This is a genomic window from Burkholderia sp. BCC1972, assembly GCF_905339605.1.
In the GTDB taxonomy this organism is placed as follows: Bacteria; Pseudomonadota; Gammaproteobacteria; order Burkholderiales; family Burkholderiaceae; genus Burkholderia.
In genome coordinates, this window is record NZ_CAJPGH010000026.1 from 1 (window position 1) to 111,869 (window position 111,869).

At 64.8% G+C, this 111,869-nt stretch carries 114 protein-coding genes, 2 tRNA genes and 1 pseudogene (1 of these 117 running past the window's edge); 79 read left to right on the forward strand and 38 right to left on the reverse strand.

Translation table 11 applies throughout. The features are described from left to right. The first annotated feature begins 201 nt into the window (after positions 1-201). On the forward strand, positions 202-984 hold the full coding sequence (locus tag U5798_RS28875) for an SDR family oxidoreductase (protein ID WP_124454775.1): 783 nt from the start codon (positions 202-204) through the stop codon (positions 982-984). Positions 985-1,016: 32 nt separating this feature from the next. Then, entirely contained in the window at positions 1,017-1,457 is a 441-nt protein-coding gene (locus U5798_RS28880) for an acyl-CoA thioesterase (RefSeq protein ID WP_124454777.1), read from the forward strand. A 123-nt stretch (positions 1,458-1,580) separates the two neighbouring features. Here the strand turns inward: U5798_RS28880 and U5798_RS28885 are convergent, their stop codons facing one another. Beyond that, positions 1,581-2,126, reverse strand: coding sequence for a LuxR C-terminal-related transcriptional regulator (locus U5798_RS28885; protein ID WP_322083942.1), 546 nt, complete (start codon positions 2,124-2,126; stop codon positions 1,581-1,583). A 223-nt stretch (positions 2,127-2,349) separates the two neighbouring features. On the opposite strand from U5798_RS28885, the gene U5798_RS28890 reads away from it, so the two are divergent. Then, positions 2,350-3,054: a CoA transferase subunit A gene (locus tag U5798_RS28890; RefSeq protein ID WP_124454781.1), complete on the forward strand. Its 705-nt coding sequence runs from the start codon at positions 2,350-2,352 to the stop codon at positions 3,052-3,054. Between the two features lies 1 nt (position 3,055). Continuing rightward, the gene (locus U5798_RS28895; RefSeq protein WP_006476194.1) at positions 3,056-3,697 is read left to right on the forward strand and encodes a CoA transferase subunit B; all 642 of its coding nucleotides are present in this window, start codon (positions 3,056-3,058) and stop codon (positions 3,695-3,697) included. An 86-nt stretch (positions 3,698-3,783) separates the two neighbouring features. Here U5798_RS28895 and U5798_RS28900 read toward each other — a convergent pair whose 3' ends face one another. Beyond that, positions 3,784-4,716: a LysR family transcriptional regulator gene (locus U5798_RS28900; RefSeq protein ID WP_322083943.1), complete on the reverse strand. Its 933-nt coding sequence runs from the start codon at positions 4,714-4,716 to the stop codon at positions 3,784-3,786. Between the two features lie 92 nt (positions 4,717-4,808). Between U5798_RS28900 and U5798_RS28905 the strand changes: the two genes are divergently transcribed. Further along, a complete protein-coding gene (locus tag U5798_RS28905; RefSeq protein WP_124454783.1) occupies positions 4,809-5,693 on the forward strand; it encodes an EamA family transporter in 885 nt (294 codons plus the stop codon). 71 nt (positions 5,694-5,764) lie between these two features. Here the strand turns inward: U5798_RS28905 and U5798_RS28910 are convergent, their stop codons facing one another. From U5798_RS28910 to U5798_RS28920, 3 genes are read right to left on the reverse strand one after another with little or no spacing between them, the layout of a single operon-like run. Further along, the gene (locus tag U5798_RS28910) at positions 5,765-6,478 is read right to left on the reverse strand and encodes an SDR family oxidoreductase (protein WP_322083944.1); all 714 of its coding nucleotides are present in this window, start codon (positions 6,476-6,478) and stop codon (positions 5,765-5,767) included. Positions 6,479-6,515: 37 nt separating this feature from the next. Then, positions 6,516-7,526 (reverse strand): polysaccharide deacetylase family protein, encoded by a 1,011-nt coding sequence (locus U5798_RS28915; protein WP_322083945.1) that lies wholly within the window; start codon positions 7,524-7,526, stop codon positions 6,516-6,518. An 11-nt stretch (positions 7,527-7,537) separates the two neighbouring features. Continuing rightward, entirely contained in the window at positions 7,538-8,095 is a 558-nt protein-coding gene (locus tag U5798_RS28920; RefSeq protein ID WP_124454789.1) for an ester cyclase, read from the reverse strand. Between the two features lie 138 nt (positions 8,096-8,233). On the opposite strand from U5798_RS28920, the gene U5798_RS28925 reads away from it, so the two are divergent. From U5798_RS28925 to U5798_RS28985, 13 genes are all read left to right on the forward strand, one after another. Next, complete coding sequence (locus tag U5798_RS28925) at positions 8,234-9,139, forward strand: LysR family transcriptional regulator (RefSeq protein WP_124455034.1); 906 nt, start codon at positions 8,234-8,236, stop codon at positions 9,137-9,139. 125 nt (positions 9,140-9,264) lie between these two features. After that, positions 9,265-10,161: an alpha/beta hydrolase gene (locus U5798_RS28930; protein ID WP_322083946.1), complete on the forward strand. Its 897-nt coding sequence runs from the start codon at positions 9,265-9,267 to the stop codon at positions 10,159-10,161. Positions 10,162-10,240: 79 nt separating this feature from the next. Next, positions 10,241-10,594 (forward strand): RidA family protein, encoded by a 354-nt coding sequence (locus U5798_RS28935; RefSeq protein WP_124454793.1) that lies wholly within the window; start codon positions 10,241-10,243, stop codon positions 10,592-10,594. Between the two features lie 39 nt (positions 10,595-10,633). Next, complete coding sequence (locus U5798_RS28940) at positions 10,634-12,868, forward strand: bifunctional (p)ppGpp synthetase/guanosine-3',5'-bis(diphosphate) 3'-pyrophosphohydrolase (RefSeq protein WP_322083947.1); 2,235 nt, start codon at positions 10,634-10,636, stop codon at positions 12,866-12,868. An 87-nt stretch (positions 12,869-12,955) separates the two neighbouring features. Beyond that, positions 12,956-13,032, forward strand: a tRNA-Val gene (locus U5798_RS28945). 273 nt (positions 13,033-13,305) lie between these two features. Next, positions 13,306-15,213, forward strand: coding sequence for a threonine--tRNA ligase (gene thrS / locus U5798_RS28950; protein WP_124454797.1), 1,908 nt, complete (start codon positions 13,306-13,308; stop codon positions 15,211-15,213). Positions 15,214-15,262: 49 nt separating this feature from the next. Further along, positions 15,263-15,787, forward strand: a complete 525-nt coding sequence (gene infC, locus U5798_RS28955; protein ID WP_071734130.1) for a translation initiation factor IF-3 — start codon at positions 15,263-15,265, stop codon at positions 15,785-15,787. Between the two features lie 190 nt (positions 15,788-15,977). Continuing rightward, positions 15,978-16,175: a 50S ribosomal protein L35 gene (rpmI, locus tag U5798_RS28960; protein ID WP_004191477.1), complete on the forward strand. Its 198-nt coding sequence runs from the start codon at positions 15,978-15,980 to the stop codon at positions 16,173-16,175. 30 nt (positions 16,176-16,205) lie between these two features. Continuing rightward, positions 16,206-16,565, forward strand: coding sequence for a 50S ribosomal protein L20 (gene rplT, locus U5798_RS28965; RefSeq protein ID WP_004192938.1), 360 nt, complete (start codon positions 16,206-16,208; stop codon positions 16,563-16,565). Between the two features lie 149 nt (positions 16,566-16,714). Continuing rightward, positions 16,715-17,728 (forward strand): phenylalanine--tRNA ligase subunit alpha, encoded by a 1,014-nt coding sequence (gene pheS, locus U5798_RS28970; RefSeq protein ID WP_059234715.1) that lies wholly within the window; start codon positions 16,715-16,717, stop codon positions 17,726-17,728. A 96-nt stretch (positions 17,729-17,824) separates the two neighbouring features. After that, positions 17,825-20,254: a phenylalanine--tRNA ligase subunit beta gene (pheT, locus tag U5798_RS28975; protein WP_322083948.1), complete on the forward strand. Its 2,430-nt coding sequence runs from the start codon at positions 17,825-17,827 to the stop codon at positions 20,252-20,254. A 72-nt stretch (positions 20,255-20,326) separates the two neighbouring features. Beyond that, positions 20,327-20,713 (forward strand): integration host factor subunit alpha, encoded by a 387-nt coding sequence (locus tag U5798_RS28980; protein WP_124454800.1) that lies wholly within the window; start codon positions 20,327-20,329, stop codon positions 20,711-20,713. Positions 20,714-20,774: 61 nt separating this feature from the next. Beyond that, positions 20,775-21,188: a MerR family transcriptional regulator gene (locus tag U5798_RS28985; protein ID WP_124454802.1), complete on the forward strand. Its 414-nt coding sequence runs from the start codon at positions 20,775-20,777 to the stop codon at positions 21,186-21,188. Positions 21,189-21,271: 83 nt separating this feature from the next. Here U5798_RS28985 and U5798_RS28990 read toward each other — a convergent pair whose 3' ends face one another. Both U5798_RS28990 and U5798_RS28995 read right to left on the reverse strand, forming a co-directional pair. Then, complete coding sequence (locus U5798_RS28990) at positions 21,272-23,482, reverse strand: hypothetical protein (protein WP_322083949.1); 2,211 nt, start codon at positions 23,480-23,482, stop codon at positions 21,272-21,274. 293 nt (positions 23,483-23,775) lie between these two features. Beyond that, entirely contained in the window at positions 23,776-24,654 is an 879-nt protein-coding gene (locus U5798_RS28995) for a tyrosine-protein phosphatase (protein WP_322083950.1), read from the reverse strand. 328 nt (positions 24,655-24,982) lie between these two features. Between U5798_RS28995 and U5798_RS29000 the strand changes: the two genes are divergently transcribed. After that, positions 24,983-25,696, forward strand: a complete 714-nt coding sequence (locus U5798_RS29000) for a class I SAM-dependent methyltransferase (RefSeq protein WP_322083951.1) — start codon at positions 24,983-24,985, stop codon at positions 25,694-25,696. Positions 25,697-25,855: 159 nt separating this feature from the next. After that, positions 25,856-25,932, forward strand: a tRNA-Pro gene (locus U5798_RS29005). 87 nt (positions 25,933-26,019) lie between these two features. Here U5798_RS29005 and U5798_RS29010 read toward each other — a convergent pair. From U5798_RS29010 to U5798_RS29040, 7 genes are all read right to left on the reverse strand, one after another. Next, complete coding sequence (locus U5798_RS29010) at positions 26,020-27,021, reverse strand: tyrosine-type recombinase/integrase (protein ID WP_322083952.1); 1,002 nt, start codon at positions 27,019-27,021, stop codon at positions 26,020-26,022. 131 nt (positions 27,022-27,152) lie between these two features. After that, complete coding sequence (locus U5798_RS29015) at positions 27,153-27,395, reverse strand: DUF4224 domain-containing protein (protein WP_322083953.1); 243 nt, start codon at positions 27,393-27,395, stop codon at positions 27,153-27,155. Further along, positions 27,392-27,973, reverse strand: coding sequence for a hypothetical protein (locus U5798_RS29020; RefSeq protein WP_322083954.1), 582 nt, complete (start codon positions 27,971-27,973; stop codon positions 27,392-27,394). The genes U5798_RS29015 and U5798_RS29020 overlap by 4 nt, the downstream gene beginning before the upstream one ends. Beyond that, positions 27,970-28,167, reverse strand: coding sequence for a hypothetical protein (locus U5798_RS29025; protein WP_322083955.1), 198 nt, complete (start codon positions 28,165-28,167; stop codon positions 27,970-27,972). The genes U5798_RS29020 and U5798_RS29025 overlap by 4 nt, the downstream gene beginning before the upstream one ends. Next, positions 28,164-29,192: a phage Gp37/Gp68 family protein gene (locus U5798_RS29030; RefSeq protein ID WP_322083956.1), complete on the reverse strand. Its 1,029-nt coding sequence runs from the start codon at positions 29,190-29,192 to the stop codon at positions 28,164-28,166. Before U5798_RS29030 ends, U5798_RS29025 begins: the two co-directional genes overlap by 4 nt. Next, positions 29,189-29,425 carry a hypothetical protein gene (locus U5798_RS29035; protein WP_322083957.1) on the reverse strand — a complete coding sequence of 79 codons (237 nt, stop codon included), beginning with the start codon at positions 29,423-29,425 and terminating at the stop codon, positions 29,189-29,191. The genes U5798_RS29030 and U5798_RS29035 overlap by 4 nt, the downstream gene beginning before the upstream one ends. Continuing rightward, positions 29,422-29,982: a hypothetical protein gene (locus U5798_RS29040; RefSeq protein WP_322083958.1), complete on the reverse strand. Its 561-nt coding sequence runs from the start codon at positions 29,980-29,982 to the stop codon at positions 29,422-29,424. The genes U5798_RS29035 and U5798_RS29040 overlap by 4 nt, the downstream gene beginning before the upstream one ends. A gap of 95 nt (positions 29,983-30,077) precedes the next feature. Between U5798_RS29040 and U5798_RS29045 the strand changes: the two genes are divergently transcribed. Next, on the forward strand, positions 30,078-30,296 hold the full coding sequence (locus tag U5798_RS29045) for a hypothetical protein (RefSeq protein WP_322083959.1): 219 nt from the start codon (positions 30,078-30,080) through the stop codon (positions 30,294-30,296). Between the two features lie 12 nt (positions 30,297-30,308). On the opposite strand, the gene U5798_RS29050 is transcribed toward U5798_RS29045, so the two are convergent. The 4 genes from U5798_RS29050 to U5798_RS29065 are packed head-to-tail and all read right to left on the reverse strand — an operon-like array spanning position 30,309 to position 32,317. Continuing rightward, entirely contained in the window at positions 30,309-30,740 is a 432-nt protein-coding gene (locus U5798_RS29050) for a hypothetical protein (RefSeq protein ID WP_322083960.1), read from the reverse strand. Continuing rightward, on the reverse strand, positions 30,737-30,922 hold the full coding sequence (locus U5798_RS29055) for a hypothetical protein (RefSeq protein ID WP_322083961.1): 186 nt from the start codon (positions 30,920-30,922) through the stop codon (positions 30,737-30,739). The genes U5798_RS29050 and U5798_RS29055 overlap by 4 nt, the downstream gene beginning before the upstream one ends. 8 nt (positions 30,923-30,930) lie before the next feature. After that, on the reverse strand, positions 30,931-31,941 hold the full coding sequence (locus U5798_RS29060) for a DUF551 domain-containing protein (protein WP_322083962.1): 1,011 nt from the start codon (positions 31,939-31,941) through the stop codon (positions 30,931-30,933). After that, on the reverse strand, positions 31,934-32,317 hold the full coding sequence (locus U5798_RS29065; protein ID WP_322083963.1) for a hypothetical protein: 384 nt from the start codon (positions 32,315-32,317) through the stop codon (positions 31,934-31,936). The genes U5798_RS29060 and U5798_RS29065 overlap by 8 nt, the downstream gene beginning before the upstream one ends. On the opposite strand from U5798_RS29065, the gene U5798_RS29070 reads away from it, so the two are divergent. From U5798_RS29070 to U5798_RS29110, 9 genes are all read left to right on the forward strand, one after another. Further along, positions 32,316-32,906 carry an LIC_12616 family protein gene (locus U5798_RS29070; protein ID WP_322083964.1) on the forward strand — a complete coding sequence of 197 codons (591 nt, stop codon included), beginning with the start codon at positions 32,316-32,318 and terminating at the stop codon, positions 32,904-32,906. The two genes, U5798_RS29065 and U5798_RS29070, sit on opposite strands and share 2 nt — an antisense overlap. A gap of 9 nt (positions 32,907-32,915) precedes the next feature. Then, complete coding sequence (locus tag U5798_RS29075; protein ID WP_322083965.1) at positions 32,916-34,727, forward strand: DUF3383 family protein; 1,812 nt, start codon at positions 32,916-32,918, stop codon at positions 34,725-34,727. A gap of 15 nt (positions 34,728-34,742) precedes the next feature. After that, a complete protein-coding gene (locus tag U5798_RS29080; protein WP_212136994.1) occupies positions 34,743-35,183 on the forward strand; it encodes a phage protein in 441 nt (146 codons plus the stop codon). Positions 35,184-35,185: 2 nt separating this feature from the next. After that, the gene (locus U5798_RS29085; RefSeq protein WP_212136996.1) at positions 35,186-35,638 is read left to right on the forward strand and encodes a phage tail assembly chaperone; all 453 of its coding nucleotides are present in this window, start codon (positions 35,186-35,188) and stop codon (positions 35,636-35,638) included. After that, positions 35,635-35,820: a DUF6889 family protein gene (locus tag U5798_RS29090; protein ID WP_322083966.1), complete on the forward strand. Its 186-nt coding sequence runs from the start codon at positions 35,635-35,637 to the stop codon at positions 35,818-35,820. The genes U5798_RS29085 and U5798_RS29090 overlap by 4 nt, the downstream gene beginning before the upstream one ends. Next, entirely contained in the window at positions 35,813-37,627 is a 1,815-nt protein-coding gene (locus tag U5798_RS29095; RefSeq protein WP_322083967.1) for a glycoside hydrolase family 73 protein, read from the forward strand. Before U5798_RS29090 ends, U5798_RS29095 begins: the two co-directional genes overlap by 8 nt. Continuing rightward, positions 37,624-38,217, forward strand: a complete 594-nt coding sequence (locus U5798_RS29100) for a phage baseplate protein (protein WP_322083968.1) — start codon at positions 37,624-37,626, stop codon at positions 38,215-38,217. The genes U5798_RS29095 and U5798_RS29100 overlap by 4 nt, the downstream gene beginning before the upstream one ends. A 491-nt stretch (positions 38,218-38,708) precedes the next feature. Next, entirely contained in the window at positions 38,709-39,023 is a 315-nt protein-coding gene (locus U5798_RS29105; protein ID WP_194131367.1) for a phage baseplate plug family protein, read from the forward strand. Beyond that, on the forward strand, positions 39,023-39,988 hold the full coding sequence (locus U5798_RS29110; protein WP_322083969.1) for a phage protein: 966 nt from the start codon (positions 39,023-39,025) through the stop codon (positions 39,986-39,988). Before U5798_RS29105 ends, U5798_RS29110 begins: the two co-directional genes overlap by 1 nt. Here U5798_RS29110 and U5798_RS29115 read toward each other — a convergent pair. After that, a complete protein-coding gene (locus tag U5798_RS29115; RefSeq protein WP_322083970.1) occupies positions 39,985-40,398 on the reverse strand; it encodes a hypothetical protein in 414 nt (137 codons plus the stop codon). The genes U5798_RS29110 and U5798_RS29115 overlap by 4 nt on opposite strands. A gap of 11 nt (positions 40,399-40,409) precedes the next feature. Between U5798_RS29115 and U5798_RS29120 the strand changes: the two genes are divergently transcribed. The 14 genes from U5798_RS29120 to U5798_RS29185 all read left to right on the forward strand — a co-directional run bounded on the left by U5798_RS29120 (position 40,410) and on the right by U5798_RS29185 (position 50,578). Further along, entirely contained in the window at positions 40,410-41,150 is a 741-nt protein-coding gene (locus U5798_RS29120) for a Gp138 family membrane-puncturing spike protein (protein ID WP_322083971.1), read from the forward strand. 139 nt (positions 41,151-41,289) lie between these two features. Next, positions 41,290-41,802, forward strand: a complete 513-nt coding sequence (locus U5798_RS29125) for a Rha family transcriptional regulator (RefSeq protein ID WP_322083972.1) — start codon at positions 41,290-41,292, stop codon at positions 41,800-41,802. 38 nt (positions 41,803-41,840) lie between these two features. Continuing rightward, positions 41,841-42,191: a hypothetical protein gene (locus tag U5798_RS29130; protein ID WP_322084011.1), complete on the forward strand. Its 351-nt coding sequence runs from the start codon at positions 41,841-41,843 to the stop codon at positions 42,189-42,191. After that, complete coding sequence (locus U5798_RS29135) at positions 42,188-43,375, forward strand: baseplate J/gp47 family protein (protein WP_322083973.1); 1,188 nt, start codon at positions 42,188-42,190, stop codon at positions 43,373-43,375. The genes U5798_RS29130 and U5798_RS29135 overlap by 4 nt, the downstream gene beginning before the upstream one ends. A 4-nt stretch (positions 43,376-43,379) precedes the next feature. Further along, on the forward strand, positions 43,380-44,096 hold the full coding sequence (locus U5798_RS29140) for a DUF2612 domain-containing protein (protein ID WP_322068008.1): 717 nt from the start codon (positions 43,380-43,382) through the stop codon (positions 44,094-44,096). A gap of 33 nt (positions 44,097-44,129) precedes the next feature. Beyond that, positions 44,130-45,434: a hypothetical protein gene (locus tag U5798_RS29145; RefSeq protein WP_322083974.1), complete on the forward strand. Its 1,305-nt coding sequence runs from the start codon at positions 44,130-44,132 to the stop codon at positions 45,432-45,434. Between the two features lie 14 nt (positions 45,435-45,448). Further along, entirely contained in the window at positions 45,449-45,985 is a 537-nt protein-coding gene (locus U5798_RS29150) for a DUF4376 domain-containing protein (RefSeq protein WP_322083975.1), read from the forward strand. 7 nt (positions 45,986-45,992) lie between these two features. Next, the gene (locus U5798_RS29155) at positions 45,993-47,528 is read left to right on the forward strand and encodes a hypothetical protein (protein WP_322083976.1); all 1,536 of its coding nucleotides are present in this window, start codon (positions 45,993-45,995) and stop codon (positions 47,526-47,528) included. A gap of 62 nt (positions 47,529-47,590) precedes the next feature. Continuing rightward, complete coding sequence (locus U5798_RS29160; protein WP_322083977.1) at positions 47,591-47,977, forward strand: hypothetical protein; 387 nt, start codon at positions 47,591-47,593, stop codon at positions 47,975-47,977. Positions 47,978-47,979: 2 nt separating this feature from the next. Continuing rightward, positions 47,980-48,546 carry a lysozyme gene (locus U5798_RS29165; RefSeq protein WP_322084012.1) on the forward strand — a complete coding sequence of 189 codons (567 nt, stop codon included), beginning with the start codon at positions 47,980-47,982 and terminating at the stop codon, positions 48,544-48,546. 77 nt (positions 48,547-48,623) lie between these two features. Next, entirely contained in the window at positions 48,624-49,256 is a 633-nt protein-coding gene (locus tag U5798_RS29170) for a hypothetical protein (protein ID WP_322083978.1), read from the forward strand. 3 nt (positions 49,257-49,259) lie between these two features. Next, positions 49,260-49,454 carry a hypothetical protein gene (locus U5798_RS29175; protein WP_122945271.1) on the forward strand — a complete coding sequence of 65 codons (195 nt, stop codon included), beginning with the start codon at positions 49,260-49,262 and terminating at the stop codon, positions 49,452-49,454. Positions 49,455-49,496: 42 nt separating this feature from the next. Then, the gene (locus U5798_RS29180; RefSeq protein WP_322083979.1) at positions 49,497-49,961 is read left to right on the forward strand and encodes a hypothetical protein; all 465 of its coding nucleotides are present in this window, start codon (positions 49,497-49,499) and stop codon (positions 49,959-49,961) included. Next, positions 49,958-50,578, forward strand: coding sequence for an alpha/beta fold hydrolase (locus U5798_RS29185; protein ID WP_322083980.1), 621 nt, complete (start codon positions 49,958-49,960; stop codon positions 50,576-50,578). Before U5798_RS29180 ends, U5798_RS29185 begins: the two co-directional genes overlap by 4 nt. On the opposite strand, the gene U5798_RS29190 is transcribed toward U5798_RS29185, so the two are convergent. Then, complete coding sequence (locus tag U5798_RS29190) at positions 50,534-50,860, reverse strand: hypothetical protein (protein WP_322083981.1); 327 nt, start codon at positions 50,858-50,860, stop codon at positions 50,534-50,536. The genes U5798_RS29185 and U5798_RS29190 overlap by 45 nt on opposite strands. Before the next feature lie 307 nt (positions 50,861-51,167). Between U5798_RS29190 and bamC the strand changes: the two genes are divergently transcribed. Then, complete coding sequence (gene bamC / locus U5798_RS29195; protein WP_124454809.1) at positions 51,168-52,376, forward strand: outer membrane protein assembly factor BamC; 1,209 nt, start codon at positions 51,168-51,170, stop codon at positions 52,374-52,376. A gap of 537 nt (positions 52,377-52,913) precedes the next feature. Then, complete coding sequence (locus tag U5798_RS29200) at positions 52,914-53,204, forward strand: putative quinol monooxygenase (protein WP_124454811.1); 291 nt, start codon at positions 52,914-52,916, stop codon at positions 53,202-53,204. Between the two features lie 41 nt (positions 53,205-53,245). Here U5798_RS29200 and U5798_RS29205 read toward each other — a convergent pair whose 3' ends face one another. The 3 genes from U5798_RS29205 to U5798_RS29215 all read right to left on the reverse strand — a co-directional run bounded on the left by U5798_RS29205 (position 53,246) and on the right by U5798_RS29215 (position 54,856). Further along, complete coding sequence (locus tag U5798_RS29205; RefSeq protein ID WP_011884572.1) at positions 53,246-53,503, reverse strand: hypothetical protein; 258 nt, start codon at positions 53,501-53,503, stop codon at positions 53,246-53,248. Positions 53,504-53,639: 136 nt separating this feature from the next. Continuing rightward, complete coding sequence (locus U5798_RS29210; protein WP_124454813.1) at positions 53,640-53,918, reverse strand: hypothetical protein; 279 nt, start codon at positions 53,916-53,918, stop codon at positions 53,640-53,642. Positions 53,919-54,139: 221 nt separating this feature from the next. Next, positions 54,140-54,856: a YdcF family protein gene (locus tag U5798_RS29215; protein WP_124455036.1), complete on the reverse strand. Its 717-nt coding sequence runs from the start codon at positions 54,854-54,856 to the stop codon at positions 54,140-54,142. Between the two features lie 157 nt (positions 54,857-55,013). Here U5798_RS29215 and U5798_RS29220 point away from each other — a divergent pair, with 157 nt between their 5' ends. Continuing rightward, complete coding sequence (locus U5798_RS29220; protein ID WP_006495354.1) at positions 55,014-55,331, forward strand: hypothetical protein; 318 nt, start codon at positions 55,014-55,016, stop codon at positions 55,329-55,331. 195 nt (positions 55,332-55,526) lie between these two features. Here the strand turns inward: U5798_RS29220 and U5798_RS29225 are convergent, their stop codons facing one another. Further along, positions 55,527-55,778 carry a hypothetical protein gene (locus tag U5798_RS29225; protein WP_124454815.1) on the reverse strand — a complete coding sequence of 84 codons (252 nt, stop codon included), beginning with the start codon at positions 55,776-55,778 and terminating at the stop codon, positions 55,527-55,529. Between the two features lie 202 nt (positions 55,779-55,980). Then, positions 55,981-56,376 (reverse strand): annotated as a pseudogene (locus tag U5798_RS29230) (transposase); the annotation flags it as partial. Between the two features lie 431 nt (positions 56,377-56,807). Between U5798_RS29230 and U5798_RS29235 the strand changes: the two are divergent. From U5798_RS29235 to truB, 9 genes are all read left to right on the forward strand, one after another. Then, positions 56,808-57,710, forward strand: coding sequence for a LysR family transcriptional regulator (locus tag U5798_RS29235; protein WP_124454817.1), 903 nt, complete (start codon positions 56,808-56,810; stop codon positions 57,708-57,710). A gap of 75 nt (positions 57,711-57,785) precedes the next feature. Beyond that, a complete protein-coding gene (locus U5798_RS29240; RefSeq protein ID WP_322083982.1) occupies positions 57,786-58,988 on the forward strand; it encodes a pyridoxal phosphate-dependent aminotransferase in 1,203 nt (400 codons plus the stop codon). A gap of 272 nt (positions 58,989-59,260) precedes the next feature. After that, a complete protein-coding gene (gene scpB, locus U5798_RS29245; protein WP_322083983.1) occupies positions 59,261-60,286 on the forward strand; it encodes an SMC-Scp complex subunit ScpB in 1,026 nt (341 codons plus the stop codon). 60 nt (positions 60,287-60,346) lie between these two features. After that, a complete protein-coding gene (gene rluB, locus U5798_RS29250) occupies positions 60,347-62,089 on the forward strand; it encodes a 23S rRNA pseudouridine(2605) synthase RluB (protein ID WP_322083984.1) in 1,743 nt (580 codons plus the stop codon). Positions 62,090-62,549: 460 nt separating this feature from the next. Beyond that, a complete protein-coding gene (gene rimP, locus U5798_RS29255) occupies positions 62,550-63,008 on the forward strand; it encodes a ribosome maturation factor RimP (RefSeq protein WP_011351796.1) in 459 nt (152 codons plus the stop codon). Then, a complete protein-coding gene (gene nusA, locus U5798_RS29260) occupies positions 63,008-64,483 on the forward strand; it encodes a transcription termination factor NusA (RefSeq protein ID WP_048020756.1) in 1,476 nt (491 codons plus the stop codon). Before rimP ends, nusA begins: the two co-directional genes overlap by 1 nt. 91 nt (positions 64,484-64,574) lie before the next feature. Further along, a complete protein-coding gene (infB, locus tag U5798_RS29265) occupies positions 64,575-67,493 on the forward strand; it encodes a translation initiation factor IF-2 (RefSeq protein ID WP_124454825.1) in 2,919 nt (972 codons plus the stop codon). 114 nt (positions 67,494-67,607) lie between these two features. After that, positions 67,608-68,006 carry a 30S ribosome-binding factor RbfA gene (rbfA, locus tag U5798_RS29270; protein WP_034190142.1) on the forward strand — a complete coding sequence of 133 codons (399 nt, stop codon included), beginning with the start codon at positions 67,608-67,610 and terminating at the stop codon, positions 68,004-68,006. A 13-nt stretch (positions 68,007-68,019) separates the two neighbouring features. Then, complete coding sequence (truB, locus tag U5798_RS29275; RefSeq protein ID WP_322083985.1) at positions 68,020-68,952, forward strand: tRNA pseudouridine(55) synthase TruB; 933 nt, start codon at positions 68,020-68,022, stop codon at positions 68,950-68,952. 96 nt (positions 68,953-69,048) lie between these two features. Here truB and U5798_RS29280 read toward each other — a convergent pair whose 3' ends face one another. The 4 genes from U5798_RS29280 to U5798_RS29295 form a co-directional block, all read right to left on the reverse strand. Further along, entirely contained in the window at positions 69,049-70,608 is a 1,560-nt protein-coding gene (locus U5798_RS29280) for a DHA2 family efflux MFS transporter permease subunit (RefSeq protein WP_322083986.1), read from the reverse strand. Positions 70,609-70,636: 28 nt separating this feature from the next. Further along, positions 70,637-71,851, reverse strand: coding sequence for an efflux RND transporter periplasmic adaptor subunit (locus U5798_RS29285; protein WP_124454831.1), 1,215 nt, complete (start codon positions 71,849-71,851; stop codon positions 70,637-70,639). Between the two features lie 52 nt (positions 71,852-71,903). Continuing rightward, positions 71,904-73,400 carry an efflux transporter outer membrane subunit gene (locus tag U5798_RS29290; protein WP_124454833.1) on the reverse strand — a complete coding sequence of 499 codons (1,497 nt, stop codon included), beginning with the start codon at positions 73,398-73,400 and terminating at the stop codon, positions 71,904-71,906. 87 nt (positions 73,401-73,487) lie between these two features. Beyond that, the gene (locus U5798_RS29295) at positions 73,488-73,979 is read right to left on the reverse strand and encodes a MarR family winged helix-turn-helix transcriptional regulator (protein WP_124454835.1); all 492 of its coding nucleotides are present in this window, start codon (positions 73,977-73,979) and stop codon (positions 73,488-73,490) included. A gap of 328 nt (positions 73,980-74,307) precedes the next feature. Between U5798_RS29295 and typA the strand changes: the two genes are divergently transcribed. The 6 genes from typA to U5798_RS29325 all read left to right on the forward strand — a co-directional run bounded on the left by typA (position 74,308) and on the right by U5798_RS29325 (position 83,993). Beyond that, a complete protein-coding gene (typA, locus tag U5798_RS29300) occupies positions 74,308-76,134 on the forward strand; it encodes a translational GTPase TypA (protein ID WP_124454837.1) in 1,827 nt (608 codons plus the stop codon). Positions 76,135-76,452: 318 nt separating this feature from the next. Next, on the forward strand, positions 76,453-79,317 hold the full coding sequence (locus U5798_RS29305; protein ID WP_124454839.1) for a 2-oxoglutarate dehydrogenase E1 component: 2,865 nt from the start codon (positions 76,453-76,455) through the stop codon (positions 79,315-79,317). 135 nt (positions 79,318-79,452) lie between these two features. Further along, positions 79,453-80,730: a 2-oxoglutarate dehydrogenase complex dihydrolipoyllysine-residue succinyltransferase gene (gene odhB, locus U5798_RS29310; RefSeq protein ID WP_124454841.1), complete on the forward strand. Its 1,278-nt coding sequence runs from the start codon at positions 79,453-79,455 to the stop codon at positions 80,728-80,730. A gap of 81 nt (positions 80,731-80,811) precedes the next feature. Then, positions 80,812-82,242, forward strand: a complete 1,431-nt coding sequence (gene lpdA, locus U5798_RS29315; RefSeq protein WP_322083987.1) for a dihydrolipoyl dehydrogenase — start codon at positions 80,812-80,814, stop codon at positions 82,240-82,242. A 98-nt stretch (positions 82,243-82,340) separates the two neighbouring features. After that, the gene (gene zapE / locus U5798_RS29320) at positions 82,341-83,438 is read left to right on the forward strand and encodes a cell division protein ZapE (RefSeq protein WP_322083988.1); all 1,098 of its coding nucleotides are present in this window, start codon (positions 82,341-82,343) and stop codon (positions 83,436-83,438) included. Between the two features lie 144 nt (positions 83,439-83,582). Continuing rightward, complete coding sequence (locus U5798_RS29325; RefSeq protein ID WP_322083989.1) at positions 83,583-83,993, forward strand: transposase; 411 nt, start codon at positions 83,583-83,585, stop codon at positions 83,991-83,993. A 102-nt stretch (positions 83,994-84,095) separates the two neighbouring features. Here the strand turns inward: U5798_RS29325 and U5798_RS29330 are convergent, their stop codons facing one another. The 4 genes from U5798_RS29330 to U5798_RS29345 all read right to left on the reverse strand — a co-directional run bounded on the left by U5798_RS29330 (position 84,096) and on the right by U5798_RS29345 (position 89,707). Then, complete coding sequence (locus U5798_RS29330; protein ID WP_124454850.1) at positions 84,096-84,557, reverse strand: DUF2147 domain-containing protein; 462 nt, start codon at positions 84,555-84,557, stop codon at positions 84,096-84,098. A 166-nt stretch (positions 84,558-84,723) separates the two neighbouring features. Then, positions 84,724-86,409: a ShlB/FhaC/HecB family hemolysin secretion/activation protein gene (locus tag U5798_RS29335; RefSeq protein ID WP_124454851.1), complete on the reverse strand. Its 1,686-nt coding sequence runs from the start codon at positions 86,407-86,409 to the stop codon at positions 84,724-84,726. A 144-nt stretch (positions 86,410-86,553) separates the two neighbouring features. Then, complete coding sequence (locus tag U5798_RS29340; RefSeq protein WP_322083990.1) at positions 86,554-87,975, reverse strand: collagen-like triple helix repeat-containing protein; 1,422 nt, start codon at positions 87,973-87,975, stop codon at positions 86,554-86,556. 40 nt (positions 87,976-88,015) lie between these two features. Then, a complete protein-coding gene (locus U5798_RS29345) occupies positions 88,016-89,707 on the reverse strand; it encodes a collagen-like triple helix repeat-containing protein (RefSeq protein ID WP_322083991.1) in 1,692 nt (563 codons plus the stop codon). A gap of 678 nt (positions 89,708-90,385) precedes the next feature. Here U5798_RS29345 and U5798_RS29350 point away from each other — a divergent pair. From U5798_RS29350 to U5798_RS29415, 14 genes are all read left to right on the forward strand, one after another. Continuing rightward, the gene (locus U5798_RS29350) at positions 90,386-90,592 is read left to right on the forward strand and encodes a Flp family type IVb pilin (protein ID WP_322083992.1); all 207 of its coding nucleotides are present in this window, start codon (positions 90,386-90,388) and stop codon (positions 90,590-90,592) included. 118 nt (positions 90,593-90,710) lie between these two features. After that, positions 90,711-91,211, forward strand: coding sequence for a prepilin peptidase (locus U5798_RS29355; RefSeq protein WP_322083993.1), 501 nt, complete (start codon positions 90,711-90,713; stop codon positions 91,209-91,211). After that, positions 91,208-91,654: a TadE family protein gene (locus tag U5798_RS29360; RefSeq protein WP_322084013.1), complete on the forward strand. Its 447-nt coding sequence runs from the start codon at positions 91,208-91,210 to the stop codon at positions 91,652-91,654. The genes U5798_RS29355 and U5798_RS29360 overlap by 4 nt, the downstream gene beginning before the upstream one ends. Before the next feature lie 93 nt (positions 91,655-91,747). After that, positions 91,748-92,677, forward strand: coding sequence for a Flp pilus assembly protein CpaB (cpaB, locus tag U5798_RS29365; protein WP_322083994.1), 930 nt, complete (start codon positions 91,748-91,750; stop codon positions 92,675-92,677). A gap of 66 nt (positions 92,678-92,743) precedes the next feature. After that, positions 92,744-94,075, forward strand: a complete 1,332-nt coding sequence (locus U5798_RS29370) for a type II and III secretion system protein family protein (protein WP_322083995.1) — start codon at positions 92,744-92,746, stop codon at positions 94,073-94,075. 60 nt (positions 94,076-94,135) lie between these two features. Continuing rightward, complete coding sequence (locus U5798_RS29375) at positions 94,136-95,410, forward strand: fimbrial protein (protein ID WP_322083996.1); 1,275 nt, start codon at positions 94,136-94,138, stop codon at positions 95,408-95,410. A 3-nt stretch (positions 95,411-95,413) separates the two neighbouring features. Further along, positions 95,414-96,781: a CpaF family protein gene (locus U5798_RS29380; RefSeq protein ID WP_322083997.1), complete on the forward strand. Its 1,368-nt coding sequence runs from the start codon at positions 95,414-95,416 to the stop codon at positions 96,779-96,781. Further along, positions 96,774-97,772 carry a type II secretion system F family protein gene (locus U5798_RS29385; RefSeq protein ID WP_322083998.1) on the forward strand — a complete coding sequence of 333 codons (999 nt, stop codon included), beginning with the start codon at positions 96,774-96,776 and terminating at the stop codon, positions 97,770-97,772. The genes U5798_RS29380 and U5798_RS29385 overlap by 8 nt, the downstream gene beginning before the upstream one ends. 4 nt (positions 97,773-97,776) lie before the next feature. After that, positions 97,777-98,769, forward strand: coding sequence for a type II secretion system F family protein (locus U5798_RS29390; protein WP_322083999.1), 993 nt, complete (start codon positions 97,777-97,779; stop codon positions 98,767-98,769). A gap of 18 nt (positions 98,770-98,787) precedes the next feature. Continuing rightward, the gene (locus U5798_RS29395) at positions 98,788-99,630 is read left to right on the forward strand and encodes a pilus assembly protein (protein ID WP_322084014.1); all 843 of its coding nucleotides are present in this window, start codon (positions 98,788-98,790) and stop codon (positions 99,628-99,630) included. A 20-nt stretch (positions 99,631-99,650) separates the two neighbouring features. Then, on the forward strand, positions 99,651-99,980 hold the full coding sequence (locus U5798_RS29400; RefSeq protein WP_322084000.1) for a DUF3613 domain-containing protein: 330 nt from the start codon (positions 99,651-99,653) through the stop codon (positions 99,978-99,980). Positions 99,981-99,991: 11 nt separating this feature from the next. Next, entirely contained in the window at positions 99,992-102,013 is a 2,022-nt protein-coding gene (locus U5798_RS29405; RefSeq protein ID WP_322084001.1) for a pilus assembly protein TadG-related protein, read from the forward strand. 108 nt (positions 102,014-102,121) lie between these two features. Then, the gene (locus U5798_RS29410; RefSeq protein ID WP_322084002.1) at positions 102,122-103,513 is read left to right on the forward strand and encodes a sigma-54 dependent transcriptional regulator; all 1,392 of its coding nucleotides are present in this window, start codon (positions 102,122-102,124) and stop codon (positions 103,511-103,513) included. 54 nt (positions 103,514-103,567) lie between these two features. After that, positions 103,568-104,275 (forward strand): DUF2968 domain-containing protein, encoded by a 708-nt coding sequence (locus U5798_RS29415; protein ID WP_124454875.1) that lies wholly within the window; start codon positions 103,568-103,570, stop codon positions 104,273-104,275. Positions 104,276-104,352: 77 nt separating this feature from the next. Here U5798_RS29415 and hfq read toward each other — a convergent pair whose 3' ends face one another. After that, positions 104,353-104,907 (reverse strand): RNA chaperone Hfq, encoded by a 555-nt coding sequence (gene hfq, locus U5798_RS29420; RefSeq protein WP_124455042.1) that lies wholly within the window; start codon positions 104,905-104,907, stop codon positions 104,353-104,355. Between the two features lie 286 nt (positions 104,908-105,193). Here hfq and U5798_RS29425 point away from each other — a divergent pair, with 286 nt between their 5' ends. Next, complete coding sequence (locus tag U5798_RS29425; protein WP_415859518.1) at positions 105,194-105,484, forward strand: PXPV repeat protein; 291 nt, start codon at positions 105,194-105,196, stop codon at positions 105,482-105,484. Between the two features lie 27 nt (positions 105,485-105,511). Here the strand turns inward: U5798_RS29425 and U5798_RS29430 are convergent, their stop codons facing one another. The 4 genes from U5798_RS29430 to U5798_RS29445 all read right to left on the reverse strand — a co-directional run bounded on the left by U5798_RS29430 (position 105,512) and on the right by U5798_RS29445 (position 110,632). Further along, the gene (locus U5798_RS29430) at positions 105,512-106,429 is read right to left on the reverse strand and encodes a DUF1571 domain-containing protein (protein WP_322084003.1); all 918 of its coding nucleotides are present in this window, start codon (positions 106,427-106,429) and stop codon (positions 105,512-105,514) included. Positions 106,430-106,458: 29 nt separating this feature from the next. Further along, a complete protein-coding gene (locus U5798_RS29435; protein ID WP_322084004.1) occupies positions 106,459-108,213 on the reverse strand; it encodes an AMP-binding protein in 1,755 nt (584 codons plus the stop codon). A 161-nt stretch (positions 108,214-108,374) separates the two neighbouring features. Continuing rightward, the gene (locus U5798_RS29440) at positions 108,375-109,196 is read right to left on the reverse strand and encodes a TetR/AcrR family transcriptional regulator (RefSeq protein ID WP_322084005.1); all 822 of its coding nucleotides are present in this window, start codon (positions 109,194-109,196) and stop codon (positions 108,375-108,377) included. A 215-nt stretch (positions 109,197-109,411) separates the two neighbouring features. Continuing rightward, complete coding sequence (locus U5798_RS29445) at positions 109,412-110,632, reverse strand: MFS transporter (RefSeq protein ID WP_124454884.1); 1,221 nt, start codon at positions 110,630-110,632, stop codon at positions 109,412-109,414. A 281-nt stretch (positions 110,633-110,913) separates the two neighbouring features. Between U5798_RS29445 and U5798_RS29450 the strand changes: the two genes are divergently transcribed. After that, the gene (locus tag U5798_RS29450) at positions 110,914-111,456 is read left to right on the forward strand and encodes a GNAT family N-acetyltransferase (RefSeq protein ID WP_322084006.1); all 543 of its coding nucleotides are present in this window, start codon (positions 110,914-110,916) and stop codon (positions 111,454-111,456) included. Positions 111,457-111,586: 130 nt separating this feature from the next. Next, positions 111,587-111,869, forward strand: the 5' end (the start) of a protein-coding gene (locus U5798_RS29455; protein ID WP_322084007.1) for a ParB-like protein. The gene runs 344 nt beyond the window's last position; only the first 283 of its 627 coding nucleotides appear in the window; the start codon lies at positions 111,587-111,589; its stop codon lies beyond the right edge, outside the window.

Below are 111,869 nucleotides of genomic sequence, written 5' to 3' on the forward strand. Positions count from 1 at the left end.
TCGATGAGGCTTGCGGGGGTCATTGGCGTTCCTCTAACCGTTAGAATGCTTTTATTCGGGAGCGTATTGTCTGCGAAACGAAACGCTTGCCGCAACAACATGCGGCTAGATTAGCACGATCGTTCTATTTTTGTGCTAGGGTAATGTCGCCCGGGCTGTGCCGCCCGGGCTGGCGAAACGACATCGAAAGGGGATGTGCAAATGGGTCGGTCGATCAATCTGGAAGGCAAGGTTGCGCTGGTCACGGGCGCGTCGAGCGGCCTCGGGCAGCGCTTTGCGCAGGTGCTGTCGCAGGCTGGCGCGAAGGTCGTGCTCGCGAGCCGCCGCGTCGAGCGCCTGAAGGAACTGCGCGCGGAGATCGAGGCGGCCGGCGGCGCCGCGCACGTCGTGTCGCTCGACGTCACCGACGTCCAGAGCATCAAGGCGGCGGTCGCGCATGCCGAGACGGAAGCCGGCACGATCGACATCCTCGTGAACAATTCGGGCGTCTCGACGATGCAGAAGCTCGTCGACGTCACGCCGGCCGATTTCGAGTTCGTGTTCGACACCAACACGCGCGGCGCATTTTTCGTCGCGCAGGAAGTGGCGAAGCGGATGATCATGCGCGCGAACGGCAGCGGCAACGGCAAGCCGCCGTGCCGGATCATCAACATCGCGTCGGTGGCAGGGCTGCGGGTGTTCCCGCAGATCGGGCTGTACGCGATGAGCAAGGCCGCGGTCGTGCAGATGACGCGCGCGATGGCGCTCGAGTGGGGGCGCCACGGGATCAACGTCAATGCGATCTGTCCGGGCTATATCGATACCGAAATCAATCATTACCTGTGGGAAACCGAGCAGGGCCAGAAGCTGCAGTCGATGCTGCCGCGCAAGCGCGTCGGCAAGCCGCAGGATCTCGACGGGCTGTTGTTGCTGCTCGCGGCCGACGAGTCGCAGTTCATCAACGGCTCGATTATCTCTGCCGACGACGGCTTCGGCCTCGCCTGAGCGGATGACATTCAGCAACAAAGAAGACTGCAATGAGCGCAACAAGCGATTACTCCCCTGTATTTGAGATGTCGATGCCGATCCGCTGGGGCGACATGGACGCGTTCGGCCATGTGAACAACACGGTCTATTTCCGCTACATGGAGCAGGCGCGGATCTCGTGGTTCGAGGAGCTCGGCATTGCCGGCGGCAACGGCGAAGGGCAGGGGCCCGTCATCGTCACGGCGTCGATGGAATTTCTCAAGCAGCTGCACTATCCGGGCGACGTGATCGCGAAGATGTCGGCCGCGAAGCCTGGCCGGAGCAGCTTCGACACCGGCTTCGAGCTCACGCGCGCGGATGATCCGCAGCACGTCTATGCGCGCGGCAAGGCGCGCTGCGTGTGGGTCGACTACGCGCTCGGCAAGTCGGTGGAACTGCCGCAACTGCTGCGCGACACGATCGAGCGCGCACTCGCGACCAAAATCGACTGAGCGCCGGGTCGGCGAGACCGGCGCCGGCGCCGGTGAGCCGCCATGCCTGTCTTACCCGGAGTCATCCGATTCGGCCGCCCAGCGCGGCCGATCTTCATTCGGACGCCGCCACGCGGCGGGCTTTCACTGCCCGAGCAGACGCTGCAGCAGTTCGGGCGTGTTGTTCGTGCCGTATTTGCGCATCAGCCGTGCGCGGTAGATGTCGACCGTGCGCGAACTGATCTCGAGCACGCGCCCGATCTGCTTGCTGGTCTTGCCGGTGGCGAGCTGCGCGGCGATCTCGCGCTCGCGCGGGGTCAGCTCGACGGCGACGCGGCGCGTCGCGCTCAGGTCCTCGAAGGTCCACACGCCAGCCGCGAGCGGCGCGGTGCGGTCGAGCGCGCGGCCCGTCACGTGGCACCAGAACAGCTCGCTGTCCGCGCGCTTCATGATCCTGTCATCCGAGTAGATGCCGTTCGCGGCCATCACGCGCGCGATGCGCTCGCCGATGCGCTGGAATTCGTCCGTCGACGGGTAGAGCACCTCGTACGACTTTCCGATCAGGTCGGCCCGCGCGCAGCGGAAGATCGACGCGAGCGCGTCGTTGCAATCCTCGATCACGCGGTCGCGCGACAGCACGAGGCCGAGCGGCGCGAGGTGGAAGGCAGTCTGGTAATCGAGAGCGGGCATGGCGCAGGCAAGCGGAGGCAAACGCTTATGTATTTTTGCGTATTGTGCCGCATCCGTGCCGCATCGTACCCTTTCAGGCATCTCGCGGTGGTTTGCCGCGACATAAAAACAGCGTGCTTCGACGCAGGCATTGCCGCGCATGCATAGAATGATGCGGCGGGCTTGCGGTCCAACTGGGCGCGTGAACCGGTTTTGCTGGTTTCCATAGAGGAAGGGACAACTGATGAACAAAGTCTATCCAAGCGCGGCTGCCGCGCTGGAAGGGATCGTCCGCGACGGACAGACCTTCGCGGTGGGCGGCTTCGGCCTGTGCGGGATTCCGGAGGCACTGATCGCGGCGTTGCGCGACTCGGCCGTCAAGGGCATCACCTGCATCAGCAACAACGCGGGCGTCGACGGTTTCGGCCTCGGCCTGCTGCTGGAAACGCGCCAGATCAGGAAGATGATCTCGTCGTACGTCGGCGAGAACAAGGAGTTCGAGCGCCAGTACCTGGCCGGCGAACTCGAGCTCGAATTCACGCCGCAAGGCACGCTCGCCGAGAAGCTGCGCGCGGGCGGCGCCGGCATCCCCGCCTTCTTCACGAATACCGGCTACGGCACCGTGATCGCGGAAGGCAAGGAAACGCGCCAGTTCGGCGACCGTCACTACGTGCTCGAGCCGTCGCTGACGGCCGACGTCGCGCTCGTGAAGGCGTGGAAGGCCGACAAGTCCGGCAACCTGATCTACCGCCGCACGGCGCGCAACTTCAACCCGATGTGCGCGATGGCCGGCAAGATCACCGTGGTGGAAGTCGAGGAGATCGTCGAGAACGGCACGCTCGATCCGGACCAGGTCCACACGCCGGGGATTTTCGTGCAGCGCATCGTGCTGAACGCGACGCCTGAAAAACGCATCGAACAACGCGTCGTACGCGCGAAAGGAGACTGACATGGCCTGGAATCGTGACCAGATGGCCGCGCGCGCGGCGAAGGAACTGCAGGACGGCTTCTACGTGAACCTCGGCATCGGCTTGCCGACGCTCGTGGCCAACCACGTGCCGGAAGGCGTCGAGGTGTGGCTGCAGTCGGAAAACGGCCTGCTCGGCATCGGCCCGTCGCCGACCGAGGACGAAGTCGACGCCGATCTCATCAATGCCGGCAAGCAGACCGTCACGACGCTGCCGGGCTCGTCGATCTTCTCGTCGGCCGATTCGTTCGCGATGATTCGCGGCGGCCACATCAACCTCGCGATCCTCGGCGCGATGCAGGTCAGCAAGCAGGGCGACCTCGCGAACTGGATGATCCCCGGCAAGATGATCAAGGGGATGGGCGGCGCGATGGACCTCGTCGCGGGCGTAGGGCGTGTCGTCGTGCTGATGGAGCATGTCGCGAAGGGCGACCAGCACAAGATCCTCGAAGAATGCAACCTGCCGCTGACGGGTGTCGGCGTGGTCGACCTGATCATCACCGATCTCGGCGTGATCGAAGTGACGCCGGCCGGCCTGAAGGTCCTCGAACTCGCCGACGGCGTGAGCGCCGACGAGATCCAGGCGAAGACGGGCGCGCCGCTCGACGTGAGCGCGGTAGCCTGAGTCGTCGTTCGTCCCGATACGCCCCGCATGCCGGAAGGTATGCGGGGCGTTTGCATGGGCGGCCGGCGCGACAGGCCGCGCCGGCGTCAGACGGCGGCCCGCAACGATTCGCCGGCGCGCCCGGTTGCGGATGGGGGCTCGCCGGGCGAACCCAACTGCAGCGCATGAAACAGGAAGCGCTGTAGCGTCGCGGCCGCCGACGTGCGATCGCCGGTATCCGCGTGGCTGAACAGCCCGAAATCGGCGGCGGGCGGGGCCGGCAGTCCGGCTGCCTGTGGATCGAGCGCGCGCATCGTGTCGCGACGCACGTTCCAGTCCAGCAGCACCGAGATGCCGAGGCCGGCCTCGACCGCCGACTGGATCGCGGACAGGCTCGTGCTGGTGCAGATGACGCGCCACGCGCGGCCGGCCTCGCGCAACGTCGCGAACAGCCTGTCCTGCCACGGGCACGCACCGCCGAATGCGACGATGGGCACCGCTTCGTCCGTCGGAAGCCGGGGCGCGGTGTGCGCGGCGGCCCAGCGCAGCGGATGCCGCCACGTCGTGAGCGGCTCGGCGCGGATCAGTGCGGGATCGCCGATCACGAAATCGAGCGCATTGGCCGCGAGTCGCTGCGACAGCACCGGGCTCGTATCGACGACGATCTCGAGCGCGACGTTCGGAAACGACGCTGCGAACTGCCGCAGCGCGTGCGGCAGATGCCCGACGGCGATGTCCTCGAGAATGCCGAGCCGGACGGTGCCGGAAATGTCGCCCGCGGTGAGCGCGGCGCGGGCGGCGAGCCCGATGCCGAGGAGCTCGTGCGCATACGGCAGCAGCACGCTGCCCGCCGCCGTCGGCGTCACGCCGCGCGGCGAGCGTTCGAGCAGGCGCTGGCCGACTTCTTCCTCGAGCCGGCGCAGCGCCATGCTGACGGCGGCCTGCGTGCGATGCAGCACCATTGCCGCCGCGCTGACGCTGCCGGTTTCGATCACGGTGACGAACGTGCGCAGCAGCGTGCTGTCGAGATCGCGGATCATCAATTTTCCTGATGCAGACATAAGAATTATCAGCTTATATCAGGCGCGCGGCCGCGGTTAGCATCGGCGTGTCACTGATCTGGAGCGGTCGAATGAGCGAGGAATCGAGTACGGTACGGCCGGGTGGTGTCGCGCGCACGGCTGCCCCATTCGCGAACGCGGTCGCGCCGCTGCTGGCGGTCGCGTCGATGTGCAGCGTGCAGCTCGGCGCGGCGCTGTCGAGGCCGGCGACGATCGAGTACGGCACCGTAAGCACAACCTGGTTGCGGCTCTGTTTCGCTGCGCTCGCGCTCGCGGTTGTCGTGCGGCCGCCGCTTCGCACTTATTCGCGGCAACGCTGGATTGCGGCCGTCGCGCTCGGCAGTGCGATGGCCGTGATGACGCTGTGCTTCTTCGAAGCCGTGCGCCGCGTGCCGCTCGGGCTCGCGGTGGCGATCAACTTTCTCGGGCCGCTGGCGGTCGCCGCCGTCGGCGTGCGCAGGCCGGCGATGCTCGTATGGCCCGTGCTGGCACTGGCGGGCGTGCTGTTGCTGGCGCGGCAGGACGGCATGTGGGTGACGGCGCCCGCCGCGCTGGTCTTTCCGGTCGGTTCGGCGCTCGGCTGGGCCGCCTATATCCTGTTGATGAAGCGCGTCGGTACGTTGTTCGACGGATTGCAGGGGCTCGCCACGTCGCTGATCGTGGCCGCGCTCGTCACGACGCCGTTCGGGCTTGCGCAAAGCGGCGGCCATCTGCCGGCCGGGCAACTGGTCGATGCCGCATATCTGGCGGTGCTGGTCCCGCTGTTTCCCTACGTGCTCGAGCTGATCGCCCTGCGGCGGATGAGCGCGTCGGCGTTCGGCATCCTGATGAGCGCCGAGCCCGCGATCGCTGCCGTGATCGGTTTCGTCGTGCTGGCGCAGCCGATGAGTGCGCTGCAGATCGCCGGCACGCTGTGCGTGGTCGGCGCGAGCATCGGTGCGGTCGTGCAGAAGTAGTCGCGTCGTCGCGAACGCACGGCCATGACGAGCCGGTGCGTGCGCGGGGTGTTTTTTCGCGAGTGCATGCGTCACGCGATCGCGCCGCCGCCGTCGATCAGTACCGTCGAACCGGTCGCATAAGGCGTTGCCGCCAGATACAGGATCGCATTCGCGACATCCTCCGGCTGGCCGACCCTGCGTGCCGGAAGCCGCTGTGCGGCGCCTGCATACATCGCGTCGCGTGCGTCGGGTGCGAGCTTCTCCCACAGCGGCGTTGCGATCAGGCCGGGCGATACGGTATTCACGCGAACCGGCGCCAGCTCGAGTGCCAGGCCGCGGGCGAGGGCTTCGAGCGCCGCATTGATCGCCCCCTGTAGGACCGACGACGCGCTCGGCCGCACACTCAGGTAGCCGGATACGAACGTCAGCGAACCGCCGGGCGCGATATCGATCGCGCGGGCGATGCGGTATGCGCCCCAGAACTTGCTGTCCATCGCCGCCTGCGCATCGGCAAGCGGCAGTGCACGGACCGGGCCCGTGGCCGTCTTCGCGGCCGAGATCACGACGTGGTCGAACTCGCCGGCACGCGCGCAGAAGGCGTCGACGTCCGTCGTATTCGTGATGTCGAGCGTTTCGCGCCGCACGTGCGCGGCTGGCATGGCGTCGACGTCGGGCCTGCCCGGGTGGCGCGAGGCGATCGTCACTAGCGCGCCGCGTCGCGCGAATGCTGCCGCCGTGGCGGCGCCGATGCCGGAGCTGCCTCCGACGACGAGGACTTTCTTTCCGTGAAGCAGATCATTCATGAGTGTCTTTCCTGGGTGAGTGTTGATGGGAATCCCGTCAGATCGTTTCGGTTTCGCGCAGCGTCGACGGGCTGTGCAGGGCGAAGCGCGCAATGTCGTCCTTGCGCATGAAGGCGACGCCCGGGTGTGATCGCGCGTAGTGCAGGAACGCGTCCCACGCGCGGACCATCTGCGGCGTGCCGCTGATCCGGTCATGCGCACTGATCGACATCAGTCTGCGCCGCTGCCCGGCTTCCGCGTACAACTGGTCGAAATCGAGCTTGATCTGCTCGAGGAACATCGTCGGCGAATAGTTGCGACCTTCGATCAGCAGGATGTCGTTGTTGCGCAGCGTGTACGGAACCACCGCGAAATCGCGACCGCCGACGGTCTCGATGAACGGTTCGTCCCGACTGACGTCGTCGATGTGATAGGTGTAGCCGAGTTCCTGCAGCAGCGGCAACGTATGCGGTCCGCGCCGCAGCCAGTTGCAGTTGTAGCCGGTTGGGCGCTGGCCGGTCACCGATTCGACCATGTCGCGTGCTTCGGTCAGGAAGCGACGCTCTTCGTCGCGGCTCATCGCGAATTGTGCGCGCCACGTCGGGCCGTGTGCGGCAGCTTCGTGGCCGCGCGACACGATTTCACGTGCCAGTTCGGGGTGCCGGCGCGCGGCTTCCCCGATCATGTGCGACGTGACTTTCACGCCGTGTCGGTCCCACAGGTCGAGCAGGCGCGGAATGCCTTCCCGGTAGCCATACGCGAACCAGGTGGCCGACGCGAGATCGACCGGCACCGACGGCGGGAACGCGACGGCCGGGAACGGGCTGTCCGCGCCCGTGGGCGGCTGTCCGCCCGCTTCGAACTGCATCGAGATCGAGATCGCGAGGCGTGTGTCGTCCGGCCAGAACGGCGCGGCCCCCGGTGCGGTGGGCGCCGGCGTCGGCGCGGCGGTTGCGGGCAGGGAGGCGCCGGCCGCCAGCGCGATGCCGGTCGCCAGTCCGGCACCGGCCTGGACCAGGAACGTGCGGCGCGGCAGGGGCGTCGGGCGTTCGTCGTTTCCGTGGGGCATCGTTCCCTCCGTCAGCCGACGAGTCCAAGCTGACGCAGCAACGTCAGGTTGTCCTCGATGTGCCAGTTTTCCGCGATCCGGCCGTGGTCGATCCGGTAGATATCGGTCGCGATGAAGTCGATCGCCTGTCCATGCCCGGCCGTTCCGTTGAAGGTGCCGGTGAAATGTCCGCGAAAATGCAGGTGCACGACGACACGGTCGCCCGCGACGATCATCTGTTCGATGTCGCAGCGCAGATCCGGGATCGCGCCGCGCATCGTGCCGGACGCCGCGAGCGGCCCCGGCAGCCCTTGTTCGCGGCCGGGTGGCAGCGTTCGGTCGGTGAAGTCGGCGGCGAGTGCCGTGCGGGCGAGGGCGGGATCGCCGGTATTCCAGAAGGTGCCGTAGCGGCGCGCGGCCAGAATTTGCGCACGGGCCTGCGCGGCCGGCAAGCCTGCCGCGACGGTCAGGTTGTGCGGCGCGACGAGATCGGCAGCACGCGACGCGGCTGGCCAGAGCGCAACGGCGCAAGCGGCCGCCGCCAATGCGTGTGCGATTGGGCCGGTGGCCGAACGAAAGCGGATCGACATGGTTTCGGAGGTCCTGTGAGGGGCGTCGGGCGACGACGCGGAACAGGTATGGTAGGTTTCCGTTCTGCATGCAAATACGGGCGAATGGCGAATGGATTCTTCGAAAAAAGGAAAGATTCGGATGAGATGGTGGCCAGGATGCTGATCGACGATTTCCCGGCGCTCGATACCTTCGCGAGGATCGTGGCGGCCGGCAGTCTGTCGGCGGCGGCGCGCGAACTCGACCTGTCGTTGTCAGTCGTCAGCAAGCGGCTCGCGCACTTGGAGTCGCGGCTCGGCGTCCGCCTGCTGCACCGGACGACACGACAGCAAACGCTGACCGATGACGGCGCGCAGTTTCACGCGCAGGTGCTGCGCATCCTGGAGGAGGTTGACCGCGCCGAAACGCTGATGCGCGATCGTCGCGGCACGGTCAGCGGTGTACTGCGCGTGACGGCGCCCGGCGAGCTCGGCCGCTTGCGGATCGCGCCGCTCGTGGCGGCATTTCAGCAGCGACATCCGCAATTGACCGTGCAACTGGTGCTGACCGATACCGTCGTCGATCTGCTCGCAGCCGACATCGACGTCGCCGTGCGGATCGGCAATCTTGCCGATTCGACGATGATCGCGCGCGAGCTGGCGCCGAATCATCGCGTGCTGTGTGCGTCGCCGGGCTATCTGGCGGCGCACGGGCTGCCGGTCCATCCGGCCGAACTCCGTGCGCATCGATGCATCGTGATGGGCGACCAGCCGCGTGCCGAATGGCGGTTCGATGGCGCTCAAGGCGGCGTGGCGGTCGAGGTGACGGCCGCGCTGCTGACGAACGACGGCGGCGCGGCGCGCACGCTGGCGCTCGAGGGCGCGGGCATTGCGTTGAAGTCGATCTGGGATGTCGACGCCGATCTCGATGCCGGTCGGCTCGTGCGCGTGCTGCCGGCGTTCGCGGCGTCCGCGGCACCGCTGCATGCCGTCTATCCCGGCGGCCGTCACGTGCCGTTGCGCGTGCGGACATTCGTCGATTTCCTGCGCGAGCAATTGCGGGGCGCCTGGCGCCGCAACGATTGAATCCGCCTCGGGAGATGGGCCGGCCGCGTGGCGGCTCGTCGTTGCGAAGCGGTTTACAATCGTTTGCATCGGGCGTCGCAAGCGTTGCCCCGCGCGTCGCCCCCGTTCTCCACAGGATGCCAACGATGCCAACGACCCCAGCGAATCCTCCGGTTCCCCGCCAGCGGCGCGTGCAGTGTGCGAGCGCGGCCGGCCTTCACCATGTCGCCTATACCGAGTGGGGCGATCCCGCCAACCCGCGCGTGCTCGTCTGCGTGCACGGCCTGACCCGCTCGGGGCGCGATTTCGACCGGCTGGCCGCCGCGCTGTCCGATACGTATCGCGTCGTGTGCCCCGACATCGTCGGGCGCGGCCGGTCGGATCGGCTGGCCGACCCGCGGCTCTATGCGATTCCGCAGTACGTGGCCGACATGGTGACGCTGATTGCGCGGCTCGACGTCGAATCGGTCGACTGGTTCGGCACGTCGATGGGCGGCCTGATCGGCATGGCGCTCGCGGGGCTGCCCGGTTCGCCGCTGCGCCGGATGATCGTCAACGACGTCGGTCCGCGCATCGAGCCCGATTCGCTCACGCGCATCGGCGAATACCTCGGCGTGCAGCCGCGCTTCGATACCGAGCAGGAGGCCATCGACTATCTGACGTCGCTGTCGCTGCCGTTCGGCGCGCTGACTGCCGACGAATGGCGCGAGATCAACGGGCCGTTGCTGCGCGAGCTGCCCGAGGGCGGCTGGACGATGCGCTACGATCCGCGCATCGCCGAGCCGTTCAAGGCGACGACGCCCGAACTGGCCGCGCTCGGCGAAGCCGCGCTGTGGCATGCGATCGAGACGACGGATGCGTCGCTGCTCGTCGTGCGCGGCGAGACGTCCGACCTGCTGTCGCGCGAGACGGTGGCCGACATGGTGCGTCGCGGCCGGCATGTGACGCACGCCGAGATTCCGGGTGCGGGCCACGCGCCGGCGTTCATCAGCGCCGACCAGATTGCGCTTGCACGACGGTTTTTCGTCGAAGGCGACGCATAAACGCGTCATAATATGCGGTTCGGCGGCACGCGGGCCGGGCCGCCGAACGATTCCTTACCCATCACGAGCGGAACATTCCATGGCAGTCATTCGTCACCACGTCGGGGCCCGTCTCTCCGAAACCGCGATCCACAACGGTACCGTGTATCTGGCCGGCCAGATCGCCGAAGACACCACGCAGGACATCAGGGGCCAGACGCGCGAAGTGCTCGGCCACATCGACCGCCTGCTCGCCGAAGCGAACAGCGACAAGGCCCATCTGCTGTCGGTGCAGATCTACATCTCGGATCTGGCGAACTTCGACGGCATGAATGCCGAATGGGACGCATGGGTCGCGCACGGCAACACGCCGCCGCGCGCCACCGTCGAGGCGAAGCTCGCGGATCCCGCGCTGCTCGTCGAGATCGTGGTCGTCGCCGCGCAGCGGAGCTGAGCGTTATCCGACGATGACCGCATTCCGCCAGGCCGTGCAATGACCGAGTCCGTTTCCGCTTCCCCCGTCGCGGCACCGTCGTTCGACGACGTACTGGCGTTCGTGCGCGAACGGGCCGGCGACGCACGCCTGTCGTCGGGCGAGTTGCTCGCCGATCACTCGGCCGGCACGGCGGCGATCATGCGCACGCTGAACGTCGACCCGTCCGCGATGCAGGCCGCGGCGCTGTTCGTGCTGACGCCGCACCTGAGCGACCCCGAGCGCGAGCTCACCGAGCGTTTCGGCGAAGAGGTGGCGCGGCTCGTGTCCGACGTGCGCAAGCTGTTGCGGCTAGGCACCGTCAGCCTGCGCGCCGCGCAGAACGCCAGGCCCGACACGGGGCGCGACGCGGCGGAAGAGCGGCGCACGCAGATCGAAGCGCTGCGCAAGATGCTGCTCGCGTTCGCGCAGGACATCCGCGTCGTGCTGATCCGGCTCGCATCGCGGTTACAGTCGCTGCGCTATTACGCGGCCGCGAAGATCGAGCCGCCGCCCGACGTCGCGCGCGAGACGCTCGAGATCTATGCGCCGCTCGCGAACCGTCTCGGTATCTGGCAACTGAAGTGGGAGCTCGAGGATCTCGCGTTCCGCTTCGAGGATCCCGTCACCTACAAGCGGATCGCGAAGCTGCTCGACGAGAAGCGCATCGAGCGCGAGGCGTACGTCACGCAGGCGATCGAGCGGCTGCAGCACGAGCTCGCGGAAGCGAGCATCCAGGCCGACGTGAGCGGCCGGCCGAAACATATCTACAGCATCTGGCGCAAGATGCGCGGCAAGGAGCTCGATTTCTCCGAGCTGTACGACGTGCGCGCGTTTCGCGTGATCGTGCCGGACATCAAGGATTGCTACGCGGTGCTCGGCATCGTGCATCACCTGTGGCAGCCGGTGCCGAAGGAATTCGACGACTACATCTCGCGGCCGAAGCCGAACGGCTACAAGTCGCTGCATACGGTCGTGATCGGCGACGACGGCCGCGCGTTCGAGGTGCAGATCCGCACGCAGGAGATGCACCGCTTCGCCGAGTACGGCGTGGCCGCGCACTGGCGCTACAAGGAGGCCGGTGCGCGCGGCTATGGCGGCCAGTTCTCGGCGAGCGACAAGTACGACGAGAAGATCGCGTGGCTGCGCCAGTTGCTGGCGTGGAAGGACGACGTCGAGGACGGCACCGAGGTGTCGGGCGACCAGGCGTGGGCGCAATTGCGCGAGACGTCGCTCGACGACGACCATATCTACGTGCTGACGCCGCAGGCGCGCGTGATCGCGTTGCCGCAGGGCGCGACGCCGGTGGATTTCGCGTATCACCTGCACAGCGAGCTCGGCCATCGCTGCCGCGGCGCGCGCGTCGACGGCGTGATGGTCCCGCTGAACACGTCGCTCGCGAACGGCCAGACGGTCGAGATCGTCGCGGTGAAGGAGGGCGGGCCGTCGCGCGACTGGCTGAACCTGCAGCTCGGCTACCTGAAGAGCCCGCGCGCGCGGCAGAAGGTGCGTGCCTGGTTCAACTCGATCGAGCAGGAAGAAAACATCGCGCATGGCCGGGCGCTCGTCGAGAAGACGCTGCAGCGCGAAGGCAAGACGTCGGTCAGCCTGGACAACCTCGCCGCGAAGCTCGGCTTCAAGTCGCCCGAGGAGCTGTTCTCGGTCGTCGGCAAGGAAGAGTTCAGCCTGCGCAATGTCGAGCACGCGCTGTCCGATGCGCCGCCGCCGGAGCCGGCGCCCGAGGCGCCCGCCGATTTCGAAAAGCGCGGCAGCGGCGCGAGCGTCGCGCACGGCGCGTCGACCGGCGTGCTGGTGGTGGGCGTCGATGCGCTGCTGACCCAGCTGGCGCGGTGCTGCCGTCCGGCGCCGCCCGATCCGATCAGCGGGTTCGTCACGCGCGGCAAGGGCATGTCGATCCACCGCACCGATTGCCCGACGTTCCGCCGGATGGTCGAGCGCGCACCGGAGCGCGTGCTGCAGACGACCTGGTCGGCCGACGTGCTGGGCGGGCGCGGCGCGTCCGTCTATCCGGTCGACCTGATGATCGAGGCGAGCGACCGGCAAGGGTTGCTGCGCGACATCTCCGAAGTGTTCGCCCGCGAGAAGATTAACGTGGTGGGCGTGAAGACGCAGAGTCGCCGCAATGCGGCGTTCATGCAGTTCACGGTCGAGGTATCGAACTCGGCGCAGGTGCAGCGCGCGTGCACGCTGCTCGGCGAGGTGCAGGGCGTCGTGCGGGCAGGGCGGAAGACGTGATGTGGGGTTGGAACACCGTTATTTTGCTGCGACCGCATAAAAACACTTGCCAAGCCCGTAACGGCTCCATATAATCTTAGCTTCTCTAGGCTCGTAGCTCAGCTGGTTAGAGCACCACCTTGACATGGTGGGGGTCGTTGGTTCGAGTCCAATCGAGCCTACCAACGAATTGAGAATGCCCGGTCTCCGGGTGTTCGATGCAGTAAAGAACTCAACGCGAACAAGGCGAATACGGTTATGACACCGCGAACGTTGACCGAAACTACTTCGGAGCGACGCTAGTCGAGGAACGTTTTCGCCCTTTCAGTTTGAGTGAAGTATCGAATGCGGCCCCTCGAAAGCGGGGCCGCATTTTTTTTGTCGCGAAATTTCTGCGCGTGATTTTTTGATCGCGCGTACCTGGTCTGCCGCCCACTGTCGGCATCACGGAGAATGCTATGGTTTCGATACGCTTGCCTGACGGCTCAGTTCGACAATACGAGCATCCGGTGACAGTTGCCGAGGTTGCAGCCTCGATCGGTCCCGGCCTTGCGAAGGCTGCGCTTGGTGGCAAGCTCGATGGCGAGCTCGTTGACACGTCCACGGTGATCGACCGCGACGCGTCGCTCGCGATCATCACGGACAAGGATGCCGACGGTCTCGACATCATCCGTCACTCGACCGCGCACTTGCTCGCGTATGCGGTGAAGGATCTGTACCCGGACGCGCAGGTGACGATCGGCCCGGTGATCGACAACGGCTTCTATTACGACTTCTCGTACAACCGTCCATTTACGCCGGAAGATCTGGAAAAGATCGAAAAGCGCATGCAGGAGCTCGCGAAGAAGGACGAGCCCGTGACGCGTCGCGTCGTGTCGCGCGACGAGGCGGCCGGTTACTTCCGCAGCATCGGTGAGAAGTACAAGGCCGAGATCATCGAATCGATTCCGCAAAGCGACGAAATCAAGCTGTACTCGCACGGCGGCTTCACCGATCTGTGTCGCGGCCCGCACGTGCCGTCCACCGGCAAGATGAAGGTCTTCAAGCTGATGAAGGTCGCGGGCGCGTACTGGCGCGGCGATTCGAAGAACGAGCAGCTGCAGCGCATCTACGGTACGGCCTGGACGAAGAAGGAAGACCAGGATCAATACCTGCACATGCTCGAGGAAGCGGAAAAGCGCGACCACCGCAAGCTGGGCAAGCAGCTCGACCTGTTCCACATGCAGGAAGAGTCGCCGGGCATGGTGTTCTGGCATCCGAAGGGCTGGGCGCTGTGGCAGCAGGTCGAGCAGTACATGCGCCGCCGCGTGAACGACGCCGGCTACCTCGAGATCAAGACGCCGATGATCATGGACCGCTCGCTGTGGGAGGCGTCGGGCCACTGGCAGAACTACCGCGAGAACATGTTCACGACGGAGTCGGAGAAGCGCGACTACGCGATCAAGCCGATGAACTGCCCGGGCCACGTCCAGGTGTTCAAGCACGGCCTGCGTTCGTACCGCGACCTGCCGCTGCGTTACGCGGAATTCGGTTCGTGCCACCGCAACGAGGCGTCGGGCGCGCTGCACGGCCTGATGCGCGTGCGCGGCTTCGTGCAGGACGATGCGCACATCTTCTGTACGGAAGACCAGTTCATCTCGGAATCGATCGCGTTCAACACGCTGGCCATGAGCGTGTACAAGGATTTCGGTTTCGATCACATCGACATCAAGCTGTCGTTGCGCCCCGAGCAGCGCGCGGGCACGGACGAGACGTGGGATCGCGCCGAGCAGGGCCTGCGCGACGCGCTGACGGCCTGCGGCCTCACGTGGGAAGAGCTGCCGGGCGAGGGCGCGTTCTACGGCCCGAAGATCGAGTACCACATCAAGGATGCGCTCGGCCGCTCGTGGCAGTGCGGCACGCTGCAGCTCGACATGGTGCTGCCGGAGCGCCTCGGCGCCGAGTACGTGGCGGAAGACAACAGCCGCCGCCGGCCGGTGATGCTGCACCGCGCAATCGTCGGTTCGATGGAGCGATTCCTCGGCATTTTGATCGAGCACCATGCCGGTGCAATGCCCGTCTGGCTCGCGCCGTTCCAGGCAATTGTGCTGAATATCGCCGAAAGTCAGGCCGAATATGCGCACTCTCTGGCCCAAACGTTGCAAAAACAAGGGGTTAGAGTGGCGGCCGATTTGCGCAACGAGAAGATTAGCTATAAAATACGCGAGCACACGCTGGAAAAGGTGCCTTATCTCCTCGTCGTGGGCGATAAGGAGCGTGATGCGCAAACGGTAGCCGTGCGTGCCCGTGGCGGCGTCGACCTTGGCGTAATGCCGGTCGAAGCCTTCGTTGAGCGTCTGCAGGAAGACCTGCGCTCGTTCAAGTAACCGCCCTGGCAGCGCGGCTCGTTTTTTTAATTTTTAGAGGAAACGTAACATCGCTACTGATAAGTCGTCGCACCGCATCAACGGTGAAATCACTGCGCCGGAAGTGCGTCTGGTCGGGATCGAGAACGAACCGCTCGGTATCGTAAAACTCGCTGATGCTTTCCGTAAATCGGAAGAACTGGATGTTGACCTGGTGGAAATCGCGCCGCAAGCGGTTCCCCCGGTTTGCCGTCTGATGGATTACGGCAAGTTCAAGTACCAGGAATCGAAGAAGCAGCACGAAGCGAAGCTGAAGCAGAAGGTCATCCAGGTCAAGGAAGTCAAGTTCCGCCCGGGTACCGATGACGGTGACTACAACGTCAAGCTCCGCAATCTCGTGCGCTTCCTCGAAGAAGGCGACAAGACGAAGATCACGTTGCGTTTCCGCGGCCGTGAAATGGCTCACCAGGAAATCGGTATGCGGATGCTCGAGCGTCTGCGCACGGATCTCGAGGAAGTCGGCCAGGTCGAGCAGATGCCGAAGATGGAAGGGCGCCAGATGATCATGGTGCTCTCGCCGAAGAAAAAGAAGTAACGGGCCCGCGCGCTTCGCGTGCTGGTTCGACAGTGGTTCGGCGCGTTGCCCGGTCAGGGCGGCGTGCCAACGATGACGGCGGCTGCGCAAGCGGGTCGCCGTACACAAGTGGACTGGGTTTCGAAGGGCGGGTCAAGGGCGCAAGCCAACCGCACACCCATCGCCATCTAATAAACTGGAGTTGTTCGTCATGCCTAAGATGAAGACCAAGAAGAGCGCTGCAAAGCGCTTCGTGGTGCGTCCGGGCGGTACCGTCAAGCGCGGTCAAGCCTTCAAGCGTCACATCCTGACCAAGAAAACCACGAAGAACAAGCGTCACCTGCGCGGCGCAACGGCAGTTCATGATTCCGATCTGAACTCCGTCCGCGCGATGCTGCCGTTCGCGTAACCCCTCAACTGATACTCTAAGGAGAGAAACATGCCTCGAGTCAAACGTGGGGTAACCGCACGGGCCCGCCACAAGAAGATCATCAACCTGGCCAAGGGTTATCGCGGCCGCCGCAATAACGTCTACCGCATCGCCAAGCAGGCGGTGATGCGCGCTGGTCAGTACGCGTACCGCGACCGCCGCAACAAGAAGCGTGTGTTCCGCGCACTGTGGATCACGCGTATCAACGCGGCAGTTCGCCAGCACGACATGACCTACAGCGTGTTCATCAACGGCCTGAAGAAGGCGTCGATCGAACTCGACCGCAAGGTCCTGGCCGACATGGCGGTGTTCGACAAGGCTGCTTTTGCTGCGATCGTCAAGCAGGTGAAAGCCGCCGTTGCAGCCTAATTGCAAAATTAGCACTGCGTGGTTAGTTGCAGCGATGTTCCGGTAGTCTCGGCCGCTGCAGCGAAAACGGGGCTCTTCCGAGCCCCTTTTTTGTTTGGCCGGGCGATTTTGCTCGCCGAAAACGAATGACGTTGGAAATGATGGGATCTATGGATCTGGACCAGATTGTCGCCGACGCGCAGCAGTCCTTCGAACAGGCTGCCGACATCACCACGCTCGAAAACGAGAAAGCACGGTTTCTCGGCAAGTCGGGTGCGCTGACCGAGTTGCTGAAGGGCCTCGGCAAGCTCGATCCCGAAACACGCAAGACCGAAGGCGCACGCATCAACGTCGTGAAGCAGCAGGTTGAAGCCGCGCTGACCGCCCGTCGCCAGGCACTGGCCGACGCGCTGCTGAATCAGCGCCTCACTGCCGAAGCGATCGACGTCACGTTGCCGGGCCGCGGCGCCGGTGCAGGCAGCCTGCACCCCGTGATGCGCACGTGGGAGCGGGTCGAACAGATTTTCGGCTCGATCGGTTTCGATGTGGCCGACGGCCCCGAAATCGAGACCGACTGGTACAACTTCACGTCGCTGAACAGCCCGGAGAACCATCCGGCGCGTTCGATGCAGGACACCTTCTACGTCGAAGGCAAGGATGCCGACGGTCGCCAGCTGCTGCTGCGCACGCACACGAGCCCGATGCAGGTGCGTTATGCGCGCATGAACCGTCCGCCGATCAAGGTGATCGCGCCGGGCCGCACGTATCGCGTCGACAGCGATGCGACCCACTCGCCGATGTTCAATCAGGTCGAGGGGCTGTGGATCGACGAAAACATCAGCTTCGCCGACCTCAAGGGCGTCTATACCGACTTCCTGAAAAAATTCTTCGAGCGCGACGACATCCTCGTGCGCTTCCGTCCGTCGTATTTCCCGTTCACGGAACCGTCGGCCGAGATCGACATGATGTTCGAGCAAGGCAAGAACGCCGGCAAGTGGCTCGAGATTTCCGGTTCGGGGCAGGTGCATCCGACCGTGATTCGCAACATGGGCCTCGATCCCGAGCGCTACATCGGCTTCGCGTTCGGCAGCGGCCTCGAGCGCCTGACGATGTTGCGCTACGGCGTCCAGGATCTCCGGCTGTTCTTCGAGAACGACCTGCGTTTCCTGCGCCAGTTCGCATAACGCCGCTCGCCGCGCCGACCTGTGCCCGCGCACGCCCCGACGGACGTTTCCGAGGGGCCCGGGCGTCGATCTAACCTGTTTCGAACGTAGACATCCATGCAATTCCCTGAATCCTGGTTGAGAACCTTTGTCGACCCGCAGCTGACGACCGACGAGCTGTCGCACGCGCTGACGATGGCGGGGCTCGAAGTCGAATCGCTGAGCAAGGCTGCGCCGCCGACGTCGAAGATCGTCGTCGGCCGCGTGCTCGAAGTCGTCAAGCATCCGGATGCGGACAAGCTCAATGTCTGCCAGGTCGACGCCGGCACCGGCGCGACGCTGAACATCGTCTGCGGCGCGCCGAACGTCGCGCCCGGCATCAAGGTGCCGGTTGCATTGGTCGGCGCGGAACTGCCGCCGGCGGAAGAGGGCGGCAAGCCGTTCGCGATCAAGCTGTCGAAGCTGCGCGGCGTGGAAAGCCAGGGGATGCTGTGCTCGGCACGCGAACTGAAGCTGTCCGAGGACCACAGCGGCCTGCTGATCCTGCCGGAAGACACGCCGGTCGGTCAGGACATCCGCGAGACGCTCAATCTCGACGACACGATCTTCGAAATCAAGCTGACGCCGAACAAGGCCGACTGCCTGTCCGTGTTCGGCATCGCGCGCGAGACGTCCGCGATCACCGGCGCGCCGCTGACGCCGGTCGACATCCGCCCGGTGCGCGTCGAGCTCGACGAAACGCTGCCGGTGCGCATCGCCGCGCCCGATCTGTGCGGCCGCTTCTCGGGTCGCGTGATCCGCGGCGTGAACGCACACGCGAAGACGCCGCAGTGGATGGTCGAGCGCCTCGAGCGGTCGGGCCAGCGCAGCGTGTCCGCGCTCGTCGACATCTCGAACTACGTGATGTTCGAACTCGGCCGCCCGTCGCACGTGTTCGATCTCGAAAAGATCCACGGCGGCATCGAGGTGCGCTGGGGCAAGCGCGGCGAATCGCTGAAGCTGCTCAACGGCAACACCGTCGAACTCGACGAAACGGTCGGCGTGATTGCGGACGACCGTCAGGTCGAGAGCCTGGCCGGCATCATGGGCGGCGACAGCACGGCCGTCACGCTCGACACGACCAACATCTATCTCGAAGCCGCGTTCTGGTGGCCGGACAGCATCCGTGGCCGTGCGCGCAAGTACAACTTCTCGACCGACGCGGCCCATCGCTTCGAGCGCGGCGTCGATTACGCGACGACCGTCGAGCACGTCGAGCGTATCACGCAGCTGATTCTCGAGATCTGCGGCGGCAAGGCCGGCCCGGTCGACGACCAGTCGGTGAACCTGCCGCAGCGCGCGCCGGTGAAGATGCGCGTGTCGCGCGCGAACCGCATCATCGGCGTGAAGATCAGCGCCGACGAGATCGCCAGCATCTTCACGCGCCTCGGCCTGTCGTTCGAGCGTGAAGACGACGCGTTCCTCGTCACGCCGCCGTCGCATCGCTTCGACATCGAGATCGAGGAAGACCTGATCGAGGAAGTGGCGCGCATCTACGGTTTCGAAAAGATTCCGGCGCGTCCGCCGGTTGCGACGAGCGAAATGCGCGCGACCAACGAGACGCGGCGCTCGATCCACGACATCCGTCACGCGCTCGCCGCGCGTGACTACGCGGAAACCGTCAACTTCAGCTTCGTCGATGCGGAGTGGGAGCACGATTTCGCGGGCAACGACAACCCGATCCGGTTGCTGAACCCGATCGCGAGCCAGCTTTCGGTGATGCGCACGACGCTGTTCGGCAGCCTGATCGCCGTGCTGCGCCACAACCTGAACCGCCGGGCCGATCGCGTGCGCGTGTTCGAATCGGGCCGCGTGTTCCTCGCCGATGCGTCGGTGAAGGCCGGCGAGCTGGCGGTCGAAGGTCATGCGCAGCCGAAGCGGGTCGGTGCGCTGGCATACGGTCCGGCAGTCGACGAGCAGTGGGGCGTCGCTACCCGCGCGGTCGATTTCTTCGACGTGAAGGGCGATCTCGAGGCGCTGCTGGCGCCGGCGGCCGCACGCTTCGTGAAGGCAGAGCATCCGGCCCTCCATCCGGGCCGCAGCGCACGCATCGAGGTCGATGGCCGCGCGGTCGGCTGGATCGGCGAGCTGCACCCGCGCCTGATGCAGAAGTACGAGCTGCCGCACGCGCCGGTGATGTTCGAGATCGATGCGGACGCGCTGATTGCACGGGCGCTGCCGGCACCGACCGACGTGTCGAAATTCCCGCCGGTCCGTCGCGATATCGCCGTGGTCGTCGATCAGGCAGTCGAGGTTCAGGCACTTTTCGACGAAATGAAGAAGGCGCTTGCAGAAGAGGCCTGCCGATTCGTTCAGAAGGTTGTACTCTTCGACGAATTTCGTGCAAAATCAAATACTTCCGGTGGTCTTGCCGCGCACGAGAAGAGCCTTGCGTTCCGTGTGACGCTGCAGGACGCGGCTGGCACGCTACAGGACGAGGTCGTCGATCAGGCGATCCAGACGCTGGTCGAGCGGATGGCTCGTGCCGGTGCGCGCCTGCGCGGCTAAGGAGAAGGCCCGCCCGTTCGCGGGCGGCTTTTTCCCATCGTAAGTTTTGATTTAACGCGCTGTATGGCAGATATGAACGACATGACCTCGAGTGAATTCGAAGCCCTCCTGACGGCGCAACGCAGCGCCATGAACCGCGACGCTTCGGCGGCGGCGTCCCCCGAGACGCCCACGCTGACGAAGGCGGAGCTGGCGGAGTTGCTGTTCGACAGCGTCGGGCTGAACAAGCGTGAAGCGAAGGACATGGTCGAGGCGTTTTTCGAGGTGATCCGCGACGCGCTCGAAAACGGCGAGAGCGTCAAGCTGTCGGGATTCGGCAATTTCCAGTTGCGCGACAAGCCGCAGCGTCCGGGCCGCAATCCGAAGACGGGCGAGGCGATTCCGATCGCGGCGCGCCGGGTGGTAACCTTCCACGCGAGCCAGAAGCTGAAGGCGCTGGTCGAAAACGGCACCGAGTAAGCGCCGCACGCAGCAGTCTCCGCGCGGCCGCCGCGCACCCTTTACCGACGGTTAACCGACGATGACCACTACGGTTGAGAAAGTCGTCTTGCCTCCGATTCCCGCGAAGCGCTACTTCACGATCGGTGAAGTCAGCGAACTGTGCGGGGTCAAGCCGCATGTGCTGCGTTATTGGGAACAGGAATTCACTCAGCTGCGTCCGGTGAAGCGGCGCGGCAATCGTCGCTATTACCAGCATCACGAAGTGCTGCTGATCCGGCGGATTCGCGAGTTGCTCTACGAGCAGGGATTCACGATCAACGGTGCGCGAAACCGGCTCGATTCGCCGGGTAGCGAGCGGGCCGCGGCGGAGCCGGTCGAACCCGAGCTGCAGGCCGCCGATGCGCGCGTACCGGGCAAGCCCGGCACCACCGTCGACGTCGTCGCGCTGCGACAGGCTCTGCTCGACGTGATCGACGGACTGAAGCACGACTAAGCGCCCAGCGCGAACGAGATCAAAGGAAAAGCCCGGTTGGCGACACGCCACCGGGCTTTTTTCACGGGCGCCGCACATGCGCATCAGCGCGACGCGAGCGGATTCTTCCGGCCCATGTCGACGACCAGCGTGCCGTCCGGCAACATCCGCACCGAACCCTGCGCGACCTGGCTGCGGTAGCCGTACAGGTCGAAGCGCATCGGGCCGGCCTCGGCCGAATTGCGGATCAGTGCGCGCACGTTCAGTTCGAGCACGTTGAACATCTTCATGTCGCCGCCTTCCATCCACATGTAGCTCGGTGCGTCGATCTGCGGCCGCTTCGGTGCGGGCGCGCCGGCGGCGCGCCGGAACGTGAGGCGCAACCCGTCGCGCTCGACCGTGGCCTGCCCGAGCTTGCCGTTCAGTATCGGCGGCGGGAACACGGTGTACTGGTCGAGCACGAGCGTGTCGCCGCGCAGTTCCGCGCCGCGCCGCTGCAGCGGCGTCAGCGACGCGAGCTCGATGCCGAGCGAGCGCAGGAGCTTCGCCTGCGGAATGCCGAGCACCGACACCTGCGCAGGCTTGAACGCGAGGTGCCGGTCGTCGAGCACCGTCAGCGAGCCCTTCATGTCGGTCGGCAGCCAGACGCCCGGCACGTGATTCCAGAGCTTGATGCCGCCCTGGACGCGCAGGTCCTGGCCGTCCGCGCTCAGTTGCAGGTCGTTCAGCGATCGCGGCGAGTAGTCGAGCAGGTAGCTGTTGAACAGCGCCGACATCGCCTTCCACGACTCGACGACCGTGCCGCCGAGAATGCGGATGTCGTACTGGTTCGGATCGTCGAGATCGACGGGTTCGCCGGGCCGCTTCGACACGAGTTCGACGTCGAGATCCTCGACATGGAAGCCGATGTCGCCGGACAGGTTGAAGTCGACGTTACGCAGATGGATCGTCGGATTGCGGTTCGACACGTGCCGTTCATTGAACGTCGTGGTCGACGTGCGCCGCATCGCGACCTTCTGCATGCCGGGATGCACCGCGTCTGCCGCGAGCGCATAGGCTTCCCAGTGCTGGCGCACGTCGCGCAGCGCAGTCTGCTGCGCGGCGAGGAAGCTGTCGTTCAGGCGCGCGGTCGCGTTGCCGAGCAGTGCGCCGCTGGCGGGGCCCGTGTACGAAGGCATCCGGATCGCCATCGCACCGCTTTCGTCGAAATTGAAGTAGCCGGCCGACACCTGGTCGCGATAGTGATACAGGTCGAACACGAACGTCTGGTCGCGCTTCGTCGGATCGACCGGACCGATCAGGATGTCCGCGTTCATCGGCATCGAGCGCATGAACTTCACGTCGCCGCCGCGGATGTACATCGCCTGCTGCGGCGCGTTCGCGGGCATCGCGAAGCCGGCATGCGTGCCGTCGTCGAGCTTCAGGTCGAGGCCGGCCGGCGTCACGCGCAGTGCGGTGATCGTGAGTTTCAGGCGCGGCGGCGGCATCAGCTTGTCGACCGCCATCACGAGATCGTCGCCGGCGAGCTGCGCGATCGGGGTCTGCACCTTCAGCAGGTCGGCCATCTTCACGTTGGCCGCGCGCATCACCGGCTGTGCGTTGATGCCCGACACGCGCACGCCGGTCGGGTGGAATACGAGCTGGCTGCCGTCGCGGATCGCGAGCGTGCCGGTCAGCGAGAACGGCACCCAGCCGTCGCGCTGCATCTCGCCTTGCAGATGGATCACGCCGTCGCCGGCCGAGACGGCCAGCTTGCGCAGCGGTGCGTTGCGATAACCGAAGATATAGGTGTTGAAGAGGGCGGTCAGCTTCGCGTTGTCGAGCGTGACCGTGCCTTCGTGGACGTCGATCTGGAAGCTCGTCGGATCGTCGAACACGATCGGCGCGCCGGCCTGCGTCGGCACGAGCGTGGCCGACAGCTGATGGATGAAGAAACCGAGGTTGTTGACGATGCGGAAATCGACATCGCGCAGGAACGTCATCGCGCCGTTCTGGCCCGAGTCGCGCAGCGTGAACGGGCGTGGCTGCGTGAGGCTGAGCGACGCGACCGACGGCACGGTGCGCGCGACCTGCTGCTCGCGCGCGAGGCGTTCGGCCTTGGTGCGTTCGATCTTCGTCGATGCGACCGGCGTATTGCCGTCGCGCTGCGCGGCCGATTCCGCACAGCCGGCGCAGAGCAGCGCGAGCGCAAGCGCGCCGCAGCCGAACACGCGGGACGCGGTGTGCGACATCGGGGCGGCCGCGCGTCGCCGGCCGGACATCCAGTTGAAAATTGCCAAAGGCGAGCGATGGCCGCGCCGGACCGCATTCCGCATCGTCTGTCTCCATGTCTTGTCGTGATCGACGGCGGCGCGCGCCACTGCACGGCGCGAACGTCGATGCCGTGCAGTGTGTCATAGCGCGCTAGAGCGGCGTTACCAAACAACGGGCGCCCGGGGCCGCGGCGCCGACGGGCTGCGGGACAATGGATTCGCGGTGATCGGGCGATTGGATCAAACGGTCGTTTGGTTTTTGCCTCGTGTCGGCCGGCGCCTTTTGCGGGGCCGGGCAAATCCGTCGCGAGCCTTGGCCGGCGCGGGTTTGCCCGGATGGGCGAGGCGGCGGCCGGTCAGACCAGCAGGCGCTGCCGGATCGCGTTCTGCGTGGCCGGGTCGAGTTGCAGGCCGTTCTCGATATACGACGTCATCGACCCGTACGACGCCGTGACCTGATCGAATGCCGCCTGCAGATAGTCGGCGTGCGCGCCTTGCAGCGCGGTCATCATGTCCGCGGCATTCTGGCCGCCGGCTTTTTGGGCCTGGGCGATGGAGGCGGCGATTTCTGCCGCGCTGTAGACATTGGTCAGCAGGTAGTCGTCGACGATCGTGTGCTGCGGGACGCCGATGATCGTGTGCAGGATGGCGGTTGCCCAGCCGGTGCGATCCTTGCCGGCCGTACAGTGGAACACCCGGTTTTCATCCGTGCCGGCGAAACCGGTGAACAGCGCGTGATAGCTCGCACGTGCGGTGTCCGACGTCACGAACGCGCGGTACATGCTCAGCATGAAAGCGGTCGCTGTCGCGCCGCTGGTCGGCAATGGGTCGATGCTGGCGGCGCCGAGCACGTTGAGGTTTTGCCAGGTGGCGCCGGCGAGCATCACATCCGGTTGCGTCTTGATTTCGGCGGGCGTGCGCAGGTCGTAGATCTGCTTGATGCCGAGCGTGCCGACGGTCGCGACGTCGGCGCTGGACAGCGCGAGCGCCGACGACCGATAGATCACGCCTTTCTTCATCTTCGCGCCGCCGGTCGTGACATAGCCGGTGCCGTCCGGGCCGGCCGTGTCGCGAAAGTTCGCTGCGGAGGCCAGCCGCGGCGTCGTGACCGGCGCGACCGAGATCGAGTCGCCGCCGCATGCCGACAGCAGCGACGCGCTCCCCAGCGCGACGCCTATGGTGCCGGCGCTGAGCCGGAGAAATTGTCGACGGGAGATTTCGTTGTTCTGATGCATTCAATGCCCTTTGTCGAAGACGGTTACAAGACGTCGCGACCGCCGCGTGACCGAAGCCGCCTCCTGTCTCGCGCAACGCGGCAAAGCCGGGCGGGCCGGATCGATCGGCGTGCAGTCGGACGGTTCGCCGGGCGTGTCGATCTCGCGCCGGCTAACCGCACGGTAGCGATTTACGGTGAATCGGCCATCGTCCTTTTCGATTAGGGGCGTATGTGGGGAGGGCGGCGCGGGCCGTGCATCAACGGATACGATCGGTGTTGACGGCGAGGTAAGATCGGTGTCAGTGGCTGGTTCGATCACAACACGGTAGCCATCACGGGGAAGCGCCATGGATCTCAAGGAAGTCGACGTACTGGGTGCGGCGGTAGGCGATCACTGGTACTACGCGTCGAAGGCGAGCGCGATCCGGCGGTTCCTGGGCGGGGCGGGCGCGAACCGGATCCTCGACGTCGGGGCGGGCTCCGGCTTTTTCTCGAAGCACTTGCTGGAGCGCACGCAGGCATCGGAAGCATGGTGTGTCGATACGAGCTACGCCGGCGACACCGACGAGGAGACGGCCGGCAAGCCCATCCACTTTCGACGATCCGTCGAACGGTTCGATGCCGATCTCGTGTTGCTGATGGACGTGCTCGAGCATGTCGACGACGACGTCGGGCTGCTGACGCAGTACGTGAAGGGCGCGCCTTCGGGCAGCCGGTTCCTGATCACGGTGCCCGCATTCCAGTTCCTCTGGAGCGGCCATGACGATTTTCTCGAGCACAAGCGTCGCTATACGCTCGGCAGTCTCGAGGATGTGGTGCGTCGCGCGGGGCTCGATGTCGAGCACGGCGCCTATTACTTCGGTCTCACGTTTCCGCTGGCGGCCGCGTTGCGGCTCGGCGAGCGGGCGCGTCGGCAGCCGCGCGAGCCGGCATCGCAACTGCGCCGTCACCATCCGCTCGTCAACGGCCTGCTCAAGACGATCTGTCGCATCGAGTTGCCGATGTTCCGCTTCAATCGCGTCGCAGGATTGACGGTCATCTGTGTCGCGCGCAAGCGGTGAATGCGATGTAACGATCAGGCGGTTGGCGCGCAGGGCGTACCGCCATGCGCACTCGCACATGCATCGGTGCGGCCACGCCAAAAAATTTCACAAGAACATCCACAAAATGCATGCGACCCGTTCTAAATCGGGAAACTGTCTGTTATAATTTTTTTCTTTCGGGGCGTAGCGCAGCCTGGTAGCGTACCTGCATGGGGTGCAGGTGGTCGGAGGTTCAAATCCTCTCGCCCCGACCAAATTAAGCCCGCGTAATCAATAGGTTACGCGGGCTTTCTCTTTTCTACCTCGGCGTGTCGGAGAGCGCATTTGGAAGACTTCCAATATCAGGCGGCCGGCAGCGCTAGCCTGACCGTCGAAACCGGCACGTCGCGCGACTTCAGATAGATCTCGGTCGTGGCCCGATCAGCGTGCGCGCCGGCGATCTGCAACGCCTCGATGTCGTAGCCGGCGCGCTTCGCGTCGGTCATTGCCTTGGCCCGAATATCCTTGATCGTGTAGGGCATCTTCGCAAGGCCGGCCCGGCGCTTCGCATCGCGCCAGGCGTCCCGGCAGGCTGCGTCGGTCTTCGGCTCGCCGTTCTCGTCGCGCACCACATACCGTTGGCCAAACGTCGGCGCGAGCGCCTTCGCACGCATGAGCACGGCCTGAATCTCGGGCGTGATCGGCCAGTCGACCGTTTCTCCGCTGCTGTCCTCGGTCTTCGACGGCACAAAATGGATGACGCCCGCTTTCTCGTCCACCCAGCTGCAGCCGAACGGGTCGGCCTGATCTTGTTTCCAGAGCAGTTCGCGGATCTCGGTCGAGCGCTGGATCGTCAGGTAGCAGAGGTCGACGAACACCTGCATCATCGGGCCAGTTGGCACCTTCGCCGTGATCGTGCGCTTCACGCCTTTGATCTGCTTCTCGTAGGTGTAAACCCCTAACGCCTCGCGTATCGCCATGAAGTGATCGCTTGGGATCAGCACGGTGCGCTTCTTCGGCTTCTTCACCTCGATCTCCCGGCATGGGTTCGACGTGGCGTACCGTTTCACTGTCGCCCAGGCGAAAAACTTGGACAGCCACGCATGCATCGCCTGAAACGTCGGCAGCTTGTCGCCCCAGTTGTCGTGCAGGAAGTCGTAGATCGCGCCGGCGTCGACCTGCTGGATATCGAAGCGACCGAATGCGGTTTTGACTTCCTTACCGCGCCGGCGCCATTCAACGCGGAACGACTCGGCATACTTCGATTCGTGCGTGTCCATATAGATGTCGACCAGGCGCGGCATGTTGCCGGCGTTGGGATCGATTTCGATCTTGCGCTTCTCTTCGGCGAGACGCTCGAGCATCTGTGTCTCGCCATCTTCAACGCGACAGAGCTTGATCCACTGTTCGTCGGTAGGGCGTACCCACCAGAACGTGCCGGACCGGACGTACACCCGGCGCGGCCACGGCACATCCTTCTTTCTACGCCTTGCGTTCAAGCTGCCCTCCGAAGCGGAACGAGCTGCGGGCGCTCGCCACCGCCTGACGCAGGCAATCCGATTCCGGCGCGCTTGGCCTGCAGCCCTTCAAAGGCCGACCACGTGATGATGATCCGGCCGTCGGCGCTCTGCACGGGAGTCAACCCAAAGTGCAGCTTAAACCAGGAAACTTGTGAGCTGTGACGCTTCTTCCCCGTCACGTCGATCAGGTCCTGTTCGCTCATCAGTCGAATGTTCATAATTCGATCCTTCCAAATTCGACGACCCATACCCATAGGTTCGAGTCCCAACCATGCCCGCGCGCGGCATTGAGGCTGTCCCAGAGATTGCGGAAACCATCGCGCGGCGTGCCGACGACGAACTCCATACCGGGCGGGAAAATTCCCTCGGCCAGCGCATCGGCATCGTTGATCGCCTGTAGGCGCTCGATGCGCACGCCGGTTACCTCCAGAGTGATGCGAGACGCCCAGCGAGGCATGAACATGGACGGTCGATATTTGCCGACGCATTCAGCGGCCGGCGCGCGGCCATCAGCCTCGTACCAGACTCGGTGCGGTTGCAGGTCGCGCGGCGGCATGTCATCGCATCGACCATCGTCGCCGGTCGTTCGCCATGCTTCTCGCACCCAGAGATGATCTCCTGCATATCCGTACGGACTGAACCCGTTGGAAGGCAACGCGACGTAGGCAGGTGTGAAGCTCGCTGAATTGAGCCAGTCGAGCGCTTGGCCGCGCACGACGCGTCGCGTCTGTCGCTTGTAGTATCCGATGACGGCTCGGACCATCGGAGCGCTGAATGGAATCTGACGTTCAATCATAGGTCGAGCTCCTTCGTCTCGGCGAACGTTGTAGTCGCGAGGCGCACCATTGCCCCGATGTTGGACGACAACTTCCATGACGGATATGTGGTCGCGAGCTGCTCCTGCAGCTTCTTCCACTCGCCGAGCGTCATCGTCATGGTGAGCGTCATCGGGATGTCGTCGGGGCGCACAATCTTGAATTCTGATTTCATCGTGCCTCCGGGAATGCGTCGTGCGTGCGGCCGTCGAGGTGACGGCCGGCGGTCTTCTTGCCGATGCGGTAAAGGGTCGGCTCGTCGTCATAGGTCAGGCCGTCATGCGCGCCGGGCGTAAGCGTGCTGAACGACCATTCGCCCCCGAACCAATCAGCGACGCGCTCGGTACGCGTCGGCGGGCCACCACAGTTTTCGCCCGGCGCCCATTCCCCCCATTGCTTGAACAGGAACGGGACACCGGCAGCCGCGCACTGGTCACGCAGATCGCGCGCCCATTCAGGGTGCATAGGCCGCGCGCCAGGGCCGCTTTCGCCTCCGACGATCACCCAGTTGACTGCGTTCTCTGGCGATATATGGCCGCCACATTTGTGCGCGCGGAAGCCGCGCAGCACGTCGTCGCAGTAGGACCAATCGGTATTGGGTGAAGACCGCATGACGCGCGTCAGATCCACCGGCCCGAGAAGCGGCTCCATGGATAGAAAGCGCACGCGCGCCGGCACCGCGAGCAGCTTCGGTATGTCACGGTCGGCTTCCTCCTGGTTGACGATCGTCGCGCCGAGCCAGATGTTGTCGTGCAATCGCGGTTTCTCGATGCGATCGAGATCGAATTGGTATTGAGCGGCTTCTCCGACCATCGACATGACGTTTCCGATCCGCTTCGTCAGCAGGAGCCAGTCAAGGTTCGGCGTGCGCTCAATCAGCGTGAACAGGTCCGCGCGCCACGCCGGATCGACAGCGTTGTCGAACACGTCCGCGAGCGACGCGCAGAACACGCGCTGGCGCCGGCCGTGCGCGGCGAAGAACTCGGCGTGCGCGGCTTGCCATGCGAGCGGCTTGAGCCAGTTCGCCGGCGACGTGCGGCGGCGCGGCGCACCGGGCCCCCAGTTCACGGCGGCGCCGCCGCCGAATCGCGCGTTACGCGTCTCGGCGTAGCAGTGATCGCAGCCCGGGCCGACCTTCTGGCAGCCTTCCCACGGGTTGAAGGTGTGGTCGCACCACTCGATTTTGCTGTTCTCGCTCATAGGTCGATGTCCACGTATTTAGTGACGAAGCGCGCGTCCTCGCTGTAGTGGCGGCGATAGACGATGCGGATGCCGCCGCCAAGGTCGAGCGGCCGCCCGCGTCCGTTGTCGTCGTTCAACTCGGCCTGGTGATCGCTGCAGACCGAGCGCAGCGTGACGGCGAGCTCGACAGGATCGTCGAGCAGCCGCTGCAGAAAGTCGTGGTTGATCTCGATGATGGTTCGCGTGCTCATGCGGCAAGCTCCTCATCGTCCACGTCCATGGATTGCTGGACGATCCGGCCGCGCTCGCCGACAGGGATCATCACGAGTCCAGCCGCGGTGAGGAACGGATTGCGCTTCATGGCGCTGCGTGCCGCGCGAGCCGCGACAGTTTTGATAGCGGCCGGACAGGGCACGTCGGGCGCGTTGCCGACAGCCCAAACAGCGCGCCACTGCGCTCGACCGACTGGCGGAATCCAGTCGACGATATGCACTTCGGTGCGGTGAATTGTCAGCAGCTCACTGATGCGCTGCTGCGACACGCCGCAGCGCTTCACCAGCTCGCGAACCGATAGCTGCTCACGCTCGAGAATGGCGCGCATTCTGTCCCACGCCGGCGTCGCGCGCGACTTGTAGTCGCGCTTCGCGCGCTTGACTTTGAGCACCCGGGCGGCGAAGGTCTGGACTGACTTACGCGAATGACGGGGAAACGCTGCGTACAGAGCCTTGGACGGGATGGGGGACGGATACAGGCGTTCGAGCAGGCGCGCCTCGCCAGTCGTCCACAGGTTGGGTGTCGACGTCGACATGCTTCGATTTCTCCGGATTTTTTAGATGGTCGAGCCGCGACGGTCGATCGCTCGCGCGGACTCAAGTTTGAGACGTGGCTGCCGATAACGCGGGGATGAAAACGACGATCACCAAGGCGGAAGCCCACGCAGTACTTGAAGCAGCCACCACACTCGTTGAGGCCATTGCAGCGGCCAACGGGGTTGCGGTGGACACCCCGGAGGGGCAAGTGATTTACGACAAGGTGGTTTTCGGTGCGCTCAGCCAGTGCATGCCGAATGCCACGATCGAGCAGCTATTCGAGCTACTTGAAAAACCTGACGTCGGCCATTGACATGGTCGTTGTCTAGCTCTTCGGTCCGACTGACTGGTCGACATTACGCCCGGGCAGGCCGAGCGCTTTCCAATGCGTGTAGGGCGGTTGCTCGCGCGGCAGCCGGCTGCCGGCCAGCGCGACGGAATGCGCCCATTCGTAGTGATCGTTCCACTTCACCCAACCGCCTTCCTCGATGTAGTCGAAGTCGTATCGCTCGGGGTTCTTCTCGTCTTCGCTGTCGAGCCAAAACACGACGACGAGAACATTGTCCGGCGCGCTGGAGATCGGTTGCCACTGGTCGGTGCCTGGAGCGATCAGGCGAGCGGCTTGGACGTCGCGCTCCAATTTCTGCACCTCCTCATACAATCGATCCGCGAGAGGATCGTGCCATCCGCTCATGGCCTGCAACCTTTTCATGTGTGCACGAAGCTCTTCGGGGGTTTGGTCGCGGACGTAGGTCATGATGCCTCTCCTGCCACGATGCATGCAGTGCAAACGCCTCGCCATTCGCCGGTCGCGTCGTGCACGTCGCCCGTGCCGTCGCAGTACTCGCAGCGCGTCGTCAGCTCGGGATACAGCTTCTCGCGCAGGTGATCAGGCAGGTCGGCCGCGCGGATCGCGAACACTTCGACGTCGGTCAGCATGCGGCGCCTCATGCGCGGGCAGCGAAGTGATTGACGAGCGCGGTTGCTGCTTCGAGCGCTTCGACGGGGAGGGTGATCCCGTGCGCGTCACAGGCGGTGACAATGTCGGCATCCGTTACCTCGGCGCGCGGCTCCGGCTGCCCGTTCCACGTGTCGGCTTTCCCGCGCGTTTCGATCGCTGCGACGCCGTTTGTCGGTACGTCGGCCGGGCGCCAGATCGTCCCGCACGTGTGGCAGAGGTGGGATCGATGCGGAGGGTTGTCCCACGCATCGAATTCCACTGCACCGTGTTCGTGTTCGACGGCCGGCTCTGCATGGTCGATGTGCTGCACACCGCACTTCGGGCAGAACAGCTGCATGTCGAGCGGCTTCGACTGGCCCGGATGGGTGGCGGCAACACAAGCGCGTGCAAAATCGTAAATGCTCGTCGCATAGATGCCGCCGGCAGCGTTCCGATGACCGTCGTTTGCGATCATGTCGATCTGCTCGTCCGTCAGCCCCTCCCGAGCGTCTGCCGCCGCGGGGGCGCGACAAGTGACAACTCCGGGGCTCGGCGGCACCAGCATCCAGTGGGTGGGTGTCCACGAGCCACCGAAAACACACCATTGGCCTCGGTCGTTGAGCGCTCCGACCTTGATTCGCCAGTCGCCAGGGCCGAAGAACTCGATGGCAACGAGAACGTCGCGTCCCAATGGCGGCAATCGATCAGAGACCCGCACCCATCCGTCCGCCGCCGTCTCGCCGGCATAGGTGGCACCGGCTTCTAGCAAATACTGCGCGCGATCGATGTTGCGCTCGCACTGGCCGCACGCACTCCAGTGATCAGGTTTCTCCGGAGTTTGCTTCGCGACGTCGTTGACGAACAAGGCCAGCTCGGCAACGGATGCTGTGAGGACGTCGCGAACTGCCGCAACGAAGCTCGATTCTGCTTTGACGTTGTGCCCCGGCTTGAAATGCTTGTAGCCGATTTCGAGAATTTGCTCGTCCGTCAGTGTGACGACGCGGATTGTGTCAGACATGGTCACTCCCTTCGGTTGCGAGACGGGCGCGTGCCTGGTCATACTCTGGCGCACCCGGTCCGTAGCCCTTGATCTTTTGCACACTCCAGCAGCTGATATCCGCATGCTGGTCCACCCATCGCCTGATCGAATCGATAAGCGGCTGTTTCCGCACGCTGTCGAATGGGCCGACCGTATCGGCGACATCACCGACCTGTTCATAGGCTTGTTCTTCGATTCGCTCGATCACCTCGTCGGCGATCCCGTCACAATCTATCGAGACCGGTTCGTTCTCGCCGACGTAGACGACGCGGTCGGCATCACTCTCGCGCAGAGCGTCCGCGATCGCATCGACTGCGCGACGTGCGACCTGAAACCGCTCTCCGGATGAACCCATGAACGACAGCTCGACCGGCGGATACCTGGCGCCAGCCGTCGATATGCCGCCGGACGAGGACGACGCCTTAGACGACCTGGTGCACGACCTGATCGCGGGTGTCACGGCGCTCCCTCCTGACCTCGTGCGGCCGCGCTGGCAGCCGGTCGTCGCGAAGCAGCCCGAGCCAGGCATCAACTGGTGCGCGTTCGGGATCCAGACCCAGACGCCGGACGCGAGCCCCGCGATTGTGCACAACGGCGCGAACGAGGGCAGCGACACCTACATCCGCCACCAGGATCTTGAAGTGCTCTGCACATTCTACGGGCCGGCGGCCAAGGGCTACGCGCAGCGCCTCGCCGACGGCCTGGCGCTCCCGCAGAACCGCGAGCAGCTCCAGCTGCTCGACATGGCGTTCGTGAACGTTTCCGAGATTCGCGCGGCGCCGGACCTGGTCAATCAGCAATGGGTGCGGCGGTACGACATGACCGTGAAGCTGCGCCGTAAGGTCACGCGCACGTACGCGGTCCTGAACCTGAAGTCCGTGCAGGCGTCGACGACGACAGACGCGTCGCCGCCGGTCACATCCACCATAAACGTCAACTTGTAGGGGATCAGCATGTCCAACGGACTGCCGGTATCGCGGCGCATCAACGTGACGCTCAGCCTCGCGGCGCTCGCGGCGCAGGGCGCGAACCTGAACACCGCGCTCATTCTGGGCGCATCAACGGTGATCGACACGAACGAGCGGATGCGCCCGTATGCTGGGATCACCGACGTGGCGGCAGACTACGGCACCGCGGCGCCGGAGTACTCCGCTGCCGCGCTGTACTTCGGCCAGACGCCGAAGCCGCAGAGTGTATGCATCGGCCGCTGGGCGAAGACGGCGACGTCGGGCTTGCTGCGCGGCGGCGTGCTCTCGGCGGCGCAGCAGGCGCTCGCGCAATGGCAGGCAATCACGAACGGCGCGTTCAACATCACGATCGACGGCACCGCGCGCAACGTGTCCGCGCTGAACTTCTCGGCCGCGTCGAACCTGAACGGCGTGGCATCGATCGTGCAGGCGGCGCTCGCGTCGTATGCGACGGTCGTGTGGACCGGTAGCCAGTTCCAGGTGACGAGCAAGTCGAGCGGGATCGGCGCGGTCGCGAGCGGCACGATCACGCTGACCGCGAACCCGGCCGCGAATGATACGGTCACCATCAACGGCACCGCCGTGACTTTCGTCGCGGCCGCGCCGACCGGTAGCCAGGTGCTGATCGGCGCCAGCGCGGCGGCCACGGCGGCCAACCTGCAGGCGTTCCTCGCCGCTTCGACGGACGCCAACCTGTCGCAATGCAGCTACGCGACGACCGGTGCCATCACGACCGTCACCGCGATCGCAGTGGGCAATGCTGGCAACGCGATCACGCTCGCGAAATCGAGCGCCGCGATCACGCTGTCTGGCGCCACGCTCGCCGGCGGCGTCGCGGCGTCGACGGTCAGCTATGCGACCGCGCCCGGCGCCGGCACCGACGTTTCCGCGATGCTCGGCCTGACGAGCGCACTCGCGTCGGCACCGGTGAACGGGATATCGGCCGAGCAGCCGACGGCCGCGGTCGCGATCTTCCTCGACCGCTTCGCGAACCAGTTCCTCGGTCTCGAAATTGCTGACGCGGCGGTGACCGACGATCAGCATGTCGCGGTTGCGGCGATGATCGAGGCCGATCAGGCGCATATCTACGGGATCACGACCCAGAACCCGCAGGCGCTGGACTCGACCGTGACCACCGATCTCGCGAGCCGCCTGAAGGCGCTCAACTACCAGTACTCGGTGATCCAGTACTCGAGCGCGAGCCCGTACGCGATCAGCTCATTCCTCGGCCGCCTGCTGACCGTCGATTTCAACGGCAACAGCACGACGATCACGATGGACTACAAGCAGGAGCCGGGCATCGTCGCCGAGGCGCTGTCGACGTCGCAGGCCAACGCGCTGCAGGCGAAGAACTGCAACGTGTTCGCCGCATACCAGAACAACACCGCGATCGTGCAGTACGGCGTCACGCCGAGCGGCATCTTCGTCGACTCGATCTACAACGCGATCTGGTTCAAGAACGCGGTCCAGACGGCGGTCTACAACCTGCAATACCAGAGCCCGACGAAGATCCCGCAAACGGACGCGGGCAACGCGCTGATCGCCGGCGCGATTTCCTCGGTGTGCGATCAGGCTGTGACGAACGGTTACCTCGCGCCCGGCGTGTGGAACTCGGCCGGCTTCGGCGCAATCGTGCAGGGGCAGACGCTGTCGAAGGGCTACTACGTCTATGCACCGCCGATCTCGTCGCAATCGCAGGCGGACCGCGAGGCGCGCAAGTCCGTTTCGTTCCAGGTCGCGGCGAAAGAGGCGGGAGCGATCGGCGACGTCGACATCGCACTCACCGTCAACCGGTAAAAGGGGAATACGAACATGGCGACTTACAGCTTTCAGGACGTCACGGCGACGATCGTCGGGCCGACGGGATCATTCTCTCTCGGGTATGGCGAAGCGACCGCCGAGGAGGGCATCACGATCGCTCGCGCTGGCGACAAGAACACCATGACGATCGGCTCGGACGGCGAGGGCATGCATAGCTTGCACGCCGACAAGTCCGGGCAGGTCACGCTGCGCTATCTGAAGACGGCGCCGATCAACGCGAAGCTGATGGCGATGTACGACGCGCAGTCGCTGTCGAGCGCGCTCTGGGGCAAGAACCTGATCGAGGTCGGGCAGTCGGCCGCAGGAGATCTCCACACTGCGCGTAGCTGCGCATTCAAGAAGGTGCCGGACATCAAGTACGCGAAGGACGGTGACATCCTTGAATGGGTCTTCGACTCTATCAAGATCGACGGCATCCTTGGGACGTATTGAATATGGCAACTGAAAAGGAAGTTGGCGGTCAGCGGTACCAGCTCGGCAAGATGAGCGCCATGCAGCAGTTCCATGTGAGCCGCCGCATCGCAACCGTGTTGCCTCCGCTGATCCGGTCGTACCTTGACATGCAGTCGTCCGACGTGCCGCTCACGAAGAACCTGAAACTGCTCGCGTCGTCGATCGAGCCGGTGATGGATGCGCTGTCGCGGATGAAAGACGACGACGCGGAATACGTCGTCGGCGCGTGCATGCGCGTCGTCGAGCGACATCACGGCGCTGTCTGGGCCCGCGTCTGGTCGCCGACGCAAGACGTCTGCATGTTCGACGACATCGACATGGGCACGATGCTGACGCTCACCGGCTACGTGATCATGGAGAACCTCGGGCCTTTTATTCAAGGGCTGCTTACCGGTCTGGCGAGCAGCCCGAGCGAGGCGACACCAGCTGGGTGAAGACGCTGCCCGGCGGCGAGGACTGGCTGCTCGCGCCCGTGCATGCACAGATGTGCCGGTTCGAGTCGCTGAAGGACGGAACTCTCGACCTGGCTGACGTCGCGCTGATGAACGATTACCTCTCCGTCCGGGCGGATAACGAGGCGGCCGCGCGCCGCAGACAGGAACAGAAGCATGGCTGAATCGTCCGTCATTCGCGAGTTTCTGGTCGGACTGGGCTTCAAGATCGACGTCGATCAGGAGAAGAAATTCCGGGACGGCGTCGAGGGGGCGACGAAGAAGACCGAGGAACTCGACAAGGCGCAGGTCAAGGCCGGCAAGTCGGCCGTCACGATGGCGGCCGCTTTCGTTGGTGCGACGGCCTTCGTGGCGGCGCGCACGGTCGATTTCGCCCAGAAGCTGGAGAACCTGCACTTCGCAGCCCGCCGGACAAATTCCGCAGCGAGCAGCCTGAAGGCGGTCGCCAACGCTGCGCAGGACGTTGGCGTGTCCGCCGACCAGGCGCAGAGCAGCATCGAGAATGTCGCGCGATTCATGCGCAACAATCCGTCCGGCGAGAGCTACATCGGCTCGCTTGGCGTGCAGACACGCGACGCGAATGGGCAACTGCGCGACACCGTCGACATCGTCAACGACATCGGCAAGGCGATGGCGAAGAAGCCGGCGTGGTTAGGTGCCCAGTACGCGCAGCAGCTCGGCATCGACGAGAACTACATGCTGGGTATGCGTGATGGGGTGTACCAACAGTCGTATGACCGGGCGAAGGGCGACTACGTAAAAAGCGGCGTCGATACGGCGAACAATGGCGGCCACAGCCTGATGAGCGCGCTGCGCCACATGCAGAGCGGCTTGGAAGGGACGTTCGGTACAGTCGGCACCTTCGGTATCGAGACTGGCGCCGCGCTCGGCGGTGGCCTGCTCACGTACATGGGCGCGCAAAAGGCCGTGCAAGCGGCAGTCGGCAGAGCGCTTGGCGTGGGTGTCGAGAAGGCCGCGACGACGGCAGCGGCTGCCGCTGCTGAGACAGCTGCAACGGCGGCCGCAGGGGCCGGGGCGACGGGCGCGGGTGCTGCTGCCGCAGGCGCCGCTGCCGCGGGGCGCGCTGGTTTGCTTTCCCGCTTGTTGCCGTGGGGTGGTCGCCTCCTCGGACGGGCCGGTGCACTCGGATTGCTGTTCCACAGCGAGGGCCTGAACCAGGGCGAGGACGAAGAGCTGAAGCGGCGGCAGGCGCTCGGGCCGACGATTGATGCGCCGACGCCAGACGCAAAGCCAGCAGCCGCAGCAGCTCCGTCGGCCGCGCCAGCATCCCCTGCGCCGGCGCAACGTGCATCACCACCGGTAGCCGCCGGGCAGCCGGCCGCTGCGAGTGCACCGCCGAACAACGTCGCGCAGCGTATTGCCGATGCGATCGCCGCATCGAAGGAGTCGGAGGCTCGATCGGGCATTCCTGCGCTCGTCACGTTCGCGCAATGGGTGCAGGAAAGTGGCTGGGGCAAAAAGATGTCGGGGAAGAACAACCCCTTCGGCATCAAGGCACGAAAGGGTGAGGCCGGCACCGATGTTGTCACCCACGAGGTGATCAACGGGAAGCGCGTTCGGATGGTCCAACGCTTCGCAGACTACGACTCGATGGCCGACGCGTTCACCGCGCATGCAAACTTGCTCGCGAAGGGAAAGCCATATTCGAAGGCGCGCACGCATCTCGATGATCCGTTCGCTTTCGCCGACGCGCTGACCGGTGTGTATGCGACCGATCCGAAGTACGGAAGCAAGCTGAAGAAGATCATGGGTGACATGCTGCAGGGTTCGCAGTGGACGCCGCTTTCGCCCGGCGATCGCGATCGCCAGACGCACATCGAGGTAAAGCAGGATGTAAGGATCGAGGTGCGCGGAACTGCCGACCCTGATGCGACGGCCCGGTCAGTCGCGCGCGAGCAGCAGAACGTGGCGAACGAGACGATCCGATATGCGGGAGGGCTGGGAGGATGACGAGCATCTCTGACGTCCTCGATGTCACGCTGGTCGGCAGCAAGAAGATCGGCAGCATCACGATCTCGGCCATCGTCGAGGAGGTGTACAGCGACAACCTCATGATCACCGAGCAGCCGGTCGAGGACGGCGCCCCGATCAACGACCATGCGTACATGCGGCCGCGTGAGCTCATCATCAAATGCGGCTGGAGCAACGCCGACTACTCGGCGCTGCTCGGCGCGGCGGTCGTCTCGTTCGATCCGACGGGCGCGAACACGATGGCGACCGGCACGTACGTCGACGCGATCTACAGCCAGCTGTTGAAGCTGCAGGCGAGCCGCGAACGGTTTGACGTCGTCACGACGCGCCGGAAGTACTCGAACATGCTGATTCAGGGGCTGTCGACCGTCACCGATCGGAAGTCGAGTGCTGCGCTGATGGTCACGGCGACGCTGAAGCAGGTGACCATCGTGAGAACACAGGCGACGAAGCTGCCGCCGCGCGACAACCAGGTGAATCCCGCGGCCACGGCCGAGACACAGAACACGGGTGCAAAGTCAGCGGTGCCGGCGACGCCCGCGCCGGGCGGCTCGGTGTCTCCGTCATAATTTGGGTGATATTCTTCCCGCCATTGACATTTTGGCGGGTAAGGATTGTGAAAAATAAATCCCTGATTTTGGTGACTGCGATGGTTTTTGCGTCGCATCATGCTATCGCTGCCACGGCCGCAGACTGCAGCGAGGCTGCGTCGCATAAAGCCGAACAGCAGGGTGTTCAGTATTACTTGCCCGATACCCAGTCATCGGGCGAACTGCATCGCCCAATGATGAGTGTTATTGGGACCGGTCGCCTTCAGTTTTATTCAGCACCGAATCCATCGTGCAAGATACCTGGTGTATTCATCATCCCCGGCGATTCTGTCACGGCTTACTCCGAATATAGGGAGTTTGCATCCGTGATGTATGTGACGCGGTCAGGGGATACCGTTGAGGGATGGGTTTTTTCCAACCGGCTTAAACCCTTGAAATAATTTGCGCCACTTTGAACTTCTGGTGTGCGCGCATAGAAGCCCTGCAATGCAGGGCTTTCTCATTTTGCCATGCCGAACTTCTACGAAATCCCGCTGACCCCTGACCCACAGCGATTCACGATCACGCTGAGTGGCGTCGACTACCAGCTTACGGTGCAGTACCGCGAGGCCGGCAGCACTGGCTGGATCCTCGACGTCGCGGATGCGAGCGGCAATCCGCTGGTCAACGGCATCCCGCTGGTGACCGGCGTCGACTTGCTGGGCCAGTTCGGATATCTCGGCTTTGGTGGCCGTTTATGGGTGCAGGGGGCGGCGAGCCCTGACGATGTCCCGACATTCGACGATCTGGGCGTCGGATCGCACGTTTTCTGGGTGACAGACTGATGGCTGAACAGTTCGGACGGAAATTTTCGCTCATCATCGGTCAGGACGCGGGCGATGCGCTCGACTTCTCGGACCTGCGAGTCAAGTTCGATATCAAGCGCGGCGACCGGGAAACTCCGAATTCTGCGCTCGTCCAGATCTACAACCTGTCCGACAACACGTCGAAGCGCGTTGAGAAGGAATTCACGCGCATGGTGATCCAGGCCGGCTACCCGGGCAACTTTTCGATCATCTTCGACGGGCAGATCAAACAGGTATGGCGCGGACGGGACAATCCGACCGATACGTTCCTGAACGTGCTCGCGGCGGACGGCGACTCGGCCTACTGCTTCGCGAAGGTGATTCAGACGCTCGCCGCTGGCTCGACATATCAGGATCAGGTCAACGCCGCGCTGCAGGCGATGGCACCATACGGCGTCACGGCGGGTTATATCGCGCCGCTTCCGAGCAATCCATTGCCGCGCGGGAAGCCGATCTTCAACCTGGCGCGGGACGTGCTTCGCAGCATCGCGCGTGCAACGCAGACGGTCTGGAGCATCCAGGACGGCAAGGTGATCATGATCCCGGAAACGTCGTACGCGCCGTACGACATCCCCGAGATCAACTCGAAGACCGGCATGGTGGGCTGGCCGGTGCAGATGATCAACGGCATCAGCTTCCAGACGCTGCTGAACCCGAGCCTGAAGATCGGCGGCCTGGTGCACCTCAACAACGCCAGTATTCAGCAGTATCAGTACAGCTTGAATATCAACCAGCAAGCCGATCAAGGCCGGGCACAACTTGAGAACAAAATCGATTCAGACGGTTTCTATTATCTGATGTCGGTAAACCATCGCGGTGATACACGCGGGAACGAGTGGCATAGCGAGGCGCTGTGCCTTGCCACGGATGCTACGTCGGTGGCCAGATCTATTACAGATAATTTGGTTGTTCAGCCTGAGAATGCGATCAAGAGGTTTGGTTAATCCGAGCGGTGCTGTGATTTTTTGATGTTGCTGAAATATTCATCGAAGCTCATCGCTCTCCCCTTGAGATGACCAGTCCCGTTCTTGTCGAGGGTTGCCGAGTAAAACTCGGTTAATGCCGCCGTGCTCTTGTGTCCGTACGGCCCGATGATCAATACCTCTGCGTTGCTCGCATCGAGCGTTTTACCCCAGCAACCGATATCTGGGTTTTCTGTATTGAATATCGCCGCCTTGTGCATGTAAGGCGCGTCTGCGATCGGAAGTTTGCAAGGCTTGTTTTTGAATAGAACGTAGATGTATCGATCTGCAGACACGTCTTCCGTTGCCGGTGACCCTTTAAACATTACGTAGGCATCTTGTGCCGATGCAACACCGGACACCAGCATCGCCAGCAAAACAAGTTTCTTCATTGTGATTCCCCATGGATAGACGCGAACGAACCGACGACGAGTTGGAGGCGTTGAAGCATGCCATCGGTGCAAGATTAACCGAAGTCTGGACGGCGCTTCCTGGAACGGTGGAATCGTTCGACCCCGTCGCGATGACGGTATCCGTGCAGCCGGGCACGAAAGACTCGATCCGAAACGAGGACGGCACCATCAGCACGTCGCCATTCCCGCTGCTGACCGACTGCCCCGTTGTATGGCAGGGTGGCGGCGGCGTGACGGCGACGTTCCCGATCGCCGCCGGCGACGAATGCCTGGTGGTGTTCGCCTCACGCTGCATCGACGCGTGGTGGCAGTCTGGTGGCGTGCAGGAGCAGGCCGAATCGCGTGCGCATTCGCTCGCTGACGGGTTCTCGCTGGTCGGCGTGCGCTCGCGCCCGCGCGCTCTCCCGGGCATCAGCGCGACGTCCGCTCAGCTCCGCAGCGACGACGGCGCGACTTACATCGACCTCAACCCGACGCTGCAGAAAGTGAAGATTGTCGCGCCGGGCGGCTTCGACGTGGTTGCGCCGCTCTCGACGTTCTCGGCGGCCGTGACGATCACGGGCTTGCTGACCTTTGTCGGCGGCATGGTCGGCAGCGCGCTGAGCGGCGCCGCCGCGGTGTTCAGCGGCGTCCTCAACGTGATTGGCCAGATTTCCGCGAACGGCAAGCGCGTCGACGACACGCACACTCACCCCGACGCACAGGGCGGCAACACCGGCCCGGTCAACTGATCACCCGAAACCCTCAACCGAACCCCGCCTCGAGCGGGGTTTTTTGTTTCAAGACTGCGGATAGGCCGGCCAGCCGAAAGCGCGCGTCCTGGGCGCGTTTCCGCAGTCCCTTACTTCCAGGGATCTGCAGGAAGTTCCAGTGAAAGATTTTCCGTTTCCCCTGGTGGTGCCGGTCGACGGCGAGGCGCGCGCCTCGTCCGAGATCATCGCGCGAGGCGTCGGCCTGCAGCACAAGAACGTGCTCGAGTTGGTCCGGCGCTATCGCTCGGATTTCGAGCAGCTCGGCCCACTCGCATTTGAAACGCGGAAGGGCCGCGCGCTCCCGCAGGGCGGCCGCGCCAAGGCTACCGAGTACGCCATGCTGAACGAGCACCAGGCAACTCTGCTGATCACGTTCATGCGGAATTCGCCGAAGGTGATCGCCTTCAAGATAGCGCTGGTGAAGGAGTTCTTCCGGATGCGCGACGAGCTCGGCCGCCGCGAGCAGACGCTCTGGCAGCAGATGCAGGCGCTGATCGCGCGCGAGGTCGAATCGAAGGTGCGCGCCTCGTTTGGCTCGCACCTGATGCTGGCGCGAAAACGGGAGTTGCCCGGGCTCGACGCGGAGCGCGAGCTTCTCGAAAACCAGATGCAGCCGTCGCTGCTCAATTGACCCGGCCCCGAGCCGGGTTTTTCGTTTCTGAGGCCCCGATGAGATACCGACGATTGGATGAAAACGACGATTTCGTCTTCGGCGGGTCCGCGAACGACTTCCTCGTAAACACGCCGGACGCGGTCGCGCAGGCCGTGTTGACACGCTTGCGCCTTCTGAAAGGCGAGTGGTTCTTGGATACGACGGCCGGCATGGACTGGCCGGCCGTGATCGGAAAGAACACGCAGGGCACGGCCGACGCGGCGATTCGCGCGTGCATCCTCGGTACGACCGGCGTCACCGAAATCACCGCGTACGCGAGCTCGCGCGATAGCGACACCCGGAAGCTGACCGTCACCGCGACGATCACGACCATCTACGGAACCACCACTGTTCAGGCGACCCTGTGACGACGACCCTCACCACTGTCGCGGCGACCATCGACGCGAACGGCATCACCGCGCCGACGTACGCGGACGTCTACGCGTACTTCCAGGCGAAGTATCAGGCGATCTACGGGACGGACGTCTACATCGATCCGGACAGCCAGGATGGCCAGCTGCTCGCCGTGTTCGCGCAGGCCATCGCCGACTGCAACTCGGTATCGATCGGGATCTACAACTCGTTCAGCCCGTCGAAGGCGGTCGGCGCGGCGCTGTCGAGCAACGTGAAGATCAACGGGATTCAGCGCGAGGCGCCGTCGTATTCGAGCGCTGATCTGACGCTGGTCGGGCAGGCCGGCACGACGATCACGAACGGGATCGCGAAGGACGGAAACGACAACCAGTGGGCGCTCCCGTCTACCGTGACGATTCCGCCGGCCGGCCAGATCACCGTTACGGCGACCTGCACGACGATCGGCGCGATCGCCGCGCTCGCGGGCACGATCAACCAGATCGGCACGCCGACGCGCGGCTGGCAGACCGTCACAAACGCGTCGGATGCCTCTCCCGGCGCGCCGGTTGAGTTGGACCCGGCGCTGCGCAAACGCCAGACCGTTTCTACGGCGCTGCCGTCGCAGACGGTGCTGGATGGCATTGTCGGCGCGGTCGCCAACATCTCGGGCGTCACGCGGTACCGCGCCTACGAAAACGACACCGAGGTTACGGATGCGAACGGCATCCCCGCGAAGCGCATTGCGCTGGTCGTGGAAGGCGGCGACGCGAACGCGATCGCCAATGCGATCTCGGTGAAGAAGACGCCTGGCAGCGGCACCTACGGCACGACCAACGTCGTCACGTTCAACCGCTACGGCATGCCGGTGCCGATCAACTTCTTCCGTCCCACCGATGCGCCGATCTCAGCCGTCGTCACGATCCGCGTGCTGACGGGCTACACGACGTCGACCGGAACGGCACTTCAGGCAGCGATCGCCGCGTACGTGAATGGCGTGGACATCGGCGGCGGCGCGGCCGCCGCGGTCGAGTGGGACGACTGTATCGCTGCGGCGAAGTCGATCCCGGGCTCGGCCACGTTCAAGATCATCAGCCTGGTGCTGACGGGGCCGCGCGGCGCCGGCGCGCCGGATGTCGCGCTGCTGTTCAACGAATCAGCCTCGTGCACGGCTGATCAGGTGCAAATCGCAACGGGGTGACCGCATGGCAGATCTCGACGATTACACCGCGCTGATCACGTCCGAGCACAGCGACAAGCCGCTGTTCGTCGCCATGACAGGGATGCTTGCCGCGCCGCTGGTCGATCTGATGAACGTGCTCGAGGGCATGCCCGCGCAGTTCGACCTGGACGACGCGGTCGGCGATCAGCTCGACATCGTGGGCGAGTGGATTGGGCTCAGCAGGCAGGTGAGCACGCCGCTGACCGGCATCTACTTCGCGTTCGACCTGGACGGTCTGGGCTTCGATCAAGGCGTCTGGAAGGGCCCGTTCGATCCGGATACAGGTCTTGTCTCGCTGGACAATGACACGTACCGCATGACGCTGCGAGCGAAGATCGCGGCGAACCACTGGGACGGCACGCCGGGCGGCGCGGCCGACATCCTTGACATGCTGGCGCCGGCCGGGTCGCTCGTGTTCCTCGAGGATCACTGCGACATGTCGATCACGATCGGCGTCGCAGGAAAGCAGCCGTCCGCGCTGTATCTCGCGCTGCTGAAAAACGGGTTGCTGTCGCTCAAGTCGGAGGCGATCCGCGTCAACTACGCGGTGACCTCGGTCGACGGCGCGCCGATCTTCGGCTTCGATATGACCAACGAATACGTGGCTGGCTTCGACGCCGGTGCATGGTCCGGCGACCAGCTCGTCTCGGCCAGCGAACTCGACTACACCTTTGCCCTCGATGGCTCGACGCTCGCATAGGGCGTCGCGGCCTATCTTCCCTCCGGAGTTTCCGTGACCATTCAAAACGACTTCCTGCCGTTCGCGGTAGGCGCGGGCGCGAACGTGCTCACGCAGTCTGCCTATGCTGCTCTGGCCGCCGTCGAAAGCGGTTATCAGGCAGGCACGGCGCAGTCCGCAGCCTGCAACAAGACCTGGCGCCAGAGCAGCATCATGACGGCCGTGATCGCGCAGTTCATCGTCGCGCAAACGGGGCAGGCTGCCGTCGACGACGGCACAACCGGCACGCTGCTCGCGAATTTCACCGCGGCTGTCAGCGCTGCCTCGCGTAACTCCGTCGTGCTCGCCGACACCGGCGCCGCGAACGCATACGCGGCGGCGAACGCCGCACCGTTCACGGCCCTCCCGACTGCGACTGGCATCGCTCAAACCTTCAGAGTCGCGCACTCGAACACCGGTGCGTCGACGTATGCTCCAGACGGACTCCCAGCCGCACCGATTTTCGGCGCGGGCGGCCTGGCGCTGCAAGGCGGCGAGTTGGTCGCTGGCGGCGTCGCGACTTTGATGTCCTACGTTGGCCCGCTGATCAACGGCGGCTCGCTGTGCTGGGTATTGGTGAAAAGCGTGGGTGGCGCATTGCAAGTTGCGCCGGCGGCGAAGACCTATCACGCAGCGCAGCTCGGCCAGGTCCAACAGTCGCAGATCTGCCGGACCGTGCAGAGGGCGGTCAATTACGCGGTGCAAGTTGCCGACGCTGGGACGATGTTTTACGCCGGCGCAGCGCTCACATATCAACTGCCGAGCGCAGCACTGACAGCCGGCATGGTGTTCGGCTTCATGAATCAGGCCGGCTTCGTGCCGACGGTGCAGACTTCAGTCGCCGGACAACTGATCCAGGGCGAGAACCTCTCCGGTGCGACCTCCATTGCGCTGAGCAAGCAAGGTGCGTTGCTCATCGTCATGTCCGACGGTGCGAACTACATCCTGCAATCCGCGTCGCCGGCGATCTGGTCGCCCAAAGTCGCGCCGGTCTACAACAGCACGTCGATCAATTCGCCGGCTGCCAGCACGACCTACACAACCACGGTCAGCTTTACGGCACCGTGTCCGGGAAGCGTCGCGGCAATGGGCTCGTTGAACGCATCTGGAACTTCGGCGTCTGTGTTGAACGCCTCCCTGACGATCAATGGCTCGAGCGTCTCCAGCGATTCCACGCTCTCTTCGCAGACGCATATGGGCGTTGCGCCGATCCTTGCCGGGCAGACCGTAACAGTGACCATGCAAGTGACGACGCAGTCGACCGCCCCTGGCATCGCGCTCGGTATGCACGTACAGGCGATTTTTTCTCCGAATCCCTGATAGAGGGCTGATTCATGAACTTCGAATACTACGTTTTCGCGGATGCCTCGGGTCGGATTACCGGATCGGGGGCGACCCGGGACGGCACGATTCCGGAAGGCGCAATCGGGTGCACGCAGGATCAGGCGACCAACCCGTCCGCCTATGCGGTCTCCGCTGGCAGCGTCGTTGCGTTGAGTGGTGCGCAACTGCTCGCCCAGGCGCAGGAGGCTCAGCTCGCCGTCATCTCTGCGTCCTACGCCGCTGCGATCCTGCAGCCCGTTTCGTTCAAAAGCGCCGGCGGCGTCACCGAGACATTCCAGGCAGACCCGGGCAGCCAGACGGTGCTGATGCAGACCACGCAGGGCTATTCGATCGCCGGCGGCGTTCCCGAAGGGTTCTATTGGGTGGCCGCGGACAATACGCATGTCCCGTTCACCCTCGCGGATCTCGAAGGGCTGTATCAGGCGATGCTGGCGCGCGGCTGGGCTGCGTTCCAGCGCAAGCAAACCCTGAAGGATCAAATCAACGCCGCGACAACTGTCGACGCTGTTCAGGCAATCACCTGGTGATCGATCCATGAAAATTCGCCTTTCCCGACTCATCGGATGCGCACTGATGTGCATGGCATCGGCCGCGAATGTGGCCATCGCTCAGTTCGTTCCCGGTCAGATATTGAGCGCGCAGCAGCTCAACAATGCGTTCTCCAGCGTTTTGCCGATTTCCGGGGGCACGCTCGCTGGATCGCTGACGGTTCCGTCACTGATCGCGGGAAGCGCGAGCATTTCCGGCGGCACGATCAGCGGTCTGTCGTCTCCGCTGCCCATCGCATCAGGTGGCACCGGCACGGCGACCGCCACCGGGACCGGAGCCGTCGTGCTCTCGAATTCGCCGGCGATCGCGAATGGTCTGAGCGTCTCGAACGGCAGCGACGTCATCACGGTGAACAACAACGCGAACAACGTGCTCGTGTTGGGAGGCACTGGCAGCAGCACCGCGAAGTCCATCGCGGTGACGTCGCTCGGTGGTCTCATCGCCTCATCCACTACCAATGTGGGAGACGGCGTCGCGCTCAAATCGGACTACTACAATACGGCGGTATTCCAGGGGCTCAATTCGAGTGGCACAGCAGGCTACGACACGAACCTGACGCTGTATCGGCCAGCCAGCACGAACAACGCGTTTCTCGGCGTGACGATGTCAGCGAACCCGACCGCAGAACAGCATCTGTGGATGGGTACCGACTACACGAACAACCGCTACGTCTTCACGCAGACGGTGACCGGAACCGGCGCGTATCTTCCGACCACGTTTCGTAACGGACAGGCCGATGCGTTCGTAATCGGGACCGGCACGACCCCGCCTACCACGTTCTACGGTGGCGGTGTGGTGCTCGCTGGCACCGAAGGCAACCAGGTCACCTGGGCGCTGGGCGGACAGATCTGGTCGATCAACATGGCGCCCGGGGGCAATCTGTACGTGCACGATGGCACGAACAACAAGTTCCCTCTGGCCGTCGTTCCGAATTCGACGGCGGCGCTCAAGATCAATGCGACCTCCTCGACGTTCACGGGCGGCCTCGATTCGACCGCGATCGGGCCCAATACGCCGAGCACAGGCGCATTCACGACGCTGTCTGCATCGAGCACCGTAAGTGGTGCGGGATTCACGACCTACCTCGCGTCTCCTCCTGCGATCGGCGGCACGGCCGCGAATACCGGCGCCTTCACGAACCTGTCGTCATCCGGCACGGTGAGCGGCACCGGCTTCTCGACCTACCTCGCTTCGCCGCCGGCCATTGGCGCGACGACGGCGAACACCGGGCGGTTCACGACGCTCTCATCGACCGGTACCGGCGCAATGCCGCTCTACAGCACAACCGGTACCGGCGTGAATGCGCCGCACATGGTTCAAGGAAACGTAGCGCTGTCGTCGGGCTCGGCGACGGTCACGCTTAGCGGATCGGCGGTGTTCACTTCGTCGTCGAGTTATACCTGCATGGCCAATGACACGACCGCGGCGAATGCCGTGAAAGTCGGGCAGACGTCTGGCACCTCCATTACCTTTACAGGTACCGGCACCGACTCCGTGCAGTTCTTGTGCGCGGGCAACTGATTCAGTTCGAAAAAGACCATGCATAGCCGCCTTCGGGCGGCTTTTTCATTTCCGGGGGATGAATGACTGACAACGCATCGGCGCCGGCGCGCGTCGAGGAACGACTGCGCGCGGGTGATCGCCGCTTCTCGAAGCTGGAACAGCGAATCGACGCGAGCGACGCGGCAGTGAAGGCACACCTTCAACGTCAGGACGAAAAGATCGACGCCATCATCGCGGGCCAGGCGACGATCCAGGCAAACACGCAATCGATGGTCGACACGTGGGAAGGTGGCGCGCGCGTGGTGCGTGCGTTGTGCCGCCTCGCCGATGCGTGGCGCTTTCTTCTCCGACACGTGGCCGGCCCGACGATCGCGTTCGGCACGGTCGGCGTGATCGTCTTCCGTTACCTGCGACACGAACCCATCCCCGAGTGGGCGACCGCAGTCGTGAAACTGCTTCTGGGATAACCATGACACCTCAAATCCTCTCCGCTGCACTGCAGATTCCGCTCGCGCGCGCGACGCCTTGGGCCGACCCGCTGTCGGCCGTGATGGCGTTGTATGCGATCGACTCGCCCGCTCGTCAGGCGGCATTTCTCGCGCAGTGCGGGCACGAATCCGGCCGATTCCAATGGCTTCGCGAGATCTGGGGGCCGACGCCGGCGCAACGCGCGTACGAACCGCCGGCGACCAAGGCTAAGGAACTCGGTAATACGAAACCTGGTGACGGATTCCTGTTCCGCGCTGGCGGTTTGATCGGCGTCACCGGCCGCTACAACTTCCGCGTGATGGGCCAGAAGATCGGCGTAGACCTCGAGGGCAACCCGGACCAGATTTCGCAGCCGAGCATCGCGGCCGAAGTGTCTGCGCAATTCTGGGCCGACAACGCCCTGAGCGCGTTCGCCGATGCCGGCGACTTCCTGTCGATCAGTCGGGCGATCAACCTCGGCAATCCGCGCTCGGCGGCCACGCCGAACGGCATGCCAGACCGCCTGGCGCTCTGGGATTCCTGCAAAAAGGCGCTCGGCGTGGCCTGACTCGCCAGTTTTCGATTTTTCGAAATTTCGCAATCCCGCCCGGCCGCGTGCCGGGCGTTTTCATTTCTGGACCAGACATGACCCGATGCAGCCATGACGTCGCGCTCGAGCAGCGCTGCGAGAAGTGCACGGCCGAGGGCCTCGCAGGCCTGCCGAAGATCGCCGGCGAGCATGCCGTGCGCGTGACCGACGTCGAGATCGAGTACTACCCGGATCACCCGCCGCGCACCGAGTCGGCGACGTTCCGGCACACGAAGAAGGAAGGGCATGCGGCCGGCCTGCGCTGCGCGATCAGCGGCCAGCCGGCGCCCGAGTATCACCACCTGTTCTGCGAGTGGGCTGATTCGGATGCGATCGACTGGGCGGTCGTGCGCGGCGTCGCGCTGGGCGAGGTGAAGGAGCTGCCGGTGCTCGACCCGGCGACCGATCAGCCGACGAAGGAGCTGTATCCGGTCAAGGAATCGTTCCTCTGGCTCGTTTGCAAGCTCGTCGAGCTGCGTGGCTTCGACTGGCACGCGTTCGATCCGGCGAAGCCCGAAACCTTCGTCGACGCGATGACGAACATGCTGCCGCTCTCGGCGAAGTTCCACCGATCGCCGACGCACGGCATTCATCACCGGTCGTTCCCGACCTTCGTATTCCAGGCGTTCCCGCGCAAGGCCGGGTTCGTCTTCACCCCGGACGAGCTCGTCCAAGACCAGAAGGAGTAAGCCATGCCGAAATCCATTCTGCAAACCGGCGCTGTCACGTTCACCGCGTCGTCGTTCGTCCCGCTCATCGATTGGGCTGCATCGGCGATGGGCGTGAAAATTCCGCTCGATGCTCAGTTGCAACTCGCTGCAGGGCTGATCACGCTCGGCCATGCCGTCGTCAATCGCTTCTTCCCGCAAGCCACCGCGCAGCAGTAACCGCCAGCCGCACATCGCGGCACCACTCCCGAAGGAAGCCCCATGAAAAAGCTCATGCCGCTCGCGGCAGGCATTGTCGCGTCCGTCCTCATCGTCGCGGCCGGCTGCACCACGGCCCAGCAACAGAAACTCGCCGACGTCGCGGCGACTGCCAAGGTGCAGGTCGCGCGAGCCTGCGCAGTCGTGCAGCCGACGCTGCTCGACCTGAGCGCGTCTCTCCCGGGCGAAGCGAACCTGAAGCAGCTCGCTGCGGACAACGGCCAGATCTGCGCGGCCGCCCAGGTGCTCGACGTGGCCAGTGCTCAATCACTCGTGAACACGCTGATCCCGCAGGCGATCGGCCTGGTCGGCATGCTGCCGATCGATCCGGCAGCACAGGCGTCGATCCGGCTCGCGCTCGGCGCCGCGTCGATCGCGTTGTCGGATTGGCTGGTGGTCTACGGCACTCCGGAGGCGACTGCGCCGGCCGCCGCGTCGACGCCGCTCGCGGGCTCGCCGCTTCAATGACGCCGCGCGACTACGCGCTGCTCGCGCAGGAGGCGTATTCCGCAAAGCCGGACATCGGTAAGGCGGATAGCGCCTCGCGCGCGATCGTGCGGCAGACGGCCGGCGGCCTGGTCGTCGCCTTTCCGGGCACCGACAACCTCGACTGCGTCGCCGCAGATCTCGACGCGCATCCGATCGATGTGATCGGCATCGGCCAGGTGCATCACGGGTTCTGGAAGGCGTGGGGCGCGATCGCCGTCGACGTGCTCGCCGCGATCGACGGCCGGCCGGTGACGCTCGTCGGGCATTCGCTCGGCGCCGCGATCGCGATCATGGCTGCGGCGGCGATGGTGGTCGGCGGCAGGGCGCCGGCAGCCGTCTACGGCTTCGAGCCGCCGCGCGTGAGCACGAATGGGAGTGTGGCCGCACTGCTCGCGAAGGTGCCGCTCAGCCTGTACAAGAACGGAAACGACATCGTGCCGGATCTGCCGCCCGGCTGGCAGCATGCCGGTGCGATCCAAGCGATCGGCCGGCCGGCGCTCCCGTTCGCGAACGTGACAGACCATGCGATCGCGCGAGTGGTCGAGGCGCTTTCAGTCTTCAGCGTGCCTGGCTTCGTCCTGCAAAATCAGGCGTAGCTTATAGAGGGCCACGAGGTGGCCGCCGACGTCCTCGGACCAGACTTTCTGGACCGTTTGACGCAGGTCCTCGGCGTCCCTGAACTGATGCCGACACCTCGCGATCTCGAGGATCAGGCGCCGCACCTCGTGACCGTCCGGGTAGCGGCGCCACATTTCGCGCAGCTCACGATTGGTCGGCGACTGGAAGGACGGCAGGGGCTGGCGAAGCATGTGGATGCGAAACAACACTGTATTGATATACAGTGTATCGCGATCGGGGGCGCTGGGAAATTCTTCCAATTAGAGTCAGTTCAACCGAGCTTAGCCTTGTCGTTACGTGCTCACAAAATCATCAATATATTGGAAGGATGCCCCGTGAAAGCCAGTCCAGTAAAGGCATTCGGCCCGATTTTCAAGCTGCATGGGGTGCAGGTGGTCGGAGGTTCAAATCCTCTCGCCCCGACCAGACAAAGAACCCGCGTCAGTTCAGGCTGACGCGGGTTTTTTCTTGCCGGTCGCTTTTTTGCACATCGCGGCGCGGCCCCGGTAAAATGCAAGGTTGATCCACGGAAAGCGCCGTGATTTAGCGGAAGAGGATTCCCCGAACATGACTGATCTTCGTCTTACCATGCGGTTCGCTGCAGTGCTCGCCACCGGCGCGCTCGTCGCCGGTTGCGGTACGTCGTCGCCCACGAAAGTGGACTACAAGAGCGATTCGAAATCGAAGGAAGCGTCGCTCGCAGTGCCGCCCAACATGCTCGACGAGACGGCCGATCAGCGTTCGCTGCCGCCGCAGGGCGGCGCGACTTCCCTGTCTGCGCTTCAGCAGGTCCAGCAGGCAGCGCCTGCGCTGGACACTGTCGCACCGCCCGTGGCCGGCATGCATATCCAGCGCGACGGCACCGAGAGCTGGCTCGTGATCGACGGCAAGCAGCCGGCCGACATCTGGCCGCAGGTTCGCCGGTTCTGGCAGGAGCAGGGCTTCCTGCTCGTGGTCGACCAGCGCGACAAGGGCGTGATGGAAACCGACTGGAACGAAACCCATCCGCAGATCAACGACGGCCTGATCCGCAGCGTGATCTCGAAGGCGATGGGCAACTCGTACGTGACGGCCGAGCGCAACAAGTACCGCACGCGCCTCGATTCGGCGCCGAACGGCGGCACCTACGTGTTCATCAGCCAGAAGGGCATGCGCGAGGCGATCACGGGCGCGAACAACGATTCGAGCAAGTGGGAACCGAAGCCGAACGATCCGGCGCTCGAAACCGAATACCTGAAGCGGCTGATGGCCGTGCTCGCGCAGAATGCGCAGCGCGCAAAGAACGGCGAGCCGCCGATCGCGAACATCAAGGACAACACGGTACCGACGGAGAAGAAGGCCGACGCCGATGCATCGTCGAAGGCTGCCGCGGCGATCGCCGCGCAGAACGTCTCGCGCACGTCGGCGCAGGGCAACGACGCGGCCGACGCGGCCGTGCCGTCCGAAGTCACGCTCGGCGAGCCGTACGACCGCTCGTGGCTGCACGTCGGCCTCGCGCTCGATCGCGCGAACTTCACGGTGGACGATCGCGATCGCACGAAGGGCCTGTATTTCGTGCGCTATGTCGATCCGAAGGATCTGACCTCGGCCGAGCAGGGCTTCTGGAGCCAGCTGTTCCACGGCAAGAAGGAAAAGCAGGCGAAGCAGTACCGCGTCAACGTGAAGGCGCTCACGGCCGACCAGACGCGCGTTGCGATCGTCGACGATGCGGGTGCGATCGACACGTCGTCGCCGGCACGCCAGATCATGGGGCTGCTCGTGAACCAGCTTCGCTGATCGCGGTCCTTCCCTGCGTCACTGAAAAGCCCGCCTTTCGGCGGGCTTTTTTCTTGGCCGTCCACTCCTGCATGCAGGTGTGCGAGCGGGTCGGTCCCTCCTCGTGACGTTACGTAACATCCGTGCGTTACGGCGGCAGAACACGTGTCACATTGTCGCCAACGTCAAAAAATCTCCTTTTAAATCAATGGAATGACTGGTGTGTGAGGGCTGGCATGCAACCTGCTTTATATATTGGAATTGTTGAAACAGGGAGGACGACGTCAGATGCCGGGCGGGCGCCGCGAGCGCCGGATCATCGGTATCGGCGTCTTCGAATGCCGGCGCGACATGTGCCGGCGCAACCGATGACGATCCGCGCCAGCGTGCGGATCTCGATGGCCCCGTCGCCTATCCTCGTAGGGCGACGGTTTCGCCCGCGCTTCTCTGAAGCGCGGGCTATTTTTTTGGGGCCGTCGGGTCGTGTCGCATCGGCGTGGCCGATGCGCGACGTGTGATTCGCGTATTCTCGGACTTTTATCGATGAAGGAGTCGGGAATGGCGGAAATTGCAGTCGTGGCGCTGATCGTGGCGAAGCCCGGTGCCGAGGAAAAGCTGCGCACCGCGCTCGAAGGGATCGTCGAGCCGACCCGCAACGAAGCCGGTGCGTTGCAGTACGACCTGCACCGGGATCTGAAGGAGCCCCTGCGATTCGTATTCGTCGAGCGTTGGGAGAGCGAGGCGGCACTGGCTGCCCATGCGCGTTCCGCGCACATTCTCGCTTATCGCGAGACGGCCGCGGACTGGATCGAAAGTACCGAAATCCGCGTGCTGTCGAAGCTCGTCTGAGCCGGGCAGGGCGACCGGACGTATCCGGTCGCAGCGGCGCGTCAGTGCGACGCGCTGGGGACGTCGAGGATCAGGATGATCGTCCAGTCGGCGTCGCCGTCATGGTGATACTGGCGCTCGGCCACGATGAACGGCTGCTGCTTGCCTTGCGGGCCGAGGAACAGTACGTCGCCCTCCATCGGCAGGCACTCGATCGGCGGCAGCGCGAGGAACGCGTCGGCCGAGCCGCGTGGCATCAGTTGCTTGATCTGGCGAGTGGCGGCTTCGGTCCACTCGATGTCGAGTTGAATGTTGCTCATGCTGTCCTCCGCACCGGGGTGCGCACGGGTGGAAAATTTCGGTGCGCGACTTTAGCACAGCGCGCAGGCGCCGCAACCAAAAAAGCCGAACCCGGTTGCCCGGATTCGGCTTTTTACTTGTGCGGTGCCGCCGAACTTACTGGCTGGCAGCGTCTGCGGCCTTGGCCGCCTTCTTGCCGGCCTTCTTCGCTGCTGCCTTGTGATGAGCAGCCTTCTTGCCGTGATGATGCTCTTCCTGCACCGCCGGCTGAGCGGCTTCGGCCGCTTGCTGCTGCTGCAGCGCTTGTGCGCGCTGCTCGATCTCGGAAATCTTGGCCGGATCGGTGATGGTCTGGATCTGCGTGCTCTCTTGCGCATACGCTGCGCCAGTCAGCGCCGACATCGCTACCAGGATAGCCAGGGACGTCTTCTTCATTGCTTTACCTCCGCTAAGTGGTGATGAACCCGAGTGTTGCCGTTTTGTCTGGCGACTGCAATCGAGTGCGTGTCGAGTGTAACAAAAGTGACGGATCAATGTGCACCGGATCGAGGCGCGATGCAAGGCCCCGTTGAAGTCGCGCAACACTTCGCGTACTTCGTCATGCGCCTGCCATCCTGCGCGAAATCGCGATTTCCTCGCCCGTTTCCGGGCAATTCTCAAAACCAGCCGAGCCACCGGTACACGTGGAATTGCGCGATGCCGACCAGCTCGTGCAGTGCCTGCTCGGCGTTGGCCAGATTGCGCCAGCGCGGGAGCCAGCCTGTTTGCGCAAGCCGGCGGTTCGCATAAACGGGCTGTGGATCGATGCCGAAACGGCGGAAATCGAGCAACGCGCGGCGCATCTGGTACGACGAGGTGACGAGAATGCGTGCGTCGTCATACTGTGAGCGTAGTATAGATGCAGTGAATTTCGCATTTTCGTAGGTCGTGCGGCTGTCCGGTTCGAGCACGAGGTCGGCAGGCGCAACGCCTTCGGCGAGAAGTTGGCGCCCGTATACGACTGCTTCGGTTTCGCCGTGATGCTGCGGGTCGCCGCCCGACATCACCACGGTGCAGCGTTCGGCCTGCTGTCGGCACACGCGATAGAGCGCTGCAGCCTTGTGAATGCGTGCGGCGCCGTCGGGTGGCGGGCGCAGCCCGGTATCGGTGCGACGCGTGCCGGCGCCGATGACAATCAGCGTGGTTCGTCCGTGCATGTCCGGGTGCTCGACCGGCATAACGCCGGCCTCGGTCCAGGCGATCAGCGGCGCGGCGAGCCAGCCCGTCGCGAGCAGCCAGAACAGCGCGGCGGCGGCGATCGAGATGATTCTCCGCCGCTTGCGGCAGAGCATGAAACAGATGAAGAGAAGTACAAATGAATCGAACAGAATCAATTTGATTGGGGTATGGTGTCTTTTTATGGACGGCTGACGATCCGGCCCTGACGCGACGCCGAACGTCGGCCTCCAGAATCGGTGGCGGTATCGGCGGGCGGAGACCCCGCCCGACGCGCCGCTTCGCATTGTCGCTGCACTTTAAGAAAGAATCGAGATGGCCACGTATTCCAACGAAGCGGTGCTCGACGCATTGAGACGAGTGCAGTACCGCCAGGTACCGTGGGCACGCCGCCCGGGCGTGTTCGAGTATCTCCGTTCGCTCGGGCTGATGGACACGGTCAGGCAGAAGACCGTTGCCCCCGCGCCGGGCTTCCACGCCCCGGTCGACATCGCCGTGCTGACCGACAGCGGTCGAGCCGAATTCTCGCGCCTCGAGCGTGACGAGAAATTACTTTCCTGGACCGATCGCCGCATGGACGACTACGCGTTGAGCGAAGCGAGCGCCGTCGCGATTCTCGAAAGCCGTCTGTAGCGGCGAATCATCCCGGCTCGTGCGTCGCCGCGCGACTCGGTCATGCCAAAAAAAAGCCCGTATCACGAGGATACGGGCGTACCGGATACTTTTGCTGTTGCCACGCTGTGCTCATGGCAACGATGTGACTCGTCGCTTGCGGCGCAGTTCCCGAAAGCGGGCATTTTCTTTGGCGAATTCCTGAAATCGGCAGGACTACGGATGACGCGGCACGTCGGACGGCTGCGAGCTGATGCGCGCCCGCGCGTTGCTGGCAATGTCGCCGCGCAGGTCGCCGCGCGGCACGGTCTGCCGGCCGGACGCGTTGGCGGACGGCGGCTGGCGAAGGGTGTTGCGGTGATCCTGCTGACGGTGGGGCGGCTTCGTGCGATCGTCGGCATGAGCTGGAGCCGTCAGCGCCAGGGAAATGACAATGCCGCATGCGACGAGCAGTGACATTGGTTTCATGGCGGGGCTCCCTTCAAGCCGTCGATGCGGCCTGTTGATATTTCGCTAAGGTAAGCGCGGGAGTGCAGGCTAGCTGTAAATATTGGTAAATAGATGTATCGCGGCACGACAACGGTAATCGACGGCAATGCGGGCGCCGCGAAAAAGTCGCGTCGCAGAAAAGAAACCGGGCGGCCGAAGCCGCCCGATCGAGCATGCGTTACGCCATCTTGACGGGGGCGCGCCAGGATTCCGGGTTGGTCCAGAAGGCGCCGCGCAGCCGGTCGCGGCTCGGCGGTGCGGGCGGCTTCGCGGCGCTTGCGCCGATGCGCCCGCGCAGCGAGATCTGCCGGCCGCTCGTACCGAGTCGCTTCACGATTTCGGCGAGCGTACCGTCCGCCTGCCATTCGTCAAAACGACGGCGGCAGGTCGGCGGCGACGGGTAGCGGCCCGGCAGCTTCGACCAGCCTTCACCCGTCGATAGCACCCACAGCACGGCGTTGACCACCGAGCGGGCTTCCACGCGGGGACGGCCGCGCCGTTCACTCCGTGCGGGTTCCGAGCAAAACAGACCCTCGACCAGCGCCCACTCGTTATCTCTCAAATCGTCGAACAGCATCATGTCCTCACCTCAGCGAAGCTAACTCCGGTGCGCTGCCCTGCGCCGCGCACTCTTCAAGCACTCGATCGTCGAGTGCCGGGTGGGGGCGTCCGGTTGGCCGGCAGCGGTGTTTCTGCTCTTCCGTCCGACGAAACCTACGCCCTGTGCGCTAGGTGATGCACGAAGCGTGCCATGTCGGAGGTAAATCCCTCGAGAGCCGCTTGGCAGCGAGCTAACGGCTAAGTCAGCTAGGGGCGTATAAGACGCCAAAATAACCCGGCAGCAAATCGGGACAATCACCAATCTTGTGCAGTTCGCCCGCACCACGTGCGTTCGCGAATGTATTGCACCGCAGCGAAACATTCGCGGCAGGTGCCGGATTCGCACCTCGAGGCCGGATTCGCGCATTAAAATCGCGCATCGATATCGATGATTGATGAGGTCAGGAGATGAACGTCACGCTGCGCCAGCTTCGCGTATTCATCGAGGTCGCGCGGCTCAGGAGCTTCAGTCGCGCGGGCGACGAGATCGGGCTCACGCAGTCCGCGGTCAGCCGCTGCGTGCGCGAGCTCGAGGCCGAGCTCGGGCTGAAGCTGATCGACCGCACGACGCGCGACGTGCAGCTGACCGATGTTGGTGCGAACCTGATCGCGAGTGTGTCGCGCCTGATCGACGATCTCGACGACACGCTGCGCGAGATCCGCGAGATCGGCGAGCAGCGCCGCGGGCGCGTGATCGTCGCGGCGAGCCCGACGATCGCCTGCCGGCTGATGCCGCGTGTGGTTGCGTCGTGCGAGCGCCAGTTCCCGTTCGTGACGCTGGGCTTGCGCGACGACGTGCAGAGCGACGTCTTGCGCAAGGTGAAGTCGAGCGAAGTCGACTTCGGTGTCGTGATCGGGCCACTGACGGTCGCCGATCTCGTGTGCGAGCCGTTGATGACCGATTCGTTCTGTCTCGTCGCGCGTGCCGACCATCCGCTCGCGGCACGGGCCGAGGTGCCGTGGACGGCGCTGGACGGCGAGCGCCTCGTGCTGCTCGACCACGCGTCGGGCAGCCGGCCGCTGATCGATGCCGCGCTGGCCGCCCATCACGTCAATGCGACTGTCATGCAGGAGCTCGGGCATTCGGCGACGGTGTTCGGGCTGGTCGAGGCGGGCGTCGGGGTGAGCGTGCAGCCGTGGCTGTCGTTGCCGCTCCCGGCCGGCTCGACGCTGGTCGCGCGGCCGCTCACGCCGCGCACCGAACGGACGGTCGAGCTGGTGCGCCGCCGCGACCGGTCGTTGTCACCTGCCGCGCAGGCGATCTGGGAGCTCGTGCGCCAGATGCCGGCGCGGGCGGAAGACCTCGACTGACGCGTGCCGACTTGCGCCGGCCGCGCTTGAGGGCCGGTACACTACGCGGATCGTGTTCGTCGACGGTGGTCCTCGATGGTGCAATCCGATGATTTTCTTCCCGGGACCGGCGAGCCGGCGGCGCGCGCGGCGGTGCAGGCGCTGCGTCCGTCGCTGATCCGGGAAGTGGCGAATGCCGGCTTCGGCGTGCCGGACATGCTGCCGTTCTGGTTCGGCGAATCCGATCGCGTGACGCCGGATTTCATCCGTGACGCCGCGGCGGCCGCACTGCGCGACGGTGCGACCTTTTATACGCACAACCTCGGCACCGCGCCGCTGCGCGCGGCGATCGCGGCCTACGTCGGCGCGCGCCACGGCGCGACGGCGGCCGACACGGTGGCCGTGACGAGTTCCGGCGTGAGTGCGTTGATGCTGGCCGCGCAGATGCTGGTCGGTCCGGGGGACCGCGTCGTCGCGGTCACGCCGCTGTGGCCGAATCTCGTCGAGATTCCGAAAATCCTCGGGGCGCAGGTCGAATGCGTGCCACTCGACTATGGCGACGCGGGCTGGCGGCTCGATGTCGGGCGGCTGCTCGGCGCGCTGACGCCCGGGACGCGGATGCTGCTGATCAATTCGCCGAACAATCCGACCGGCTGGACGATGTCGCGCGACGACCAGCGGGCCGTGCTTGCCTATTGTCGCCGTCACGGCATCTGGCTGGTCGCCGATGAAGTGTACGAACGGCTCGCGTTCGATGCGGACGGCGCGCCGTCGTTTCTCGACATCGCTGCGCGCGACGAGCGGGTCGTCGTCGTGAATTCGTTTTCGAAGGCGTGGGCGATGACGGGCTGGCGACTCGGATGGCTCGTCGCGCCGGCATCGGTGACGAGCGACCTGTCGAAGCTCGTCGAATACAACACGTCGTGCGCGCCGGGCTTCGTGCAGGCCGCGGGCGAAGTTGCGTTGCGCGACGGCGAGCCGTTCGTGCGGTCGTTCGTCGCGTCATTGCGCGACGCGCGCGATCACCTGGTTGCCGCGCTGCGGACGTTGCCCGACGTCGAAGTGCCGCCTCCGCCGGGCGCGATGTACCTGTTCCTGCGCCTGCCGGGCGCGGCCGACAGTCTCGCGTTCTGCAAGACGCTGGTTCGCGAGGCAGGTGTCGGCCTAGCGCCGGGGCGCGCGTTCGGCCCGGAGGGCGAGGGCTTCGTACGGTGGTGCTACGCGTGCGATCCGGCTCGACTGGATGCGGGCGTCGAGCGGCTGCGCCGGTTCCTCGCGCGCGGTTCGGCCGCCCGCTGAAGCAGGGCCGGAGCGCACACGCCGGGCTGGCGGCGGCCCGCTCGGCTCATCTTTACGCACCGGGCAATTTTGCGTAATATGGCGTTCAGTCACGCGGTTCCGTCGTTGAGCCGTGCTGTTCCGTCCGGTTTGGGCCTGGCCTGAAGTTGGTTCGCCGCCCCCGGTTCGTGCTCCCATCAATATGACCGATCAGAATCGGGCGAGCGCGTCTTCCGTTCCTTTCGTCTGTTTGTTGATCCGGTTCGTTTGACCACAGGGTCTGGCCTAGCTGCATGAATACCCAAGAGGCGAAGATCGTCCTCGAGACTGCTTTGATCTGCGCGCAGGAACCGCTGAAGCTCGGCGATTTGCGCAAGCTCTTTGCCGACGGCGTGTCGGCTGACACGGTCCGCACGTTGCTCGAAGATCTGAAACAGGATTGGTCCGGCCGCGGCGTCGAACTGGTGGCGCTCGCGACCGGATGGCGCTTCCAGAGCAAGCCGGCGATGCGCCATTATCTGGATCGCCTGCATCCCGAGAAACCGCCGAAGTATTCGCGCGCGGTGCTCGAGACGCTCGCGATCATCGCGTACCGGCAACCCGTCACGCGCGGCGACATCGAAGAGATTCGCGGCGTCACGGTCAACACGCAGGTGGTCAAGCAACTCGAGGATCGCGGCTGGATCGAGGTGATCGGCCATCGTGACGTGCCGGGGCGCCCGGCGCTGTATGCGACGACCAAGCAGTTTCTCGACGATCTCGGCCTGAAGGCGCTCGACGACCTGCCTGCGCTCGAAGAGCCGGCCGCGAACATCGAGGCCGCGCTGCTCGCGCAACAGGCCATGGATTTCGACGGTGACGTGCCGGTTGCCGGCGACGCAGCGGGCGATCTGCCGCAGGCGCTGGCGGACGACGCATCGGTTGGCCAGCCGGGCGATGCCGCGGCAGACGTCGCGTCGACGCAGGAAATTCCGAGCCGCGATACGCTCGAGGCTGATCGCGGGCACGCGGAACCAACGGAACAGGTTGGCGCCGAAGCAGTGCCGACCGATGTGCAGTCCGAGCCGCTGCGCGCGGATTGGAGCGAGGAAGATCGCAAGCCGGCCGCCGAAGCGGCTGCCGGAGACGGAGCGGAAGCGGCCGGCGTCATGCCTGGCGAGGCTGACCAGGCCAACGCGTCCCGTTCCCGTCCTGCGGACGACGAGATGCTGGACGACACGTCCGACAGTCTCGCGGATGCCGTACGAAGCGCCAGCGCGCCCATCGGCGCCGACGCGTTGCCGGACGACGAAGCAGAACCCGAACAGCGTCGCGCCTGATCGCGGCCAACATCTTGCCGCGCCCGCGCCGGGCGCGAGACCTGACATTTTGAGGTTGTTTTGACAGATATCCACGATATTGAATCGTCCGCGCCTGCCGTGCAGGCAGCACGCGCCGACGATGCGCCGGAGCAGGACGCTTCGGCCGGTGGCGACGAGCGTCCCCGCCGCGGTTTGCGGCGCGGCCCGCGCAGCCTGATCGCGCGGCGCCGCGCGGCAGCCAAGTCGAAGGGCGAAGGCGAGCAGCCGGGCGGCGAAGGCGCGGATGCGCAGTCGGCCGAGGCTGCCGAAGCGCAGCCGGCGCGTGCGCCGCGCAACAAGGAAGGTGCGGCCAAGGGCGGCCGCAAGCCGGCCGGCAAGCGCGAAGGTGCGGCCAAGTCTGGCCAGGGCCGGCGCGGTGCGCCGAAGGCCGAAGGCGGCCCGGCGAAGGCGGAAGGCGATGCGTCCCAGGACGAGCTGTTCGCGTACGTGACGTCGCCGGCATTCGACGCGGACAATTCCGCGGGCGGCAGCGGCGTGCGTGCGCCGATGCTGCGCCGCGGCCGCAACCAGCCGGCGAACAAGCGCGTGCTGTCGCCGGACGACGACGCGCCGAAGCTGCACAAGGTGCTGGCGGAGGCGGGCATGGGCTCGCGCCGCGAAATGGAAGAATTGATCGTCGCCGGTCGCGTGTCGGTGAACGGCGAGCCTGCACACATCGGCCAGCGCATCATGCCGACCGATCAGGTGCGGATCAACGGCAAGCCGGTCAAGCGCAAGCTGCCGAACAAGCCGCCGCGCGTGCTGCTGTACCACAAGCCGACGGGCGAGATCGTCAGCCACGCGGATCCGGAAGGCCGTCCGTCGGTGTTCGATCGCCTGCCGCCGATGAAGACGGCGAAATGGCTTGCGGTCGGCCGCCTCGACTTCAATACCGAAGGTCTGCTGATGCTGACGACTTCGGGCGATCTCGCGAACCGCTTCATGCACCCGCGCTACAGCGTCGAGCGCGAGTATGCGGTGCGTGTCGTCGGCGAGCTGGCTGAAGGGATGCGGCAGAAGCTGCTGCACGGCGTCGAGCTCGACGACGGCCCGGCGAATTTCCTGCGCATCCGCGATGGCGGCGGCGAAGGGACGAACCACTGGTACCACGTCGCGCTGGCCGAAGGCCGCAACCGCGAAGTGCGCCGGATGTTCGAGGCGGTCGGCCTGATGGTGAGCCGCCTGATCCGCACGCGTCACGGCCCGATCCCGCTGCCGCGCGGCCTGAAGCGCGGCCGCTGGGAAGAACTCGACGACGCGCAGGTGCGCAAGCTGATGGCGACCGTCGGCCTGAAGGCGCCGACCGAGGAGAAGGGCAAGCGCGGCGGTACCGGCGCTGCCGAGCGCCGTCAGCCCGATCCGATGGAAACGTCGATGGGTTTCATCAGTCGTGAGCCGGTGCTGACGACGCACGGGCAACTCGACCAGCCGCGTCGCGGTGGCGGCCGGCGCGGCGCGCCTGGCCTGCCGGGTCTGAGCGGCTACGGCAGCCTGCCGGTTTCGCCGTCGGGCTACGGTAACCGTGCCGGCGGCGGTCGCGATGGCAACCGCGGTGGCATGGGCGGTCGCGACGGCAACCGTGCGGGCGGCGGCCGCGATGTCGACGGCAATCGCGCGTCGTACGGTGCAGGCCCCAAGCGCGAAGGCGCGGGCGGCAAGCGCGGCGGCAGCAAGGGCGGCGGCAATCGCAATCCGAACGGCAATCGCGCTGAAGGCGCCGGCAACGGCGGCGGTCCGCGCGGCGGCCAGCGTCCGCAGCGCAGCCGCACGCGCAGCCGCTGAACATATATCGGCGCACGGCGGCGCAAAGCCGCCGGCGTGCCGGCCCGATCGGCATCCCGCCGGTTTTGCCGGCACGACGCAATGCGCCGATCGCTTTCGACTATATATATGTCGCGTGCCGCTGCATTGCAGTCGGCATGACCGATCTCCGGCCCGGCAGGATGGCGTGCCGGCTGATCGGATAACCCGATTTCGCATTTTTGGGTCGGTAAAGGCGGGCGACGCGCTGCTTTTACCGGCTGGCTTGGCGTTTGCGCCAAAAATCGCTATAATCGCGGAGTCGCTGGGCGTACGGATTCAATGTGCGGCTCAGGTGCGACCACCAGTAAGAAGATGGGCGTTCCGCCCATTTTTTTTTGCTGAAACGGTTAGGCATCTCGGGTAGCGCTTCCTGCGCCGGCTAAGGCGCGCGCCCGCGGGTGAATCGCGAGCGGCGGGCGCGAACACCTGAGAGGACACAGTGCAACTGACGGAACTGATAGAAACCACGGTCACCGGGCTCGGCTACGAGCTGGTGGATCTCGAGCGCACCGGGCGCGGCATGCTTTGCATCTATATCGATCAGCCTGCCGGCATCTCGCTCGAAGATTGCGAAAAGGTCACGCGTCAGCTCCAGCACGTCTTGACGGTCGAAAACATCGATTACGAACGGCTCGAAGTCTCGTCCCCGGGGCTCGACCGCCCGTTGAAGAAGCTGGCCGACTTCGAGCGCTTCGCTGGCAGCGAAGTCTCCGTGACCTTGAAAAAGCCGCTGGACGGGCGCAAGACGTACCGGGGCATTCTGCACGCGCCGAATGGCGAAACGATCGGTTTGGAATTTGAGGGGAAGAAGGGCGAGGCAGCCATGCTGGATTTCACGCTGGCCGATATCGACAAAGCCCGCCTGATTCCGCAAGTTGACTTTAGGAGCCGCAAATAATGAGTCGCGAAGTGTTGATGCTGGTGGATGCGCTGGCGCGCGAGAAAAACGTCGACAAGGATGTGGTGCTGGGCGCCCTCGAGGCTGCGCTCGCTTCCGCTTCCAAGAAGCTGTTCGACGAAGGCGCCGAAATCCGCGTCCATATCGATCGCGAAAGCGGCGAGCACGAAACCTTCCGTCGCTGGCTCGTCGTGCCCGACGAGGCAGGCTTGCAGGAGCCGGATCGCGAGATCCTGCTGTTCGAAGCGCGTGAGCAGAAGCCCGACGTCGAAGTCGGCGAATATGTCGAGGAACCCGTTCCGTCGATCGAGTTCGGCCGCATCGGCGCGCAGGCCGCGAAGCAGGTGATCCTGCAGAAGGTGCGCGACGCGGAGCGCGAGCAGATCCTGAACGACTACCTCGAGCGTGGCGAAAAGATCATGACCGGTACGGTGAAGCGCCTCGACAAGGGCAACTTCATCGTCGAATCGGGCCGTGTCGAGGCGCTGCTGCGCCGCGATCAGCTGATCCCGAAGGAAAACCTGCGCGTGGGCGACCGTGTGCGTGCGTACATCGCGAAGGTCGACCGCACCGCGCGCGGCCCGCAGATCGAGCTGTCGCGTACGGCGCCCGAGTTCCTGATGAAGCTGTTCGAGATGGAAGTGCCGGAAATCGAGCAGGGCCTGCTCGAGATCAAGGCGGCTGCCCGTGATCCGGGCGTGCGCGCGAAGATCGGCGTGATCGCCTACGACAAGCGGATCGATCCGATCGGCACCTGCGTCGGCATCCGCGGTTCGCGCGTGCAGGCCGTGCGCAACGAGCTCGGTGGCGAAAACATCGACATCGTGCTATGGTCGGAGGATCCCGCCCAGTTCGTGATCGGCGCGCTCGCGCCGGCAGCTGTCCAGTCGATCGTCGTCGATGAAGAAAAGCATTCGATGGACGTCGTCGTCGACGAGAACGAGCTGGCTGTCGCGATCGGCCGCAGTGGTCAGAACGTTCGCCTCGCCGGTGAACTGACCGGCTGGCAAATCAACATCATGACGCCGGACGAATCCGCCCTGAAGCAGGGTGAAGAGCGCGACCGGCTGCGTGCACTGTTCATGGCGCGTCTCGACGTCGACGAAGAAGTTGCCGACATCCTGATCGACGAAGGCTTCACGAGCCTCGAAGAGATCGCCTATGTGCCGCTCAACGAAATGCTCGAAATCGAAGCGTTCGACGAGGACACCGTGCACGAACTGCGCAACCGCGCACGCGACGCGCTGCTGACGATGGCTATCGCGAACGAAGAAAAGGTCGAGAACGCCGCGCTGGATCTCAAGAGCCTCGACGGCATCACGCCGGAGCTGCTCGCGAAGCTGGCCGAACACGGTGTGCAGACGCGGGACGATCTCGCCGAGCTTGCAGTGGATGAACTGGTCGACCTGACCGGAATGGAAGAGGATGCCGCTAAGGCGTTGATCATGAAAGCACGTGAACATTGGTTCCAGTGAGAAATGACCATGGCGCACTGATTTGATGGCGGCCGTATGGCCTGACCCGATGCTAACCGCAAGGAATCGGTCCTTGCACTAAGAGGAATGAATGGCGAGTAACAACGTAGCCCAATTTGCCGCGGAACTGAAAATGCCTGCTGGTGTGCTGCTCGAACAGCTGCAGGCAGCGGGCGTCCAGAAAGCGAGTGAAGACGATGCGCTGTCCGAAACGGACAAGGCGCGTCTGCTCGATCATTTGCGCAAGTCGCACGGCGCAACCGACGGCGACAAGCGCAAGATCACGCTGACCCGCAAGCATACGTCGGAGATCAAGCAATCTGACGCGACGGGCAAGGCTCGCACCATTCAGGTCGAGGTCCGCAAGAAGCGCACGTTCGTCAAACGCGACGACGTGAGCGAGGGTGCGGAACAGGGTCAGGCGCAGGTCGCCGAAGCGGACGACGATGCCGAACTGAAGCGTCGCGAGGAAGAAGCGCGCCGCGAGGCCGAGCTGCTCGAGAAGCAGGCGCAGGAACTGCGCGAGCGCCAGGAGCGCCTGGAGCGCGAAGAAGCCGAACGCCGCGCCCGCGAGGAAGCGGCTGAAGCCGAGCGCCGTCGCGCCGAGGAAGAAGCGGCGACGAAGCGTGCCGCGGCCGAAGCTGCCGCAGCACAGCAGCAGGCGGCAGCGCAGCAGGCCGCCGCGGCCGAGCAGGAAACGGCAAGCGCACAGTCCGCGCAGGACGAAGCCCGTGCGGCCGCCGAACGTGCGGCCCAGCGCGAAGCGGCGAAGAAGGCCGAGGACGCAGCCCGCGAGGCGGCGGACAAGGCGCGCGCCGAGCAGGAAGAGATCAGCAAGCGTCGCGCGGCGGCAGAAGCCGAAGCACGCGCGATCCGCGAAATGATGAACACGCCGCGCAAGGCCGTGGTCAAGGCAGTCGAGCCGCCGAAGCCGGTCGAGCCGCCGAAGCCGGCCGAAGCGAAGGGTACGCTGCACAAGCCGGCGAAGCCGGAAGGCGCGCAGGCGCGTCCGGCCGTGAAGAAGCCGGCCGGTGCTGCCACCCCGGCAACAACGCAGGCGCCGGCAGGCGCGGGCGACCGCAACAAGAAGCCGGGCGCAGGCAAGGGCGGCTGGCAGGACGACGCGTCGAAGCGCCGCGGCATCAAGACGCGCGGCGATTCGAGCGGCGGTGTCGACCGCGGCTGGCGCGGCGGCCCGAAGGGTCGCGGCCGTCACCAGGACAGCTCGACGTTCCAGGCGCCGACCGAACCGATCGTCCGTGAAGTGCACGTGCCGGAAACCGTGTCGGTTGCCGATCTCGCGCACAAGATGTCGATCAAGGCCTCCGAAGTCATCAAGGTGATGATGAAGATGGGCCAGATGGTCACGATCAACCAGGTGCTGGACCAGGAAACGGCGATGATCATCGTCGAGGAACTGGGCCACCGCGCGGTTGCCGCGAAGCTGGACGATCCGGAAGCGCTGCTCGTCGAAGGCGAAACGGGTACCGATGCGGAGCAACTGCCGCGTCCGCCGGTCGTCACGGTCATGGGTCACGTCGACCACGGCAAGACCTCGCTGCTCGACCACATCCGCCGCGCGAAGGTTGCCGCTGGCGAAGCGGGCGGCATTACGCAGCACATCGGCGCTTATCACGTCGACACGCCGCGTGGCGTCATCACGTTCCTCGATACGCCGGGTCACGAAGCGTTCACGGCAATGCGTGCACGCGGCGCGAAGGCGACCGACATCGTGGTGCTGGTGGTGGCAGCCGACGACGGCGTGATGCCGCAGACGAAGGAAGCCATCGCCCATGCGAAGGCGGGTGGTGTGCCGATCGTCGTGGCGATCAACAAGATCGACAAGCCGGACGCAAACCCCGATCGCGTCAAGCAGGAGCTGGTCGCGGAAGGCGTCGTGCCGGAAGAGTACGGTGGCGATTCGCCGTTCGTGCCGGTGTCGGCCAAGACGGGCGCGGGTATCGACGATCTGCTCGAGAACGTGCTGCTGCAGGCCGAAGTGCTGGAACTGAAGGCACCGGTCGAAGCGCCGGCCAAGGGCATCGTGATCGAAGCGAAGCTCGACAAGGGTAAAGGCCCGGTCGCGACGATCCTCGTGCAGTCCGGTACGCTGAACCGCGGTGACATCGTGCTGGCCGGTACCGCTTACGGCCGTGTTCGGGCGATGCTCGACGAGAACGGCAAGCCGGCGAAGGAAGCCGGCCCGTCGATCCCGGTCGAAATCCAGGGTCTGTCGGAAGTGCCGGGCGCCGGTGAAGAAGTGATCGTGCTGCCGGACGAGCGCAAGGCGCGTGAAATCGCCTTGTTCCGCCAGGGCAAGTTCCGCGACGTGAAGCTGGCGAAGCAGCAGGCCGCGAAGCTGGAAAGCATGCTCGAACAGATGGGCGAAGGCGAAGTGCAGAACCTGCCGCTCATCATCAAGGCAGACGTGCAGGGTTCGCAGGAAGCACTCGTGCAGTCGCTGCTCAAGCTGTCGACCGACGAAGTGCGCGTACAGATCGTGCACAGCGCGGTGGGCGGCATCAGCGAAAACGACGTCAACCTCGCGACGGCATCGAAGGCGGTCATCATCGGCTTCAACACGCGTGCGGATGCACAGGCACGCAAGCTGGCCGAGGCGAACGGCATCGACATCCGTTACTACAACATCATCTATGACGCAGTGGATGAGGTGAAGGCGGCAATGTCGGGCATGCTGGCGCCGGAGAAGCGCGAAGTCATCACCGGCATGGTCGAGGTGCGCCAGGTCTTCAAGGTGCCGAAGATCGGTGCGGTCGCCGGCTGTATGGTGACGGACGGTATCGTCAAGCGCTCGTCGTCGGTGCGCGTGCTGCGCAACAACGTCGTGATCTTCACGGGCGAACTCGAATCGCTGAAGCGTTTCAAGGACGACGTGAAGGAAGTGAAGCAAGGCTTCGAGTGCGGTATGTCGGTGAAGAACTTCAACGACATCGTCGAAGGCGACCAGTTCGAAGTCTTCGAAGTGACCGAAGTCGCGCGTACGCTGTAATCGTCGCGCATCGGCTCATGGGCGGGGCAGGCTTGGGCCTGTCCCGCCCATTTTCATGGTGGCGTGCCGACAATGGCCGCCGCTTTATCCTGATAAACGGATCACGGATCGATCATGTCCAGGAAACGTACTTCCCCCAATCGCAACGTTCAGATCGCCGACCAGATTCAGCGCGATCTGTCCGAACTCATCATGCGCGAGGTCAAAGACCCGCGTATCGGCATCGTGACCATCCAGAGCGTGGAGCTCACGCCGGACTACGCGCACGCGAAGGTCTACTTCACTGCGCTCACCGGCGATCCGGAAAAGACGCAGGAGGCGCTGAATCACGCGTCGGGTCACCTGCACAACCTGCTGTTCAAGCGCCTGCACATTCACACGGTGCCGACGCTGCATTTCCATTACGACCAGACGATCGAGAAGGCCGTCGAGATGTCGCGCCTGATCAAGGAAGCGAACTCGACGCGCGCGAAGGACGACGACGAGGCCGACGCGCCGGCCAAGGACGACTGAACTCGACCGGCCTATGACGACTGCAGCACCCCAACGTCCACGCGTACCCCGGCGCATGCTGGACGGCGTCCTCCTGCTCGACAAACCGGTCGGCCTGTCGAGCAACGATGCGCTGATTCGCGCGAAGCGCCTGCTCCTCGCGAAGAAAGCCGGTCACACCGGCACGCTCGATCCGCTGGCGTCGGGCCTGCTGCCGCTGTGTTTCGGCGAGGCGACCAAGTTCTCGCAGGACTTGCTCGAGGCTGACAAGATCTACGAAGCGACGATGCGTCTTGGCCAGCGCACGGCCACCGGCGATGCGGAAGGCGACGTGATCGACACGCGGCCCGTCGAATGCGACCGGGCCGCGGTGGAAGCCGCGCTCGTGCGTTTCACTGGCGAGATCGTGCAGGTGCCGCCGATGTATTCGGCGCTCAAGCGCGACGGCAAGCCGTTGTACGAATACGCGCGCGCGGGCCAGACCGTCGAGCGGGAAGGCCGCAACGTGACGATCCATGTACTCGAGCTGCTCGCTTGCGAGCTGCCCGACGTGACGTTTCGCGTGACCTGCAGCAAGGGCACGTACGTGCGTACGCTCGCGGAAGATATCGGCGAGGCGCTCGGTTGCGGTGCGCATCTGACGATGCTGCGTCGCACGGGCGTCGGTGCGCTGACGCTCGAACACGCGGTGACGCTCGATGCGCTGTCGGATGCGGCCGAATCGGCGCGTGATGCGTGGCTCCAGCCGGTCGATGCGTTGCTGTCGACATTCCCGTCCGTTCGTCTCGACGATGCGTCCGCGAAGCGGTTCCTGCATGGCCAGCGCCTGCCGCTGTCGGAACTCGGGCCGATCGAAGCGGCTGACGGCGAGCGCGTGCGCGTGTACGACGCCACGCGGCTGCTCGGCGTGGCACGCAAGGCGAATGGCGTGCTGGCACCGGAACGGCTCGTCGTGACGGCGGCCTGATGTAGCGGCGCCAATGCGCCGCAATCGGCACAAGAAAAAGCCCGGTCGAATCGACCGGGCTTTTTTGTTTGATGCGTCAGCGTTGCGGCATCGTGCTCAGTGCGCCGCCGATGCGGCCGCCCCGGCATCGCCGCCGCCCGCGCGTTCGGGCTTGGTGATCCAGATCAGTCCGATCAGCAATACGAAGATCGCCGCCGAGATGTAGAACAGATCGTTCACGCCGAGCTGTGCGGCCTGCTGCGTCGCCAGGTTGTTGATGAGCCCGTGTGCCTGGTCCGGCGTCAACCCGAGGTTGCCCATCTGCGTGACGGCCTGGTTGAACGTCGGGTTGTACGGGTTCGCCTGCTCGACCAGTTGCGCGTGATGGAAGTTGTTGCGATGGTCCCACGCGGTCTGGAAGATCGACGTGCCGATGCCGCCGCACATGATCCGCACGAAGTTCGACAGGCCGGACGCCGCAGGAATGCGGTGTCCGGGCAGGCCGGACAACGTGATCGACACGAGCGGGATGAAGAAGCCGGCCATCGCGATACCTTGCACGAGCGTCGGCAGCGTCAGCGACCATTCGTCGACGCCCGTCGTGTAGCGCGAGCGCATCCAGAAGCACAGCGCAAACGTCAGGAACGACGCCGTCGAGATGAACCGCGGATCGGTGCGCGGCAGATACTTCCCGGTGAGTGGCGACAACAGGATGGCGAACAACCCGACCGGCGCCATCACGAGGCCGGCGTCGGTCGCGGTGTAGCCGATCTGGGTCTGCAGCCACAGCGGTAACAGCACGAGATTGCCGAAGTACAGGCCGTACCCGATCGACAGCGCGACCGTCCCGCCGGTGAAGTTCCGTATGCGGAACAGCGACAGGTCGACGACCGGGTGCTCGGCGGTCAGCTCCCAGATGACGAAGAACGCGAATGCAATGACGGCGGTCAGCGCGAGCACGACGATGGTCGTCGACGCGAACCAGTCGAGATCCTTGCCCTTGTCGAGCATGATCTGCAGCGAGCCGACCCAGACGACCAGCAGCGCGAGGCCGACGCCGTCGATCGGCGCGCGGCGCACGGCCGATTCCCGATCGCGGTAGATCATCCACGTCGCGGCGGCGGCGGCAATGCCGACCGGGATGTTGACGTAGAAGATCCACGGCCACGAGTAATTGTCGGAGATCCAGCCGCCCAGGATCGGGCCGGCGACCGGTGCGATCAGCGTCGTCATTGCCCATAGTGCGAGCGCCATCGGTGCCTTCGCGCGCGGATAGCTCGACAGCAGGAGCGCTTGCGACAGCGGAATCATCGGGCCCGCGACCGCGCCCTGCAGCACGCGCGATGCGAGCAGGAACGGCAGGCTCGGCGCGAGGCCGCACATCCACGACGAGATGACGAACAGGATGATCGAGGCGAGGAACAGGCGGACCTGCCCGAAGCGATCGGTCAGCCAGCCCGTCAGCGGCACCGAGATCGCGTTTGCAACCGCGAACGACGTGATGACCCACGTGCCCTGGTCGGACGATACGCCGAGATCGCCCGAGATGGTCGGGATCGCGACGTTCGCGATGGACGTGTCGAGCACGTTCATGAACACCGCGAGCGATACCGCGACCGTCCCGAGCAAAAGTTTCCCGCCCTGCAAGGGCGGGTAGGAGACAGGAGCCTGTGCCATGTCGGTTGTCTTTCCGGAGTCGGAACGATTACATCATTTTCGCGGCGCTGGTCGGCTTCGCCGCGACGGGGGCCGACGCGTTGCCGCCGGCGTTCTCGGCGATGATGCGCGCGATTTCGGCGTCGGCTTCGTCACCGTACTTCGCGAACACGTTGGTCTCGTAGACGGTATTCGGCGCGTTGACGAGCTGGTCGCCGCGTTCGTCCTTGATGTCCACGTCGACCTGCATCGACAGGCCGATGCGCAGCGGATGCTTGTCGAGATCCTTCGGGTCGAGCTCGATCCGCACCGGCAGGCGCTGCACGACCTTGATCCAGTTGCCGGTCGCATTCTGCGCCGGCAGCAGCGAGAACGCAGAGCCCGTACCGGCCGAGAAGCCGACGACCTTGCCGTGGTAGGTGACCGACGAGCCGTAGATGTCGGCCGTCATCTCGACCGGCTGGCCGATGCGCATGTGCTTCAGCTGGACTTCCTTGAAGTTCGCGTCGACCCACACGGCGTTCAGCGGCACCACCGACATCAGCGGCGTGCCCGGCGACACGCGCTGGCCGACCTGCACCGAGCGCTTCGCGACGTAGCCGGTGACCGGCGCCGGCAGCACGTTACGCGCATTCGCGAGGTACGCGTCGCGGACCTTCGCGGCGGCGGCCATCACGTTCGGGTGCGATGCGATCGTCGTGTTTGCGGTCAGCGCGCGATTCGACGCGAGCTGCTGCTGCGCGGCGTCGACCGATGCCTGCGCGGCCTTCACGGCGTCGCGTGCATGCGAGATTTCTTCCTGCGACACGGCGCCCGTCTGCGCGACGGCCACGCGGCGGCGCAGGTCGTCCTGGGCCTTCGACAGGTCGGACTGGCGCAGCGCGACCTGCGCGCGGTATTGATCGTCGTTGACGAACAGCCCGCGCACCTGGCGCACCGTCTGCGCGAGGTTGGCTTCCGCCTGCTGCAGCGCGACCTGCGAATCGGCCGGGTCGAGCACGACCAGCGGGTCGCCGGACTTGACCGTCTGCGTGTCGTCCGCCTTCACGGCGATCACGGTGCCGGTGACCTGCGGCGTGATCTGCACGACGTTGCCGTTCACGTACGCATCGTCGGTGCCTTCATGGAAGCGGGCGACGAGGAAGTAATAGAGGCCGTACGCGATAGCCGCGATCACGATGACCGCGACGAGCAGCGTCATCATTCGCTTGCGCTTGCCGTTGTTCTGCGGCTGCGCGCTGGCCGCGTTTTGTTGGTCGCTCATGGCGATTTTCTCCGTCCGTTATTTCGAGTGTCTGCGTAGTGGTGGCGCCGGATCAGTTGGCGGCCTGTTTTGTCGGCTTGGCTGCGTCGGGCGCGGCGAGCGGCGTACCGGTCGCATCGAACCCGCCGCCCAGCGCCTTGATCAATGCGAGCTGCATGTCGCGACGGCGCATCTTCAGGTTGGTCACCGTCTGCTCGGAGGCGAGGCGGTTGCTGTCTGCGGTCAGCACCTGCAGTTGCGGCGACAGGCCGGCCTTGTAGCGGATCACCGCGAGATCGTAGGCGCGCGTCGACGCGTCGAGCGCGTTCTGCGCGTCGCCCATCTGGCGGTCGATCGCGCGGATCGATGCAACTTGCGTCGCGACGTCGTTCAGCGCGCTGATCAGCGTCTGGTTGTAGTTCGCCACCGACAGGTCGAAGTCCGCATAGCGCCCCTTGAGCTGCGCGCGCAGCGCGCCGGCATCGAAGATCGGCAGGTGGATCGCCGGGCCGAACTGGGCCTGGCGGCTCGCGAAGTTCAGGAATTTGCCCCAGCCGAACGCATCGAAACCGAAGCCGGCCGCGAGGTTCACGTCGGGGTAGAACTCGGCCTTCGCTTCCTTGACGTCGTGCATCGCGGCCTCGACCTGCCAGCGCGCGGCGACGATGTCGGGGCGGCGCGACACGAGATCGGCCGGCAGGTTGCCGGGCAGCGCGACCTCAGCAGTCGGGTTCATCACGGGCGCGGCGATCTGCAGCCCGCGATCCGGACCCTTGCCGAGCAGTGCGGCGAGCTGGTAGCGCACCGTCGTGATCTGGCCGTCGAGGTCCGACAGCGAAGCCTGCGTCGTCGCGATGTTGCCGCGGGCCGTCTGGCGTTCGACGTTGGTATCGAGGCCGGCCGACACGCGGCCGTCGGTGATCTTGCCGACCGTTTGGCGGTTGGTGATCTCGCGTTGCGCGATGTCGCGCAGCGCATAGAGTTGCGCGAGCGAGTTGTAGGTGCGTGCGACCGACGACGCGAGCGTGATGCGCGCCTGCTGCATGTCGGCTTCCGCGGACTTTTCCTGCGACACGGCGGTGTGCAGCCGTTCGCGGTTCTTGCCCCACAGGTCGAGTTCCCACGACGCGCTCGCGAGCGCGTTGTTCTCGCTGTACCACTGGCCGCCGTACGGGGGCGGGAACAGCGCGTTCGACGAATACAGCTCGCGCGTCCACGAATAGCTCGCCTCGGCCTTCGGCATCAGGTTCGAACGCGACGATTCGATGTACGACGACGCCTTCGCGATGCGTGCCTGCGCCTGCGCGATCGACGGATTGCCCTGCAGCGCTTCGTCGATCAGCTTCGGCAGTTGCGGATCGCCGAACTGGTTGGCCCAGTCGAGCGCCGGCCACTGGCCGCCCTGGGCCGGGATGCTCTGGGCGGACTCGAATTGCGAGGCGGGTGCGATCTGCTTGTCGCTCTTGATGCCGATGTAGTTTGCGCAGCCTGCCAGTGCGAATGCGGCGACCGCGGCGGCAACGGCAGCGCGGTACGACCCGCCGCGCACGGACAACGGGGAGGATTTCATCGCGCTGACCCCTGACTCGGAATGAATGATGGACACTGCAAGGATTTCCTTACATTAATCTGTCAAAAGTAATTGTTATGGCAACTATTACGCGATGCTGCTGCCGGCCGTCTCGCAATAGTTGCTGAGAATGCGGCGCAGCATGCTCTTCAGGAACCCGACTTCTTCCGGCGTAAACCCGTCCAGCACCTGGTCGAGCACACTGCGGAAAATGGGCGGCAGCCGTTCGGCGAGCGCACGGCCCTCGTCGGTCAGTTCGAGGCGGACGACGCGACGATCCTCGATGCTGCGCACGCGGGACAGCAGGCCGCGTTTCTCGACCCGGTCGAGCAGGCGCGTGACCGCGCTCGCATCGATCCCGTATTCGCGCGCGAGCTCGGCGGCCGTCGAGCATTTGCCGACCGCGATCATGAACAGCATGCTCGCCTGCGTGCCCGTGATGCCGAGCTCTTCCTGCGTGCGTTGCGTGACGAGGTTGGTCATCACGGATTTCACGCGCGACATCAGATAGCCGACGCTGTCGTTCATCTGATACGTGGACAGCGGCGAAACGGGCGGTTGGGTAGAAGAATCCGACATAAAACCCTGAAGCTGCAATAGTTGACTAGGCAGCAGTATAGGCACAATTGCTTGCCGCGGCAAATGTTAATCGAACGGCAACGGGTGCGCTTTGCAGTGCGAAAATCCCTTGCGTGAGTAAGGTTTATTGGCTGCCGGGCGGCGGCACGTTCGAATGCTTCGCCGGTTCGAGGGGAGGGCGGACGGGCGCGGTTTTGTCGCGTCGCGACGTGTCCGTCCGCTCTCGACATTCTCACGTGCTATAATTTGTGGCTTTCCAAGCTGCAACAGCGCGCGCCCGTGAAAACGAGCGGGCGCGTTTGCGCGTTCAAACGATTTCCAGGTTTCTATGACCCGCGCCCTTCGCAATATCGCCATCATCGCTCACGTCGACCACGGCAAGACGACGCTCGTCGACCAACTGCTTCGCCAGTCCGGCACCTTCCGCGACAACCAGCAAGTCGCCGAGCGTGTGATGGACTCGAACGACATCGAAAAGGAGCGCGGGATCACGATTCTCGCGAAGAACTGCGCGGTCGAATACGAAGGCACGCACGTCAACATCGTCGACACGCCGGGGCACGCGGACTTCGGTGGTGAAGTCGAGCGCGTGCTGTCGATGGTCGACTCGGTGCTGCTGCTGGTCGACGCCGTCGAGGGCCCGATGCCGCAGACGCGCTTCGTCACGAAGAAGGCGCTGGCGCTCGGCCTGAAGCCGATCGTCGTCGTCAACAAGATCGACCGCCCGGGCGCGCGGATCGACTGGGTGATCAACCAGACCTTCGACCTGTTCGACAAGCTCGGCGCGACCGAAGAGCAGCTCGACTTCCCGATCGTCTATGCGTCGGGCCTGAACGGCTACGCATCGCTCGACCCGGCTGCGCGCGACGGCGACATGCGCCCGCTGTTCGAGGCGATCCTCGAGCACGTGCCGGTTCGCCCGGCCGATCCGGAAGCGCCGCTGCAGCTCCAGATCACGTCGCTCGACTATTCGACGTACGTCGGCCGGATTGGCGTCGGCCGCATCACGCGCGGTCGCATCAAGCCGGGCCAGCCGGTCGTGATGCGCTTCGGCCCGGAAGGCGACGTGCTGAACCGCAAGATCAACCAGGTGCTGTCGTTCAAGGGTCTCGAGCGCGTGCAGGTCGAGTCGGCCGAAGCGGGCGACATCGTGCTGATCAACGGTATTGAAGACGTCGGCATCGGCGCGACGATCTGCGCGGTCGACACGCCGGAAGCGCTGCCGATGATCACCGTCGACGAGCCGACGCTGACGATGAACTTCCTCGTCAACTCGTCGCCGCTCGCGGGCCGCGAAGGCAAGTTCGTGACGAGCCGCCAGATCCGCGACCGCCTGATGAAGGAACTGAACCACAACGTCGCGCTGCGCGTGAAGGACACCGGCGACGAAACGGTGTTCGAAGTGTCGGGCCGCGGCGAACTGCACTTGACGATTCTCGTCGAGAACATGCGCCGCGAAGGCTACGAGCTGGCCGTGTCGCGTCCGCGCGTCGTGATGCAGGAAATCGACGGCGTGCGTCACGAGCCGTACGAACTGCTGACCGTCGACCTCGAAGACGAACACCAGGGCGGCGTGATGGAAGAGCTCGGCCGCCGCAAGGGCGAAATGCTCGACATGGCGTCGGACGGCCGCGGCCGCACGCGTCTGGAATACAAGATCTCGGCACGTGGCCTGATCGGCTTCCAGAGCGAATTCCTGACGCTCACGCGCGGCACGGGCCTGATGAGCCACATTTTCGATTCGTACGCGCCGGTCAAGGACGGTTCGGTCTTCGAGCGCCGCAACGGCGTGCTGATCTCGCAGGACGACGGCGCAGCGGTGGCCTACGCACTGTGGAAGCTGCAGGATCGCGGCCGCATGTTCGTGAAGCCGGGCGACGCGCTGTATGAGGGCATGATCATCGGCATCCACAGCCGCGACAACGACCTCGTCGTGAACCCGATCAAGGGCAAGCAGCTGACCAACGTGCGTGCGTCGGGTACCGATGAAGCCGTGCGTCTCGTGCCGCCGGTCCAGATGTCGCTGGAATACGCGGTCGAATTCATCGACGACGACGAACTCGTCGAAGTCACGCCGCAGTCGATCCGCCTGCGCAAGCGCTTCCTGAAGGAGCACGAGCGTCGCCGCGCGAGCCGCGAAGGTGCGGTCGACTAAGCATTTCGACCGTTCGCTGCGTCACGGAAAAGGCTGCCTTCGGGCAGCCTTTTCCGCATCTGCGCGATGCGCAACCGGATTACCCGCAAAACACTGTTCCCGCAGGTCGTGGCAATCCGGCAAAACCCCGTCGCGCGGTGCTTTCAGGCACATTTCCCCGTGAACTCCGGTATCGGTTCTGTGATATGCTGCGCGCACGCAAGTTTTAGGTCCTTCCAAGCAAGACTTGATTCGCAATCCGCTAAACGGTCAGGCCGTGTCGCGGAAGGTTGAGTAACCCGCTATTTCTCGAGAAGCTCGAAGAAAGGTGAGCGTAAAATGTCAGATGTAATGAAGCAGTTTCAGCTGAACTCCTATCTGTTCGGCGGCAATGCTTCGTACGTTGAAGAACTGTACGATGCATATCTCAACAATCCGGCGTCGGTGCCGGAGAACTGGCGAGAGTATTTCGACGCGCTGCAGAACGTGCCTGCAACGGACGGCTCGAATGCCAATGACGTCGCTCATTTCCCGATCGTCGAATCGTTCGCCGAGCGCGCGAAGGCCAATGCCTTCATCCCGCGCGAAAGCACGAGCAACCTCGCGACCGCGCGCAAGCAGGTCCACGTCCAGTCGCTCATCAGCGCCTACCGCTTCCTCGGCTCGCAATGGGCCAATCTCGATCCCCTGAAGCGTCGCGAACGTCCCGCCATTCCCGAACTCGAACCCGCGTTCTACGACTTCTCCGAAGGCGACCTCGACCAGACGTACAGCGCAAGCAACCTGTACTTCGGTTTCGACCAGGCTTCGCTGCGTGACATCGTCAAGGGTCTGCGCGACACGTACTGCGGCACGATCGGCGCCGAGTACATGTACATCAGCGATCCGGAACAGAAGCGCTGGTGGCAGGAGCGCCTGGAGTCGACCCGTGCGACGCCGTCGTTCTCGATCGACAAGAAGAAGCACATCCTGAATCGCCTGACGGCAGCGGAAGGCCTCGAGCGCTATCTGCATACCAAGTACGTCGGCCAGAAGCGCTTCTCGCTCGAAGGCGGCGAAAGCTTCATCGCGGCGATGGACGAAGTCGTCCAGCACGCAGGCAAGAGCGGCGTGCAGGAAATCATCATCGGCATGGCCCACCGCGGCCGTCTGAACGTGCTGGTCAACACGCTGGGCAAGATGCCGGCCGACCTGTTCGCCGAATTCGAAGGCAAGCACGTCGACGACCTGCCGGCCGGTGACGTGAAGTACCACAAGGGCTTCTCGTCGGACGTGTCGACGGAAGGCGGCCCGGTCCACCTGTCGCTCGCATTCAACCCGTCGCACCTCGAAATCGTGAACCCGGTGGTCGAAGGTTCCGCGAAGGCGCGTATGGACCGTCGCGGCGACGAAGACGGCCTGCAAGTGCTGCCGGTGCAGATCCACGGCGACGCGGCCTTCGCTGGCCAGGGCGTCGTGATGGAAACGCTGAACCTCGCGCAGACGCGCGGTTACGGCACGCACGGCACGCTGCACATCGTCATCAACAACCAGATCGGCTTCACGACGTCGGACCCGCGCGATGCGCGCTCGACGCTGTACTGTACCGACGTGGTCAAGATGATCGAAGCGCCGGTGCTGCACGTGAACGGCGATGATCCGGAAGCCGTCGTGCTCGCGATCCAGATCGCGATCGACTACCGGATGCAGTTCCACAAGGATGTCGTGATCGACATCGTCTGCTTCCGCAAGCTGGGTCACAACGAGCAGGACACGCCGGCCGTCACGCAGCCGCTGATGTACAAGAAGATCGCGCAGCACCCGGGCACCCGTGCGCTGTACGCCGAGAAGCTCGTGCAGCAGGGCGTGATCACCGCGGAAGATGCCGACAACTACGTGAAGGCATACCGCAAGGCGATGGACGACGGTCACCACACGGTCGACCCGGTCCTGTCGAACTACAAGAGCAAGTATGCGGTCGACTGGGTTCCGTTCCTGAACCGCAAGTGGACGGATGCAGCCGACACGGCCGTGCCGCTCGCCGAACTGAAGCGCCTCGGTGAGCGCATCACGACGGTCCCGGAAAACTTCAAGGTCCACCCGCTCGTCGAGCGCGTGATCAACGACCGCCGCAACATGGCGCGTGGCGACCAGCCGCTCGACTGGGGCATGGGCGAACACCTCGCGTTCGCGTCGCTCGTCGCATCGGGCTACTCGGTACGCCTGACGGGCCAGGACTCGGGCCGCGGCACGTTCACGCACCGTCACGCGGTGCTGCACGACCAGAACCGCGAGCGCTGGAACGACGGTACGTACGTGCCGCTGCAGAACATCGCCGAAGGCCAGGCGAAGTTCACGGTGATCGACTCGGTGCTGTCGGAAGAAGCGGTGCTGGGCTTCGAATACGGTTACTCGACCGCCGAGCCGAACACGCTCGTGCTGTGGGAAGCGCAGTTCGGCGACTTCGTCAACGGCGCACAGGTCGTGATCGACCAGTTCATCTCGTCGGGCGAAGTGAAGTGGGGCCGCGTGTCGGGTCTCACGATGCTGCTGCCGCACGGCTACGAAGGGCAAGGTCCGGAGCACTCGTCGACGCGTATCGAGCGTTTCCTGCAGCTGTGTGCAGATCACAACATGCAGGTCGTTCAGCCGACGACGCCGGCGCAGATCTTCCACCTGCTGCGCCGCCAGATGATCCGCCTGTTCCGCAAGCCGCTGATCGTCGCAACGCCGAAGTCGCTGCTGCGTCACAAGGAAGCGGTGTCGGACCTGTCGGAACTGGCGAAGGGTTCGTTCCAGCCGGTGCTGGGCGAAACCGACGGCGGCATCGACGCGAAGAAGGTCAAGCGCGTGCTGGCCTGCTCGGGCCGCGTGTACTACGACCTCGTCGCGCATCGCCGCGAAGCGAAGGCGAACGACGTCGCGATCATCCGTATCGAGCAGCTGTATCCGTTCGCGCACAAGCAGTTCGAAGCCGAAATGAAGAAGTACGAGAACGCGACTGAAGTGGTCTGGGTGCAGGACGAGCCGCAGAACCAGGGTCCCTGGTTCTACGTCGAGCACCATCTGAAGGAAGGCATGAAGGAAGGGCAGAAGCTGGCATACAGCGGCCGTCCGGCTTCGGCCTCGCCGGCGGTTGGCTACTACGCGAAGCACTACGAGCAGCAGAAGGCCCTGATCGAAGGGGCATTCGGCCGCCTGAAGAGCGGATCGATCGCGAAATAACCGACGGAAGCGAAACGGGAAGGCGCGCGGCGCTTTCCCGTCTTCCTTGGCCTGCCGGGCGCGTGGCGCGCCGCATCGGCCGAAGGAATCGCACGAACCTCGTCACACCCCAGATTAAGCATCCAGGAAAATCACATGGCTATCGTAGAAGTCAAAGTCCCCCAGCTTTCGGAGTCGGTTTCGGAAGCGACCATGCTGCAGTGGAAGAAGAAGCCGGGCGAAGCAGTTGCGCAGGACGAAATCCTGATCGAACTCGAGACCGACAAGGTCGTGCTCGAAGTGCCGGCACCGGCAGCGGGCGTGCTCGCGCAAGTGCTGCAGAACGACGGTGACACGGTGGTTGCCGATCAGCTGATCGCGACGATCGACACCGAAGCGAAGGCAGGTGCTGCCGAAGCAGCGGCAGGTGCCGCCGAAGTCAAGCCGGCAGCAGCGCCTGCCGCAGCCGCACCGGCCGCACAGCCGGCCGCCGCAACGGCATCGAGCTCGGCCGCCGCATCGCCGGCAGCAGCGAAGCTGCTGGCCGAGAAGGGCCTGTCGACGGGCGACGTCGCAGGTTCGGGCCGCGACGGCCGTGTCACGAAGGGCGACGCGCTGGCAGCAGGCAGCGCACCGAAGGCGGCTCCGGCCGCCGCACCGGCGAAGACCGCTGCTGCGAAGCCGGCACTGCCGGAAGTGAAGGTGCCGGCATCGGCAGCGACGTGGCTGAACGACCGTCCGGAACAGCGCGTGCCGATGTCGCGCCTGCGTGCGCGTATCGCCGAGCGTCTGCTCGAATCGCAGCAGACCAACGCGATCCTGACGACGTTCAACGAAGTGAACATGGCTCCGGTCATGGAACTGCGCAACAAGTACAAGGACAAGTTCGAGAAGGAACACGGCGTGAAGCTCGGCTTCATGTCGTTCTTCGTGAAGGCGGCCGTGCACGCGCTGAAGAAGTTCCCGCTCGTGAACGCGTCGATCGACGGTAACGACATTGTCTACCACGGCTACTTCGACATCGGTATCGCTGTCGGCTCGCCGCGCGGCCTCGTCGTGCCGATCCTGCGCAACGCGGATCAGCTGAGCCTCGCCGAGATCGAGAAGAAGATCGCCGAATTCGGCCAGAAGGCGAAGGACGGCAAGCTGTCGATCGAGGAAATGACGGGCGGTACGTTCTCGATCTCGAACGGCGGCGTGTTCGGTTCGATGCTGTCGACCCCGATCATCAACCCGCCGCAGTCGGCCATCCTCGGCGTGCACGCGACGAAGGAACGTCCGGTCGTCGAGAACGGCCAGATCGTGATCCGTCCGATCAACTACCTCGCGCTGTCGTACGACCACCGCATCATCGACGGCCGCGAAGCCGTGCTGTCGCTCGTCGCGATGAAGGATGCGCTGGAAGATCCGGCCCGCCTGCTGCTCGACCTGTAAGCCGAGTCTCACTGCATTGACCCGCTCCGCGGGTTCGCGCACATGCGCGAACCCGCGGGCGCACAAGTAGAAAGGATTGTCATGTCCAAGGAATTTGACGTCGTCGTGATCGGCGCCGGCCCCGGCGGCTACATCGCCGCGATTCGCGCCGCGCAGCTCGGCAAGACCGTTGCCTGTATCGAGAAGTGGAAGAACCCGGCCGGCGCGCTGAAGCTCGGCGGCACCTGCCTGAACGTCGGCTGCATCCCGTCGAAGGCGCTGCTCGCATCGTCGGAAGAGTTCGAGAACACGTCGCATCACCTGGCCGACCACGGCATCACGGTCGACGGCGTGAAGATCGACGTCGCGAAGATGCTCGGCCGCAAGGATGCGATCGTCGAGAAGATGACGAGCGGGATCGAGTTCCTGTTCAAGAAGAACAAGATTACCTGGCTGAAGGGCCATGGCAAGTTCACCGGCAAGACGGACGCCGGCGTACAGATCGAAGTGAGCGGCGAGGGTGAAACCGAAGTCGTCACCGCGAAGAACGTGATCATCGCGACGGGCTCGAAGGCGCGTCACCTGCCGGGCATCCCGGTCGACAACAAGATCGTGTCGGACAACGAAGGTGCGCTGACGTTCGACTCGGTGCCGAAGAAGCTCGCCGTGATCGGCGCAGGCGTGATCGGCCTCGAGCTCGGCTCGGTGTGGCGCCGCCTGGGTGCCGAAGTGACGGTGCTCGAAGCGCTGCCGGCATTCCTCGGCGCAGCCGACGAAGCGCTCGCGAAGGAAGCGGCCAAGCTGTTCAAGAAGCAGGGCCTCGACATCCATCTCGGCGTGAAGATCGGTGAAGTGAAGGCGACCGACAGCGGTGTGTCGATCGCCTACACGGACAAGGACGGCAACGCGCAGACGCTCGACGCCGACCGCCTGATCGTGTCGGTCGGCCGCGTGCCGAACACCGACAACCTCGGCCTCGAGGCAATCGGCCTGAAGGCGAACGAGCGTGGCTTCATCGACGTGGACGACCACTGCCGTACGGCAGTGCCGAACGTGTACGCGATCGGCGACGTGGTGCGCGGCCCGATGCTCGCGCACAAGGCGGAAGACGAAGGCGTGCTGGTCGCGGAAGTGATCGACGGCCAGAAGCCGCACATCGACTACAACTGCATTCCGTGGGTGATCTACACGTACCCGGAAATCGCATGGGTCGGCAAGACGGAGCAGCAGCTGAAGGCGGAAGGCCGCGAGATCAAGTCGGGCAAGTTCCCGTTCTCGATCAACGGCCGCGCGCTCGGCATGAACGCGCCGGACGGCTTCGTGAAGATGATCGCGGATGCGAAGACCGACGAACTGCTCGGCGTGCACGTGATCGCCGCGAATGCGTCGGACCTGATCGCGGAAGCCGTGGTGGCGATGGAATTCAAGGCGGCGTCGGAAGACATCGCCCGCATCTGCCATCCGCACCCGTCGATGTCGGAAGTGATGCGCGAAGCGGCGCTCGCCGTCGACAAGCGCTCGCTGAACAGCTGAGCACGGCGTAGCGCCTGCCGGCCGTCGGCCGGCGCAGCCGTCTCTTGACGAAGGCGGGCGGGGTTTCCCGCTCGCCTTCGTTCTTTCCGGTTTGCCCGATGAACGTCACCGAATACTACACGCGCGAACTGACCACGCGCGGCTATCAGTCCGATCCCGCCCAGCGCGCGGCCGTCGATCGCCTGCAGCGCTGCTTCGACGAGTGGGTCGAGTACAAGGCGCGTCGCTCGAACGCGTTCAAGAAGCTCATCAATCATCCGGACCTCCCGCGCGGCGTCTACCTGTGGGGCGGCGTCGGCCGCGGCAAGAGCTTCCTGATGGACAGCTTCTATGCGGTCGTGCCCGTGCAGCGCAAGACGCGCCTGCATTTCCACGAATTCATGCGCGAAGTGCATCGCGAGCTCGAGGAACTGAAAGGGCAGGCCGATCCGCTCGACGAACTCGCGCGGCGCATCGCGAAGCGCTACCGGCTGATCTGCTTCGACGAATTCCACGTGTCGGACATTGCGGACGCGATGATCCTGTACCGTCTGCTCGACCGCCTCTTCAACAACGGCGTGCAGTTCGTGATGACGTCCAACTACGATCCCGACGACCTGTATCCGGACGGCCTGCATCGCGACCGCATGCTGCCGGCGATCGCGCTGATCAAGGACAAGCTCGACGTGCTGAACGTCGACGCAGGCGTCGATTATCGCCAGCGCACGCTCGCGCAGGTGAAGATGTATCACACGCCGCTCGGCGCGGACGCCGATCGCGAATTGCGCCATGCGTTCGGCAAGCTCGCGGCGGTACCCGATGAAAGCCCGATCCTGCATATCGAGAAACGCGAACTGAAGGCGCTGCGCAAGGCGGACGGTGTCGTCTGGTTCGACTTCGCGACGCTGTGCGGCGGCCCGCGATCGCAGAACGACTATCTGGAACTGGCGAGCCGCTTCCATGCGATCGTGCTGTCCGAGGTGCCGCAGATGTCGCCGCGGATGGCGTCCGAGGCGCGTCGCTTCACGTGGCTCATCGACGTGCTGTACGACCACAAGGTCAAGCTGCTGATGTCCGCGGCGGTGCCGGCGGAGCAGTTGTACGTCGAAGGCCCGATGGCCAACGAATTTGCGCGCACGGTGTCGCGAATCGTCGAGATGCAGTCGAAGGAGTATCTCGAAACGCCGCGTCGCATCGTCGACACGTCGCTGACCTGATTGCGTTGTCCGGTAATTGACGGGATTCAAACGTCAATTCCGGTCAAATTCATGCAATCTCGGGGTATTTTCGGATTTGTCTTATATTCATCGTTGAGGTGAGCCGATATCGTTGTGTCATGGTTACCAAGGCTGGAGATGTCCATGACACCGTATCGCGATCTGACCGACCACGAGTGGCGCTGCGTTGCGCCGCTTCTGCCCGAAATGCAGCCGCGCACCGAGTTGCGCGGCCGTCCGCTAGCCAATACGCGGGCCGTCCTGAACGGCGTGCTCTGGGTGATCTACAGCGGCGCGACGTGGTCCGCCATGCCGCGCCGTTACCCGTCGTATCAGACATGCCATCGCCGCTTCAAGGTCTGGCACGAGACGGGCACGCTGTTGAGCGTGATGCGTGAGCTCTATGGCGATTCGGGCGTGAATCTGTGCAACGAGTTGTCCGCGCGAATGCGCAAGCACACGCAATCGAAGGCGGCAGAGGCGCGCAGCAACGCGGTACCCGCGTATCGCACACCGGGCGGCTATGCGCCCGACTCGCTGAAGCGTGCGGCGTGATGCCAGTCGGTTTCTGTTGCGCCCGCACCCAAAGAAAATCGGCCTGACGACTTCGTCGCAGGCCGATTTTTCATTGAGCCGTGCGCTTTCGCGCGCGCTGCGTTATTGCTGGCGAATCCAGGTCTGCGACCGGCCGAGCAGCGATACGCCGATGTAACCGCGCACCACGAGTTTCTGGCCGCCGTCTTCAAGCGTCATCTTGCACTTGTAGACCTTGCCGTTCTCCGGGTCGAGGATGTTGCCGCCGTCCCAGTGGTCGCCTTCCTTCTTCATTGCCTTGATGATCGTCATGCCCTTGATGAGTTGATCCTTGCGCTCGTCCGTGCAGGCGGTGCAGCGGCGATCGGGCGTATCGTTCGCGCCGAGGCCCTTGACGACCTTGCCCGTCAGCGCACCGTCGCCGTCCTCGGCGATCTGTACGAGTGCCTTCGGTTGATGGGTGTTGTCATCGATCGTCTGCCACATGCCGACGGGATTGTCGGCTTGTGCGAACGTGGGGGCTGCACAGGCGAGCAGTGCGCCGGCAACGGCGATTGCACGCAACGGGCGGGTCAGTTGAATCATTGTCGTCCTCCTTGTTTTGCATGTCGTGTTCGATTCGCCCGCACGCCCGTCTGCATGGGGCGGGCATGTTGCGAGCTTCGCCAGAATACGTGAAACCGCGCGCCACGTTTGATAGAGGGGACTCTAATCGAAACAGCCCGCGTGACGCGGGCTGTTTGGTGTCCGATCAGTTCAGCTGATACGAGAATGCGGCGTTGATGCGCGGGCTGCGCGACGCGCTTTCGACGGGTGCGTCGCCGATCGGCTTCGCAACGTTCAGGTCGAGGCTGTAGAAGCGGCTGTCGGACAACCGCACACCGATGCCGACCGACGACATGCGGTTCGGCGACGGCGTGCCTGAGTGCAGATACACGCGCGCCATGTCGTAGGCCACGTACGGCGTGATCGATTTCAGATACGTCCAGCCCGGCGTGAAGCCGCGGTTGACCTCCAGCGACATCGCCCAGCCCGAGTCGCCCGACGCTTCGCCAGGCTGATAGCCGAGCGCGTAGCGCGTCGAGCCGAACGAGATCTGTTCGGACGTCGGCAGCGAATCGGGACTGTATTGGCCGGTCAGCGAAACCGACGTGCCGATCCGGAACGGCCATTCGTTGGTTTGCGTGACAGTCGCGCCGGTGCGGACGAAGGTCAGCGAAATCGGGTTGCCCACCGAGGTCGTCGTCGAGCCGACGGTGATGTCCTGCGCCTTCGACGCGCCGAGGATGTTGAAACCCTTCGCGACATTGACGCTCAGCTTCTGGACCTGTTTCGGCTGGACGCTCGTGTAGTCGAGTTGCATCTGCAGCACGCGGACCTGCGAGCGCGTATCGAGGGTCGCGCCGTTGATCTGGTTCTGGTAGCGGTCCTCGTTGTGCGACGCGTAGCCCGACACGGTCCCGAGCAGGCTGCGCTGGTTGTTCAGCAAGATCGGATAGGATGCCGAAAGACCAAGCTTCTCGTTCTTGACCGTACGCTGCACATAAGACGGCAGCCCAGGGTTGTCGGTCGGCTTGCCGCGATACGTACTTGCGTCGAGGCGCGTGATCAGGCCGCTGCTGCCGACAGGTACCGCGCCGCTGAACGCGAAGTAGGTCTGCTTGTCACGTCCGGGCGGCGCGAGCGCCGAGATGCTCAATTGCTCGCCAAACCGCGTCAGGCCGTTTTCGGTCGCGGTGATGAGGCCCTGGACGCCGGGGTGGTTGAAGTCGATACCGGTGCCGATGTTGAACGGCTTGCGGTCGACCGCGAGTTCGAGCGTCGTGGCGCCATCGGTGGTTTGCGGCGGCGGGACATTCGCCTTCACCGTGAGGCCGGGCAGCAGGCCGAACGTGTTCACGTAGCGTTCGAACGTCGCGCGGCGCAGCGGGCGATCGTCCGTGATGTGGGCAGCGATCGCGCGGATCTTCGGTTCCATCGCACCGGGCTTGCCGGTGATCTTGACGTCCGACACATAGCCTTCGACTACCGTGATGCGCACGACGCCATTCTCGAACGTCTGCGCGGGAACGAACGCGAACGAAAGCGCGTAGCCGCGTTCCTGGTACAGCTTCGTCACGCCGTTGGCGGTTTCGATCAGGTCGCCGATCGTGATGTCCTTGCCGACGAGCGGGGTGAAGCGACGCGAGATTTCCTCGAACGGCACCGACTTCACGCCTTCGACCTGAAACGTCGACGGCGTCAGGTGTCGCGACAGCAGCTCCTGCAGTTGCGGCGCTTGCGGGGCGACCTGCACGGTCACGTTCGGGCCGGTCTTCGGTGCGTTGATCTGGGGCAGGGAGTCGAGCGGGTTACCGCCGACGCGCGATTGTGCATGTGCCGTGCCTGCTGCCGCGATGGCGAGCAGCATCATCCATCTGTCGAGTCTGGATTTCATTGTTCTTCCTCGTAGGCCTTGCTTTTCGTCTTCTTTGTAATGCCGGCGCGCGACACCAGGGTGTCGCGCGCCGCGTGCCGCCATGCCGGTTGTGTTTGTACGGCCGCGCCATTCGCTCCGGCTGCGATGGTGCGGCCGTCCTCCTTACTTGCCAACGCTACCCAGCGTGCCCAGCAACCCCGTTACCGGTGCCAGCAGGCCCGTCGAGCCGCTACCCGACGATGCCGTGCCCGTGACACCGCCGACCAGCGACGTGACCGGCGCGAGCGGGCTCGCGCCTCCCGATCCTGCTGCACCGCCCACTGCTCCGGTGACAGTATTCAGCAAACCGGTGACGGGCGCGAGAGGGTTTGCACTGCCTGCGCCGCCTGTTGCGCCGCCGAGCGTGCCGGTGACCGTCGACACGAGATTCGTGACGGGGGCGAGCGGACCGCCGCTGCCGCCTGCCGCGCCACCGAGTGCGCCGGTGACCGTCGACACGAGGCCCGTGACCGGAGCGAGCGGGCCGCTGCCCGCGCCGCCCGTTGCGCCGCCAAGTGCGCCCGTGAGCGAGCCGAGCGGCGTCGAGCCGAGACCGGACAGCAGGCCGCCGAGCGGGTTCGTCGAGCTGGAGCCCGACGACGTGCCGTTCTGGACGGTTGCCGTCGAGCCGCCGACGAGGCTCGTGATCAGGCCGGGGATCGGTGCTGCGCCGTTCGGGCCGTTCGGGTTGACGAGGCCGCCTGCGTTGGTCACGGTGTTGCCGACCGCGGTCACGAGTTGGCCGACGTCGCCGACGAGCGGCTGGCTCGACGTGCCGCCCACCTGCTTGCCTGCCGAGCTGATCGCGCCGCCGATCTGGCCGAGCAGGCCGGAGACGGGTTGGCCGAGGCCGGTCGTCGTGCCGACCTGTTGTGTGACCTGGCCGGCCGTGATCACGAGCGGCGTGATCGCCGAGCTGATCGGTTGCGTGACCTGCTGGACTGCGCCCGACGACAGCGTCGAGCCGATCGTCGTGCCGGCGGCCGTCAGGCCGTTGGCGACCGTGTCGAGCACGGTGCCGACCGGCGTCGTGACCGGAGCGAGCGGCGCGAGCGGGCCCGTGCCGAGCGCCTTCACCGTCGAGCTCAAGCCGGACACCGTGTTGCTCGTCGCGCCGACGACATTGCCGAGGCCGGCAACCGTCGTGCCGACCGGATCCTTCGTCGAGCCGATCTGTCCCAGCCCGTTGCTCACGGCATCGGCGGCTGCGCCGACGATCGTGCCGGTGCTGGAGAGCGTGCTGCCGACTCCCTTCGTCACGCCGTCGCCGAGGCCCGGCAGGCTGATGTTGCCGACCGTGCTGCCGAGGTCCGTGGCCGTCTGGCCAACCGTGCTGACGACGCCCTTGGTGCCGGTCGACGTGCCGCTGGTGCCGCTCGTGCTGGGCGTGCCGCTCGTGCTCGGATTGCTGTTGCTGCTGCTGGACGGCGTCGCGCTGACACCGCCGCCGCCGCAGGCGGCCAGCAGGCAGGCTGCGGCGAAGGCGGTGAGGGGCACGCGCCACTGGCGCAGGGTGACGGTCGTGATGAAACGTTGCTGGGACATGATGGACTCCTCGCTGTCTTTTCGATGAATGGATGCCGGATTACTTGCCGTGCGTGCCGCCGAGCAGGCCGCCGATCAGCGACGTGACAGGCGCGAGTGGGTTCGACGTCGAGCCCGAGTTCGTGACGGCGCCCGTGCCGCCGCTCAGTGCCGGTGCGCCGACCGTGCTGGTGACCGTCGAGACGGCGTTCGTCACCGGGGCGAGCGGGCTGGTGCCGCCTGCGCCGCCCGTCACGCCGCCGAGGGCACCCGTGACTGCGCCGAGGAGACCTGTGACCGGTGCAAGCGGGCTGCCGCTCGTTCCGCCGGTTGCGCCGCCGAGTGCGCCGGTGACCGTCGAGACGAGGCCGGTAACCGGTGCGAGCGGGCTGCCGCTGCCGCCTGCTGCGCCACCGAGTGCGCCGGTGACCGTGGAGACGAGGCCGGTGACCGGAGCGAGCGGGCCGCTGCCGCCGCCTGCTACGCCACCAAGTGCGCCGGTAACCGTCGAGACGAGGCCGGTGACCGGAGCGAGCGGGCCACTGCCGCCGCCTGCTGCGCCGCCGAGAGCGCCGGTAACCGTCGAGACGAGACCGGTGACCGGAGCGAGCGGACCGCTGCCGCCACCCGTTGCGCCGCCGAGAGCGCCCGTGACGGTGGAGACGAGGCCCGTGAGCGGTGCGAGCGGATTGGTCACGCCGCCGGTGCCGCCCGTGAGCAGGCCGCCGACGGTCTTCACGGTATTGCCCGTGGCCGAGACGGTGTTGCCGAGGCCTGTCGTGACGGGGTTGCCGCCTGTCGACGCGAGCAGCGCGCCGGCCTGGTTCAGTCCGTTGCCGACCGTGCCGAGCAGCGTGTTGACGGGGGCGCCGAGGCCGGTCGCCGTACCGATCGTCTGGGTCGTCTGGCCGACCATCGTCGTGATCGGCGTGATGGCCGAGCTGACCGTCTGCGTGACTTGCTGGATCGGGCCGGTCGACAGCGCATTGCCAAGGGTCGTGCCGCCGTTCGACACGGCGCCGCCGAGTGTCGACACGAGGCCGCCGACGGCCCCCGTGACCGGAGCAAGCGGCGACAGCGGGCCGCTGCCGAGGCTCGTGACCAGCGCGCCGGTCTGCGTGACGGCGCCGCCGAGCTGGTTGACTACGCCGCCCGTGCTGGCGAGCGTGGTGCCGACCGGATCCTTCGTTGCGCCGAGCTGGCCGAGACCGTTGCCGAGGCCGTTGCCGAGTGCGGTCACCGCGCCGCCGACGCTTTGCACGATGCCACCTGCGGCTTGCGTCGTGGCAGGATTGACGCCCGGCAGCGTTTGGCTGCCGAGGGCGGAGCCGAGATTGGAGACGGCGCCGCCGGCAGTCGTGACGATATTGCTGGTGCTTGCGAGGACAGTTCCCACTGGGTTCGCCGACACACCGGAGGTGCCGGACGTACCGCTCGTGCCCGAGGTTCCGCTGGTACCGGACGTGCCGCTCGTGCCCGACGTGCCGCTGGTGCCGGACGTGCCGCTCGTACCCGAGGTGCCGCTGGTGCCGGACGTACCGCTCGTGCCCGAGCTGCCGCTGGTGCCGGACGTACCGCTCGTACCCGAGGTGCCGCTCGTGCCGGAGGTGCCGCCGCCCGAGCTCGAGCCGCCGCCGAGGCCGTGGCTGATGGAACCGGAGCCGCCGCACGCGGAGAGGGAGAGCATGGCTGCAACGGTGGCCGCGATCAGAGTCGTCCGGAACACGCCATGAGGGATAACCTTAATGTCCATTTCTTCCTCGCATTAAAAATGTGTTGTGAACTGCGTTGTGTTGAGTGGTGCGAGGACTACTCTGCAACTGTCGTGCCATTTCGACGCCCGACAGTTCGACAACCGGTTTTAAACGAGGCAATTCCTTGTCGGGAAAGGAAGTGGTGGAAATTGAAAGATTGTTGAATCTGTTTAAGCGCTGGCGAATGAGAACGATTTCGGCCGTTTCGTAACGTAACGTCACAACATTGGCGTTACGGGTGCGGCGTAACGTGGGCGGAGAGCCGGCTTGGTGGACAAGGCAATTGTTTTACTGGTGGATTAGGTGTGCACATCTAACCTATCGTAAATCCTATGTGTAAGTCGTACCGAAACGCCGTACAAATACGTTGTGCTCCTGAAGACTTTTTTTCCGGTGGGGTCGTTAAAAGAGGTTGGAAACTAAATCGGATCGGATATAGAATCGGGAGCAGATGTAAGCAAATGTACGGTTCGGTACACAACGTTCGAGGAGGGTCACTATCGCGAATGTTAACTTGCATCAAATCGTGAGCAATGCCCTTCGGGGCGACCTATAAAGAAAGCGCACCCGGTTGTCGCTGCAGCAGATGTGGTGAACGGCGTGGGGCAAGGGCCAGATATGCGGGGACGTATACGTATAAAAGGCCAAAGATCGTAAATACAGGCACGAGGAATAAAATGAAAGCATTGATGATTCGCTTCCTTCGGGAAGAAGACGGGGTTACCGCGATCGAGTATGGGCTGATTGCGGGTCTGATAGCTGTCGCGATCGTCGCCGGGGTGACGCAGATCGGTGGCAGTCTCGGGACCATGTTCACCAATCTCGGCACTTGCGTGACTACACGTACGACCGCAGCCTGTTCGGCCGCTACCATCTGGGGCTGACCTTCCGTAGATAATTGGAACGACTCCTTCACGTCGCGTGAAAGTCGTTTTGGTTCGGTAGCGAGCTGATTGCCTCGGCAATCAGCTCGCGCCGATATTTGCGGCGGGCAGTTGCGCGATGGCAAATCTTATTTTCAGCGGGACATTCCTGGCCTGGGTGACGCTTGTCGCCGGCAGTGATATCCGATTTCGGCGCGTTTCGAATTCGCTCGTCCTGGCGGGGTTGATCGCCGGATTTGGCGCGGCGATTTTCAATGCGAATCCATTCGGAATCTCGCTGTATCAGGCCATGTTCGGCATGCTGGTCGGACTGGCCGGTCTTTTCCCCTTTTTCATGCTGCGCTTGATGGGCGCGGCAGACGTAAAGACATTTGCCGTGCTCGGTGCGTGGTGCGGTGCACACGCGCTGCTCGGGCTCTGGGTTGTCGCGAGCCTTGCCGCCGGTCTTCATGCCGTTGTCCTGATTATGTTGTCGCGGACCTCGCCGGGCGCATTGTGGCGCCGTGGGGCGCCTGCACTGGCGCTTGGCAAATACCGGGCGACACCGTATGCGGCATGCCTGGCGATACCGGCGGCGGCGTGGCTCGTTTATCTGATTGCAACGGGGGGCGTGCGATGAAGCGACTGAATCAGCCGCAGGGACGCCGGCGGCAGCGGGGGGCGACGGCGGTCGAGTTCGCGATCGTTTTTCCGCTGTTCTTCATGATTTTCTACGCGATCCTCAGCTTCGGGATGATCTTCCTCATTCAGCAAAGCCTGACGCTGGCGGCCAGCGAAGGCGCGCGCGCGGGATTGAACTACGCGCCGACCCTGGCTGCGCGCGTGACGAATGCGGCGACAGCTGCACAGAATGTCCTGGGCTGGCTGAATATCAGCCCGCCGCAGGTCGCGGCGCCGCAATGCAGTTACGACACGACGAATCCGCCGACGCTCTATTGCCTGACGGTCACGGTGAGCTACTCGCCGGAAGCGTGGGTCACGACCATGCCGTTCCTGGGAGCCATCATCACGCAACCGTTGACGGGTACGGCCGTCGTGCAGATCCCGCAGTCGATCCTGTGAGGTGGTCATCGTGACGTGACGGGTCCGCGGACACACGAATCGAGCGGCAGGTAAAACTTACTCGGACTTTTATTCCGGCATCCATACCAAAACATGGCCAACAACCTAACCAAGATCATCGCGGGGCTGCTGATTGCGATTGCTGTACTGCTCGGAATCTATGCATGGATGCTCGGGCGCAGTTCTCCGGCTCCCGTGCCGACGCAGCAGATCGCAGCGGCCAATCCGGTGCCTGTCGTGATCGCCACGCGTGTGCTGCCGGCGGGCCAGCCGATTACCGCCGACGCGTTGAAGGTTCAGCCGACCGCACTGATGCCGGTCGGTGCATTCAGCAATTCGGGTGAACTCGTCGGCCGCGTGCCGACACGGGACATCCCGGCTTCGTCGCCGGTTGTTTCGGGCGCATTGGTGTCGGGTCTCGCCGAGGATGTGCAGCCGGGCGAGCGCGCGATCGCGGTCCACGTCGACGAGACCAACGCAGTCGGCAACCGGCTGCGTCCCGGCAATTTCGTCGACGTGTTCCTGAACCTCAAGCGCGAGGGTAATTCGACGATGCTCGACGGGGAAGTCGCGCAGACGCAGGCTCGGCTGCTGTTGTCGAAGGTGCGTGTGCTGTCGTTCGGCGATGCGACAGCCGAACGCGACAGCGGCAGCAACACGAACGGCAACAACGGCCAGCCGTCGGGTGTGCGCATCGCGGTGCTGGCGGTGCCGACCGCGCAGGTCGATGCGCTGACGCTCGGCGAAGCGAGCGGCCGGTTGACGCTCGCGTTGCGCAACCCGCGCGACGACGAGCTTGCGATGCAGACGGTTGCGGTGCGCACGGACAACAAGCTGTCGCCGTCGGCGATCGCGGCAGCCGGCGTGTCGCTGCAGCAGCTTTCCGGCACGCAGCGCAACGCGGTGGCCAACGTGCCCGTACCGCCGTTGCCGTCGCATTTGCCGCCTGCCGCGCGGCCGAGCGGGGGCGGGGGCGGTATCGAGGTGATTCGCGGCGGCCGGTCGGAAACGGTTGCTTACTGACAGACATCGACGGTCATCGATATCAGCGACGACAAGTAAAAGGGCCGAGAGACGGTTCAACGAACAATGAAAAACACACTGATTGCATTCGCGATTGCTATCTGGGCCATGACATTCGCATCGTTCGCCAGCGCGAACGGTACGATCGAACTTGCCGTCGGCGCGCAACGGCAGATTTCGGCCGGCCGCACGCTGCAGCGCGTCGCGGTTGGCGATCCGGCGGTCGCCGACGTGCTGATCATGAAAGGCAGCCGCTCCGGATCGGTGCTGCTGACCGCGAAGGCGCCGGGTGCGACGAACGTGATGCTGTGGGAGCGCGGCCGTGACGAGCCGACGGTCTGGAACGTCGAAGTCGTTGATGCGTCCGCGCATGCGGTGCTCGACGGCTCCACGCCGCGCGTGAATGCGTACGGTGGAACGGCGGTGTTGCGGGGAACGTCGGCATCGCTCGATGCGCATGATCGCGCCGTCGCGGTCGGCAAGAACATGAGCGCGAAAGGGGTCGTGATCGATCGATCGACGATTGCCGGCAAGAATGTCGTGCAGGTCGATGTGCGCGTCGTCGAATTCAGCCGCTCGGTGCTCAAGCAGGTCGGCTTCAATTTCTTCAAGCAGAGCAACGGATTTTCGTTCGGCTCGTTTTCGCCGGGTGGCGTGCAGTCCTACAACGGTGGATCGGGCCCCGGTACCGGCGGGTACGTTCCAACGCTCGGTGCGCCGGTCGCGTCGGCCTTCAACCTGGTCGTAAACGCAGCCGGGCGCGGCATCTTTGCCGATCTGTCGCTGCTGGAGGCGAACAATCTCGCACGCGTGCTCGCGGAGCCGACGCTCGTCGCGCTGTCCGGACAGAGCGCCAGCTTCCTCGCGGGCGGCGAGATTCCTGTTCCGTCTCCGCAAGGGCTCGGCTCGACCGCGATCCAGTGGAAGCAATACGGCGTCGGACTCTCGTTGACGCCGACGGTGCTGAGCCCGCAGCGGATCGCGCTGAAGGTTGCGCCCGAGTCCAGCCAGCTTGATTTCGTGAACAGCGTGACGATCAGCGGTGTCGCGGTGCCGGGCATCACGACCCGTCGGGCGGATACGACGGTCGAGCTTGGCGATGGCGAGAGTTTCGTGATCGGCGGCCTGATCGACCGCCAGACGATGTCGAACGTGAGCAAGGTGCCGTTGCTCGGCGATCTGCCGATCATCGGGACATTCTTCAAGAACATGAACTATCAGCAGAACGACAAAGAGCTGCTGATCATCGTCACACCGCATCTCGTCGCGCCGATCGCGAAGGGCGCGGTGCTGCCTGCGACGCCGGGTGAGCTGTCCGAACAGCGCAACGGGCCGGTCTGGCAGTCGTATCTGGGTGGCGCCGCATCGCCGGACGCGGCGCCGGGATTTTCGAAATGAGTGCGAAGCATCGCGCGTTGCGATGCATCGGCACGCCATGCGTAATCGGGGGTGTTCGACATGAACGCGCGAATCCAATCATTGTGTGAACCCGCCGTGACCGATTATTTCGTTTGCGCATCGCAACAGGAAGCGCATGTCCGCTGGCTGGCCGATACGCTGGTGTCGGCCGGCGCGGTCGAGGCTGCGTCGCTCGAGCCGGGGGTACTGGCACAGCGCATCACCGGCCTCAATCCGGCGCTCGTCTTCATCGACTTCTCGGATGGCAGCCCGGCCGCGAGCGTTGCCGCCGCAGCGGTTCGCGCGACGCACCCGGGGCTGCCGATCGTCGCGCTCGGTTCGCTCGCGCATCCGGAGAGCACGCTTGCCGCACTGCGCGCCGGCGTGCGTGATTTCATCGACGTGTCGGCTCCGGCGGAGGAGGCGCTGCGTACGACGCGCGGGCTGCTGGCGAACGTCGGCGAGCCGGCGAGCCGCCACGGCAAGCTCGTCGCACTGCTTGGCGCACGTGCCGGCATGGGCGTCAGCACGCTCGCGGCGAATCTCGCCGTTTGGCTGCAGAAGCGCGCGTCGAGCACGGGGGCGGGCGGCGTGCCGAACGGCGGCACCCCTGCAGGTCGCCAGACCGCACTCGTCGACCTGGGGCTGCCGGCAGGCGATGGCGCGCTGTTCCTGAATACCCGCTGCGAATTCCATTTCATCGATGCGGTTCACAACCTGCGCCGCATCGACCGGACCTTCGTGAATACCGCGTTGACGCGGCATGAGAGCGGTGTCGCGTTGACGACGCTGCCGGCCGATCTCGGCGGATTGCGCGACGTGTCGTACGCGTCGTGCGCCGGTTTGCTGAACCGCTTCCGCGCATTCTTCGATCAGCAGATCGTCGATCTCGGTGGTTTTTCGAACCGCGAGTTCGTTGCGCAGATCACGAGCTCGGCCGACGAAGCGTGGCTCGTCTGCGATCAGGGCGTCGCGTCGATCGTGTCGGCAGCAGATCTGCTGACCGGGTTGCGCGACGCAGGTGTCGAGACCGATCGCGTGCGGCTCGTCGTCAACCAGTACGACCCCGCGCTCGACCTGACGTCCGCCCAGATCGCCGAGCGTCTCGGGCTGTCGCTGGTCGGCACGTTGCCGTCGCGACGCGTCGCGATCGGCCATGCCGCGAACCAGGGCCGGCTCATCATCGACATGGCGGAGCGCGACCCGTACGTACGCGCGCTCGAGTCACTTGCCATGCGGCTGCCGGGCGTATCGGCCAGATCGGCCGTACCGCGTCCGGCATCCGGCCTGTCCGCGCTGAAGCGCTTCATTCAACCCTCGTCCAAGCGGTCGTAAGCGATGGCACACGACATTCAATTCGCCGACGGCGCAGCGCCGTTCTCCCAGACGCAGCATTTCCACGACATCAAGAATGCCGCGCACGAGCACCTGCTGACGCGCATCGAAGAGCTGGGCGCCGAGTTCGGCCGATGGTCCCGCCAGGCGATCAACCAGTTCGTCGACCTCGAGATCGACAGCTTCGTGCGCCTGCGCCGCATCCCGCTCAACGAAAACGAGGTGCGCGCGGTCGCCGAGGCGCTGACGAAGGAGCTCGCGGGCTTCGGGCCGATCGAGGACCTGCTCGCGGACCCGGCCGTCGAGGACATCCTGATCAACGGCTACAACGACGTGTACGTGTCGCGCCACGGGATTCTCGCGAAGCTGCCGGTGCGCTTCACCGACAACGCGCACCTGCTGCGGATCGTGCGACGGATCCTCGCGCCGATCGGTCGCCGTCTCGACGAGTCGAACCCGATGGTCGACGCGCGGTTGCCGGACGGCGGCCGCGTGAACGTCGTGATCGAGCCGCTGTCGATCGACGGTCCGGTCGTATCGATCCGGAAATTCCGCAAGGATCCGCTGAAGCCGTCCGATCTGCTCGCCAACGGGACCTTCAACGAAGAAATCAACACGCTGCTTCAGGCAGCCGTCGAGGCACGCTGCAACATTCTCGTTTCGGGCGGGACGAGCTCCGGCAAGACGTCGCTGCTCAACGCGCTCGCGTTCCACATTCCGGAGATCGAGCGTGTCGTGACGATCGAGGATACGGCCGAGCTGTCGCTGAACCACCCGCACGTCGTGCGGCTCGAGAGCCGGCCGGGCGGGTTCGACGGCACCGGCGTGGTGTCGATTCGCGACCTGCTGCGCAATACGCTGCGGATGCGCCCGGACCGGATCATCGTCGGCGAAGTGCGCGGCGGCGAAGTGCTGGAGATGCTGCAGGCGATGAACACCGGCCACGACGGCTCGATGGGGACCGTGCACGCGAGTTCGCCGCGCGAGTGCCTGTACCGTCTCGAGATGCTTGCCGGCTTCGCGGGCTTCCAGGGCACCGAGTCGAGCCTGCGCCGGCAGATCGCGAATGCGATCGACTTCATCGTGCAGATCGGGCGCCTGTCGAACGGGCGTCGGCGGATCCTGTCGATCACCGAAGTGACCGGACTGTCCGACAACATCATCGCGACGCAGGAGCTTTATCGCTACGAGGCGCGCGTGACGGCGGAGGGCGAGGAAGTCGACCACTGGGAAACGCTGGGCATTCATCCGCATTCGCCGAAGCTTGCGCGCTTCCGTCAGACGCTGACGAGCGGTGGATTCGGCGAGGGCGGATTTGGTGGCGGCTTCGGCGGCGGCTTCGGCCGTGGCGGCGGGGGCTTCAATGTATAGCGCGATGGTGTGGGTGCTGGCGATCGCGATGCTGTGCGTCGCGGCTGCGATGATGCTGTGGCGTCACGCAGAGACCCGGCGCGTGCGGACCGACGCGAAGCGCTTCATCGACAGCCGGCTCGAACCGGGCGCACGCGCCGGTGTCGCGGCCCCGGCGGCGCGGCCGTCGGCGGCAAGTGCGGCGCGCGCCGTGCCGCAGCCCGGCGCGCCGCGAAGTGGCTCGTCCTACGCAATCTGGGCGCACTGGTATGCGACGGCATCCGAGTATCTGTCGAACCTCGCGAGTCGAGCGGGGATCGAGGACGCGCGCGGCAAGACGCTCGGTGCACTCGCCGTGCTGGTCGCGGTTGCGTTCATTGCCGGCAGCCGCGGCGGGGTACTGGCGTGCTTGGCGGCAATCGCTTGCGGAAGCGCGCTGCTCGGCGTCTGGCTCGCTTCGCGGATCCAGCGGCGGCGGTTGAAGATCGTCCGGCAGATCCCGTCGTTCCTGGACGGGATCGTGCGTCTCGTGACGCTCGGCAACAGCGTGCCGGCTGCGTTCCAGTCTGCGCTGCTGACGACCGAGGAGCCGTTGCGCGGCTGCCTCGATCTCGTGTCGCGGATGCTGCGCGGCGGGATCGAGATCGATCGCGCAATGATGCACATCGCGAAGATCTACCGGACCGAGGAGTTCGAACTCGTGGGCTCGGTGCTGCGCCTGTCGGTCAAGTACGGCGGGCGCGCGGACGTGATGCTCGAGCGGATGGCCGTGTTCATGCGTGACCTGGAGCAGGCCGAGCGTGAGTTGACGGCGATGTCGTCGGAAACCCGGCTGTCGGCGTTCGTTCTCGTCATGCTGCCGATCGCGATCGGCAGCTTTGTGGTGATGGCCAATCCGAAGTATCTGCACGGGATGTGGAACGACCCGAGCGGGCGGACGATGCTCACGATCGCGTTCCTGCTGCAGCTGGCCGGCAGCGTCTGGCTGTATCGCATGGCTCGGCTCAGGTGAGACTATGACAGCGACTCAAATCGGAGCGATCGCGTTGGCGGTCGGTGCGCTCGGGGTGCTGCTGCTCGGCATGGTTGCGATGCTGCGCGCGAGTGCCGCGACGCGTGCCGAACGCGCGTTGGTCGATGCGCTGGACCGGCGCATGGCCGCCCTCGAGGCAGCGAAAGCGAAAGGCGCGCCGGGCAGCGATGCGCCTGCGAAACCGGACGTACGTGGCGGTCAGCGTGTCGAGCGTTTTCTCGACCGGCTGTCGGCGGCGGGCGTGCGCTGGCTCGATACCGGGCTCGGCAAATACGCTGTCGCGGAAGAGGATCGCCGCCTGCTCGAGCAATGCGGCTACGTCGACGCGCGCACGCGCGGGCTGTTCCTGAGCGCCCGGGTTGCGTTCGGGATCGCGCTGCCGCTGCTGTTCGCGATCTTCGCGAGCGGGCGCGTGAAGGGCGGTATCTGGATGGTCGGCATGTTTGCCGCCTTCGGGCTGGGCTTCATGTTGCCGAAGCTCTACGTGCAGCGCCGTGCGGCCGCGCGGCGGCAGAGCGTGGTCGATGAACTGCCGTTGCTCGTCGACATGCTGCGCTTGCTGCAAGGCGTCGGCCTGTCGCTGGATCAGAGCCTGCAGGTCGTGACGAACGATTTTCGCGGGATGTTGCCGGTACTGTCGTCGGAAGTCGGCATCGCGCAGCGCCAGTTTGCAGCGGGTCGAACGCGCGAGCAGTCGCTGCAGCGGTTGTCCGGCGGATTCGACAACGAGGATCTGCGCGCGGTCGTGCGATTGATGATCCAGGTCGACAAGCATGGCGGCGCGGTACAGGAGCCGCTCAAGCAGTTCGGGGACCGGCTGCGCGAAACGCGCCGCGCCATGCTGCGCGAGCGGATCGGCCGGTTGACCGTGAAGATGACCGGTGTGATGGTGCTGACATTGTTGCCCGCGCTGTTGATCGTGACGGCCGGGCCCGGCATGTTGGCGGTGATGCATGCGTTGTCGCCGCATCACTGAAGGACGGAAGGAAGGATGATGAAGCGGATCGGCGGAATGGCGATACGGGCGGGCGCGGCGGCGGTGGTGGTGCTGTTGGGTGCGTGCGCGACCAAGGACAGCGGTTATGGCGTGAACGCGCAGACGGAGCGTGCGGCGCTGATACAGGCTGCCGACCAGAAGCAGGCCGTGCCGGACACGCCGGGTATGTACCTCGGCTTGATCCAGCGGATGCAGTCGCAGGGGCTCTATTACGCGTCGCTCGCGCACATCGACGCGTATGACAAGACCTACGGTGTCGTGCCGGAGTCGATCCTGTTGCGTGCGGATGCCCTGCGGATGACCGATCAGCCGGCCGCGAGCGCGGCCGTCTACACGCAGTTGCTGAAGACGCCGCTTGCCGCGCGCGGCTATCGCGGGCTCGGTCTGCTGGCGGGTGCAGCGGGCGATTTCGACCGTGCGGCGCAGTCGCTGACGCAGGCGTCGGAACTGGCGCCGACCGATGCATCGATGCTGTCCGATCTCGCCTACGCGAAGTTGCGCAGCGGCGATGTCGTCGGCGCGCGCGTGCCGTTGATGAAGGCCGCCGAGCTGGATCAGCGCAATCCGAAAATCGTCAGCAACCTCGCGCTCTACCTGTTTGCGGCAGGCCGCGCGCAGGATGCGCAGAAGTTGATGAACCAGCAGCATCTGTCGGCGGATATCCGCAAGGACATCGTCAGCGACGCCGCGAAAATCACGGCAGCCGCGCGCGCGCAGCAACGCGCGGTCGCGACGCCGCCGGTCGTGTCACGGCGCGCTGCGTCTGCACCGATCACGCCGATGGCGAACAATTTTGGCTACGACCAGACCGTGCCGCTGCTGCAACGGTTTGCACAATGAACAGGCACCGGGGGAACGACATGAACAACAAAAAACATCTTCGAAGCATGCATGCCGGCCGGATTGCGGTGCTGGCCGCAATCGTCTGCGTGGTGGTTGGTTCGGCCGCGGCATACGGGCAGGAGTCCGTGACGGCGGGTGCGTCCGATGTCGACCGTTCGACGAAGGAATGGCTTTCGATGCAACGTGACAACCGCGCGGCGGCACCGACGCAGCCGTTGCTCGGTGACGTCGCATCGCTTGTCTACCAGCGTTATCTCGATTCGTTCAAGAACAAGATACCGACTTCGATGAGCTCGCAGCTCGGTTCTGCCGGCGGCATGTCGGGCAGCAGTCAGGGCATGCAGTAAGCGGGACGGCGATGCGCGCAGATCAATCACCCGCAGCGCGGCGACGCGGCGTTGCCGGTCGTCCGGGGCGCCAGCGCGGCACCATTGCGGTCATGGCTGCAATCTGGGTGTCGGTTGCATTCATCATGCTGGGTGCGATCGATATCGGTCATTTCTATTCCGAACGACGCAGCATGCAGGCGGCGGCCGATCTGGCAGCGCTTTCGGCCGTGTCGCAAATCAGCGCGGATGCGACCTGCACGGCCGCGACGACCGCAGCCGGTCGAATCGCGAATCCGGCATCGAATCCGCTGCCGGCGAATTCGACCGTCTCCGTGACGTGCGGTGTCTGGACCGCGCCTCAAGGCAGCGGCAATGCGCTGTTTACGCCGACCTCGGGCGCGGCGACCAATGGTCAGTGTGCAGGCCTGTCGCCCGGAACGATCAATGGTCAATCGGTCAACGCCGTATGCGTGACGGTTTCCGAGCCGATCGACGGGATATTTCGCAGCGGGATAACAGTCGGCGGATCGGCTATTGCCAAGAGCGTGCCGACCGACACCTTTACGCTGACCACATCGCTGGCGGCGTTGAACGGTGGATTGGCGAACCAGTTGCTCCAGGCATTGCTGGGTACGCCCAATCCGCTGAGCCTGCAGCTCGTCGATTATCAGGGGCTTGCGCAAGTCAATCTGAAACTGGCCGGCATTCTCGCCAATCTGCCGGTCGGCACCAGCACGTCCGTGCTGAACGGTACCGTGACGCTGGGTCAACTGGCCAACGCGGCCGTCCAGGCGGCGACGCAGCAGAACCTGGTCGGCGCGAACCTGAACGTGCTGAACGCGATCGTCGTCGCCCTCTGTTCCGGCGGCGTGTGCGGTGGGCCGCAAATCGCGCTCGGCCAGCTGGTTTCCGCTGCAACGGCGACGGGAAGCTCCGCCGTCAACGCCAGCGTCAATGCGCTCGGCTTGCTGTCGACTGCATTGCAGCTCGCAAACGGCACGAATTCGGTCAGCATTCCGAGCGTAACGGTCCAGACGCCGACCTTGCTCGCACCGTTGCTCAACGTGACCGTGTCGGGATCCGTCAAGCTCGGTGCGAACCCGCCGACCACCGCGAGTGGTCCGCCCGGGCCGGCGAATTGCGGGACCACCAATTGCACGACCAACACGTCGACCGCACAGGGGAACGTGTTCCTCAATACGTCGATCTCGCTGCTGTCGACCTGCTCGAACGGCGCGCTGGTCTTTCCGGGCGGCAGTTGCTCGTCCGGCACGGCGACGCCGCTTGCCGCGGTGCAATTGCCGATCACCGCCTATGTGGCGCCGGCGACGGCGGGCCTGATGTCCGTCACCTGCACCGCGGACGGCACGAAGACCGCGCAGGTGAACGTGCAGACCGGGGTCGTGGCCGTGTACATCGGCGGTTCGGCGAATACGCCGATCAACCTCAACGCGCCCAGCGGCTATGTGCCGAACGGTAGCGCCACGCCAATTACGCTGGTATCCGTCAACCTGCAGAGCCTGCTCAATCTGTTGAACCTCGGCGGCCTGGTTTCCGGCCTGACAACGCTGGTCAAGGTCGCGACGCTGGGGCTCCTCGATCTCACCCAGATCTCGATCAATGTCAATCTGTTGCCCGGACAATTGACGGTTCCCGTTGCCAATCAAAGTCCGACGCCGTTGGTGTTCACGTATCCCGGGCCCGGATCGTCCGCGTCGCCGAGCCCGGCATCGCCTTACATGCTCGGGACGGGAACGGATCAGTTTCTGGCGCCCGCTGTTCAAGGTATCTTGAACAGCGGCCTGTCGTTGAAGTTGTCGGCCAACAGTGGCCTGTTGACGTTGCTGGCGGATGTCGTGAATCCCATCTTGGATGTCGTGACCGTGCCGATTATGACGGCGCTGGCAACGACGCTCGTTCCACTCCTTCTGCAACCGATCGACTCGCTCCTGACCTCGGTCACGGGCCTGCTCGGCCTGAGCCTGGGGAATGCCTATGTCACGAACACACCGGACTCGATCAAATGCGGCAATCCCATGCTTGTCCAATAAATGCCTGAGCGTTCCGTCATCGAAGCGGGCGGCGTCGCCGCCGCCCGCAACCGGTCACTGACCTGCAATGCCGAGCAACTCGTCAATTACTGAAGCCGCACCCGAAACATGAGAACCACGCCCGCAATCGAAGAGCTCGACCTGTATGTCTGGGAAGGCAAGGCGGACATTGTCGACCGCGTCGCCCGGTGCATGGCGAGCTTCGACGTCGAAGTGATCCGCGCCGACAACGCCGAGATCTCGCCCGAGCGCGCCGCATTGCGGCCGTCGCTCGCAATCATCAGCGTGACGATGATCGAAGGCGGCGCCGCGTTCCTGCGCGACTGGCAGGCCAACATCGGCATGCCGGTGGTCTGGGTCGGCGCGGCGCGCGACAACGACGCGTCGCAGTACCCGCCCGACTATTCGCACATCCTGCCGCTCGACTTCACGTGCGCCGAGCTGCGCGGCATGATCGGCAAGCTCGTCACGCAACTGCGTGCGCACTCGGCCGAAACGTCGCGGCCGTCCGAACTCGTCGCGCACTCCGAATCGATGCAGGCGCTGTTGCACGAAGTCGATACGTTTGCCGACTGCGACACCAACGTGTTGCTGCACGGCGAAACCGGCGTCGGCAAGGAACGCATCGCGCAGCTGCTGCACGAAAAACATTCGCGCTACCGGCACGGCGAATTCGTGCCGGTGAACTGCGGCGCGATCCCCGACGGCCTGTTCGAATCGCTGTTCTTCGGTCATGCGAAGGGATCGTTCACGGGCGCGGTTGTTGCGCATAAAGGCTATTTCGAGCAGGCGGGCGGCGGCACGCTGTTCCTCGACGAAGTCGGCGATCTGCCGCTGTACCAGCAGGTCAAGCTGCTGCGCGTGCTCGAAGATGGCGCGGTGCTGCGCGTTGGCGCGACGGCGCCGGTCAAGGTCGATTTCCGGCTGGTCGCGGCGAGCAACAAGAAGCTGCCGCAGCTCGTCAAGGATGGGCTGTTTCGCGCCGATCTCTACTACCGGCTCGCGGTGATCGAGCTGAGCATTCCGTCGCTGGAAGAGCGCGGCGCAGTCGACAAGATCGCGCTGTTCAAGTCGTTCGTCGCGCAGGTCGTCGGCGAGGAGCGGCTCGCGGAGTTGTCCGATCTGCCGTACTGGCTGACGGATTCGGTCGCGGACAGCTATTTTCCCGGCAACGTACGCGAATTGCGCAACCTCGCCGAGCGTGTCGGCGTGACGGTGCGGCAGACGGGCGGGTGGGATGCCGCGCGGTTGCAACGGCTGATTGCGCACGCGCGCAATTCGGCGCAACCGGTGCCGGTGGAGAGCGCGGCCGAGGTGTTCGTCGATCGCAGCAAGTGGGACATGAACGAGCGCAGCCGCGTCATTGCGGCGCTCGACGCAAACGGTTGGCGTCGTCAGGATACGGCGCAGCAGCTCGGCATCAGCCGCAAGGTTCTGTGGGAAAAAATGCGCAAATATCAGATCTTCGACGAAGAGCCCGAGACACGCGAAAGCGAGTAATTAATGAGATAAAATCGCGCTGAATTACAACGACTCGGGCGGGAATAAAACTTCATGAGCCATATGACGGGGTTGGGGCGGGTGGGCGTGTTGCTTGCCCTGGTGGGAGGCATGCAGGGCGCGTTCGCGCAGGGGTTGGCCGGCAGCGATTCGTCGGCGGTGCAGCAGGCGTCGGCGCCGGTGGCGGCGATTCCGGTGATCGATCAGCAGGGCCAGACGTCGGTGCAGCCACAGGCGGGCGAATCGACGGGGCCGAGCACGGTCGACGACCTGCAGCGCCAGATCCAGGCGCACTCGCTGACGGAAATGCGCACGAGCTACAACGGCAGCTACGGTGCGAGCCTGCTGTTCAACGTGAAGGACGGTGCGTACTTCGTCGCGCTGTTCCAGCAGAAGGCGTTTTGGCGCGTGATCAAGACGTACGACGAAACGCGCGCGGAAGCGATCTATCGCGATTTCTCGCGTCAGGCGGAGCGGCTGGCCGTCAACGAACTGCGGGCGGCGAAGCTGGAATCGCAGAAGGCGCAAATGGACAAGCAGATCGAGGTCACGCAGGATCGCGCACGGCGCCTGCAGGCCGATATCTCGATCGCACGCCAGCAGCAGGCGGCGGTCGCGGATCGCCAGAAGAACGTACGCAACGAGACGGCGGCATTGCAGGCGCAGCAGGCCGAGCTCCAGTCGCAATTGCGCGCGTTGCAGCAGCAGGTGCGTTCGCTGCAGCGTGAGGCCGACGCGGGCCTGCCGACGACGGCACGCTGAACCCGGCAGCGGTGCGGCGACATGCCGCGCCGGCTGCACCAGCAAAAAGGGCAAGCCGTTTGGCTTGCCCTTTTGTTTTACTGGCCGTCCGGCACGATTCGCCGGCGGCGTGTGACGATCACCGGACCGTTGCCGCCGCGGGAATCCGACGACGACGTGTTGCCGGATGCGTCGCCGCTGTCGCGCGGCGCGCCATAGCTTTCGCGCGGTTCGCGGGGCTCGCGCGGCGCACCGTAGCCTTCGCGCGGTTCGCGCGAGCCATAGCCTTCACGCGGTTCGCGGGAACCGTAGCCGCCGCCGTCGCCGCGCGATTCGCGCGGGCCGCCGTGCGAGCCGTACGGGCTGTGACCACCGCCTTCACGGCCGCCGGGGCGACCGCCCGTGCGCGGGCCGCGGGGACCGCCGCCGCCCGGGCGCGAGCCGCCCGTGTCGAGCTGGATGGTGGAAATCGCGCGCTTGTAGATGCCTTGCAGACCCACGGGGGTGCGCAGCATCACCAGGTACTGGTCGAACGACTCGATGCACCCCGTCAGACGAATGCCGTTGACGAGATAGATTTCAACGCGCTTACGTTCCTTGCGCGCCGAATTGATGAAGTCGTTTTGCGGATGGGATTCTGCGGGATTGGCCATTGAGGTGCGGCAGGAGCCTGCGTCAGAGAATATGTTGTGCGTGTGTGTGGCGTGTTCGTCCACAAGGCGTTTGGCGGAATTCTACCCTGTTCGATAGGGAAGCGCGCAGTCGTGATTGTGTCGAACCGTAACCCACTATAGACGTTCCAGCGCATTTTCGCGATTCGGCCGAATAGCTAAAGCCGTTTCGTTACGTCGCGTTACGACTCTCGCAGTGCCGTATCACCTCGCCGCGTGCGGTGCGCTTACATTGAGCGCGCGCGCCGGGCGGGCCGGCGTATCAGGGATGCAGAACATGAACATGAGGCAATGGGTAGGGTGGGTCGGCGGCGTGGCGTTGCTGGCTTCCGGCAGTGCAATGGCGCATGTCGACCTGTCGGTCGGCATCGGCGTACCGGTCGCGCCGGTCTATGTCGAGCCGGCACCGGTCTATGTGGCGCCGCAGCCGGCCGTCGTCGCCTATCCGGGCTACGGATACGGCTACTACGGCGATGACGACGACGATCGCTACCGGAAGTGGCGCAAGCACTATTACAAGCATTGGCGCAAGCACCACGGCGACGACGATGACGATTGATCGCGGCGTCAACCGCGCCGGCGCGCATCAGAACGCGTAGTCGGGGTTTTTCGGGTCGAATGCGGTGTCGTCGAGTGTGGTCGGCGCGATTTTCTCGATGACGATCCGCTCGAAGATCTTGCCGTCGTTGTCATAGGACTCGACGGTCCGGAAATAGGGCGCGTGCAGGTCGAGCCCGAGGACTTCCTTCTTCGCGTAGAACTGCGGCCGGCCGGTCGGCGTCTCGTAGGTGAGCGCGACCACGCGCACGCCGCCGATCGATTTCGCTTCGACCTGGGTCGGCCGCTGCACGCCGGCTTCCAGATACTTCTTCCCTTCGGTCAGGTACAGGTTCGTGATGAACTCGGTGCCGAGATCCTTCACCTGGTGATTCGACTGCGCACGCGCCAGCGCGCCGTCGAGCGCCGTCCACAGCGGAATCTTGCCGAGCAGGCCGCCGAGATGGCCGTACATCTCGTCCTTGCGCTGCGTCGTGTCGTAGATCGTCTCCTGTCCCGCATGCGCGCCGCCCGGCAACCATTTCGCATACACGCGCAGCGGCTCGCGGGTGGTCTTCACCCGCATGCGGTCGGGCGTGTCGGACCATTTCCCGCTGATGCGCTCCTGGCGCACCATCGTGAACTGGTACGCCGGATAGCCGTTAGGACCATTGCGGATATAGAGCGGCACGGCGAGCGGGTCGAGCGCCTTGAAGAGCGCGGTGAGCGTCGCGTCGTCGAGCTGCGCGAGCGTGCCGCGCTGCGCGGCCGTGCGCAGCCAGCCTGCCTGTTGCGCGAGCGGCTCGCGCGTGACTTTCGCGAGGTCCGCCGGCAGCGCGACCTCGTGTGCCGCACTCGCGGTATCGGCCGTTTCCTGCGCGTGCAGGCCCGCGTGCGCGAACGACAGCAGGCCCGCGACGGCCGCGGCGGCGGCATGCCGTGCGCGGCGCTTCATTCCTTCGTTCATCGACAGCGTCTCCCGGAGCGATGGTTCGTTCAGCCTTGCTTCGCGGCCTTGACTTTGGCGAGCTCCTCGTCGCGCAGCGCGCGGCGCAGGATCTTGCCGACGTTCGTCTGCGGCAGCGCGTCGCGGAACTCGACGAATTTCGGCATCTTGTAGCCGGTCAGGTTCTTGCGGCAGTGCGCGAGCACGTCGTCGACGGTCAGCGACGGGTCGCGGCGCACGACGAACACCTTGATCCGTTCGCCCTGTACTTCGTCCGGAATGCCGATCGCGGCGGCCTCGCTGATGCCCGGATGCATCACGAGCACTTCCTCGATCTCGTTCGGATACACGTTGAAGCCCGACACGAGGATCATGTCCTTCTTGCGGTCGATGAGGCGGATGAAACCGCGCTCGTCCATCACGCCGATGTCGCCGGTGCCGAGCCAGCCGTCGGCGTCGATGACCTTGGCCGTCTCGTCCGGGCGCTGCCAGTAGCCGAGCATCACCTGCGGGCCGTGCACGCACAGCTCGCCCGGCTCGCCGACGGGCGCCCAGGTGCCGTCCTCGCGACGAAAGCGCACGATCGTCGACGGCGCGGGCAGGCCGATCGAGCCGCTGAACGCGGCCATGTCGTTCAGGTCCACGGGGTTCATCGTGACGATGGGCGAGCATTCGGTGAGCCCGTAGCCTTCGACGACCGGTCGCCCCGTCACCTGCTGGAAGCGTTCCGCGACCGCGCGCTGCATCGCCATCCCGCCGGCCATCGCGAGCTTGAGCTTCGAGAAGTCGCGCTGGCGGAATTCCTCGTTGTCGAGGAACGCGTTGTACAGCGTGTTGATGCCGGTGATGCCCGTGAACGTTTCGTTGCGGATGATCTTCATCACCATCTTCATGTCGCGCGGGTTCGCGATCAGGATGTTGCGCCCGCCGAGTCCCATGAAGATGAACGCGTTTACCGTCAGCGAATAGATGTGATACAGCGGCAGCGGCGTGAGCACGGTTTCGACGTCGCCCGACACCTGGTCGGCGATCCACGCCTTCGCCTGCAGCAGGTTCGCGATCAGGTTGCCGTGCGTGAGCATCGCGCCTTTCGCGACGCCGGTCGTGCCGCCCGTGTACTGCAGGAACGCGAGGTCGTCGCGTGTCGTCTGCACGGGTTGCGGCTTGACGCGCGCGCCGAGCGCGAGGGCCGAGCGCAGCCGGACGGCCTGCGGCAGGTGGTAGGCCGGCACGAGCTTCTTCACGTGTTTCAGCACGAAATTGATCAGGCGTCCTTTCGCATTGAAACCGTCGGCGAGCAGGTCGCCGAGCGCGGTGACGATGATGTTCTTCACCTGCGTTTCCGGCAGTGCGTCCTGCAGCGTGCGCGCGAAGTTCTCGAACACGACGATCGTCTGCGCGCCGCTGTCCTTCAACTGGTGTGCGAGCTCGCGCACGGTGTAGAGCGGGTTGACGTTGACGACGATCGCGCCGGCCTTCAGCGTGCCGAACAGCGCGACCGGGTACTGGAACGTGTTGGGCAGCATGATCGCGACGCGGTCGCCCGGCTTCACGCCGAGGCTTTGCAGATACGACGCGAATGCATCGACTTTCTGCGCGAGCGTGTGGTAGGTCATCGACGCGCCGGCGCTCACGTAGGCGACGCGATCGGCGAAGCGGGTCGTGCATTCGTCGAAGAACTGCACGAGCGACGCGTATTGCGCGACGTCGATTTCGTGCGGGACGCCGGGCGGATATGACGCGTACCAGATGCCGTCGGTGTTCGGCGGGATCTGCGCCGCTGTGGTTGCTGCGGAAGATGACATGACGTGTCTCCGGTCTTTGCTCTCGGCGAGGGCGGGCCGGCGCTTCGACGCCTGCCCATGCCCCGTGCTTCGCGGCCGGTCGGTGCAGGCGCCTCGACGCTCCGCACGACCGCGCGTATCAATCAAATCGTGAACAGGAAGCCGCGCGTGGCCCCGCGCGCTCAGTTCGTGGAATGCAGGGTCGCCGTATCGGTGGCAGCCGCGCTCGACTGCGGCAGCCCGAACGCTTCGCTGGCGCCTGCGTCGTCGAGCACCGCCGCGAAGATCGACAGCTGCGCGCTATCGGGCATCGGCGCCTTCAGCGCGGCAACGATCAGCGACGACAGCCGCGCGATCATCTGCACGTCGTTCATCGTGCGGCCTTGCGAGAACTCGTCGATCAGGCTTTCCGTCTCGGCACCCGCGAGCGCGCCGGACAGTGCGCCGATCGCGAAGTGCAGCCGCCAGCCGAGCTCGGTGCGCGGCAGATGCGGCAACGCGCGCTGGAACGCGTCGAAGAAGCGGCCCGCGACGCTCGCGTAGTGCGCGGTCAGGAAGTTGCGCACGAACGGCGACGGATCGGTGTAGGCGCGGCCGATCAGCCGGAGAAACCCGGGGCCGCCGCGTTCGGGATCGCGCGAGGCCTTCAGCGCGGGAATGAACATCGCACCGAGCACGTGCTCGCAGGTGATGTGCGTGCCGAGCTGCGCATCGAAGCGGTCGAGGATGCCGAGGCGTTCCTGGTTGAGCTGGTCGAGCCGGCGCGACAGCATCGCGTGGATCAGCGCTTCCTTGCTGCCGAAGTGATAGTTGACCGCCGCGAGGTTGACCGCCGCGCGCGACGTGATCTGCCGCATCGACATCGCTTCGAAGCCATGCTCGATGAAGAGATCCTCGGCCGCATCGAGGATGCGCGCCTTCGTCCCGCCGGTCTGCCGAGTGCCGGATGACCGCGCCCCGGACGGCCGTCCCGCGGATGGCCGCCCCTCCTGACTTACTGCCATGTTCCGCCTCCCATGCCGGTTTCCCGGCCGCGAACAGGTGATTTGATTATCTGATTCAAACAGTCGTTTTTATTAAGATAAAAAATCGCGGGCATGGCGGGCAAGCGGGGAATCTGGACAAATTCCTCTAGTTCGATGTGCGAATGCGGAAAGTGTGACGCGCGGCCCCGGCCAGCCGGGGCGCGCGCGATGATGCGATGCGGCAATACGCGGAATCAGCCGACGGTGCTACGCGTATTGACCGATTGCGTCATGTCGATGCCGCGTCGTTCGCGGCTGAACAGGATCAGCACGGCGATCACGACGGCAACGGTGCCGGCCACGAGCGCAAGCGCGAGGCCGTAGTTGTTGCCGTGCGATACGGCGAGCGACGCCTGCATCGTCGCGTTGCCGGACGCGATCAGGTTGCCGAGCTGATAGACGACGCCGGGGAAGGTCGCGCGGATTTCGTCGGGCGAAATCTCGTTCAGGTGGACCGGGATCACGCCCCACGCGCCCTGGACCGAGATCTGCATCAGGAACGCGCCGGCGGCGAGGGCAACGGGGCCGCTCGAGAATGCCCACAGCGGCAGCACGGGCAGCGCGATCAGCGCGGCGATGAAGATCGCGCGGCGCCGGCCGATGCGCTCCGAAATCGAGCCGAACGACAGGCCGCCGACGATCGCGCCGATGTTCAGCACGATCGTGATCCACGACACGGTATGCGGATCGAAGTGATGCTGTTCGCGCAGGAAGGTCGGGTAGAGATCCTGCGTGCCGTGCGAGAAGAAGTTGAACGCGGTCATCAGCACGATCGCGTAGATCGTGAGCTTCCAGTTCTGCTTGATCGTGGCGCCGAGGCTCGGGCGCGGCTGCTTCTCCATCTGCTTCCACGCAGGCGATTCGGGCACGTGGGTCCGGACGTACAGCACGAGCAGCGCGGGCAGCACGCCGACCATGAACATCCCGCGCCAGCCGATGGTCTGGTAGAACAGGCCGAACACGACGGACGCGAGCAGATAGCCGCTCGGGTAGCCGGCCTGCAGCAGCCCCGACACGAAGCCGCGCGCATGGGTCGGCACGGTCTCCATCGTCAGCGCGGAGCCGACACCCCATTCGCCGCCCATCGCGATGCCGAACAGCGCGCGCAGCACGAGCAGCGCGGTGAGGCTCGGCGCGAAACCGGACGCGAGCTCGAGCAGGGAATAGCACGCGATGTTGACCATCAGCGTCGGGCGTCGGCCGAAGCGATCGGCGAGCCGGCCGAAGATCAGCGCGCCGAGCGGGCGCATCGCAAGCGTCAGCGTGAGCGCGAACGCAACGGCGGGGATCGTCGACGCGAATTCCGCGGCGATGTCCTTCAGCACGAAAACCATCAGGAAAAAATCGAACGCATCGAGCGTCCACCCCAGATAGGCGGCGATCGTGACGTTGCGTTGTTCGCGGGTCCAGCTCATGTCCGAGGTCTCCACGTTGGCGTGTGCGCACACGATAGGCATGCGGATGCCGGCCCGGCCTGCGCGCGGTGCGGGGGCATGGATCGAGTGTAGGCCGCGGCGCCGCGCGATGTGGGGCGCGATAACATCGAATCGGGAATAATCCCTACGAAATGAACTGTTTCGGAAACGGCAACGGCGCCGCGCGAGCCAGGCGACATGAGTCTGTATCATTCCGGAAGGCTGTTTGTATTTGTTCTGTAATGTGTGCGATGCACATCGTCACCGAATCAGGAGTCCCGATGACCGAACGTTCCGCCGGCGTGCTGCCCGTGCTCGAAACGGCGAGGTTGTGGCTGCGTCCGCGCGTGCTGGCCGATCTCGATGCGTGCCTCGCGATGGATCGCGATCCCGAGGTCACGCGGCACATCGCGGGCCCGTGGCACGACCCCGACGAGCATCGCCGCTTCGTCATGCACCGGATCACGCGCGACTATCCGCCGGGCCTCGGCTACTGGTCGATCTTCGAGAAAGCCGCGCCCGACGCGTTCATCGGCTGGGCCCTGCTGATTCCCGACTATGCGGACGGGGCGCGCGACGTCGAGATCGGCTGGCGGCTCGTGCGCGCGACGTGGGGGCGCGGCATCGCGAGCGAGGCCGCGCAAGCCGTCGTGCGTCACGCGTTCGACACCGTGCGACTGCCGCGCGTGATCGCCGATATCGCGGAAGCCAACCATGGCTCGCTGAACGTCGCGCGCAAGCTCGGCATGCATCGCGTGAGCGTCGTGCACGATGGCATTCCTTACATTCGTCATCGTCTCGAACGCAACGACCTGCGCGCGTAGCGCAGCGTCGCGCGCAGGCACGGACGGTTGTCAGAGATCGTCAATCAGATGCGTATCGAGGTCGTGACGTATTAACGGCTCGCGCGATCAGGAGTATCGTTGCCGGAATTTCGCAACATGGGGTACGACCATGGCACTCGGCAACGACGTTCATCTCATTCCCGTCCGGCTCGACGCGCTGCGTCCGACGCAGATGACGGTCGGCTATCGCGAGGTCAAGGCGAAGCGCAAGCACTGGAAGGGGCTCAACAAGCGCGCACGCAAGGCGGCGATCGAATCGCACTGGTTCCCGGCCATCCTCGGCCCGGACGGGCTGCACTACATCACCGATCACCACCATCTCGGCCTCGCGCTGATCGAGGAGGGCGAGTCGCGCGTGAACGCGATGTTGCTGAAGGATCTGTCGTGGCTCG

Excerpts from the sequence above, each read along its gene's own strand:
- U5798_RS28875 (WP_124454775.1), top strand. The coding sequence starts at position 202 with ATGGGTCGGTCGATCAATCTGGAAGGCAAGGTTGCGCTGGTCACGGGC.
- U5798_RS28880 (WP_124454777.1), top strand. The coding sequence starts at position 1,017 with ATGAGCGCAACAAGCGATTACTCCCCTGTATTTGAGATGTCGATGCCG.
- U5798_RS28885 (WP_322083942.1), bottom strand. The coding sequence starts at position 2,126 with ATGCCCGCTCTCGATTACCAGACTGCCTTCCACCTCGCGCCGCTCGGC.
- U5798_RS28890 (WP_124454781.1), top strand. The coding sequence starts at position 2,350 with ATGAACAAAGTCTATCCAAGCGCGGCTGCCGCGCTGGAAGGGATCGTC.
- U5798_RS28895 (WP_006476194.1), top strand. The coding sequence starts at position 3,056 with ATGGCCTGGAATCGTGACCAGATGGCCGCGCGCGCGGCGAAGGAACTG.
- U5798_RS28900 (WP_322083943.1), bottom strand. The coding sequence starts at position 4,716 with ATGATCCGCGATCTCGACAGCACGCTGCTGCGCACGTTCGTCACCGTG.
- U5798_RS28905 (WP_124454783.1), top strand. The coding sequence starts at position 4,809 with ATGAGCGAGGAATCGAGTACGGTACGGCCGGGTGGTGTCGCGCGCACG.
- U5798_RS28910 (WP_322083944.1), bottom strand. The coding sequence starts at position 6,478 with ATGAATGATCTGCTTCACGGAAAGAAAGTCCTCGTCGTCGGAGGCAGC.
- U5798_RS28915 (WP_322083945.1), bottom strand. The coding sequence starts at position 7,526 with ATGCCCCACGGAAACGACGAACGCCCGACGCCCCTGCCGCGCCGCACG.
- U5798_RS28920 (WP_124454789.1), bottom strand. The coding sequence starts at position 8,095 with ATGTCGATCCGCTTTCGTTCGGCCACCGGCCCAATCGCACACGCATTG.
- U5798_RS28925 (WP_124455034.1), top strand. The coding sequence starts at position 8,234 with ATGCTGATCGACGATTTCCCGGCGCTCGATACCTTCGCGAGGATCGTG.
- U5798_RS28930 (WP_322083946.1), top strand. The coding sequence starts at position 9,265 with ATGCCAACGACCCCAGCGAATCCTCCGGTTCCCCGCCAGCGGCGCGTG.
- U5798_RS28935 (WP_124454793.1), top strand. The coding sequence starts at position 10,241 with ATGGCAGTCATTCGTCACCACGTCGGGGCCCGTCTCTCCGAAACCGCG.
- U5798_RS28940 (WP_322083947.1), top strand. The coding sequence starts at position 10,634 with ATGACCGAGTCCGTTTCCGCTTCCCCCGTCGCGGCACCGTCGTTCGAC.
- thrS (WP_124454797.1), top strand. The coding sequence starts at position 13,306 with ATGGTTTCGATACGCTTGCCTGACGGCTCAGTTCGACAATACGAGCAT.
- rpmI (WP_004191477.1), top strand. The coding sequence starts at position 15,978 with ATGCCTAAGATGAAGACCAAGAAGAGCGCTGCAAAGCGCTTCGTGGTG.
- rplT (WP_004192938.1), top strand. The coding sequence starts at position 16,206 with ATGCCTCGAGTCAAACGTGGGGTAACCGCACGGGCCCGCCACAAGAAG.
- pheS (WP_059234715.1), top strand. The coding sequence starts at position 16,715 with ATGGATCTGGACCAGATTGTCGCCGACGCGCAGCAGTCCTTCGAACAG.
- pheT (WP_322083948.1), top strand. The coding sequence starts at position 17,825 with ATGCAATTCCCTGAATCCTGGTTGAGAACCTTTGTCGACCCGCAGCTG.
- U5798_RS28980 (WP_124454800.1), top strand. The coding sequence starts at position 20,327 with ATGAACGACATGACCTCGAGTGAATTCGAAGCCCTCCTGACGGCGCAA.
- U5798_RS28985 (WP_124454802.1), top strand. The coding sequence starts at position 20,775 with ATGACCACTACGGTTGAGAAAGTCGTCTTGCCTCCGATTCCCGCGAAG.
- U5798_RS28990 (WP_322083949.1), bottom strand. The coding sequence starts at position 23,482 with ATGCGGAATGCGGTCCGGCGCGGCCATCGCTCGCCTTTGGCAATTTTC.
- U5798_RS28995 (WP_322083950.1), bottom strand. The coding sequence starts at position 24,654 with ATGCATCAGAACAACGAAATCTCCCGTCGACAATTTCTCCGGCTCAGC.
- U5798_RS29000 (WP_322083951.1), top strand. The coding sequence starts at position 24,983 with ATGGATCTCAAGGAAGTCGACGTACTGGGTGCGGCGGTAGGCGATCAC.
- U5798_RS29010 (WP_322083952.1), bottom strand. The coding sequence starts at position 27,021 with ATGCTCGAGCGTCTCGCCGAAGAGAAGCGCAAGATCGAAATCGATCCC.
- U5798_RS29015 (WP_322083953.1), bottom strand. The coding sequence starts at position 27,395 with ATGAACATTCGACTGATGAGCGAACAGGACCTGATCGACGTGACGGGG.
- U5798_RS29020 (WP_322083954.1), bottom strand. The coding sequence starts at position 27,973 with ATGATTGAACGTCAGATTCCATTCAGCGCTCCGATGGTCCGAGCCGTC.
- U5798_RS29025 (WP_322083955.1), bottom strand. The coding sequence starts at position 28,167 with ATGAAATCAGAATTCAAGATTGTGCGCCCCGACGACATCCCGATGACG.
- U5798_RS29030 (WP_322083956.1), bottom strand. The coding sequence starts at position 29,192 with ATGAGCGAGAACAGCAAAATCGAGTGGTGCGACCACACCTTCAACCCG.
- U5798_RS29035 (WP_322083957.1), bottom strand. The coding sequence starts at position 29,425 with ATGAGCACGCGAACCATCATCGAGATCAACCACGACTTTCTGCAGCGG.
- U5798_RS29040 (WP_322083958.1), bottom strand. The coding sequence starts at position 29,982 with ATGTCGACGTCGACACCCAACCTGTGGACGACTGGCGAGGCGCGCCTG.
- U5798_RS29045 (WP_322083959.1), top strand. The coding sequence starts at position 30,078 with ATGAAAACGACGATCACCAAGGCGGAAGCCCACGCAGTACTTGAAGCA.
- U5798_RS29050 (WP_322083960.1), bottom strand. The coding sequence starts at position 30,740 with ATGACCTACGTCCGCGACCAAACCCCCGAAGAGCTTCGTGCACACATG.
- U5798_RS29055 (WP_322083961.1), bottom strand. The coding sequence starts at position 30,922 with ATGCTGACCGACGTCGAAGTGTTCGCGATCCGCGCGGCCGACCTGCCT.
- U5798_RS29060 (WP_322083962.1), bottom strand. The coding sequence starts at position 31,941 with ATGTCTGACACAATCCGCGTCGTCACACTGACGGACGAGCAAATTCTC.
- U5798_RS29070 (WP_322083964.1), top strand. The coding sequence starts at position 32,316 with ATGAACGACAGCTCGACCGGCGGATACCTGGCGCCAGCCGTCGATATG.
- U5798_RS29065 (WP_322083963.1), bottom strand. The coding sequence starts at position 32,317 with ATGGGTTCATCCGGAGAGCGGTTTCAGGTCGCACGTCGCGCAGTCGAT.
- U5798_RS29075 (WP_322083965.1), top strand. The coding sequence starts at position 32,916 with ATGTCCAACGGACTGCCGGTATCGCGGCGCATCAACGTGACGCTCAGC.
- U5798_RS29080 (WP_212136994.1), top strand. The coding sequence starts at position 34,743 with ATGGCGACTTACAGCTTTCAGGACGTCACGGCGACGATCGTCGGGCCG.
- U5798_RS29085 (WP_212136996.1), top strand. The coding sequence starts at position 35,186 with ATGGCAACTGAAAAGGAAGTTGGCGGTCAGCGGTACCAGCTCGGCAAG.
- U5798_RS29095 (WP_322083967.1), top strand. The coding sequence starts at position 35,813 with ATGGCTGAATCGTCCGTCATTCGCGAGTTTCTGGTCGGACTGGGCTTC.
- U5798_RS29100 (WP_322083968.1), top strand. The coding sequence starts at position 37,624 with ATGACGAGCATCTCTGACGTCCTCGATGTCACGCTGGTCGGCAGCAAG.
- U5798_RS29105 (WP_194131367.1), top strand. The coding sequence starts at position 38,709 with ATGCCGAACTTCTACGAAATCCCGCTGACCCCTGACCCACAGCGATTC.
- U5798_RS29110 (WP_322083969.1), top strand. The coding sequence starts at position 39,023 with ATGGCTGAACAGTTCGGACGGAAATTTTCGCTCATCATCGGTCAGGAC.
- U5798_RS29115 (WP_322083970.1), bottom strand. The coding sequence starts at position 40,398 with ATGAAGAAACTTGTTTTGCTGGCGATGCTGGTGTCCGGTGTTGCATCG.
- U5798_RS29120 (WP_322083971.1), top strand. The coding sequence starts at position 40,410 with ATGGATAGACGCGAACGAACCGACGACGAGTTGGAGGCGTTGAAGCAT.
- U5798_RS29130 (WP_322084011.1), top strand. The coding sequence starts at position 41,841 with ATGAGATACCGACGATTGGATGAAAACGACGATTTCGTCTTCGGCGGG.
- U5798_RS29140 (WP_322068008.1), top strand. The coding sequence starts at position 43,380 with ATGGCAGATCTCGACGATTACACCGCGCTGATCACGTCCGAGCACAGC.
- U5798_RS29150 (WP_322083975.1), top strand. The coding sequence starts at position 45,449 with ATGAACTTCGAATACTACGTTTTCGCGGATGCCTCGGGTCGGATTACC.
- U5798_RS29155 (WP_322083976.1), top strand. The coding sequence starts at position 45,993 with ATGAAAATTCGCCTTTCCCGACTCATCGGATGCGCACTGATGTGCATG.
- U5798_RS29160 (WP_322083977.1), top strand. The coding sequence starts at position 47,591 with ATGACTGACAACGCATCGGCGCCGGCGCGCGTCGAGGAACGACTGCGC.
- U5798_RS29165 (WP_322084012.1), top strand. The coding sequence starts at position 47,980 with ATGACACCTCAAATCCTCTCCGCTGCACTGCAGATTCCGCTCGCGCGC.
- U5798_RS29170 (WP_322083978.1), top strand. The coding sequence starts at position 48,624 with ATGACCCGATGCAGCCATGACGTCGCGCTCGAGCAGCGCTGCGAGAAG.
- U5798_RS29175 (WP_122945271.1), top strand. The coding sequence starts at position 49,260 with ATGCCGAAATCCATTCTGCAAACCGGCGCTGTCACGTTCACCGCGTCG.
- U5798_RS29180 (WP_322083979.1), top strand. The coding sequence starts at position 49,497 with ATGAAAAAGCTCATGCCGCTCGCGGCAGGCATTGTCGCGTCCGTCCTC.
- U5798_RS29185 (WP_322083980.1), top strand. The coding sequence starts at position 49,958 with ATGACGCCGCGCGACTACGCGCTGCTCGCGCAGGAGGCGTATTCCGCA.
- bamC (WP_124454809.1), top strand. The coding sequence starts at position 51,168 with ATGACTGATCTTCGTCTTACCATGCGGTTCGCTGCAGTGCTCGCCACC.
- U5798_RS29200 (WP_124454811.1), top strand. The coding sequence starts at position 52,914 with ATGGCGGAAATTGCAGTCGTGGCGCTGATCGTGGCGAAGCCCGGTGCC.
- U5798_RS29205 (WP_011884572.1), bottom strand. The coding sequence starts at position 53,503 with ATGAGCAACATTCAACTCGACATCGAGTGGACCGAAGCCGCCACTCGC.
- U5798_RS29210 (WP_124454813.1), bottom strand. The coding sequence starts at position 53,918 with ATGAAGAAGACGTCCCTGGCTATCCTGGTAGCGATGTCGGCGCTGACT.
- U5798_RS29220 (WP_006495354.1), top strand. The coding sequence starts at position 55,014 with ATGGCCACGTATTCCAACGAAGCGGTGCTCGACGCATTGAGACGAGTG.
- U5798_RS29225 (WP_124454815.1), bottom strand. The coding sequence starts at position 55,778 with ATGAAACCAATGTCACTGCTCGTCGCATGCGGCATTGTCATTTCCCTG.
- U5798_RS29235 (WP_124454817.1), top strand. The coding sequence starts at position 56,808 with ATGAACGTCACGCTGCGCCAGCTTCGCGTATTCATCGAGGTCGCGCGG.
- U5798_RS29240 (WP_322083982.1), top strand. The coding sequence starts at position 57,786 with ATGGTGCAATCCGATGATTTTCTTCCCGGGACCGGCGAGCCGGCGGCG.
- scpB (WP_322083983.1), top strand. The coding sequence starts at position 59,261 with ATGAATACCCAAGAGGCGAAGATCGTCCTCGAGACTGCTTTGATCTGC.
- nusA (WP_048020756.1), top strand. The coding sequence starts at position 63,008 with ATGAGTCGCGAAGTGTTGATGCTGGTGGATGCGCTGGCGCGCGAGAAA.
- infB (WP_124454825.1), top strand. The coding sequence starts at position 64,575 with ATGGCGAGTAACAACGTAGCCCAATTTGCCGCGGAACTGAAAATGCCT.
- rbfA (WP_034190142.1), top strand. The coding sequence starts at position 67,608 with ATGTCCAGGAAACGTACTTCCCCCAATCGCAACGTTCAGATCGCCGAC.
- truB (WP_322083985.1), top strand. The coding sequence starts at position 68,020 with ATGACGACTGCAGCACCCCAACGTCCACGCGTACCCCGGCGCATGCTG.
- U5798_RS29280 (WP_322083986.1), bottom strand. The coding sequence starts at position 70,608 with ATGGCACAGGCTCCTGTCTCCTACCCGCCCTTGCAGGGCGGGAAACTT.
- U5798_RS29285 (WP_124454831.1), bottom strand. The coding sequence starts at position 71,851 with ATGAGCGACCAACAAAACGCGGCCAGCGCGCAGCCGCAGAACAACGGC.
- U5798_RS29290 (WP_124454833.1), bottom strand. The coding sequence starts at position 73,400 with ATGAAATCCTCCCCGTTGTCCGTGCGCGGCGGGTCGTACCGCGCTGCC.
- U5798_RS29295 (WP_124454835.1), bottom strand. The coding sequence starts at position 73,979 with ATGTCGGATTCTTCTACCCAACCGCCCGTTTCGCCGCTGTCCACGTAT.
- typA (WP_124454837.1), top strand. The coding sequence starts at position 74,308 with ATGACCCGCGCCCTTCGCAATATCGCCATCATCGCTCACGTCGACCAC.
- U5798_RS29305 (WP_124454839.1), top strand. The coding sequence starts at position 76,453 with ATGTCAGATGTAATGAAGCAGTTTCAGCTGAACTCCTATCTGTTCGGC.
- odhB (WP_124454841.1), top strand. The coding sequence starts at position 79,453 with ATGGCTATCGTAGAAGTCAAAGTCCCCCAGCTTTCGGAGTCGGTTTCG.
- lpdA (WP_322083987.1), top strand. The coding sequence starts at position 80,812 with ATGTCCAAGGAATTTGACGTCGTCGTGATCGGCGCCGGCCCCGGCGGC.
- zapE (WP_322083988.1), top strand. The coding sequence starts at position 82,341 with ATGAACGTCACCGAATACTACACGCGCGAACTGACCACGCGCGGCTAT.
- U5798_RS29325 (WP_322083989.1), top strand. The coding sequence starts at position 83,583 with ATGACACCGTATCGCGATCTGACCGACCACGAGTGGCGCTGCGTTGCG.
- U5798_RS29330 (WP_124454850.1), bottom strand. The coding sequence starts at position 84,557 with ATGATTCAACTGACCCGCCCGTTGCGTGCAATCGCCGTTGCCGGCGCA.
- U5798_RS29335 (WP_124454851.1), bottom strand. The coding sequence starts at position 86,409 with ATGAAATCCAGACTCGACAGATGGATGATGCTGCTCGCCATCGCGGCA.
- U5798_RS29340 (WP_322083990.1), bottom strand. The coding sequence starts at position 87,975 with ATGTCCCAGCAACGTTTCATCACGACCGTCACCCTGCGCCAGTGGCGC.
- U5798_RS29345 (WP_322083991.1), bottom strand. The coding sequence starts at position 89,707 with ATGGACATTAAGGTTATCCCTCATGGCGTGTTCCGGACGACTCTGATC.
- U5798_RS29350 (WP_322083992.1), top strand. The coding sequence starts at position 90,386 with ATGAAAGCATTGATGATTCGCTTCCTTCGGGAAGAAGACGGGGTTACC.
- U5798_RS29355 (WP_322083993.1), top strand. The coding sequence starts at position 90,711 with ATGGCAAATCTTATTTTCAGCGGGACATTCCTGGCCTGGGTGACGCTT.
- U5798_RS29360 (WP_322084013.1), top strand. The coding sequence starts at position 91,208 with ATGAAGCGACTGAATCAGCCGCAGGGACGCCGGCGGCAGCGGGGGGCG.
- cpaB (WP_322083994.1), top strand. The coding sequence starts at position 91,748 with ATGGCCAACAACCTAACCAAGATCATCGCGGGGCTGCTGATTGCGATT.
- U5798_RS29370 (WP_322083995.1), top strand. The coding sequence starts at position 92,744 with ATGAAAAACACACTGATTGCATTCGCGATTGCTATCTGGGCCATGACA.
- U5798_RS29375 (WP_322083996.1), top strand. The coding sequence starts at position 94,136 with ATGAACGCGCGAATCCAATCATTGTGTGAACCCGCCGTGACCGATTAT.
- U5798_RS29380 (WP_322083997.1), top strand. The coding sequence starts at position 95,414 with ATGGCACACGACATTCAATTCGCCGACGGCGCAGCGCCGTTCTCCCAG.
- U5798_RS29385 (WP_322083998.1), top strand. The coding sequence starts at position 96,774 with ATGTATAGCGCGATGGTGTGGGTGCTGGCGATCGCGATGCTGTGCGTC.
- U5798_RS29390 (WP_322083999.1), top strand. The coding sequence starts at position 97,777 with ATGACAGCGACTCAAATCGGAGCGATCGCGTTGGCGGTCGGTGCGCTC.
- U5798_RS29395 (WP_322084014.1), top strand. The coding sequence starts at position 98,788 with ATGAAGCGGATCGGCGGAATGGCGATACGGGCGGGCGCGGCGGCGGTG.
- U5798_RS29400 (WP_322084000.1), top strand. The coding sequence starts at position 99,651 with ATGAACAACAAAAAACATCTTCGAAGCATGCATGCCGGCCGGATTGCG.
- U5798_RS29405 (WP_322084001.1), top strand. The coding sequence starts at position 99,992 with ATGCGCGCAGATCAATCACCCGCAGCGCGGCGACGCGGCGTTGCCGGT.
- U5798_RS29410 (WP_322084002.1), top strand. The coding sequence starts at position 102,122 with ATGAGAACCACGCCCGCAATCGAAGAGCTCGACCTGTATGTCTGGGAA.
- U5798_RS29415 (WP_124454875.1), top strand. The coding sequence starts at position 103,568 with ATGAGCCATATGACGGGGTTGGGGCGGGTGGGCGTGTTGCTTGCCCTG.
- hfq (WP_124455042.1), bottom strand. The coding sequence starts at position 104,907 with ATGGCCAATCCCGCAGAATCCCATCCGCAAAACGACTTCATCAATTCG.
- U5798_RS29425 (WP_415859518.1), top strand. The coding sequence starts at position 105,194 with ATGCAGAACATGAACATGAGGCAATGGGTAGGGTGGGTCGGCGGCGTG.
- U5798_RS29430 (WP_322084003.1), bottom strand. The coding sequence starts at position 106,429 with ATGAACGAAGGAATGAAGCGCCGCGCACGGCATGCCGCCGCCGCGGCC.
- U5798_RS29435 (WP_322084004.1), bottom strand. The coding sequence starts at position 108,213 with ATGTCATCTTCCGCAGCAACCACAGCGGCGCAGATCCCGCCGAACACC.
- U5798_RS29440 (WP_322084005.1), bottom strand. The coding sequence starts at position 109,196 with ATGGCAGTAAGTCAGGAGGGGCGGCCATCCGCGGGACGGCCGTCCGGG.
- U5798_RS29445 (WP_124454884.1), bottom strand. The coding sequence starts at position 110,632 with ATGAGCTGGACCCGCGAACAACGCAACGTCACGATCGCCGCCTATCTG.
- U5798_RS29450 (WP_322084006.1), top strand. The coding sequence starts at position 110,914 with ATGACCGAACGTTCCGCCGGCGTGCTGCCCGTGCTCGAAACGGCGAGG.